A 90,854-nucleotide genomic window follows, 5' to 3' on the forward strand; every position below is an offset into this window, starting at 1 on the left:
CGAAAGAATTCCATGTTCTGGCGGGGCCTGAGGCCTGCCTTGCGAACAAAATTCCTGTTTCCTGGCCGTAGCGAGGCCTTGATGATCGAACGATCTGCCTCATAAGTCTATTCTACAAAGGTCCCGCAACGCTCGCCTCCTTCGGGGGTGGCGACGTATGGACGTGGTGCCGATCTTGAGGATCGGTCCGGAACTTTCCGCGCAGTTCCGGAGTCGCAACCCGTCCGATCGCGGACATCATTGCGGTGGGAATAGGACTAAAGCAGACGCGGGAAGCCAGCCTGCCAGGTTGATAAATCCGGCAGGTCTACTAAGCTCGGCTTGGGGTGCCTTGACTTCGTGCTGATCCGACAACGATCGAGATCAAGCGCAAGAACGGGTAGTTTGCCGATGACGAGCGCGGTGCCGGGCACCTTGGCCCTTTTGTGCTTTCTGTCCCTGACCGCCAACGCTCCGGGTGCGTTAGCCCAGCAACCGGCGGGCAACCCGAAGGAAAAGACAACCGAAATCAAGATAGGCTATTTGCGGGCCCACGCGCCGCGACTGACGCTTTCCCTGCTCGACGTGCCGCCGCGTGACGAAGGTGTCGCCGGTGCCAATGTCGCCATCGGCGACAACAACACGACCGGGAAGTTCATCAATCAGAAATTCACCCTCGACGTCACCGAGATAAAGCCGGAAGCCGACGCGGTCCAGGCATTCGACGACCTGATCGCCAAAGGCGACCGCTATGTGGTCGCGGATCTCTCGGCCAGGCAATTGCTGTCGATCGCCGACATCGCTCGCGACAAAGGTGTGCTGATCTTCAACGTCGGCGCCACCGACGACAGCCTGCGCGAAGAGGACTGCCGCATAAATGTCTTCCACATCGCGCCGACGCGAAGCATGCTCGCCGACGCGCTGGCGCAGTACCTCATGGTGAAGAAATGGCCGAACTGGGTGCTGCTCTATGGTTCGCATGAGCAGGACCACCTCTATGCCGACGCGTTGCGCCGCGCGGCAACCCGCTTCGGCGGCCAGATCGTCGCAGAAAAGGAATTCAAGGACACCGGCTCGGCGCGGCGCACCGATACTGGAGCCACGCAGATACAGCAGCAGATTTCGGTATTCACGCAAGACCTGCCGGAGCATGACGTGCTGCTTGTGGCCGATGAAAGCGAGGTGTTCGGAACCTATGTGCCCTACCGCACCTGGACGTCACGGCTGGTCGCGGGCACGGCCGGTCTTATGGCATCGTCATGGCATCCCGCGAGTGAGCAATGGGGCGGCATCCAGATGCAGAACCGCTTCCTGAAGACGACGGGCCGGAGAATGCTGTCCAAGGACATGTCGGCCTGGACGGCCGTGCGGGCCGTCGGCGAAGCGACCACGCGCACCAACGGCGACGATCCGAGAAAGATCAGCAACTACATCCGCTCGGACGATTTCTCGGTCGCCGCCTTCAAGGGACAGAAGCTCACCTTCCGCAAATGGAACCTCCAGCTTCGCCAGCCGATCCTGGTTGGCGACACCAAATCGGTCGTTTCGGCATCTCCCCAGGAGGGCTATCTCCATCAGGTCTCCGAGCTCGACACCCTGGGCATCGATCAGCCGGAAACGAAATGCGTTCTCAAGTAGCGCCAATCGGGAGGAATTCGTGCAGAGACGAGCTTGCGCACTCGCCATTCTCGCAACCGGCATCGTGACCGGCCCGGCATCGGCCTACACCGCCTATGTCTCCAACGAGAAGGACAATACCATCACCGTCGTCGATACGGCGACCATGCAGGTGGTCAAGACCGTCGACGTGGGCCAGAGACCGCGCGGCATCACCATCTCGCACGACGGCAAGTTCATCTATCTGTGCGCCAGCGACGACAATACCATCCAAATCATCGACACCGCGACGCTGCAGGTCGTCGGCACGCTGCCCTCCGGCGATGATCCCGAATTGTTCGTGCTTTCGCCCGACGGCAAGACGCTCTACGTCGCCAACGAAAATGACAATCTGATCACCGCGATCGACGTCGACAGCAACGAAGTCACGACCGAGATCCCGGTTGGCGTGGAGCCGGAAGGCATGGCCGTCAGCCCCGACGGCAAGACCATGGTCAACACTTCAGAGACCACCAGCATGGCGCATTTCATCGACACCGGGAGCCATGACGTAACCGACAACGTGCTGGTCGACACGCGCCCGCGCTTCGCCGCGTTCAAGCCCGACGGCTCGCAAGTCTGGGTCAGTGCCGAGGTCGGCGGCACCGTCAGCGTCATCGACAACGCCAAGCGCGAGGTCATGAAGAAGATCAAGTTCGCGATTCCGGGACTGCGGGCCGAAACCATCCAGCCGGTCGGCATCGCCATCAGCGCCGACGGCAAGAAAGCCTATGTCGCGCTCGGCCCGGCGAACCATGTCGCGGTGATCAACACCGAAACCTACGAGGTGGAGAAATACATCCTCGTCGGCCAGCGCGTCTGGCATCTGGACTTCACTCCCGATCACAAAACGCTGATCACCACGAACGGCAACTCCAACGACATCACTTTCATCGATACGGCGACCGACGAGCCGGTTCAGTCGGTCACCGTCGGCCAGCAGCCCTGGGGCGTTGCCATATCGCCCAATTAAGGAGCCATCCATGCAGCATGCGAGGACCGGGAAAGCGGGAGATGAGGTGGTGGCGCTCGACGTCGCCGGTGTCAGCCATTCCTATGGTCCGAAGCGGGCGCTCAACGACGTGTCGTTCTCGATCGCGCCGGCGACTTTCACCGTCCTTCTCGGCCTCAACGGTGCCGGCAAGACAACCCTGTTCTCTTTGATCAGCCACCTTTACGACACGCGCCGGGGATCGATCCGCATCTTCGGCCATGATGTCAGCCGCGCCTCCGGCGAGGCGCTCAGGCGTGTCGGCATCGTGTTCCAGGCACGCACGCTCGACCTCGATCTGAGCGTGTACCAGAACCTCTCCTATCACGCCTCGCTGCACGGCATCGGACGGCACGAAGCCCGGCAGCGCATTGCAGCGCTGCTTGGGACAGTCGACATGCAGGGCCGTGAGCATGACAAGGCACGCAGCCTTTCCGGCGGCCAGATGCGGCGCATCGAGATCGCCAGGGCGCTGCTCCACCGCCCCTCCCTGCTGCTGCTCGACGAGGCGACGGTCGGTCTCGACATCCAGTCGCGCGCGGGCATTCTTGCCACCATCCGCAAGCTGGTCGAAACCGAGGGCATCGGCGTGCTTTGGGCCACCCACTTGATCGACGAGGTTGAGGACGGCGACCATGTCGTCGTGCTGCGGCAGGGTGACCTGGTCGCCAAGGGCAAGGTGGCCGACGTCGTCAAGGCAAGCGGTGCCGGCTCGATCCGCGACGCCTTTTCGAGGCTCAGCCGCAGCGAAGCCGCCGGCATTGCGGAGACCTCACCATGAGCGCTCCCGCAATGCCGGAAAAGGTAGCCGCCGTCACGCCGGTGAAGTCCGGCGCTTTCGGTCTTCGTCACTATCTCATCTGCCTCAAAGGCATCATCGTACGGGAATGCCTGCGCTTCCTGCACCAACGCGAGCGTTTCATCTCATCGCTGGTTCGGCCGCTCGTCTGGCTGTTCATTTTTGCCGCCGGTTTCCGGCAGGTGCTCGGCGTTTCGATCATCCCGCCCTACAAGACCTACGTGCTCTACGAGGTCTACATCACCCCGGGCTTGTGCGGCATGATCCTGCTGTTCTCGGGCATGCAGTCCTCGCTATCGATGGTCTATGACCGTGAGATGGGCAATATGCGCATCCTGCTGGTCAGCCCGTTTCCCCGCTGGTACCTGCTGCTGTCGAAGATGCTCGCCGGCGTTTCCGTATCGATCGCGCAGGTTTACGCGTTCCTGATCGTTGCCTGGTTCTGGGGCGTCAAGGCGCCGCCGCTCGGCTATTTGTTCGTGCTGCCGGCGCTGTTCTTGTCGGGCATGATGCTTTGCGCGCTCGGCATGCTCTTGTCCTCGATGATCAAGCAGCTCGAAAACTTCGCCGGCATCATGAACTTCGTCATCTTTCCCGGTTATTTCGCCTCTCCGGCGCTCTACCCTTTGTGGCGCATCCAGGAAGCGAGCCCGCTGCTTTACAAGCTCTGCCTCGCCAACCCCTTCACCTATGCCGTCGAGCTGATCCGCTTCGCCTTCTACGGGCAGATCGATTGGGTGTCGCTGGGTGTCGTCACCGGCTGCACGCTGTTGTTTCTGGGAGGCGCCATCATCGCCTACGACCCTTCGCGCGGCCTGATCACCCGCAAACAGGGCACGGGAGGAAACGGCTGATGCAACGGATGAGTCTTGTTTGCAGCCTGGTTGCGGCTGCCATGCTCGTGCCAAGCGTCGGCGCCATGGCCGCGAACAGCGATCCGGACTGGCCCTGCATGCAGCGCAAGGTGCCGCAACTCTCGCTTGGCCAGGTCTGGAACGGACCGGACCTTCCGCCAGCGGCGAAGGATTGGTCGCAGGATCTTTCCGTCTCCGCCTTGGTCGAGGAGGTGGCGGCTCGCAGGCTGCCGATTGCAGACGCGCAGAAGAAGATCAGGGATTTTGCCGCCTCCCTTCCGGCTGAGCAGCTTGCGCCGAAAATGGCGATGCTCGTGCAGGGCATGTTCGACCGCATGGACGCCGAGCGTTCGCACGTGGTCTCCGGCATTTCCCGTTACGCCCACAAGCAACTCGAAATGGCCGCCGAATTGCGCAAGGAAGCGTCCGATGTCGATGCGTTGCGTGCAAAACCCGACGCGGATCAGGACGAGGTCGAGCGGCGGACCGACCAACTGAATTTCGCGACGCGAATCTTCAATGAGCGTGCGCAATCGCTGACTTACGTCTGCGACGTGCCGACGATAATCGAGCAGCGGCTTTATCAGCTGTCCAAGACTGTCTCGGAAATGCTCGCCGCGGCGAAATAGGGCCTGCTTCGAAGACGCGCCCGTCAGGTTCCCCGGCCGGGCAGCACGCGCCAGCGCTGCACGAAATAGCCAGGATGCGTCTCCAGCCAGTGGGCGACCAGCGGCTGCGCCTGCATGAAGGCCACCCCGGGATTCATGGCCAGGCCGTCCGCCATTTCCTCGCGCTGCTCGCAGGTCTGCGGCACGGCCGTCATGCAGACCATCATCACGATTGTATAAAGCATTGCCCCTTCCCCTTCGATCCCCGGACCCCACGCCCGGGACGCATAGCGATTTGCCTGCAGGGTTGGCTGCCCATCCGTCTTGCTGCGTGTGAAGCGCGTGCCCCTGCTCTTCGCACTGCAGCATAACATCGGAGCTTGCCGACCGCCATCCGCAGCGGCCCGTTGTCCACGCCCTTCTTGGACCTTTTCGCAGAATCTCGACGGGAGATATGTCAGGCGTTTCACTCCGGCTGCTTTCCGGGCGCTCCCGAATGTTGCGCTCGCACGGCTTCATTCGCTTCGGCATACGGATACAGCTTGCCGAACAGGGGCAGGTACATCGCCCCCTTGCGCATCAGAAAATCGTTGAAAGTCGCCATGGCCGGCGAGATAGCGTGATCGGTGCGCATCACCGAGAACCATTGCCGGCGAATCGGCATGCCGACCACGTCGAGAATAACAAGTCGGCCGGATTCCGTTTCCGCGGCGATGGTGTGGGCGGAGATGAAGGCGATGCCGAGACCTGCCATCACCGCCTGCTTGATCGTCTCGTTCGAGCCCATCTCGATGCCCAGATCGTCAATCCGGCCGGGTACATCGCTCAGGAATATCTCCAGCGAGATGCGCGTGCCCGAGCCAGGTTCGCGAATAAGGAAATGCTCCTCGGCGATCCGTTCCTTGGAGATGTCGCGTGCCGACGCCAGCGGATGTTCAGGCGGTGCGATAATGACCAGCGGATGATCGCCGAAGACCGAAGCGCGTACCGGAACTTCCTTGGGCGGACGCCCCATTAGCGCGATGTCGATGTTGTGATTCTTCAGATTGTCGATCGTTTCGGCGCGATTGCCGATGGCAAGCCGCATGTCGATATCGGGATGCTCCTTCATGAAGCCGGCCATGAGCCGCGGCGCGAAATATTTGGCGGTGGAAACGACGCCGAGCCTCAGGCTGCCGGTGCGCACGCCCTTGATGGCGTCCATCTCGTCTTCGAGCAGGCGAAGTCGCTCCTCGATAGCCTGCGCCGCCTCGACGAAGGCCAGCCCTGCGGTAGTGGGACGCATGCCGTCCGACGTCCGGTCGAACAAGGCCAACTGAAACTCCTCCTCCACTTGTCGCAACTGGATCGTCACCGCTGGAGGAGACAGGCCTAAGACCTTGGCCGCACTAACGATTTTCCCGTGGCTGACGATTGCCTGAATGGTCTTGAATTGCTTGAGCGTGAGATTTCTCATGCGGCATACTAAATTCTTTTTATCCTTTGAGTAAAGTTATTAAATTTTACTTATCGTTGATCGTTTGCTTTCATCCTCCAATCCGGCCTGGAAGAGATGCCGCCGGATCGGGAGGTTACGATGCCAGCGGCAACGCTCGACGCTTTTCTGAACTCCTATCTCGGCGACCCGCCGGACAAACGCCGCTCTGCCGTCGTGGCGACCGTCCGTCAGCTCACGCAGGCTGCCACCAGGGTCCGCAATGCCATCAACCAAGGGGTGCTCGGCATCGCCTTTGCCGGGACCCGCGGCGCCAAAGCCGACGGCGACGTCCAGACGGATCTCGACATTTTCGCCGACGATATCTTCCTCGACGCCATGCGCCACGCGCCGGTCGCGCTCTATGCCTCGGAGGAGCTGGAGCAGCCGGTCCTGCTCGATCGGCAAGCCCCCCTCGCCATCGCCATCGACCCGCTCGACGGCTCCTCCAACATCGACACCAATGTGTCGATCGGAACGATTTTCTCGCTCCTCCCTGCAACTGGCGCGCCGGACGCCGATCCGGCCGCCACTTTTTTGCAGGCGGGCGTGAGCATGCTGGGCGCCGGTTTCTTCATATACGGGCCGCAGCTGGCGCTCGTTCTGTCTCTCGGCAGCGGCACGCATGTCTTCGTGCATTCGACCAGGCTGGGCACCTTCGTCCAGGCCTACGAAAGCCGGATCATCCCGGAGCGGACCGAGGAGTTCGCCATCAACGCCGCCAACTACCGCCACTGGGACGAGGCCGTGCGCCTTTATGTCGACGACTGCCTGGAAGGCACCGAAGGCCCGCGGGAGAAGGACTTCAACATGCGCTGGATCGCCTCGCTTGTCGCCGACTGCTATCGTATATTGATGCGCGGCGGCGTGTTTCTGTATCCCGGCGACCAACGCAGAGGCTACCGCCAAGGCCGGCTTCGGCTCGTCTATGAGGCCAATCCGATCGCCTATCTGATCGAACAGGCGGCCGGTGCCGCGACCGATACGATCACCCGCATCCTCGAAATCGAACCCGAGAGCCTGCACCAGCGCATACCAGTGGTCTTCGGATCTGCACGCGAAGTCGCGCGGATCGCCCGCTACCACACCGAACCCAGCGCCATCGGCGAGCGTGCGCCGCTGTTCAGCCGCCGCGGACTTTTCAGGGCCTGAGCATCATGTCGGCAAAGCACCCCATCATTACGATCACGGGATCATCGGGCGCGGGCACAACCTCGGTCAAGCGCATCTTCGAGCTGATCTTCCGGCGCGAGAACATCGAGGCTGCCTTCATCGAAGGCGACGCTTTTCATCGCTACGACCGCGCGGCGATGAAGGTCGAGGTCGCCGCGCAGGAGAAGGCAGGCAATCCGAACTTCACCCACTTCCATGCCGAGGCCAACGAGCTCGAGATCCTCGAGGGGGTATTCGAGGAATATGGCCGCCGGGGGACCGGAAGGACCCGCACCTACGTCCACGACGAGGACGAGGAGAAGCTGTACGGCACACCCCCAGGGAATTTCACCGAATGGCGCGAATTCGCCCCGAGCGACCTGCTCTTCTACGAAGGGCTGCATGGCTGCGTCGTCACCGACAAGATCAACCTGGCCAGGCACGCGGACCTCAAGATCGGCGTGGTGCCGGTCATAAATCTCGAATGGATCCAGAAGATCCATCGCGACCGCGCTACGCGCGGCTATTCCACCGAGGCGGTGATGGACGTGATCCTGCGCCGCATGCCGGACTATGTCCGCTACATCGTCCCGCAATTCTCGCAGACCGCGATCAATTTCCAACGCGTGCCGATCGTCGATACGTCCAACCCGTTCATAGCGCGCTGGATTCCGACCCCCGACGAATCGATGCTGGTCATCCGCTTCGCAAATCCTCGCGGCATCGATTTCCCCTATCTGCTTTCAATGATCCACGACTCGTTCATGTCGCGGCCGAATTCCATTGTGGTGCCAGGCAACAAGCTCGACCTTGCCATGCAACTGATCCTGACGCCGCTCATCCTGCAATTGATCGAACGCCAGAAACGTGTGTCGTGAGGAGGACGCCATGACCAGCCTAGCAGCATTGAAGTCCGTTGCCGCCGCGGTCTCCGAGCGCGACATGGCGAACGCCATCCGCGCACTGGCCATGGACAGCGTGCAGAAGGCCAACTCCGGACATCCGGGCATGCCAATGGGCATGGCCGATGTCGCGACCGTGTTGTTCAGCCGCTTCATCAATATCGACCCGACTGCGCCGGACTGGCCCGATCGCGACCGCTTCGTGCTTTCAGCCGGACACGGCTCGATGCTGCAATATGCCCTGCATTACCTGCTTGGCTACGAAGACATGCCGATCGAGGAATTGCAGCGATTCCGTCAACTGGGCAGTCGCACCGCCGGACATCCGGAGCATGGCCACGCGCTTGGCATCGAGACGACGACGGGCCCGTTGGGACAAGGCATTTCGACCGCTGTCGGCATGGCGCTCGCGGAACGCATGCTTGCTGCCCGCCACGGCACCGACCTCGTCGACCACTACACCTATGTGATCGCCGGCGACGGCTGCCTGCAGGAAGGCATCAGCCACGAGGCGATCGACCTCGCAGGTCATCTGAAGCTCTCCCGGCTGATCGTCCTCTGGGACGACAATGCGATCTCCATCGACGGACCGACTTCGCTGTCGACATCGATGGATCAGCCAACCCGGTTCAAAGCCGCCGGATGGCTTGTCCAGTCGGTGGACGGCCACGACATCGAGGCCGTCGCCGCGGCAATCGAGGCCGCTCGGCAGTCGGATCGGCCCTCTCTGATCGCCTGCCGCACGGTGATCGGCAAGGGCGCGCCCAATCTGGGCGGTTCGGAGAAGACGCATGGCGCGCCGCTGGGCGATGCGGAGATTGCCGCGACGCGCGAAAACATCGGCTGGGCCTACGCACCGTTCGAGGTGCCGGACGAGATCCTTTCGGCCTGGCGCGAGATTGCCGTACGCGGGCAGGCGGCGCGGCGCGCCTGGGGGCAGCGGCTTGCCGCCTCGCCGCAACGGGAGGCCTTCGAACGCGCGATCCGCGGCAAATTGCCCGATGCGGTGTTCGAGGCCCTTGGCGCCTTCCGCAAAGAGCATGTCGAGAAGGCGACCAAGGTTGCGACGCGGAAGGCCTCCGAAATGGCGCTTGCCGCGATCAATGACGCAAACGAGTTGACGGTCGGCGGCTCCGCCGATCTCACGCATTCGAATCTGACGATCACCAAAGGCATGGATCGCATAGTGCCGGGTGGTTACGCGGGCCGCTACATTCACTACGGCATCCGCGAGCACGGCATGGCCGCGGCCATGAACGGCATCGCGCTGCATGGCGGATTCGTGCCCTACGGCGGCACCTTTCTGTGCTTCGCCGACTATGCTCGCGGGGCGATGCGGCTCTCGGCGCTCATGAGCCAGCGTGTCGTCTATGTGATGACGCATGATTCCATCGGTCTCGGCGAGGATGGCCCGACCCATCAGCCGATCGAGCACCTGGCAATGCTGCGGGCGACGCCCAACCTCAACGTCTTCCGCCCGGCCGATATCATCGAAACCGCGGAATGCTGGGAGCTGGCGCTGAAGAGCGAGACGCGGCCGAGCGTGCTGGTGCTCTCGCGCCAGAATCTGCCGATGCAGCGCCAGGCACACAGCGACGAAAACCGGTCCAGCCGGGGCGCCTACGTCTTGCGCGAGCCGTCCGCGCACCGCGCCGTGACGCTGATCGCGACCGGCTCGGAGGTCGAGATCGCCATTGCCGCCGCCGAGCGATTGGAAACCGGGCACGGCATCGCCGCCGCGATCGTCTCGATGCCGTGCTGGGAACTGTTCGAGGAACAGAATGGGGACTACCGTAAGTCCGTCCTCGGTTCTGCGCCGCGCGTCGCCGTGGAGGCGGCCGCCCGTCTCGGCTGGGATCGCTGGATCGGCGACACGGGCGCTTTTGTCGGCATGATCGGCTTCGGCGCAAGCGCCCCTGCTCCGGACCTCTACAAGCATTTCGACATCACACCCGAAGCCGTCGCTGCAACGGCGCTGAGGCTCATCATCTAGGAGGACCGACAATGGCCCGCATCACCCTTCGCCAGCTTCTCGACCATGCCGCCGAGCACGGTTATGGCGTGCCGGCATTCAACATCAACAACATGGAACAGGGCCTCGCCATCATGGAGGCTGCCAGGGCCTGCGATGCGCCAGTGATCATCCAGGCCTCGCGCGGCGCCCGTTCCTATGCCAACGACATCATGCTGGCCAAGATGATGGAAGCGTTGACCGAGATGCACCCGGCCATTCCGCTGTGCATCCATCAGGATCACGGCAACAATGAAGCCACCTGCCTTTCGGCGATCCGCCACGGCTTCACCTCGGTGATGATGGACGGGTCGTTGATGGCGGACGCCAAGACCCCGGCGAGCTACGACTACAACGTCGCCATCACCGAACGCGTCGCGCGCATGGCGCATTGGGTCGGCGCTTCCGTCGAAGGCGAGCTCGGCGTGCTCGGCTCGCTGGAAACCGGCCAGGGCGAGGCCGAGGACGGTCACGGCGCAGAGGGCGCGCTATCGCACGACCAGCTCCTAACCGATCCCGACCAGGCGGTCGACTTCGTGACCGCCACCCGCGTCGATGCGCTGGCGATCGCCTGCGGCACCTCCCACGGCGCCTACAAGTTCACGCGCAAGCCCGACGGCGACATCCTGGCCATGCAGGTGATCGAGGCGATCCACGAGAAGCTGCCGAGCACGCATCTGGTCATGCACGGTTCGTCCTCCGTGCCGCAGGAACTGCAGGACATCATCAACAAATATGGCGGCGAGATGCCCCAGACCTTTGGCGTTCCGGTCGAGGAGATCGAGCGCGGCATCCGCCACGGCGTGCGCAAGGTCAACATCGACACCGATTGCCGCATGGCCATGGCCGGGCAGTTCCGCCGCATCGCGACGCAGGATCCGCGCGAATTCGATCCGCGTAAATTCCTGAAGCCAGCCATGGACGCCTTGCGCGACCTTTGCCGCGATCGCTTCGAACGCTTCGGTACCGCGGGAAACGCCTCGAAGATCAAGGTCATCGCCATGGATGAGATGGCGAAACGCTACGCCGCGGGAAAGCTCGACCCGCAAATCGCAACCGCGAAAGCCGCCTGAGCGGCGGTCCGCCAAAAAAGGAAAGGACCAGCGCCATGCCCAACAAATCCGAAACCGTGACCGGCAAGGACCGCTACAAGTCCGGTGTCATGGAATACAAGAAGATGGGCTATTGGGAGCCCGACTACGAGCCTAACGACACCGACATCATCGCGGTATTCAGGATCACGCCTCAGGATGGTGTCGACCCGATAGAGGCCGCGGCAGCCGTCGCCGGCGAGTCCTCGACCGCAACCTGGACGGTGGTCTGGACCGACCGGTTGACGGCAACCGAAAAATACCGCGCCAAGGCCCATCGGGTCGACCCGGTGCCGAACGCACCCGGACAGTATTTCGCCTACATCGCCTATGACCTCGACCTGTTCGAGCCGGGTTCGATCGCCAATCTTTCGGCATCGATCATCGGCAATGTCTTCGGGTTCAAACCACTGAAGGCATTGCGGCTGGAAGACATGCGTTTTCCCGTCGCCTATGTGAAGACCTTCCAGGGTCCGGCGACCGGCATCGTCGTCGAGCGCGAGCGCCTCGACAAGTTCGGCCGCCCGCTGCTCGGCGCCACCGTCAAGCCGAAGCTCGGCCTTTCCGGTCGCAATTACGGCCGTGTCGTCTACGAGGCGCTGAAGGGCGGGCTCGATTTCACCAAGGACGACGAAAACATCAATTCGCAGCCCTTCATGCATTGGCGCGAGCGTTTTCTCTACTGCATGGAGGCGGTCAACAAGGCACAGGCCGAGACGGGCGAGATCAAGGGGACCTATCTCAACGTCACCGCGGCCACCATGGAGGACATGTACGAACGGGCCGACTTCGCCAAGGAACTCGGCTCCAACATCGTGATGATCGACCTCGTGATCGGCTACACGGCAATCCAGTCGATGGCGAAATGGGCTCGCAGGAACGACATGATCCTGCACCTGCATCGCGCCGGCCATTCGACCTACACACGGCAGAAGTCGCACGGCGTTTCCTTCCGCGTCATCGCCAAATGGATGCGGCTTGCCGGCGTCGACCACATCCATGCCGGCACCGTCGTCGGCAAGCTGGAAGGCGACCCGGCGACGACCAGGGGTTACTACGACATCTGCCGCGAGAACCATAACCCGATGAAGCTGGAGAACGGCATCTTCTTCGATCAGCACTGGGCATCGCTCAACAAGCTGATGCCTGTGGCATCAGGCGGCATCCACGCCGGCCAGATGCATCAGCTCATCGACCTGCTCGGCGAGGACGTGGTGCTGCAGTTCGGCGGAGGCACCATCGGCCATCCGATGGGGATCGCGGCCGGCGCTACCGCAAACAGAGTGGCTCTCGAAGCGATGATCCTCGCCCGCAACGAAGGCCGCGACTACCTGCGGGAAGGGCCTGAGATCCTCGAGCATGCCGCCCGGTCATGCCTGCCGTTGCGACAGGCGCTCGATGTCTGGAAGGACGTGACGTTCAACTACGCCTCGACCGACACGCCGGACTTTGTCCCGGTGGCAACGGCAGCTGAATGAGGAGACAGACAATGCGTATCACCCAAGGGGCCTTTTCCTTCCTGCCCGACCTGACCGACGACCAGATCCGCGCGCAGGTGCAGTATTGCATCGACAACAAATGGGCCGTCAGCCTCGAGTTCACCGACGACCCGCACCCGCGCAACACCTATTGGGACATGTGGGGCCACCCGATGTTCGACAATCCCGATGCGGCGGCGCTGATGATGGAGCTGAACGCATGCCGTAAGCTCTATGGCGACCGCTATATCCGCGTCGTCGCCTTCGATTCCTCGCAGGGCTGGGAATCGGTGAAGCTCTCCTTCATCGTCAACCGCCCGGCCGAGGAACCCGGCTATCGGCTCGAGCGGCAGGAGGCCGCGGGCCGCATGATCCGCTACACCACCAAGCCCTACGCCGCCGACAAACCGGCTGGAACGAGGTACGGCTGATCATCGGGACGTGAGGAGAATGCCATGTCGGCGCCAGCCTTTGCCGAAACGGAAGCGCCTCAAAACGCCGCCCCGGCGGCGATCGACCTGCGTGAGGAATTTGAAACTTCCGGCGTCAGGGACGTCCTGGCCGAGCTCGACCGCGATCTCATCGGGCTCGCCCCGGTCAAAAGACGCATCCGCGAGACCGCGGCGCTCCTGCTGGTCGAGCGGGCGCGCCGCCGCATGGGCCTCGCCCACGAAACGCCGACACTGCATATGAGCTTCACTGGCAATCCCGGCACCGGCAAGACGACCGTCGCATTGCGAATGGCCGACCTGCTGCATCGGCTGGGCTATATACGCAAGGGTCATCTGGTTTCGGTGACGCGCGACGACCTGGTCGGCCAGTATATCGGCCACACCGCGCCCAAGACCAAGGAAATCCTGAAGAAGGCAATGGGCGGGGTGCTGTTCATCGACGAGGCCTACTATCTCTACCGGCCGGAAAACGAACGCGATTACGGCCAGGAGGCGATCGAGATCCTGCTGCAGGTGATGGAGAACCAGCGCGATGATCTCGTGGTCATCCTCGCCGGCTACGCGCAGCGCATGGATCGCTTCTTCGAAAGCAATCCGGGATTCCGCTCGCGCATTGCCCACCACATCGACTTTCCCGACTATTCCGACGACGAGCTTCTCAGGATCGCGGAACAAATGCTCGACCAGCAAAATTACCTGTTCGACACAAAGGCAACCGCCGCGATGACCGACTACATCGCACGCCGCCGCGCGCAGCCGCATTTCGCCAATGCCCGCTCGATCCGCAACGCGCTCGACCGGGCACGGCTGAGGCAGGCGAACCGCCTGTTCGAGAGCGCCAAGGGACCGCTCGACGCAAAGGCGCTGTCGACGATCTCGGCCGAGGACATCACCGCCAGCCGGGTGTTCGCGCTAAATCCCGGGGAAGGAGAAAGCAAATGACCGGCAAGACCATCATCGCTCCTTCCGTTCTGTCGTCGGATTTCTCGCGGCTCGGCGACGAGGTCGAAGCGGTCGTGCGGGCAGGCGCCGACTGGATCCATCTCGACGTGATGGACGGGCATTTCGTGCCCAACATCACCTTCGGCCCGCCGGTGATCAAGACAATCCGCGATCGAACGGACAAGATCTTCGACTGTCATCTGATGATCGCGCCGGCCGATCCTTATCTCGCAGCTTTCGCCGATGCCGGTTGCGACATCATCACGGTGCATGCCGAGGCCGGGCCGCATCTCGACCGTTCGCTGCAGGCGATCAGGAGCCTCGGCAAGAAGGCCGGCGTGTCGCTGAATCCGTCGACGCCGGAAAGTGCCATCGAATATGTTCTCGACCGGCTCGATCTGGTGCTGTTGATGACGGTCAATCCGGGTTTCGGCGGCCAGGCCTTCATTTCGGCGGTCGTCGACAAGGTCAGGCGCGTCAAGGCGCTCGTCGGCCAACGTCCGATCGACATCGAGATCGACGGTGGCATCACGCCCGAGACAGCCCCCCTGGTTACCGCGGCCGGGGCCAATGTGCTCGTCGCCGGCTCCGCCGTCTTCAAGGGCGGCACCGAGGCTGCCTATCGCGCCAATATCGGCGCGATCAGACGGGCGGCCGACGGAGCGATCCGGCGGGCCGCGTGAACCACTTGGTCGGAGGATGATATGGCGGCAATCCCACCTGTCTGCGATTTCGGCTGGCAAGCCGTCGATGCCGTTTTGCCCGGCGTCGACGGCAAATCGCATTCGATCTTCGGCCAGGCCGGTCCCAACGGCCTGGTCGTCGCCTTCATCTGCAATCACTGCCCCTATGTGAAGGCGGTGATTTCACGCATCGTTCGTGACGCCAACGACCTCAAGGCCGAAGGGATCGGCTTTGTCGCGATCAACTCCAATGATGCCGACGCCTATCCGGACGATTCCTTCGACAACATGAAGCTCTTCGCCAGGGCGAATGGCTTCACCTTCCCGTACCTCCACGACGTGTCGCAGGCAGTGGCGCGCGCCTATGGAGCCGTGTGCACGCCGGATTTCTTCGGCCTCAACGTCGAGTTGACGCTGCAATATCGTGGCCGGCTGGACGCATCGCGACGGGACGCCGGGCCGCCCGGGCTGAGGCGCGATCTGTTCGAGGCGATGAAGCAGGTTGCCCGAACCGGTGACGGACCGCGTGACCAGATCGCTTCGATCGGCTGCTCGATCAAATGGAAGGAGGCGGCATGAATGTCGGCGCAAGCAGACCGTTTCGGTCTCCGAAGGCGATCCTGTTCGATCTCGACGGCACGCTGGTCGATTCGGCGCCCGACATCGCGGCGGCCGTGAACGAGTTGCTGGCCGGCCGCGACCTGCCGCCGCTGCGCGTGGATCAGGTCAAGGCAATGATCGGCGGCGGCGTCGGGAAGCTGGTCGAGCGGGCCTTCGCGGCTTCAGGGTCACCGCTTCTCGGCAGCGCGCTCGAGGAGGCCAACCGCGTCATGGCGCCGATCTACCGCAGGCATCTGACCGGCCTGACGAGGCTTATGCCTGGCGTCAGGGAGGTTCTCACGCACTTCCACCTGAGCGGAATGGCCCTGGGCGTTGCTACCAACAAGCCGCAATTGGCGACCCGCGAAATCCTGCTGCATTTCCACTTGACGGAATATCTCGGCGCGATCGTCGGCGGAGACGCGGTGACATTCCTGAAACCGGCGCCCGACGCTCTGCTGCTGGCGCTCGACCAGCTTGGCGTCGAACCCACCGAAACGTGGATGGTGGGAGACAGCAGCAGCGACGTCGGCGCCGCGCGCGCCGCCGGCATGCCCGTCGTTCTGCTGCGCGGCGGCTACACCCAGGTCCCCGTCGAAGAGCTTGGCGCAGACCTTGTCTGCGACAGCCTGCTCGATCTGCCTTCCGCGATGCAGAGGCTGCGTGCCGTTGCCTGAACGGCAGCGTCGATTACGGAGGCAGTCGCCGGCCGATCGTAAATCGAACGGCCGGCGAAGCCGTTACTTACTTCGAGAACTGCTTGAGATAGGCGATGACGTTGGCCACGTCCTTGTCGTCCTTGAGGCCGGCAAACGCCATCTTTGTGCCTTTCACCATGGCCTTTGGATCATGGAGATAGGTCGTCAGCGTCGGTTCGTCCCATTTGACGCCGGATTTTCCAGCCGCAACCATGGCCTGGGAATAGCTGAAACCCGGATGCGTGCCGGCCGTTCGGCCGATGACGCCGTTCAATGACGGACCAACCTTGTTCTGGTCCTTGTCCGCCACGTGGCAGACCTTGCATTTGGTGAAGACCTTCTCACCCGCCGCGGCATCCTGGGCATGGGATTGGTTCGTGATGAAAGTCGCGAAGAATACGACGGCGAAAAATGCGATAGCGCGCATGGCATTTCCTCATTGATCGTCAAGATGCCCCGGATGATTTGCATGCCATTGCTTTGACAAAGTCAACCGTACAATGGTCCAGCGCAACTCTGGCACCGAAGAGAGCCGCCCTGTACTTTCGCCTTTGTTGACGGCCTTGGGGCGAGCGCGTAGCTTCAGGTCATTCCGGTTTCCCATGGGCACCTCGGGAACCCGGTCGGGCTGAATTTGTCCAGGCTGAGATTTGCCCGGGCGATGGGGCGGATTTCGCCAGAGCGGGCGTCTTTACGCGCGCGAGGTGCTGAATGAATATGGTCGACCTCATATTGACGGTTTGCCTGAGTGCCAATCCCGGCAATTGCCGAGACGAGCATCTCTATTTCGAGAGCCGCGGCTCTCTGTTCCAATGCATGATGCTGGCGCCCAGCGAGATCGCGAAGTGGTCGCAGAAACATCCGACCTTCAAGGTCAGGCGCTGGAAATGCGCTTTCCCGAAGAAGGACAGGGCGATCTGACCGGCGCCCCCCTGGTTGTTGCAGTCTCGGGAGGAGACATCATGGTTTCGCGGCGGGAAACGCTCCGTCTGGCAGCCCTTGGAACGGCCGCGATACTTGCCTCACATCCCGTTGCCGCCTCCGCCGCGTCCAAAGTTCGCATTGGCGTGTTGAGGTTCGGCACGGTGAGCTGGGAGCTCGATACGCTGAAGGAACACAAGTTCGACGCGACCAACGGGATCGATCTGGAAGTCGTCTATTTCGCCGGCGAGGATGCGACCAATGTCGCGATACTGGCCGGCGCGATCGACATGATCGTGACCGATTGGCTGTGGGTCTCGCGCCAGCGTTCGGACGGCGGCGACCTCACATTGGCCCCCTATTCGACGGCCGTCGGGGCGATCATGGTGAAGGAGGCTTCGCTGATACGGACAATCGCCGACCTCAAGGGAAAGAAGATCGGCGTCGCCGGCGGGGCCCTCGACAAAAGCTGGCTGCTGATACAGGCGCTGGCCAGGCGCGATCACGGCCTCGACCTGCCGGCAACCAGCGATGTCGTCTTTGCCGCGCCGCCGCTGATTTCGGAAAAGGCGATACAGGGCGAGCTCGATGCGGTGCTCAATTTCTGGCATTTTTGCGCCCGCCTCGAGGCCAACGGCTTTCGTCGGCTGATCGGTGCCGAAGATGCGGAGAAAGCGCTCGGAGCTTCTGGCCCGGTGTCCGCGCTCGGCTATGTATTCCATGACAAATGGGCGAACGAAAATCCGGACGCCGTGCGCGGCTTCCTCAAGGCTTCCGCGCAGGCCAAGGATCTGCTGGCTAGGTCCGACGAAGAGTGGCTGCGTCTTGCGCCGATTGTCCGGGCAGAAGGCAAGGAACTGGCAAAGCTGCGCGACCGCTATCGAGAGGGCATCCCCAGGCGGCCGGTCGCCGAGGAAGCGGCCGATGCCGGCAGGCTCTATCGGGTGCTGGCCGTGATCGGCGGCGAAAAGCTGGTCGGTAGCACGCCGGAGATGGCGCCGGGCACGTTCTGGCAGGAGCCCCCGAAATGACCGCAAGGGACACCGGCGGTCGCACGCTTGGCGACACAACCGACATTTCCAGCCGTTCCGGCCCTGCAGCGACGCTGATACCCGCACTGACGGTGACGATCTCCCTGCTCGGGCTTTGCCTCCTGTGGAGCTTGGCGGCGAATGCCTGGCCGAGCCGTGCCTTTCCCGGGCCGGGACAGGTCTGGCAGGTATTGCTGAAAGAGGCGGCGAGCGGCGACCTTTTCTACCATCTCGGCGCTACCCTCGGCCGGGTTGCCGCGGCTTACGTCGTCGCGATTATCGTCGGATCGGTGATCGGCATTCTTCTAGGCAGCCACCGCGGCGCGGACCGGTTCTTCAGTCCCTGGGTGATCCTGTTCCTCAATATCCCCGCGCTGGTGATCATCGTGCTGGCCTACATCTGGTTCGGCCTCAACGAGGTGGCGGCGATAGGCGCGGTTGCCGTGAACAAGATCCCGAATGTCGTGGTGACCATGCGCGAGGGCGCCAGGGCGCTGGACCCGAGTTACGCCGAAATGGCGGCTGTCTACCGCTTCGGTCCCCTTGACCGCGTTCGCCATGTCCTGCTGCCGCAACTGCAGCCTTATCTGGCCGCGGCCTCGCGTTCCGGCATCGCCCTGATCTGGAAGATCGTTCTGGTGGTCGAGCTGCTCGGCCGCTCCAATGGCGTCGGCTTCCAGATCTATCTCTATTTCCAGCTTTTCGACGTCGCTGCCATTCTTGCCTATACGCTAGCCTTCGTGGCGGTGATGCTTGTCATCGAACTTCTTCTGGTGCAGCCCGTTGAACGACATGCAACCCGTTGGCGCCGCCGTCCCGCTTAGGGTCGACATCGCCGAGAAGACCTTCAGGTCCGCGCACGGCGTCTCGGTCACGGCGCTTAAAGATCTTTCCTTCGAGGTCCGGCAAGGCGAATTCGCTTGCCTGCTCGGGCCGTCGGGCTGCGGCAAGACCACGACGCTGCGTATCCTGCTTGGGCTCGACAGGCAGTTTTCCGGCTCCTTCCAGCTGCCCGAAGGCGGCTCGCGCCGCATCGCCGCCGTGTTCCAGGAGCCCACCCTGCTGCCCTGGCGGACAGTCGAGCAGAATGTCAGGCTGGCGCTGCCGAAGAGCTTGCGAGCCAAAAATCTCGACGGGCTGTTCAACGCTCTCGGCCTTGCCGGCATGCGCTCGCTCTATCCGGCGGAGCTTTCACTCGGCCTTGCGCGCAGGGCGGCGCTTGCCAGGGCCTTCGCTACCGAACCGGCGATGCTTTTCCTGGACGAACCCTTTGTCTCGCTCGACGGGCGGACCGCCGAGCAGCTCCGGCGCCTGCTTTTGACCGTGTGGTCTGCGCGGCCCACGACCGCCCTGATGGTGACGCACAATCTGACCGAGGCCCTGATGCTGTCGGACCGCATCATCGTGCTCTCGCCCCGACCAGCTCATGTGCTCGGCATGTTCGACATAGGGCTGCCGCGGCAAGATCGTAATCCGCAGGCGATGAGCGCACTCTTGCGGTCATTCCACCAGAAATTTCCGGGCGTGACCTGATCGCCCTCAAGCTTAGAAGCAGCGCACGTCGGCTTCCGCCTGCGCACGCTTCAACTCCGTGCGCGCGGCTTTCGCCGGCGCGCTTTCGCGAAACAGGCCTGCATTCTCGCCTGTCGTCAGGGACATGCTCTTGAAGGTCTCGGCCCTCTCATAATGATCGTAAGGGAGGATCGAGGCGATGACATCGATCGAGCAGGAACAACTCTCCAGCGCCTGACGTGTCCGGCCATTCGTCTGCATGCAGCCGAGCACATAGTCGACAATCGTCGCCGTCGGATAGTCTCCCGCGGCGCCGGCTGGGTTGGCAAAGACCGGCGTCGATGCAAGGAGGAGCGACAGGATCGAAAATCCAACATTTCTGTCCATCAGAATTCCTCCTGTTGCCTGGGCGCGAGACAGCGAGACAGCATCGTCGCGCCCAGTTGGCGACATGCCGCAAGCCCGGTCAACCTCTCACCGCCTCCATATAGGACCAAAGGAGGAATGCCCTGCGTGCCGGCAGCAGCGGTTCAGGGCAGCCTCACGACCCGCCCCGCACTCGTCTCCCCAGGCTATTTTCACACCTCGCTCACTACCGGCAACCAAAGAGGGCACCGGCAAGCGCGTCGGTAAAATATGACGAAATAAAATCAAACCATATCACATGGGAAATACGGAGAAGGTTAGAATTTTATATATATGAGGAGCTGCAGACGACCATTCGGTGTCGCGGCGCTGGGGGTCGTCTTTATTTTTCTTCTATATACTGCATTGCAGCATCAACATGCTGCAATGCAAAATCTCCGCGGGGGTTTTTTCTTGCCTGGCATTTTGCAATGACATAGCCTGACCACATTTCCGGCTTCAAGGACGTCGCTGTGAATAGGGAGCGGCGGCAGTCTTTCGTAGGCCAATCGGGCGGGTGCAGGCTGGGCTGAACTGTAGTAGAGGAAAGAAACATTCCTCTGCTTGGATTAGTCTAGGTCGTGACACGCTGCCGGAAATACTTCCCAAATTGAATCGCTTGGACAAGCCTTGCGGGGCTTAACGATCGATTTCTCGTTGTGAACCTGGGAGGATTTGATGCGCGCACTTACCCAAGCTACCTACATCGTAACGGCCTCCGCGCTGCTGTCGTTCGGTGCGCTCTATACGGCGTCAGCCAACGAAGAGCTCGCGAAAATGGCCAAAAACCCGAAAGACTGGGTGATGCAGACGGGGGATTACGCCAACACCCGCTATTCCAAGCTCAAGCAGATCAACAAGGAGAATGTGAAGAACCTGCAGGTCAAGTGGACCTTCTCGACCGGCGTGCTGCGCGGCCATGAAGGCGGGCCACTGATCATCGGCGATGTGATGTATGTCCACGCGCCGTTCCCGAACACCGTCTACGCTCTCGATCTCAACAATGACGGAAAGATCCTCTGGAAATACGAGCCCAAGCAAGACACCAACGTCATTCCGATCATGTGCTGCGACACCGTCAATCGTGGCGTCGCCTATGGTGACGGCAAGATCATTCTCAACCAGGCCGACACCACCGTCGTCGCGCTCGATGCCAAGACCGGCAAGGTCGTGTGGTCGGTCAAGAACGGCGAAGAGACCAACGGCGGAAAAGGCGAATCCGGTACGTCGGCGCCCGTTGTCGTCAAGGACAAGGTTCTGGTCGGTGTCTCCGGCGCGGAATTCGGCGTCCGCGGCTGGCTGGCCGCTTACAATCTGAAGGACGGCAAGCTCGCCTGGAAGGCCTATTCGGAAGGTCCGGATGCAGAGACCCTCATCGATCCCGAAAAGACCACGCAACTCGGCAAGCCGGTGGGAAAGGACTCGGGCACGAACACCTGGGAAGGCGAACAGTGGAAGACGGGCGGCGGCACGACATGGGGATGGTATTCCTATGATCCCAAGCTGAACCTCGTCTACTACGGCACCGGCAATCCCTCGACGTGGAACCCGGTTCAGCGCCCGGGAGACAATCGCTGGTCGATGACCATGTTCGCCCGCGATGCCGACACCGGCATGGCCAAATGGGTCTACCAGATGACCCCGCATGACGAATGGGACTTTGACGGCGTCAACGAGATGATTCTCGTCGACGACATGGAAGTCAAAGGCAAGAAGCACGACGTGCTGGTGCATTTCGACCGTAACGGCTTTGCCTACACTATGGATCGCGCCACCGGCGAGCTTCTCGTTGCCAAGAAGTACGATCCGGCGGTGAACTGGGCGACTGAAGTCAACATGGACCCCAAGAGCGACCAGTACGGACGCCCCCAGGTCGTGGCCAAATATTCGACCCAGCAGAACGGCGAAGACACCAACTCGACGGGCATCTGCCCGGCGGCGCTTGGAACCAAGGACCAGCAGCCGGCTGCCTATTCGCCGAAGACCGGGCTGTTCTACGTGCCGACCAACCATGTCTGCATGGACTACGAGCCTTACAAGGTTGGCTACACGGCCGGCCAGCCTTATGTGGGCGCCACCGTGTCGATGTATCCGGCCCCCGGCAGCGACAAAATGGGCAACTTCATCGCCTGGGATGCCGCCAAGGGTGAGATCGTCTGGTCGAAGCCGGAGCAGTTCTCGGTATGGTCGGGCGCGCTGGCGACGGCTGGCGACGTCATCTTCTATGGCACGCTCGAAGGCTACATCAAGGCGGTCGATGAGAAGGGCAAGGAACTCTATAAGTTCAAGACCCCGTCCGGCATCATCGGCAATGTCACGCCCTTCGAGCATGACGGCAAGCAGTACATCGCCGTTCTGTCCGGCGTCGGCGGATGGGCCGGTATCGGTCTGGCAGGCGGACTGCTGTCGCCTGACAACGCCGCTGCCTGGCATGGCGCCGTCGATCAGGGCCGTAAGCAAGGCGATCAGGCCGCGGTCGTTGGTACTGCTGGTCTGGGAGCCGTCGGCGGCTACGCAGCGCTCGCCGACTACACCACGCTGGGCGGCCAGCTCACTGTCTTCGGTCTTCCGGACTGATATCCGGGAACGGCCTTAAAAGACTGAAGGCTCGAAAATATGAGAGAGCCCGGACACCGGAAACCACCGCCGGGCTCTCGATCCCGCCGCGCACCCGAACATCGATCGATGCCGCTTCGCGACGGCCAACCCTTGTCCTTAACAAAAGAAGGAAGCGTCTGAATGTCTGCTCGCATTGCAATTTCCGCCCTCGCCCTGGCTCTTCTGCCTCTGGCCAGCTCTAATCTGGCCTGGGCTGAAGACAGCGCCGAAAAAGCCAAGGCGGTGAAGGAAGACGGCGGCAAGTATTTGGACGCGGATGGAAACCCGACCTATAAGATCGAAAACGGAACCGTGGATTGGTATACGTTCAGCGGCTACCGCCGCTATCACTCGGACTGCCATGTCTGTCACGGACAGGACGGAACGGGTTCGAGCTATGCGCCGGCCCTGGCCAACAGCCTGAAAAACATCGACTACTCCACTTTTCTCTCGATCGTGGCCCAGGGCCGCAAGAATACCGGCAGCGGCAAGGAAAACGTCATGCCTGCCTTTGGCGACAACAAAAACGTCTATTGCTACATGGACGACCTCTACGTCTATCTGCGCGCCCGTGCCGATGGCGTGGCGCCCCGCGGCAGGCCGCCCAAGCACGAAGACAAGCCCAAGGCGGCGAAAGACGCAGAAGCGTCCTGCATGGGTGGATGACATGACCGGCCGCGACGCATCGAAGCTGCGCGTTATCCTGCCGATCCTCGGCGCGGTCGCTTTGTTGCCGTCGAACGTCGAGGCGCAGGGCGCAGGTCTCGGGGCTGCCGGGGAATTGGTCGATCCGGACATCCTGCGCGTCTGCGCCGACCCTTCGAACATGCCTTTCACCGACCAGGACGGCCAGGGCTTCGAAAACAAGCTGGCCGAGCTGGTTGCCAGGAAGACGGGGCGGAAGTCGGTCGCCTACACGTGGTTTCCGACCGTCATCGGCTTCGTGCGCAACACGCTTGCAGCCAACCGATGCGACATCATCATAGGCTATGCCCAAGGTGACGAGCTGGTGCAGAACACCAACGCCTACTATCGCTCCTCTTATGTGCTCGTGCATCCGAAGGGCGACGATCTGGAGGGGGTTGAGACCATCGAGGATCCGAGACTCGCCGGCAAGAGGATCGGTGTCGTCGAACGCACGCCGCCGACCGCCAACATGGCCGCCAACAAACTCTTGCGAACAGCAAAAATCTACCCGCTGGCCGTCGATACGCGCGTCACCCCGTCGATGGGAGAGGTTGTGATCAAGGACATGCTCGCCGGCAAGATCGATGCGGCGATTCTGTGGGGGCCGATGGCAGGCTACTATGCCAAGCAACTCGGGGCCAATGTCGCGATCGTCCCGCTGGTCAAGGAAAAGACCGGCTCGCGCATGAGCTACCGCATCACCATGGGAGTACGTCCATCCGACCAGGAATGGAAGCGCACGCTCAACAAGGTGATCCGAGAGAACCAGGCGGAGATCAACAAGCTCCTGCTCGACTACAACGTGCCGCTGATCGACGAACATGACAACCCGATCACGTCGACGCCGGGGTGAGCTTGATCGGCACGAACGGAACAGGTGATGGAGGGAAGGAACCGATCTTTGAGGCAGAAGTTGTTGCTGTTTTCTCGTTTGTTTTTTGGCTGTTTGAGAACCCAGTGTTTCATTTGTCCATTTTGAGAGGTGATGGACGAGCCATTGCATCGCCCGCAATGGCGCTAACGACATGACCGGCCCCTCCGGGCTGGCAGAAGAGGAGAATGTCATGAAGAAGAGCTGGAAGAAACCGACCATGTGCCAGGTTGCTGCGGGCTTCGAGATTTCGCGGTATCTGCCTGCTGAAACTCCTCCCAGGAAGTAGGCCGCAGCGGTGCGTGTCCCTGGCAACAGGGGCATGCATCCCCTTGCCGCGTAAGGTCGTCGCGACGGGCTTTGCCGCGGGAAACGCGGGCGCGAAGCTGTTTACAGCCGAGAATTTCCTGCCGGGCAAATGGGCCGCGGAGCAGGCATTGCCATGCGCGTGAAGATCATCGGATCGGCGGCGGGAGGCGGCTTTCCGCAATGGAACTGTAACTATCGCCTGAGCCGCGCGGCTCGCACCGGGATGGCCGGCGTGCATTCGCGAACCCAATCAAGCGTTGCGGCATCGGCGGACGGGACCGGCTGGGTTCTCTTCAACGCCTCGCCCGACATCCGTCAGCAGATCGCGCAAACGCCTGAACTGCAGCCCGCGCACGATGCGCCGCTGCGCTCGACACCAATCCGCGCGGTGGTGCTGACCAATGCCGACGTCGACCATATCGCCGGCCTGCTCAGCCTGCGCGAGCGGCAGCCTTTCGCGATCTATGCAACGGCACAGGTGCTGGCGACGCTGGAGGCGAATTCGATCTTCAACGTTCTCGATCCGGCAATCGTACCGCGGCGCCTCCTGGCAGCGGAAAAGGAAGCTGCGCTCTGCGATGCGAACGGCCACGAGACTGGCGTTATCGTCGAGAGCTTTCCGGTGCCCGGGAAGATAGCGCTCTATCTCGAGGACACAGCCCATCCAGACGCCGATTTCAGCTCAGACGCCGGCGACACGATCGGAATCCGTATCGCCGGGGTCGGCGGGCGCGGCGCTGTCTTCTACATCCCCGGCTGCGCGCGCGTCGATGCCGCCTTGCGCGCGCGCCTAGCCGATGCCGCCTGCCTGCTGTTCGACGGCACCGTCTATACAGACGACGAGATGATCGTTGCCGGCGTCGGCCAAAAAACCGGCGCGCGCATGGGGCACCTGGCAATGTCGGGAGCAGTAGGTTCGATCGCCGCCCTGGCCGATGTGAGGATCGGCCGCCGTATCTTCGTCCATATCAATAACACCAATCCTGTTCTGGACGAGAATTCCGCCGAGCACGCGGCGGTCAAAGCGGCTGGCTGGGAAGTCGCCGGCGATGGGATGGAGATGGAATTTTGAGTGATTTCCACGACGCGGCCGAAGGCGGCCTGTCCAAAAGCGAGCTCGAGGCCGTGCTGCGGCAGGTCGGCGCCGAGCGCTATCACAATCGGCACCCCTTCCATCACAAGATGACCAGTGGCGCCCTGTCGAAGGCCGAGATGCAGGCCTGGGCGCTGAACCGCTACTGCTACCAGGCCGTCATTCCGCGCAAGGATGCCATGATCCTGGCACATGCCGAGGATCCGGCGTTTCGCGCCGCCTGGCGCAAACGCATCGAGGATCACGACGGTGAGGACGGCTGGAGCGGCGGCATCGCGCGCTGGCTGCATCTGGCGACCTCGCTCGGGCTTGATGCCGAAGCCGTCAAGAGCGAAAAGCTGGCATTGCCGGCGACGCGTTTTGCGGTCGGCGCCTACCTTTCCTTCTGCACGAACCGCACGCTGCTCGAGGCGGTCGCATCGTCGTTGACCGAGATGTTCTCGCCGCTCATCATCGGCGAGCGGGTGCCGGCGATGCTGGCTAAATACGATTACATCACCGAGGACACGCTAGCCTATTTTAGCCGGCGGCCCGAGCAGGCATCGCGCGACGCCGACTTCGCCCTCGCCTACGTGCTCGAGCATGCCGACACGGCCGAGCACCAGCAGCAGGCGATCGACGCGCTGGTGTTCAAATGCGATATACTCTGGGCCATGCTCGATGCGCTTCAACATGCCTATGGCGCGCCGACAAACATACCGCCAGGCGCCTTCCGCCCGGAGGCGGCGCGGTGATGGCGCTGCGCGAAAGGGCCATGGTGTCGTTGCGATCAGTGCCATCGCTGCCGAAGCACGTGCGCATACAATACGACCCCGTGCGGCAGGCCTTCGCCGTGCTTTCGCCGGAGAAGGTGTTCTGGCCGAACGAGATCAGTCTCGACATATTGCGCCGCTGCGACGGGCGGTCCACGGTCGGCCACATCATCGCCGATCTTGCCGCCGAATATGACGCCGAGCAGGAGGCCGTGGCGGCCGACGTCATCGCCTTCCTGCAGGAATGGTCGGACAAGCTGCTGGTGAAGCTATGAGCGAGCCCCTTCTGCCTCCAATCGGCATGCTGGCGGAACTGACGCATCGCTGCCCGCTGCAATGCCCCTACTGCTCCAACCCGCTCGAATTGCTGAAGGCCAATCGCGAGCTCGACACACAGACCTGGCTCGATCTGTTCTCGCAGGCCACCGATCTCGGCGTCCTGCAGGTGCATCTGTCCGGCGGCGAGCCGACGCTGCGCCGCGACCTCGAGCAATTGATCGCCGGGCTTTCGGCGCGCGGTGTCTACACCAACCTGATCACCGCCGGCATCGGCATTGCCGAAGGCCGCATCGAAGCCTTTGCCGACGCCGGTCTCGACCACCTGCAGCTGAGCTTTCAGGGTGCCCGTCCGGCGACCACCGACCGTATCGGCAACCACCGCGGCAGCCATGAAAAGAAGCTGGAGACGGCACGCCGCGCCCGCGCGGCCGGACTGCCGCTCACCATCAACGCGCCGATCCATCGTCACAACATCGAGGAGGTGCCGGAATTCATCGATATGGCCGTTTCGCTGGGCGCCGAGCGGCTCGAGATCGCCAACGTGCAGTACGCCGGCTGGGCGCTGGCCAATCGCAATGCGCTGATGCCCGAACGCGCCGCGATCGACCGGCAGGCGGACATCGTCGCGGCGGCGCGCGAAAGGCTCACCGGCATTATGAACATCGATTTCGTTCCGCCGGATTACTTTGCCATCTATCCCAAGCCGTGCATGGGCGGCTGGGCGCGCGACGCCTTCATGGTGACGCCCGACGGTACCGTGTTGCCGTGCCACGCCGCGCAGACGATTCCTTCGCTCCGCTTCGAACGCTTCGCAGAGCGCTCGCTCGCCGATATCTGGACCGATTCACCGGCATTCAATGCCTTCCGCGGTACCGAATGGATGCAGGAGCCTTGCCGAAGCTGTGAGCGGCGCGAGATCGATTGGGGCGGCTGCAGATGTCAGGCGATGGCGATCGCCGGCGATGCCGCTGCAACGGATCCGGTCTGCATCAAGTCGCCGATCCACGCACGCATGGCCCTGCTCATCGACGAAACCCGGCGCGCCGCGGCGGATATTTCGGCGGACGAAGCCTTCATCTATCGTCGGATAGGCGCTGTGACGGAGCTCGCCTGACCGTTCATAGCTGAATTTCGGCGCGGTGGGATTTGCGCGATTGCTGTTGTCGTTGCCCGCCTAAGCCATTTCGGGGCGCCTGGAGGCCTCGCGTATGGCCTTGTGGACATTGCGCTGCAGGTCCATGAAGGCGGCGCTTTCCATGACCTCTTCGCGGCGCGGGCGCTCGATATCGACGTTGAAGGTCCGCATGATGCGCCCTGGCCCGATGCCCATGACGGCGATGCGGTCCGACAGATAGACGGCCTCTTCCACGTCATGGGTGACAAAGAGCACGGTGAGCCTGTGCTCCTCCCAGATCTGGGTCAAGAGTTCCTGCATCTGATGCCTGGTCAGGGCATCGAGCGCACCGAAGGGTTCGTCCATCAGCAGCATCTTGGGGCGGTAGGAAAGCGCGCGCGCTATGGCGACACGCTGCTTCATGCCGCCCGAAAGCTCGGATGGATAGAGATTGGCCGAATGCGGGAGCTTGACCAGGTCGAGATGCTCAAGCGCGATCCTGCGGCAGGTCGAGCGATCATGACCGGCGGCCTTGAGCGCGAACTCGATGTTCTGCTGCGCCGTCAGCCAGGGCAGCAGCGTGTAGGACTGGAAGACGACGCCGCGGTCTAGGCCCGGCTTCAGGATCGGCGCGCCGTCGATGGCAAGATCGCCGGCGTCGAAATCCTGCAACCCGGCCACGATCGACAAGAGCGTGCTCTTGCCGCAGCCCGACGTGCCCACCAGCGAGACGAACTCGTTGTCGGCGAGATCGAGATTGATATCCCGCAGCACTTCGGTGCGCCGGGCTCCGGTACCGAAGCTCTTGTGGAGACCTGCGATCCGCAGCTTGGGGAAACTCATCGGCCGCACCTCATTGCGCGTGGCCTTCCTGCCGGAACAGCACTTTCCCCAACGCCTTCATGACTTGGTCGGTGATGAGGCCGAGCACGCCGAGCAACAGGATGTAGCCGATGATGGTGTTGGTCTGGAAATAGCGCTGCGACACGGTGATGCGATAGCCGAGACCAGACGTCGCCGCGACGAGCTCGGCCAGCACGAGCCAGGTCCACGCCCAGCCCAGGCTGATGCGCAGCGTATCCCAGATGCCGGGTAAGGCGCTGGGTACCACGATGCGCGTCAGTATCTTGCGATCCGGCAGGCCGAGCGTCCTGCCGAGGCCGACGAAGTCCGCGGGAACCCGTTTGACATTGTCCATGATCATCAGCACCTGCTGGAAGAAAGTGCCGATGAAGATGATCAGGAATTTTTGGGCGTCGCTGGTCCCCGACCACAGGATAGAAAGGGGCACGAAGGCGACCACGGGCATGTAGCGGATGAAATCCACGAGTGGCTCGATCGCCGCTTCCCAAGCCCTGAAGCTGCCGATCAGCACGCCAATCGGGATGGCCAGCGCCGAGGCGATCAGAAAGCCGATCGAAATACGATATATCGAGGCCTTGAGGTCCAGCAGCAACGTGCCGTCGGCCCAGAGCTTGCCGAGCTGTGTCGCCACGCTCGCGGGTGACGGCAGGAAAATGGGCTTCACCAATTCAAGGCCCGTCGCCACCCACCAGGCGAGGCCGAGGCAGGCAAAGACGGCCACGGCGATCATCAGGAAGCGGGAGCGCGCGATGGGCGCGCCGATCCCGGAGGACCGGCGGCGTCGCGTCGCCTGTTTGGCAACCGGCCCCGTTGCCGGGCCGGACGGGCTCGCCTTGATGGCAGGCTCGTCTGGCATCTCAGCTACCACGACCCGGCCTACTGCGCGGCCTTGACGAACGCCGGATCGATCATCTGCTCCGGCGTCACATCGGCCTGGAGCAACCCGGCATTCTTGGCCGCGGCCTCGACATCGGCGAATGTCTTGGTGGAAAATTCGCCGGTGAGAGCGTCCTTGTTTTCGGCTAGTGAGAAGTAGCGCACGCCGTCGAAGGCGGTGTTGAGGTCCTCGACGCTCGAACCGACCGCCTTGGAAATGATGGCGCGGCCGTCGGGCGTGTCGGCCTTGTAGGCCTTGAGCGCCGCGTCCCAGGCCTTGATCATGGCAAGCACCTGGCCGGGACGTGACTTGATCACCTCATCGCGCACCACGAATACGTCGCTGATCAGGCCCGGATCCTCGCCCGCGGTGAAGAGGAGCTTGACGTCCTTGTTCTGCGCCCTGGCCGCGGTGAGGTAGGGTTCATAGGTGACCGCGACCGGAACCTGGCCCGCGATCAGCGCGCTGCCGGCATCCGCCGCCGGCATCGGCACCGGCTGCACATCGGCGATCGACATGCCGTTCTTGGCCAGCGCATATTTGAGCAGGATGTCGCTGGTCGTGCCTTCCTCGAAGGCGACCTGCTTGCCCTTGAGGTCGGCGATCGAGGCGATGTCCTTGCCGGCGATCATGGCGTCGGCCGTCATGCTGACGTCGAGCAGAAGCACGATCTTGACCGGCAGGCCGGCCGCAACCATGCCCATCGCGGTGTGGGTGGCGATGTTCGCCGCGTCGAGCTGGCCGCTCGCCAAGGCAGCGTTGATGTCCTTGTCCTCGGCGAAGTTCACGATCTGGACGTCCGACAGACCGCTTGCCTTGAACAGGCCCTTGGCTTCGGCGATGTGCCATTGGCCATAGCCGAGCCACGGCTCTATGCCGATCTTGAACGATCCTGCTTCAGGCGTCGCGGGAATGGCCGCATCGGCAGCGTAGGCCGCCGGGGCGAACCCGATCGCCGCAGCCAAAGCGAGTGCACGAAATTGTCCTCTAAGGTTACGCATCATCTTTGTTCCCCTTGATGATCAGGCCGCTTTTTGAACCAAGCGTCCGGCCCTGGTGAGAAATGCGGCTTCCGCTCTTGCGGCACTCATGCCTCGGCATTTTACCTGCCACTTCAATGCGAATGCACGGATATTCAACGTCAGCGACAATGGATGTCAAGGCTAAAATACATACATGCATATACAAGTTGCGCAGATGCTTCGATCCGGGTCCGCTTAGTCGCCATCACGGGCTTTTAGAAGGGGAATAGCGGCTGCCCAGCGAATACCGGCTTCCGACATAGGTCAGCTTGCTGATGGTGGCGACGATCGCGCCCGTCCAGGTCCGGCGGTGCAGAAGCAGGCAGCAGCTGCCGACATCGACGGCCAGGTGCCGCGCCGTCTCGGCATCGGCCGGGATGGCGGAGATGATATGCTCGACCTCGGTCACCGGCGTCTTCTGCATGAGGTAGTCATAGGTCGCCGTCTTCGAGAAGTCCTGCTTGTCGTAGTCGGGTATCAGGCTTGGATTGACGAAACGCTCCTCCAGTTGCACGGGCAGGTCGTTCTCGAAGTTGACGACGACGGAATGATAGACCGAAGTGCGTTTTGTGAACTCGAAGGACAGCGCCAGCTCCTTTGTCGGCATGATCTTTTCAAGGACGATGACCTCGGAGCGGTGCCTGTTGCCCCGCGCGACAATCTCGGCCGCGATGTTGTTGATCTCGATCAGGGTCGATTGCGGCCGGGGCGGCGCGATAAAAGTCCCCACACCCTGAAGCCGGATCAGAAACCCGGCCGAGGTCAGCTCCCGCAAGGCGCGGTGAACCGTCATCCTTGACACGCCGAGAGTTGCCACGAACTCGTTTTCGGACGGCAGCTTGCGATCCTTGCTCCACTTGCCCGTTCCGATGTTGGTCAGGATGTAGTCCTTGACCTTCTCGTAAAGAGGGCTGGCCGTATCGGGCAAAGCGATCATTTTCAAAGTCCTCTCCCGGCTGCTATCGGAAATCACCGGCAGGTTGCCGCATCCGGATGATTGTTTTCAAGCCGTCGCCCTGCCCCGCCAACAGGCGCTCATAGGCCGCGGGAATGTCGTCCAGGCCGATCTCGCGGTCGATCAGGCTGATCAGCGGCTCGCTCAGGTCGCCCAGCATCCGGATGGCGTCGGGAAGCTCGTCGGCGAAGGCATGGCATCCCAGCAACGCGATCTCGCGCTCGACCAGCACGTTGGGGTCGATGTCGAGGCGGCCATGGAAAATGCCGACCATCGCGACGGTGCCGCCTGGGCCCAGGACATCCAGCAACTGGTTCAGCGCGGCAATGCTGCCGGTCGCTTCGACGGCCGCGAGCAAAGGGGCATCGACAGTTGCGGCGGCGATGGCGTCGCGGCTGAGATCGACGATCGTGGCGCCGGTCACCCGCGCCACGCGGGCGCAGCGGCGCTCGTTGCGGTCAGCAACAAGCACCGTGCCCGGAAACGTTCGCGACAAGAGCAAAGCGGCGAGGCCGCCGATGGTGCCGCAGCCCACCACAAGAACCGAACCCGCCGTCTGCGGCAGGCGCCGCACGGCATGCAGCGCCACGGCCAGCGGCTCGGCCATGGCCGCCACCCTTTCGTCGAGCGCGGCGTCGACGACATGCAGCAGGCGCGCCGGCAGGCTCGTCTGTTCGGCAAACCCGCCGTCGCATACTTCGCCGACGAAGCCCAGCGAGACGCAGAGATGCCGCTTGCCCGCGTGGCATTGCGCGCATTCTCCGCACCAGAAACGGGAATCGGCGACCACCCGATCGCCCACGGCGACGGTGTCGACCCCCTCGCCGATGGCGATCACCGTGCCGGTCAGCTCATGGCCGGCCGTCGAAGGCGAGCGGCTTATCCATTGGCCGGTACGGAAATTATGGAGATCAGAACCGCATATGCCCGCGGCGTCGACCCTGAGCTTGACCCAGCCAGCGTCGGGAGCGCCGGGCGTGACGATATCCTCGATGCGCAGGTCACCGGGTCCATGGAGTCGTGCGGCTTTCATTGCGACTTTCCGTTCACGCGCCGAGATAGCGATCGCGGATTTCGGAAACCGCGTTCTCATGCGAGCTAAACCCCTCGTAACGGGCGAGCCTGCGGGCATGCCGGGCAAGTTCCGGATAGGCCGCTGACGTCACGTAGCCGACCGACGAGCGCTTGAGGAAATCCGTCACCGAAAGCGGTCCGTAGGTGCGCGCCCACCGGCTGGTCGGCAGCACCGCATTAGGCCCGAGGACGAAGTTGGCAAGCGTCACCGGCGTATGCGGGCCCATGAGGATCTCGGCCGCCTCGGTGATGTGTCCAAGATGCGCGAACGGCTCCCTGGACAGGATCTCGAGATGCTCAGGCGCATAGTCGTTGATGAAGCGGTAGCTGTCTTCGAGCGAGGCGGTCAGCACGATGCCGCCGCGCTTTCCGGTCAGCACCGCGCGCGAGAATTCGACGCGCTGCTCGGTCATGCGGGACCAGTGCTCGGGGAGCGCGGCCAGGGCTGCGTTGGCGACCTCGCGGCTGTGCGTCACGAGATAGGCCGAGGAATCCGGCCCGTGCTCGGCTTCGATCAACAGGTCGAGGGCGGCAAGGCCACCGTCGACGCTGCCGTCGGCAAAGATGATCGCTTCCGACGGGCCGGCCGGAAGACCCGTGTCGATGACCGAGGACAACAGGTTCTTTGCCGCAACCACCCATGGGCTGCCGGGGCCGACGATCTTGACGGCAGGCTTCACCGTCTCGGTGCCGTAAGCGACGGCGGCGACTGCATGGGCGCCGCCGCATTTGTACACGATCTCGACACCGGCGAGACGGGCGGCGACCAAGGTCGCGGCGTCGACGGAACCGTCCGAAGTCGGCGGCGTCACGATCGCGATCTGCGGCACGCCGGCGATCACAACCGGAACTGAGGTCATCATCGTTACCGACGGGAACGCGCCTTTGCCGCGAGGGACGTAAAGCGCGACGGAAGCGATCGGCGTGTACCTGTCGCCAGCATAGGCGCCGGGGCGGACTTCCTTGAGCCACATCGTCTCCGGACGCTGCTCCTCATGGAAATTCCTGATGTTCTCAATGCCGAAGCGGATGCTCTCGACGACATCCTTCTCGACCTTGTCGAATGCCGCATTGAACTCCGCTTCCGAAACCTTCAGGTTGCCGTCGGCCACATTGGCCTTGTCCAACTCTCTTGCGAACCGCAGCAAGGCCGCGTCGCCTTCGTTCCTGACGGCCTCGATGATCGGACGCACCTTTTCGATGAAGACCGACAAATCGCCTTCGGCGCGCTTCAGGAGGCTCGCCCGCTGATCGGCGCCGAGGGATGACAGGTCATGGAAGCTGATGTCGGACATGGCTGCTCCTTTTAGAAGGCAATGATGATTGGCGCTGATCGGTCACACTTCCGCAAGACGTTGAGACCGGCAATTAGATCCGCGCGGGATTGCAGCTGACAAAAGTATATACATGTACGTATAACGATCGCCAGCATTTTTGTAGCCTCACCCCGCCGGCGCCTCGCCTCAGATCGAGGCGAGAAAGCCCCCGTCCACCGGGATGGATTGGCCGGTAATGTAGGCCGAGGCATCCGAGGCAAGGAAAACCGCAATCCCATGCAGGTCCGAGAGGTCGCCGAAGCGGTGCTGCGGGATCTTGGCGAGCATCGATTGCTGCCATGCCTCATTGGAGTAGAACACCTCGGTCATTGCCGTCCTGAAATAGCCGGGGGCGATGGCGTTGACCCTGATCCCGAGATCCGCCCACTCTGCCGCCAGCGCCCGCGTCATGCCGAGCAGGCCCGACTTCGACGAGCCGTAGGGCACCGCCGTGGGGATTCCGACTTCGGAGGTCAGCGAGCAAAGGTTGATGATGGCGCCCGGACGACCGGCGTCCCGCATGTACCGCGCGGCGGCCTGGGCGCAGAAGAACGCGCCCTTGAGATTGGTATCGACGATCCTGTCCCAGAGCGCTTCATCGACGTCGAGCGAGGGGCGGACTTCTTCCGTGCCGGCATTGTTGACCAGAATATCGAGGCCGCCGAGCAGGCCGGCCGCTTCGGCCGTCGCCTCGCCGCACCGCCCGGCATCGGTCACGTCCAGGGCGATGGCGTGCGCGACGCCGCCGGCGGCGCGGATGGCTGCCGTCGTCTCCCCGAGCGAGGTGGGGTTGCGCGCCGTGACCGCGACATCGGCGCCGGCGGCGCTTAGCGCCTCGGCGATGCTGCGCCCGATGCCGCGGCTTGCGCCGGTGACAAGCGCTTTCCTGCCCGACAGGTCGAAGAGGGAAGCGTTGCGCATGTGATCCTCCTTGGCAAAGACCGGCTTCGTCGTCGCCCGAGCCTAGCCGATCATCAGTTACCTATACAAGCATATACAAATGATTTTCGACCGCGACAGTGATAGCGCGCGCCATGCGAGCGACAACCAACATTCCTCGTATGTTCTCGTATGGCCTGACGAACGTAAAGACGAAAGGAAGGAATAGCCCCCTTCACGCGAGCACTGCGATGTCGGTTGACGTCAGCTCGAAATGTAGGACCGATCGAATCCGGCTGTTTTGATTAGTCCCGCATGGTCATGCAACTCGACAACGCCATAGCGGAATGAGGCCAGGGCGGTCTCTCGCAGCGTTTTCAGGACGCGACTCACATGCACAGCCGAAAGCCCCAATGCGTCGGCGAGATCGGCCTGGGTCAGTGGGCATTCAAAGCGATCCGGATAAGTCGTTGCCGATCGATGTGAGCGGCAGGCCAGTTCGAGAAGAAAATGGGCCGTGCGCTCAACGGCTCCCCTTCTACCAATGCCTGCCAGATGCTCCGCAACCCTCGAATATCGACCCGCCTCAGCCCGCAGGATCGCTTCGCATATGGACGGCGGGTAGCGCGAAAAAGATGTATGGACAGGACCAGCCAACTCAATTGCGGTAACGTCCGATAGCGCCGTTATCGTCTCGCCCGCTTTTCCGGCGAACTCGATCACTGCAATTTCGCGAGGAAGCGCAAAATCGACGATGAGACGCGAGCCATTCGGCAATGTCTTGGCGAATGCCGCCCAGCCGGCGGTCATGATCAGGATAGAGGATTTGGCGTGATATTCGCCTGCAATGGTCGTGTTGGCCGGATAGGTGCGGCGCACGGCTCCCGGCAGTACAGAAATCGCCCTTTCCCAACTTGCGTCGGCAAGCGTAAGTCCGCTCGCCAATCCAAGAGCCTGCTTTGATAAGCTCATTTCCACTGAATAACCCCAGCCCGCGATCCACCCCCCCGGGTCAACTGATGCTGCAAACTATCGACTAGGCAAAAAGTTCCATCTATCTCTTCATCCGAATTGCATTGCAGCCTACCACATTTGGGTGCAGCCTGCCACCTTTGGGTACAACCCTACACCCTTGGTGGATTGGAAGCTCTGCAGACGGCAGAACTCGCCTTGCGAGCCACGACGGATCCGGAACAATATTGTAATACGGCGCCGACGTTAGGCAACAACGTCGCGACACACTTGCATACCATCTATGTGCAAAAGCCGACTGTATCGGTCTTGCGAGCGCGGCACCTTCGCGCCGGCCGGCGGTGACGGCCGGGAGACCGCAAATCTTTGGCGGGAGTCCGGCCGTATCTTGTCGGAGCAACGACGTTGCGCACGCGATACTGCGGACACTGTAAAAAGTCGAACCGAGCTGCTGATCTTCCCGGTCAGTGAAGCACGCCCTTACAGCTCACTTATCGAGTGGGCTTGTATCTGCCGGCAGCAATCCGAAGATCCTCGTCTTCGAACTTGTCGTTAGAGCTTCGACCCGACGATAAATCAAAATTGCGTCCTGCCGATTGCCTTGGCGCCGGAGGCGCAGATCCCGGACCGGGTGCTTGCAGCTCTTGCCAAGGCGGTCCGGGGATATATCGCGTCTCTCCTCCTGGATTGTCCGTCGCACCGACCGAAACGGTTTGCTCCATTGCTCCGGCTGCCGGCTTCCGGCGCGAACGCTTGGCGCTGTAAGTCTGCCGCCTTTCCTCGGCGACTTCCAGGCCGTCTATTACCGACGTGACCGATGCGAGGCGATCCTCGATCTGCTTCAAACGCTTCCAAGTCGAAAGCAGGGCAAATGAAACCAGCACACAATAGGCGAGAATGGCGGTGACCGCTCCCACCGAATTCTCGATGCCGAACAATATCAACGTGACGGCCCCGATAAGGACGGCAAGGGCCCCGTAGCCCAGCGGCCGGCCCCTAAGAAGAAGCATAAGCGGCAAGGTTGCGGCCAGCATAAGAATGACTCCAGGACTGTCGAGCACCCAACCTGTAAACCGCGGAACGATTTCGCTGTAAGTGTCCATGTCCACCTCAGAATCGCCCGAGGCCAGCCGTTCTCTCATCATCAGGCGCACCCCCTGACGATGGTAGCGTGGTAGTAGACCTCCCTGAGCGCGGGAGGAATGTGCCCGGCGATGTTCTAAAACTCTGAAAGGCACGTCGGGTAGACCAGATCGACCTTTAGCCGAATTACTACTCAATAATGGTAATGGCGGCGGTGTCCGCGAAGCTGATATGTTTCTGGCTTACCGGTGAGGCGATCGGTCAGTGGGCGCAGAAGAGCGATTTGGGCATGCCGGCGGGGCACTAACCCTTACGTTTCATGCGTTTGAGCGCGCTTAACAGCTAACTGCCCGAACCAATTTTGAAATGAAAGCCATTCAGCCAACGCTGAAGGGGTGGGAGTTGTGTTGCCGATCGTAAGGATTCTGAAATGGCAAGTCCAACTGACAATCCGATGATGATCCGGGAATTCCTGCCGCTCGACATCAGGGAGGTCTTCGATTTCTTTCTCCGCCGATGGAAGCTGGTGTGCGGAATTGCCGTCATCACTTTCGTACTGTTTACGGCTGCTGCCTATTTTCTTCCACCAACGTACACCGGTGTTTCGCAAATACTGCTTGACGCTCCGATCGACTATATGACTCCACAGGACTATTCCAATTCTGATTTTGCCGACAATCCAACATTCATTGAAAGTCAGATTGCTGTCTTGAGATCTGCGTCACTCCTTCAGCAGGTCGTCGATAGCCAAAAGCTAACGGAAGACCCCAATATCGGACCGGGGGCGTTGATCTGGCTCCAGAGCGCGCTGGGAGTTTCGCGCGTCGGGCTTGGGAACGTCATTGAGCTTGATGTAGGCGCGTACGACCCGCAAAAAGCGGCATCGCTCTCGAATGCAATTGCCCAGGCCTATGTGGCCGATCGAATAAAGTCCCGTTACGAAGGCGTCCAAAAAGCCTCCACATGGCTCAGTGATCGGGCCGCGTATCTTCGAGGGGAGCTCAGCCGTTCTGAACAAGCTGTCCAGAAGTTTCGGATCGATCACAATTTATTGGCGACGCAAGCGGGCAGCTTGACTGACCAGCAGTTGTCCGAATTGAACGTCGCCCTAATCAATGCGCGCGCCGAATTATCCGAGAAACGTTCGCAATATCAACAAGTTGATAAGGTGCGGGCTGCTGGAGGTGACATCCAGTCGATCCCGGACGTGTTGCAGTCCGTGGTGATCAACGCGCTTCGGGCTCAGCTTTCTGGAGTGACCCGGCGGGAAGCCGACCTTAAACTGAAATATGGCGAACGACATCCCGATGTCTTATCGGCTCAGGCCGAGCGCCGCGACATCGAGGGACAGATCGCAGCCGAAGTCCAGCGCCTTGTCGGCAATCTGAAGAATGAGGTCGATGCCGCCGAAGCCCGGGAGGCTTCTCTGGCTCGCGCCTTGGACTCGGTGTCCAACCGATCTGAAATCGAAGGTCAGGTTGGCGTCCAGCTGCGCGATCTGGAGAGGATTGCCGCCGCGAACAAGGAACTCTTTGAGACGTTCTTGTCACGCGCCAAGCTCACCGAGGAGAAATCCACGCTCCTCAACAGCGGCGTGCGTATAATCACCGATGCCAGTGTTCCGGGTTCACCAAGCTTCCCGAACAGGCCTCTTTTTGCGGCTCTGGGTCTGGTCTTCGGCATCTTCTTCGGCGGCGCCGGCGCCGTTCTGCGAGAACTTTTCGCATCCGGCTTCATGGCAAAGAAGCAGATCGAGGACGAGCTGGCCGTTCCGGTTCTTGCGTCCATGCCAAGGATGTCGGGCTGGTCTAAGGACGTCCGGTCCCAGCCTGTGGCCTATCTCGAGCGCAGACCACTATCCAGATACAGCGAAGCGGTGCGGCGGCTCCGCCTCGGCATCCAGGCAGCGCCGGAACTGGACCATTCGCCGCGCCTCATGCTGGTGACGTCGGCGATGCCCGGCGAGGGAAAAACCACTCTGGCATTGAGCCTGGCCTGCTCCGCCGTGGCCGACGGCGAACGGGTTCTGGTGATCGATGCGGACTTGCGCCTCTCGGCCACCACGGCCTTCTTCGGCATGGCTGACAAGGTCGGATTGGTCGATCTGCTGACGTTGCCGGTGAAGGCCACAAACGCAATTCATCTGGACGAACGGTCAGGGATTTCCCTGATGCCGGCCGGAGCGAGGACCCGCAACCCGCCTGCCCTTCTTGCTTCGGCGCGAATGCGATCGCTCCTCGATGAAGTCCGGGGAAAATTCGACACCGTGATCATTGACGCGCCGCCTGTCGGACCCGCGGCCGATGCCTCGATCCTGGCGAGGCATGTCGACAAGGTCGTCTTCGTCGTGAAGTGGCGGGAAACCTCGCGCGAGGCCGTCGCCGAAGGAATTCGACATCTTGGCGATCGGTCCAAGCTTGCCGGCATTGCCCTGACGATGGTGGATGAACCAAAGCTGCCTAGATATGGTCGTTACACATCGCTCGAAAGCAGTGTCTCGGATAGTTACTATCTCAACTAGAGAAGAGACAGTATTGCGCCATGCTTCACCCTGACTTATGCAACAATCGTTTTCCAGAGCCGGCTGGAAAAAGTCACGGCGGCGAGGCTGCGCGTTGGTGCGTGGTCCAGACGCACCAGCATTCCGAGTGCCTGGCCGAGCGCCACCTGCTGTCGCAGAACTTCCGGACCTATCTGCCCAAGCGCAGGCGAACCGTCCGGCACGCCCGCAGTGTCAAGATCGTGTCCAGTGCGTATTTCGACTGCTATCTGTTCGTCTTACTGGCTGTCCATCAGCAGAGCTGGTACCCGATCAACTCAACCGTTGGCGTCCGAAAGCTCGTCATGAGCAAGGGAATGCCGATACTGGCACCACATGGTGTGGTTGAGTCCTTGATGTCAGTAACCGACGACGACGGAATTTTGCACCCGGACATTCTATTGAGGCCGGGTCAGAGAATCAGGATCATAGACGGGCCGTTTTCCGACCAGCTTGGGATTCTTGATCATGTCGGAAGCGCTGGAGCGGTCAGAATTCTTCTCGACATTATGAACCGATCGATTCCTATCACTATTGATAGGGACAAATTGTCCATAGTTTCTTGAAACCAGTTGGTGAGTTTTCACTCACCATCCTTTGTTTCGGAAGACGCCGAAACCGCTCGGCAGAGAGTGATGGGTTGGCACCCAATTCACCCTCGGTGCGGCAGCCTGCGACGGCGATATCAGAACCTGCGGGCCGGCACTGAGAAGACCGGTCGTGCGACATCCAAGAGACACCGGCCCACCAACGGGTTTGGACTTACCTCACGCCAATTCCACGACGTTTTCGGCGACGACGAGCCAATGACGCTCGCCCGCGTTCAATCACGGAAAATCCCTTGCAACCTCCACGCAAGTCCAAATCGGCAGCCTTCCGTTCGGCCGGGCCCGGAGACCTTCAGGATCGTCTCCAGCCGCAACAGTATCGCCGCTGGGCTCCAGAGGCCAAGGCAGCGATGCTGGCGGAAGCTTTGGCGCCGGGAGCGAATGGATCAGCGTCAGCCAGGGCGCTCGGCGTGGACGCGTCAGACAGCCAGGCAGAAACTGGTGGAAGCGCTTTCCGGCCAATCGAAGCGGCGCCGGCACTGCCGATCGCCAGCGAACTGTTTCGAGCATTCAATGAGGCCGGCCTCAAATACGGAATAATTCAGGATCTCGCGTCGCTGCATGACGGATTTGCCGGCCGTGATGATCTGGATGTCCTTTTGGACAAGCGTGACTACCCGGTGTTCTGCTCGATCGTGTGTCAATTGCACGGCCGTCGCAGCGTGAGCCTCTCCTGCTACGACAATGTCTGCGCCGGCAGAGAAGACTGGTTCCTGCCTGACTTCTCGCGTGGCCGATATCTCCATCTCGACATGCATATCGGTGCCCGGGTCGGCTGGGAGTTTCGTAAGCGCTACCCGGCATTCGATTATGCGGCGATCGCGCGATGGGAGTCGATTTCTGTCGACGGCGTATCGGTTCCGGTGGTCTCTCCCGAGGACGAGCTTCGAATAGCGATTGCCCGTTTCGCGTTCCGGGCCTGGGCGCTGCCGTGGAGGCAATGGATCGCCGTCGATAAAGGTTGGCAGCAGCATTTTGCCCGCCTGCCATTCCCGTCCGACGAGCAAGGTTTGCAAGTCGTGGACTACACGTTTGGCGGCGCAAGAACGGCGCGCTGCAGGTTCCTGCAAAGCGCTGACGGTTTGGTCGCCCACCGCGGAGATCTAGCCAGGCTGCGGCGTTCGATCCGTGAAATGTGTGGCTACGCGGGACGCTACGCAATCGCCGATGCCGCGGTCCATCTGGCACGCAAGACCTCCTATCTCGCCGTGAGGTTCCTTCAGCGCCTGATGCCGGGGCGCCTTCCACCAAAGAGACGGCCGGCGGCGGGCGGACTGGTGGTGGCGCTAATAGGTCCCGACGGCATGGGCAAGAGCACTCAGGCTGACCGGCTGACGCAGATATTCGGGTGGAAATTCGGGTGTGCCCAAGCCTATGTCGGAACTGGCGATGGCAATGGATGGTGGATTCGCAAGGCGCTGCAGACTGTGGTCTTTCCCCATAGACGCCGCCTGAAGTCCCTGGCCCAGAACGATGGAAAAGATTCCTCCGGCCGAGCTTGGTCGAAGGGAGGAGTTGTCGCTGCCGCGTTGGCGCTATGGGCGGTCTTGATCGCGTTTGAGCGATACGCTGTCGTGAAACGTGCGCATCGATGGGCGACGCGCGGCCTGATCGTCGTTTGTGACAGGTGGCCGCAGGCGCTCTGCAGGGGATATCTGGACGGGCCGACCATTCCCCCTCACCTGTTCTCCGTCCCGGGCTTGTCAGCTCTCGCCCGGCTTGAGCAGAGACTTTATGAAAAGATGGCGGGATGCCGGCCAGATCTCACTTTGCACCTCGTTTCAGATTTTGCGGTCTCCGAGCAGCGAAAGCCCGGGGAAATCAGGAAAGAAGCGTTCGATGCGCGGCTGTCGCTGATGGCGGAACTGCGAGCCAAGGACAAGGACATCCGAACCGTTGACGCAAGCGCCGGCATAGAGGCGGTCGGCCGCGAGTTGTTCAGGCATATCTGGCTGTCTCTCTGAGAGGCAAAACAGGCGGTCCATCCGCCCCGCATCATCCCCGTACGTGCAGCTTTTTCCGCGATCGCGCCGGACGACAGGCGACCCCGGCCCGCGCCCGAAAGCCGCGGAAGGAGCCTCGGGCGCTCCCGCTCGATGCGCTCGATCTCTCGAATGCGCCGCCCCGGATTTCATGTCCCTGAGGTACAAGCAAGATGAAAATCCTTCATGTGCTCACCAGACTGCTTCGTGCCGGCTCCGAAGAGAACACGTTGGCTTGCTGTCTCGCTCAGGCGCGGCACGGCCATGAAGTGCTGTTGGTTCACGGCGCGGAATACGACCCAAGGCTACGGGCGTCCCTTACCGGAGCCCTTCGAGTGGTGACCCTGGAAAAACTCATCAACCCGATTTCGCTATCCCGCGACATTTCTGCGTTCGGTCAACTCACCCGCCTTATGCGCGATTGGCAGCCCGACATTGTGCACACGCATCAAAGCAAAGCCGGCATCGTCGGCCGCCTCGCCGCCAGGGAAGCCAATATCCCTGGCATCATACATGGCGTGCACATCTTGCCTTTCGTGCATGTGGGCAACGGGCAGAGGCTGATATTCCTGGCCGCCGAACGCCTGGCCGCGAAGTTCACGCGCGCTTTCATCGATGTCAGCCAGGCTATGCGCGACATCTGCATCGCCAATCATTTGGGCGGCCCCGATCAGCACCATGTTGTCCACTCCGGCTTCGATCTGGCACGTTTCGCGAACGCGCGCTGGCCGCAAGAGCCGCATCTGCTCCTGGGGACGGCAGCCGGGGAGCCAAAGCCGCCGGTGGTCCTTATGCTGGCCGCGCTGGAACCAAGAAAACGCCACGTCGAGTTCATTGAAGCATTCGGGCAAGTCGTTGACCGAATTCCGAACGTGCGGCTGCTGCTCGCCGGTGACGGACCGGCGCGATCCGATGTTGCGTCGGCGATCGAACGATCCCGGTTCGCAAACAACGTTCGTATGATCGGCTACCATAGCGAGCCCGAACGACTGATCAGCCTGGCGGACGTGTGCGTGCTGACGTCGATGCGAGAGGGATTGCCTCGCGTCATGATGCAGTATCTGGCGGGTGGTCGAGCCAGCGTAGTCTCGCACTTGCCGGGCGTGGAAGAGGTCGTCCAGCATGGCGTGAACGGAATTGTGACGCCAGCCGAGGATGTGGGCGCCGCAGCGGCGGCCGTCACCGATCTGCTTGAGAACCAGCACTATCGCGCTCGACTGGCTGATGGCGCGAAACGCACCGACCTGTCGTCCTGGGGGCTGGAGTCCATGTGCGAAAGCGTCGAGCAGATTTATCAATCCGTCCTAGACCCGGCCCTTCCAGCCGCAAGGCCAAACGAGGCACGAATTCGCGGTCGACTCGCTGGGCAAACCTTCGGGCTGCACGGATTTTGACCAGCCTTTTGCTGCTCCGATGGAGCTCGGAATTCAAGGCTTACTTCTCGAACCGTACGAAGAACCTCCTGTCACGCCCGGCCGACGAATGTCGATTGGTCCCGATGGCAGCAGGCTGGACAACCGGAGTACCGACGATGCGTATGCGTGCTGACCAGCAATTTCTTTCCAAGCCTTCGCGAACGAAGGACTGGTGCCGACGGCTATTTCCCAAATTCGGCCCCGCGGGCGGACGCATGCTCGCAACGATCGGTAGCCTCGCCGTTGCCTTTGTTCTGCTCACCGCAGGTGCATCCCGTGCGGATGGATATACATTCGACACCGGTGACATCCTGCGCGTTTCCGTGATCGGCGAGCAATCCTATCCGCTGGAAGTCGTGGTCGATGATCGGGGCTCGATATCACTGCCAATGTTGGGTGATATCCGAGCGCGCGGCCTCACCACCGTTGCCCTTTCGCAGGCCATTCAGCAGGCATTTCAGCAGCAGAAGCTCATCCTCGAGCCATTCGTGAAAGTGGAGATCGGCCAATACCGGCCATTTTTTATCTCCGGAACGGTGGCCCACCCTGGATCGTATCCCTTTCAACCGGGAATAACGGTTCGCCATGCGCTTGCCATAGCAGGCGGATTTCGCGCCACGGCTGTGGGAAACACGGAGCCGGCCCTGGAAATAGCTGACCTGCGAAGCGCGCGCGCAAATCTGGCGATAGAAGAATATCGCCTGAAGGTCCGTCTCTCTCGGCTCCAGGCGGAAAGTCGACAGGATAAGTCCTTCGTTGCTCCGCCGGATCCGCCGGTCGAGTTTGGCGGGCAGTTGATCGCCGGCATCATCGCGTCCGAACAGGCGCAGCTGGACGCGCGACTTGCCGCATATCGGGATGACATTTCCTACCTCGAGACCTCGCTGGATCGGGCGAAGAAGGAAGCAGCCATGGTTGCCGCCACCCGCGACGAACGGGAAAAGACCGCGAACATCCAACTGCAAGAGCTTCAGTCTGCCCGGTCTCTGCGGGAAAAGGGCCTGATAACCAACTCGAATGTCATGAGCGCGGAAAGAGCGCATACCAGCTATCGGGCTGAACTGGCGCAGACCGAATTTCAGCAGGAACAGGCTCAGCAGGCGATGCTGAACGCGGAAAGTGAGCTGCGAAAGAAGCATCAGAGTCGTGACATGGACCTGATCGCCCAGATCCAGGACACGCAGGTCGAGCTTGGGAAGACTCAAAGTCAAATAAGATATGTTGCCGACAAGCTTCTCTTTATCTTCACTTACGGCGAGCAGAGAACCTTGGATGATCTGCAAGGTTCGGTGAAGATTTCGATTTTCAGGCGCGAGCAGAAGATCGCCCACGACATCGTCGCTGATGAAAACACGGAAGTGAGAGCTGGCGATGTCATCGAGGTATCCGTTGTGGCCAACAAGGGATTCTACGCTCCGGACTCCGGAACAATAGCATCCCCCAATGCGGCAAATCCGGCTATCCAGCCAAGCGTCGTCGGCCAATAGCGCGACACAGATCTTCGGAACTTGATCGTGATCTTTGGCGCGGCATTGACAGCCTTTGGGGCCCGTCCCCAGCGGGCGAATTCCCATGTCGAAGCCGAGCAGAGGCCGCTAAACCTCCTCCGCGCAACGGCGCGCCACAAGACGTCGCGCAGGGCCCGGCGCCGCCGCCTCATCGTCCGGTCGCGCATCCCGGGTGCAATCCTGCTCCTCCTCGCCGCTGCGCTTGCGGGAGCGGAGTTTCTGCCGCGCTCTGTTGATATCGCGACGGTCCCTGGCTGGCGCCATTTTTCCGATCCGCTGACCTTGCTGGCCGGTCCGGGCGCTCTCCCGGTTTTCATGGCGGTCGCGGCGCTGGGCTTGCTTGCTGCAGCCGTCCGCAACGCAAGGTGGAGACGGACAAGCGACTTGCCAGGCGCGTTCCCGAGCGCCGACGCCCGGTCCTCGATCCGGGAGCCGGCGCCGGGCTCGGAGCTGGCCTGCGCGTTGCGTTCCTGCAAGGCCGCGTTCGCGGGCGTCGCGGTTTTTAGCGGCGTGAGCAACATCCTCATGCTGACCGGCGCGATGTTCATGTTGCAGGTCTACGATCGCGTGCTGCCGAGCCGCAGCGTCCCGACTCTGATCGCCATGGCGATACTGGCCGGTGTTCTGTTTGTGGGGCAGGCCGTCATCGACCTCGTGCGCGGCCGCATCATGACCCGGATCGGCGCCGAGCTGGACGAAGCGGTCGCGGGGCGCGTGTTCACCGCCGTTTCGAGGCTGCCCCTGTACATCGGCCAGCAGGGCGATGGATTGCAGCCGCAACGCGATCTCGACAGCGTCCGTACTTTTCTGTCGAGTGCCGGGCCCGGCACGCTATTCGATCTTCCGTGGCTGCCCTTTTATCTGGCGATCATCTGGAGCCTTCATCCGACCCTCGGGATAACCGCCGCTTGCGGCGCGTTCGTGCTGGTGACGCTGACGGTCGCGACCGAGATCCTTACGCGCAAGCCGATGGGCGCCGCGGTTCTGACTGCAGTGAGGCGCAACAGCTTCGCCGAGGCCAGCCGGCGCAACGCGGAGGTGCTTGCGGCGATGGGCATGGGCAAACGCCTGCACGACCACTGGCGCGAAGCGAGCCGCGAGCATCTTACGCAGCAGCAGCGTGTCAGCGATATCGTTGGCGGCTTCGGCAGCCTCGCCCGCGCCTTGCGACTGATGCTTCAGTCGGCAATGCTGGGTGTGGGCGCCTGGCTTGTGATCCAGGGTGAGGCGACTTCCGGGGTCATCATCGCCGGCTCCATCCTTGCAGGCCGTGCGCTGGCGCCCGTCGATCTTGCCATCGCCCATTGGCGCAACTTCGTGGCCGCACGCCAGAGCTGGAGCAGGCTGGCGAAGTTGCTCGCCCGGTTGCCGCAAGACGCTCAGCCGATGGCGCTTCCGGTGCCCGGCTCGAATCTGACGGTGGAACGCATCGCGATCGCTGCGCCTGGCGCTCAACGCATCATCGTGCAAGGTGTGGAATTCAGCCTCGGCGCCGGCTCGGTGCTCGGCATCATCGGACCAAGCGGTTCCGGCAAATCGAGCCTCGTTCGTGGGTTGGTCGGCGCTTGGCGACCACTGGCGGGCCGTATCAAGCTGGACGGCGCCGCGCTGGATCAGTGGTCGTCCGAACGCCTTGGCCGCTACATAGGTTACCTTCCGCAAGACGTCGAGCTGTTCGCGGGAACGGTCGCCGCCAATATCGCCCGCTTCGATCCTGGGGCGGACCCCCAGGCCATTGTCGCCGCCGCCCGCGCCGCGGGCGTCCATCAGTTGATCATCGGTCTTCCCAACGGTTACGAGACGCAGATCGGCGAGGGCGGAACAACGCTCTCGGCCGGCCAGCGCCAGCGCGTTGCCCTGGCGCGTGCGCTCTATGGCGATCCGTTCCTGGTGGTCCTCGACGAACCCAACTCTAATCTCGATAGTGAAGGCGAGATCGCGCTTGCCGGCGCCATCCTCGCAACCAAGGCGCGCGGCGGCATCGTAGCGATCGTGGCGCATCGGCCCAACATTCTCGGCACGGTGGATTTCCTGCTCGTGATGAAAGACGGCCAGATGCAGATGTTCGGCACGAGAGAAAGTGTTCTGTCGAAACTCTTGCCTACGTCGCAGGCCGTGACCGCTGGCCTGCAGCCGGTTTTCAAGCTCACTCCGACTGCCGAGTTGATGACCGCCCCGGACATGGACACGGGGAAATGACTGTTGCCCTTCCGAACAGGTCGCGTTCCAACCGGCGATCCATCCGCCGCAATCTGCTGGGCGGAATGACCATCGTCGCATTGCTCGTCGGCGGAATGGGAGTCTGGGCCGGCACGGTGGATATTTCGGGAGCAGTGATCTCACACGGCGCGGTGGTCGTCGACACCAGCGAAAAGAAAGTTCAACACCCGACCGGCGGCGTGGTCGGCAAGATTTTCGTGCGCGATGGCGACCGCGTCCGGGCCGGAGACATTCTGGTCCAGCTCAGCGACACCGTTCCGCGTGCCAGCCTGGCTTACGTGACGAAGAATCTGGATGAGCTCTATGCGCGAAAGTCCCGCCTCGAGGCCGAGCGTGACGGCAGCGAGCGGATGACGCTTGCTCCGACGCTTGTCGCGGGAATGAACGACCCTGAGGTTGCAGCCACGGTGGCCAGCGAACAACGGCTGTTCGAGCTTCGTCGCACCGAGGTGTCTGGCAACAAGGCGCGCTTGCGCGAACGCATCGAGCAACTCGGAAAGCAGATCGAGGGTTATTCGGCGCAGGAATCGGCAAAGGCGAAGGAGATCGAGCTGATCAACGACGAGCTCGTCGACATCCGCAGTCTTGTCGAAATGAGGCTCACCCTCAAGTCGAAGCTGACCGAATATGAACGCGAGGCGACACGCATCGAGGGTGAACGGGCGCAAGTTGTGTCCAGCATAGCGCAGGCAAAGGGGGCGATCGCCGAAGTCGAGCTCCAGATCCTGCAGCTCGACAAGGAGTTTTCCAGCGAGACCGGGAGCGAATTGCGCGAGGTCGAAGCCAAGATCGCCGAGTTCGAGGAGCGAAAGGTCACCGCGGAGGACCAGCTGTCGCGCATCGATATTCGTGCCCCCGCCAGCGGCACGGTCCATCAATCCTCAATCCATACCTTGGGTGGCGTGATCGGCGCGGGGGAGCCGATCATGCTGATCGTGCCCGACACCGACACTCTCGCGGTCGAGGTGAAGGCCGCACCCCAGGACATCGACCAGCTCTTGATCGGTCAGCGCGCGCTTCTTCGCTTCACCGCCTTCAACGTCCGCACCACGCCCGAAACGGAAGGTGTGGTCTCCATGATCGCGGCCGACGTGACGCGCGATCAGCACACCAACGAAATCTACTACGCGGTGCGCATCACGCCCGACCCGAAGGATTTTAAGAAGCTCGGCCCCGTCTCGCTCGTTCCGGGCATGCCGGTGGAAGCGTTCATACGGACTGGCGACCGCAAGGTGCTTTCATACCTGATGAAGCCTTTGACGGACCAGATGATGCGTGCGTTCAGGGACCAGTAGGCACGCCGCAGCTTGTCGTACGGGTCGCTGCAATCTTCTCACCTGTGGCGAGGGAGACCTATCAAGATGGCAACAGAGCTGAAACCTCCGATCTTTCTGATTGGCAACTACCGGTCGGGCACCACCATCACGCAGAAATTGATGGGGCTGCACCCGGATGTCGTTACCTGGTACGAACCAAAAACATTGTGGCTCTATGCCGATCCGGCACGGCGTCATGACGAATTTGTCAAAGCCGACGCGACCGAAAAGGTCGTCCGTTACATTCGCAACCGGTTCCTCGAATATCAGTTGCGGCACGGCAATCGGCAAATCATGGAAAATACGCCCGCCAATGTTTTGCGCGTGCCATTTATCCATCAGATCTTTCCGGAGGCTATATTTCTATATATCTCGAGGAATCCCTTCTCTTATATCAGCTCCATGGAGCTTAAATGGCAGCGTCCAAAGAGTTTTAAAGGTCTCCTGAGGCTGTTGAAAGACACGCCGGTCACGCAAGTTCATTATTACGCGGGAGATGTTATAAAGCAGATAGTCACCAAAAGGATACTGCGAAGAAAATACACATCGATCTATGGGCCGCGTTACAAGGGAATAGATCGGGATTTGCAGGAGCATGAAAAACTGACGGTGATCGCGCGCCAGTGGGCGCGCGGCAATCGAATGGCCCGAGAAGATCTCGCCAGGCTAGTCAACGGCCGCGTATTCTCGTTCCGCTATGAGGATCTCATCCAGGATCCCGAGCGGGTTCTGCGGGGCATATTTGAGCATTGTGGCCTGGACTGCGATGACCGCATCGTGTGCGCAGCGAAAGAGATGATCGATCCCGGCCGCCAGCAGAAGTGGCTCCGCCTGGATCCGAGCCAACTGGCAGCGATCATCCCGGAGGTCCGGGATGAGATGGGGTTCTACCACTACGAGATCCCGTCCCTTCTCGTTGAACAGGGCTCGCGGCCAACGCGACCTCCATTGTCGTTTCAGCACGGCCATCCGGATATTCCGTCCTCCCGCTGAGCGGGGAGATGCATTGGCTGCCCGCTTTGATCGGTCGAATAAGCAACCAGGCAAGTGGAGAGAGGCGTGAGCAACAACCGGCGCGGGCTGGCAAAACACAGCGTCATAGGCATGTTTTGGACGGCCCTGTCCATGGGTGCCCTCGCTGTCGCGGAGCTTGTCGCTCTCGTCATTCTGGCCCGGCTGCTCTCGCCCAACGAGTTCGGCCTTTACTCCGCAGCACTCATCATCATCAAATTTTCAGCCATCTTCCAGGGACTTGGCATTACCCCAGCGATCGTGCAGCGGCCGCAGCTGGAGGAGCGGCATCTTCGCGCCGGATTCACCCTGTCGTGCTTGCTCGGCGTCGCTGTATCGGCGCTGGTCTGGGCGATGGCACCCGCCATTGCCGGCCTGCTTCGGCTTGCCGATCTGGCGCCCGTCGTGCGTGCGATCTGTTTCGTGTTTCTTTTTCAAGGGGCTTCCATGGTGGCTTTGGCCACCGCCCAGCGCGCGCTGCGGTTCCGTTGGCTCGCCCTCATCGACGCCTGTGCCTTTGCAGTGGGCTACGTCGTTGCCGGCCCGATCCTGGCTTGGCTCGGCTTCGGCATCTGGGCGCTTGTCGGCGCGCTCCTGATCCAGCAATTCATCCGCATGATCGTGCTGCTCGCCGGCCAGCCGCATCCGATGCGGCCCCTGCTGGAGTGGCGCGCCATCGTCGAACTGCTCTATTTCGGAAGCGGCTTCACCATTGCCCGGGTATGCAATTACCTCGCCACCCAGGCGGACAGGCTGGTCGTGGGCCGCTGGCTCGGCGCCGATGCGCTCGGCCTCTACGGCCTGTCGTCACAGCTCATGACGGCGCCGGCGGTCATCGTCGGCCAGGTTCTCGATCGCGTGCTGTTCCCGACCATGGCGCTGGTCCAGGAGCAACCCGCGCGGCTTGCGCGCGCCTATCGCGGCGCGGTCGCGGGTTGCGCCCTGCTCGTCCTGCCAGCCAGCGTGGTCGTGGCGATCGTCGCGCCCGAACTGGTTAAGGTCATTCTCGGACGGGGATGGATAGGCGTTGTCGCGCCGCTCCAGATCCTGGCGTTCGGCATGCTGTTCCGCACGAGCTACAAGCTCAGCGATTCCGTCTCGCGCGCGACGGGCACCGTCTACGCTCGCGCCTGGCGCCAGGCCGTCTTCACCATCGGTGTCTTCGCAGGCTCCCTCATCGGGCAACTCTGGGGCATTGAAGGCGTGGCATTCGGCGTCGGAGCAGCCTTCGGGGTCAATTTCTTCCTCATGGCGCAGTTAAGCCTTCGCGTGACCGGGATGACGTGGGCGGATTTCTTCCTGGCGCATCTGCCTGGCCTCGCGCTCGCGGGCGTTGTCGGAACGAGCGCCTGGGCATTCGTGGGGTGGCTGCGCGCCATCCAGCTATCTCCTCTTCCGCTGCTTATCGATACGGCCTTGCTGGCGTCTGTCGGGGGCCTGCTGCTGTGCTGGCTGCTGCCGTCGCTGTTCCTTGGGCGGGAAGGCCTGTCACTGCTGCGCTTGCTCGCGGCAGTGGTGCCCGCGTGGCCGAGGATGAAGCAGGCAACGGACTGATCGAGGACGCAACTCGACGTTTGTACTGATCGCCCGGTCAGGAATTTCCGGCATGCCTTTCACGCGCAACGTCACCACTGCCGTGCTCGATTTTGGTGCCGACGGTGACGCCCGGTCGGGCACGCGGAGATTGCGTTCTTAGTCGAGGGAAATGGGGAGGGAGACTTGTCATGGCTGAACTGTTCGAAACAAGGGTGACGACCGCAGGCGACGATGTGGAGGAGAAAGGCTCCGGCTCGATTTCGACCAACATCAACGACCTGGAGTTGGGTTATGACAGCAGCACCCGCCAAACGGTCGGCCTCCGCTTTACCGGCATCGATATCCCGCAAGGCGCCATCATCACCAGCGCCTACATCCAATTCCAGGCCAACGAGGTGAAGACGGACGCAACCTCTGTGCTGATCAAGGGCGAAGATACCGACGACGCAAACGCCTTCACCAGCGTCAGCTTCAACGTGTCGTCAAGGGCGACCACCGACGCGTCGACGGCCTGGGTCCCGGACCCCTGGACCACGATAGGCGAACAGGGCCTGGCCGAGCGCACGCCCGACCTCTCGGCGATCGTTCAGGAGATCGTCAACCGCTCGGGCTGGGCGGCGCTCAACGACATGGCGTTCCTGATCACCGGCACCGGCACGCGCACGGCCGATTCATACGAGTACAATCCCGCTGGCGCGCCGCTGCTGCACATCGAATATATCCTGCCCGGATCCGGCAACCCGGTGGTCTTCAACACACCCGCCGATGCCGACGCCACGACCAACCAGATCGCCGAGCTCGCCGCGGCAGGGGCACCCACCGGGATCACCGCTTCTGCCACGGATCCCGACGCCGGCGCGACCGTCACCTACAGCCTCAACGATTCGCGTTTCGCTATTAATTCCAGCACCGGCGTCATCACCCGCTCGGCCTCCGGCACGCTCGACTTCGAGACCCAGTCGTCGATCAATCTGACGGTGACGGCAACCTCTTCCGACGGCAGCAAGGCCAATCAGGCATTCACCCTTGCCGTCCTCAACAGCCCGGAGCCGGTCGCCTTCAATACTCCGCCCGATGCCAACACCGCGGCCAACCAAATCCTCCAGAATGCCGCGGCCGGCACGGCGGTCGGCATCACCGCCTCGGCCAAGGATCCCGATGCCGGTTCGACGGTCACCTACACGATCGATGACGCACGCTTTGCCATCAACTCCAGCACCGGAGTCATCACGCGATCGAGCGCGGGCACGCTCAATGCCCAATCCGAACCGTCGGTCAACCTCCACGTCACAGCCACCTCGTCCGACGGAAGCTTCGACACTCATACCTTCAAGGTTGACGTCACCGGTGGCGGCCAGTTGCCGACATCAGTGACCTTGGCCCATACCATCCTGACCTCGCAGTGGTCGCCGCCGAGCCCCGACCCCACGGATATTGTCTATATCTCTCACCTTGGCACACTGCTGGTTGCTGACAGCGAAGTCGACGAGATGTCGATTTTTACCGGCAAGAATCTCTACCAGATGAATCTGAACGGCACCCTGGCGGGCACGCTCACCACCATCAGCTTTTCCGATGAGCCGGCCGGGATCGCCTATAACCCTGCGAACCACCATCTGTTCTTTGCGGACGACACCGGCACGAAGAGCGTGTACGAGCTCAACCCCGGGTCAGACGGGCTTTACAACACGGTCGACGATAAAGTGACCTCGTTCAAGACGTCCGCATTCGGCAGTTCGGACCCGGAAAGCCTTGCCTATGACACAAACCGTGGCGTGCTGTATCTCGCGGATGGCTCAACGCAGACGATCTACACCATCGCTCCGGGCCAGAACGGCAGATTCGACGGCGTCCCGAGCACGGGCGGCGACGATGTCGTGACGAGTTTTTCCGCACGATCGCTCGGAACCCCTTCCGACGAGAGCATTGCGTACGACCCGGTCCACGACCTCCTTTACATCATCCAGTCGCGGTACTCGGTAGCAATGGTGACGCCGACCGGGGAGCTGTTGGGCACGCTCGACATCTCCGCCGCCAACGCGAAAAAGCCTGCGGGGCTTGCGCTGGCGCCGAGCAGCGACGATCCGAGCCACCAAATGAGCCTCTATATCGTCGATCGCGGTGTGGACAACGACTCGCATCCGACCGAGAACGACGGCAAGATCTATGAATTCCATTTGAACGATTGGCTGCTCGCCTGATCTGACGAGGGGGCGATCGAGGGGGGGCGATTTCGGCCGGCCGAAGGAGGACCCTTCGGCTCGGCCGGCTCGGCCCTGCAGGCGTCAGGCTGATCCCCGCCGACAAACAATACCCCGACAAACAAATACCCCGACCGCTCGCGGCACTCTGTCGTGCCGCGAGCGGTCGGGGTGTCAAAATGAAAGAAAGCTTACGACTGGCCGGGAGGGCCAACGTGAATGTGGTTCTTGTCACCCCAGCCATTGCCCGGGCGTGTTCCTCCCGATTTGGCGATCGCCCTGGAGTTCAAGCTTGTGCCGAGCAGAAGCGTTATGGCCGGTGGAGTCACCGCCGCAAAACGCCCTGCCTTCTTGAGAAAGTCCCGGCGCGCCTGAGCCTCCGAAACCAGGGTTTCCTGCGTCCGTTCCGAGCGTTTTGTACTTTCGGTTGGCATGACAATCCTCCCCATAAGTGTTTCAGAATTCCACAGCCAGTTTATGCTTCCCGATACACGTGTGCCAGTTCACCAAAAGGCTTAGATTTTCGCGCTTGGGATCAAGAGCGTGCGAGCGATGCGCCGCGCGACATCGGACGAGCCTCCTCGCGACGAGCCGTCGGCACGTAGAAACCGCCATGTGCCCCACGTCAAATTGCCGGCCAGGCGCAACGGAGCGCCGATGATCGGGTGAGTTGCCGTGAAGATGCGCCTCCAGTGCTGGAAACGGACGATCGGCCGCCGTGCGCATTTGGCGGGAATCCTGATTCCGAAGAAGTGATGCAAGGCCAGCAGCTGGGTGTCCAGCGCATTGCGGGCGCCTCGATCCGACATGGATGCCTGCAATGCCGTCCAGTCCACCTGGTCGCTTTTCGCCAATTGTGCCAGGTCATGAAGATGCCTGAGGTCAATCCTTCCGCGCCAGTAGTCCCCCTCCTTAAGCAGGTCGTGCACGATCCAGTGCAGGGCCCGAGCCTGGGCAGGCGGAATATTCACCCGCAGACCGTTTCGCTGGACGAGCCTTGGCGGGTCAAAGCCATTCGCCCGGCGCGCCCGGAGCTCCAGCATTCCGGCGTCCTGCTGACGAACCATGCCTCGGCCACGCGCCACCTCGACGTAGCCGAGCTCTTCAAGACAGGCTTGGGCAGCCGCCTCTTCGCCCGGCTCCACGGCCAGATCGAGGTCACTCGTCATCCGGCTGGGAGCCCGGCGGGCCGGTGAAAGGAAAAGGGGGACCGCTCCCTTGAGCAGGAGCGGAACGATGCCATGGCGATTAAGGGCTGCAACGGCTTCGAGCAGTTGGGCGCGCAAGCGCAGGTTCCGTTCCCGATTGCAGTCGTGAACGAACCGAAGATACTCGCGCACATCCTGCGGCAATCGGTGGATCTGGCCGGCACGTTTGAGCGACGAGAACAAGTCTGGCGTGAGCAGCGTGCGATTGGCCAGGGCAATCACAGCATGCCAGTCGGTCCTGTCGGCCGGACTGCCGCGAAGCCCGGCGATCAGCGCCTGAAGCGCGTTGCCCCTGCGCGTCATCGGCATGCTTTCGTGATCAGCTCTACCGCATCATCGAGCTTCGAATAGGTCAGGCAATAGGTGCCCGCCGATCCGATGACTTGGGTCAGCATGTCGAAGGCGGTGCCGCTCAGCTCTTGGCCGCGTGCGGACGCGCCGTTGAGCAGGACGCGCAATGCGCTGGCTGGCTCGATCGGCTCCAGGCAAGCCTTCGCGTCGCGGCTTCGACGGAGCTGGATCACGCAGCCGATTGGCGCGGGCGGGCGCGGCACGAACTCCTTGGGCACGGCAAACCGAACACGCCTGCCGTCCGGTCGGCGACAGACCGGAACAGCATCGAGGTCGGCGTAGTATTCGGCCAGAAGCGGCCATGCTCCCGCCTTGACGGCGGGGGCAAACGGCAGACCCACGCCGTGCCCCCGGGAGTCCAGCAGCGTGACATCGTCAGAAGCGAAACCGAACCCGGCATGCATCAACGCCAGGGTCAGCGTCGTCTTGCCTGCGCCCGGGTTGCCGCAAAGAAGCACGATGCGTTCATTTCTGAGAAGCGCAGCCGCGTGCAGAGCAAGCTCGTAGGCGCCGCGATCGAGAACCTCGATCAGCAATTGCCCTTTCAGCATGACGGGCAGTTCGTCGGGCGAGCAGGAGAAAACCCAGTCGCCATCCCGGAACAAGTGGACCCGCCCTTCATGCTCGACCAGCTGCAGCAGAACGTCGGCAGTCTCGCTTCGGACCTCGAGATGCCGGAATACGGCGATCGCGGGAAAAGCGCAGGCCGCCGGGTAGACGATGCGCATGTTGAGGCCCGCGATGGCGACCACCTGGCTCACAGCCTCTTGAGCTGACGCGGACAACGGCGCGTGGGGCCGTATCAGGCTCAGCCGTTGCCAATCCCTCAGCGCAGCCTCGACGTGCCTGTTTGCCTCAAGCCTATCAACGCCAGCGCGCGCCATCTCGCCCGAGATAGCGTCCAGCGGCATGCCTCCTTCCAGGGAGCGCCAGATCTCGGCAGCAGTATCGTTGACGGCGAAAATGGCCTGCCGGGATGGACTGAACAGGATATTTTGTCCCCTGACGCGTGCCAGCCGCCCCTGGGTCACAAACGTCGCACGGCTGTGAGCGACGGAGCCGAGCGCCGCCGTTCTGTTAGCCGCCTCGGGCTGATTCATCGGATAGCCCCCTCCCCGTCTGCCGAAACGCGATGACGGTCCAAGCTGTTGTTGCAAAGCAGGCGTGTTCAACGGGTGATGCGGCAATGCCCATTTCGGCAGGACTTCCATTTTGTCCAATCAGCTCGCCGACGGATGCAACCGCTCACAGCGCTTCGTCGGAGAACCGGGCCACGTTCTGATGTGCCGCGATCCACTGGAGATGCGCCTTGTTCCAGAATTCGCGCGCGTCAGCTCCCGTCAGCACCCTGAAACCGGACGGCGGCAGCGGCAATGCGGACGGCATTGGCTCGTCGGGCAGCCACAGCAACATGTTGTCCCCGCTTTCAATCGCCAGCCGCCAGGTTCTTTCAAGGCGACGGAACCCGCGCATATTTGCCGAAGCCAGTGCAAAAACCGATCCTGTGATCCTCAGCCTGGGTGACTGATCGACGGCTTTGATCGGTGCCTGATGTGTGATTTCGCCCTTGGAGAGAAAGGCATGCATACGGATGAGGGTTCGGTCGATCCGCACGGTTTCCCGTGTTCCGTCCCGTTCGTTTGATGCAGGGTCCAGGCTGATCCCCGAAAAACATCCGTCGAACAGGCAATCTTCGACAATGCCGCTGAGGAGATAGTCGTTCTCGACCGCATCATCCCTGATTTCGCTGAGCCAGCAGCCTTTCAAGCGGAAGCCGTCGGCCCGCTCGGCGAAACGCACGCCGTCCCAGCAGCGGCGCGCCCGGACGTCCTCTATTGTCGCATTGGCGCTTCCGTCCCTGACAAGCAGGGCCGCGCTGTTGCAATAGGTGTCGCGCCAATCGGAGGTTAGCGGCACCTGGCCGTCGAAGCGGCCCCCTATGAAGCGAACGCCGGGGCAATTGCGGATCACGACGGGATAGCGATTGACCGGCAAGGTTCCTTCGTCGCAGCTCATCATCGCGCTGGGATCGGTGTTTCTGCTGTTGGCAACTGTGAAGGAAGCATTCCGAGCGTCGATTGTTGCTCCGGCTTCGAGGTTTCGAATCGATTGTTGTTCGTAGCCATGCTCACCCGCCAGAACGAGCTGCTTGCCTCCCGGCGTCAGTCCGCCCTCCGCCTGGCACGAGCCTGGCAACAGGGCGAACACGGGATACAGGCCAGCGAGGCCCATGAATGAACGGCGGTCCATTCTCATGCTCATTGACCGGGAGAATCGCATAGCCGATGCCGGTCGAGACAGGCCAAAAGCACCGCCTCGAGCGCTCTCTCGGCCACGTCTTCGGGCGAGGCAAACATTTCGACGTCGACCGCCGCCAGCACGCCGATGTGATCTTCCGTTCCCATTGACCGCTCAAGGGCCGCCGCCATCTCGCGGCAAGCACGATCCGCCGCCGACCAGAGATCAGGATCGCTTTCCGGGGATGTCCGTTGCAGCCGTGAGGAGCGATCGCCCCTGGTCTGGAGCCGGTCTCTGGCGATGCCGGTCTCGCTGCGCAGGTGGACAAAAACCATGTCATGCACCCCAAGGGTAGAAAGCATATCCAGCCACTTCTCGGATGTTTTTCGGCACTTGCTCTTCAAAAAGACGGACCAGAAACCCTGCAGCAACCCCTGATCCATTATAATGATCGAATTCCGTCTTGACCTCTCCTGCTGGATAAATGCAACCAAGCCGACAAGATTCCAGACAAGCCTGACAGCATCAAGGAGCGATGCTTGCCTGCTTTCGACGACGAAGCGGGCAATTCGGGTAAACAAGGAGCGAAACTCCCGATCTAGAAATCGAGGGGCGACGACGCCGATTCTATATATCTGCCTCTCGATGAATGTTCTTCCTTCCCACGCTATTCGCACCTCGCCTACCAGCGGGCCACGCCGTCGCAAGCTGTTCGCCAACAGCCTGGAGGTGGTTGTCTTTCCGACCCCGGGCAGACCAAAGAACTCCACAAACCGAATGTCTGTTCGAAGCGCGTGTGCTTCGACGCTTGGCGGGAGGCTTGCCGCCAGGTGACCAACCGTGTGCGAAGTCATTGGCTTTCAGATGATAAGGTGGGGATTTCAGGTTGAAAGGTGATCTCTTGCAAGACCGAAGAAACCAGGAAGAATATCCGAGGAAGATATTTCAATATTCGAATAGCTGAGATCCGGTCCCGGCATAGACCTTTGGATTCTTTACAGGATCGGTCTGCAGTGATCGTTGCATGCCGCGGTAGAATATGAGCAAAGCGAGCGGCAGCCAGAAGAAAGCCGCGGTTGATGGCCCGAAGGAATCGCTCATCTGGTTTGCGACGATGTAGTTCCACACGGAAACCGACGTTCCGAGCACCATCACGTTCACTTCCGTCGCCCGCTCGCCCCTGCCATTGTCGACCAATGTGCGAAGAACCGCGCTGACCACATACGCCAAAACCAGCACGACGACGGCTATCACCAGCGCGGCGCCGGGCACGCCCAACGTTCTGAAGTAGTCGATGAAAAGGTTGTGGCTATGGGGAGCGATGTTGCCCACCGGCTGCCCTGCCCCCACTCCCATGAACGGATGCGACAGGCCCAGATCGATTGATATGGACCACAGTCGCTGTCTGGACACGACCGAATGCGCCTCACCGCCGGAAAGCTGAAGTGACAGCAGCCTGTAGGCCCGTGGATTGAGGAACTGCAATGTCATCAAGCTCGCCTCGAACAATATCGGAGCAGAAATGGTCCCAAGGATCACTGTTAGGGGACTTTGCTTTCTCCGGACCAGATAGATGCTGTACAGCCCGAAGAACATTCCCAGGCCGGCAACGCCGAGAACGAAGTTTGTCTTTGACCCCGATTTCATCAAGCCCACGAGAACCGCGGCGAGGCAGCCCAAGAGGAGAACCCGGTGCCGGCGAGAAGCGACCAGCTTCGCGGCGATGAGCGGCAAAACTGCCGACAGGGCGATCCCGAGCTGGTTGGCATGTTTGAAATAGCCTTCCGCCCGATCGACGAATCTGGCGTCGCCCAGCCCGATTGTGACAAGGCAGGATGTCACAACGCTCATTGCGATCATCGCTCCCAAAATCCTGTCGATGGCCACGGAACCACCGGGCCTCGTGGAGAGCGCTGCGACCGCTGGAATAATGGCGAAGCCAAACACCTGCGCGAAAACCGCGCGCATCGTTCTGATCGGATTGTCTGCGTAGAGCATCGACAGCAGCGACAGAACGATGATGCAACCGGATGTCGCCAGAACGGCAGTCGCCAAGGCCGCTTCGGCCCGATGAAGGCGTCTTGCCGTTTCGGCATAGGCAACGACGCTGACCAGGGCGCAGAACAGAGCGAGCAGGAAGGAAAGCGAGCCATCGGTCCCTGCAATCCGAGTGGCGCCAGGGAACCATATCGATACGATAAGCAAAAGAATGGATGCCTGCAGCATAGATGGACGTCACGCTCAAAGCGCTATGCAGCAACTGCGCACCAATGCGGGATTCAAGGCGCGCTGCCGCACCGCGGGTGAATATTCCGCGTACCTATTTCATGAGCAGCGTAGGCTGAGCGAATAGACAAGGAAATGAGCGAAAAAGCGTCATTGGGAGAAGGTGTCCTACGCCTTTTGTGCAAGCGGCGGCGGCACGGCGATTCCGGCCGCATGATCAGAGCCGGTCAGGCAGTGCAACCGCATTGGGTGTTGGTACGGATTCTCAGATGTGGGAGACTTGGGCGTGGCACACTGAGTCTTCCACACCATAGGAGAACGCCGTGCTTTGGGGCCTAATCGCCGTCGGCGGGATCGGCATTTTGCTCGGATTTCGTCTTCGAGCACCGGCGCTCATCGTTACGACCGCGGTGATTGTCCTGGTCGGCGCCGTTGCGGGCGGCATCGGCAGCTTGCTTGATTGGGACCGTCTGCTTTCGATCCTGCTTTTCGTTGTCACGCTGCAGGGCGCCTACCTGCTCGGCGTCTTCCTTGGCGTCGTGTGGCGTCGCGGCCTCACCCATGAGCAATGACGGACCGCGGCTGCCGTGTTGTCGCCGGCGCCGGACGTATTCGACGCGGCCATGCCGCCAAGGCTCGCTGCCTTTCTCGCTGATACATGTCGCCCAAAATTGCGCAGCGGTTTTGGGAGAACGACATGCATCAAAACAAGGACTTAAAGCGCGTCGCCTGAATCCGTTTCGCTGCGACGCGCTTTAGTCAAGACGCATGATCGAATCTCATCACGGCGAAGACCGTCCGAATGAGAATGACGACATCGGCCCATATGGACCAGTTTCGCACGTAGCGGCTGTCGATAGAGACGCGGCTGGGATAATCTATTGCGTCTCTGCCCGTCACTTGCCATAGGCCGGTCAGCCCGGGCCGGGTTCGAAGGTAATCGATCGCACAGGCGCCGTAACGTTGCAGTTCGTCGGGGACGACCGGCCGAGGGCCGACGCAACTCATATCGCCGCGCAGCACGTTGATGAGCTGAGGCAACTCGTCCAGGCTCGACTTCCTGAGGACGTGCCCCAGCAATGTGATGCGCGGATCGTTCCTGAATTTCAAATTCTGCTCCCACTCCTCGGCGGCTTCGGGATTGCTCGCAAGATAGTTTGCCAGAACCTGCTCGGAGTTGGCGACCATGGTTCTGAACTTGTAGCAGGCGAAACGCTTGCCGTTGAAGCCGACCCGGGTGTGGGAGAATATCGCCGGTCCACCGTCGGTCACCAATATCAAGATGGCAACCACCAGCATGATCGGAGCGGCAAGGACAAGCGCGATCGATGCGACCGTCACGTCCATGATCCTCTTGGACCGGCCGCCAAGCGGGCGACGGTTTTGGCCGACGCCGACTCCGGGCCTGCGGGAGTTCATGTCAAATGCGCTGATTGTCATGAGTTTCGCCATGGAACACGGCTGGTTTTACCACTCGACTTCACAGCGGCGGCTCGTTCTCGGCAAGAGCCGCAAAGGAGGTATCGGCGTATCTGGCGTTGGTACGCCCTTAGCCTGATCCGCGCATTGCTGGCGCGGAGTCGATAGGCCTTCTGATCAAACGGCGTATCACAGGGCACCCTTTTTCTGCAGTAGCAGTTTGGGCAAGTTCGACTGTATTGCGTGATCGACGAATTGGAACTGGTTCGGCACCGGCGGTCGAGAGCGCCGACTAAATTCGGGCCCTTACTCTCGTGGCGAGGATGCGGAGAGAATGTCCGGGGCCACTTTTGCCGAATGCTCAAGCCGGCAAAGCCGCCTGGCAATGCAACGCAAGAAATGCATGCGCGCGTCGCGTTCAGACGAGATCCGACGGGTAGATCTTCCGCATCAAGGAATGCCAGCCGGTCTGAGATTGGAGAGCACGCAACGTGGCGCCCATTCTGAATCCTTGGTCCCGTGACAGACCGACCGCTCGTCATGTTCCCGAGATGGACCGTGCGGAAACACTTGCTATCGCTCGCAGGCAAATAGCTTTGCTCGATCTCGATCTCTCCGCCCTCACCGTGGTCGTTGGCGCTGCAACGGGATACCAAGCGGTGGCTGCGACAGCCGCGGCGCTCGCCAATGCCGACCGTGTCATTGCACTCACGCGCGTATCCTCCAGACATCCGAGCCTGGCCCCAGCCGCAGATGCGACGGTGGCATTTGCCGAATACGCCAGGGTCGCCGAACGCGTGGAGGTGACAAACCGCATCGAAAGCCGCAGGTGGCAGGACGTCGACATCATCACGAATTGTCCGCAAGTCGGGCCGATTTCCAGATCGCTCATCGAGCTCTTGCCCTCTCACGCGGTTGTTTCGCTCATGGCTGAGCCTTGGGAGCTTCGGCCAGGCGTTTTGGACTTTGAGGCCTGTGACGAGGCCGGCATCAAGGTTGCCGCTCCAAATCTCAGCCATCCGGCCATAGACCTGCTGCCGGAATTCGCGCGGTTATGCCGGCTCTTGCTTGACGATGCCGGCGTTGATCAGCGTGCCGTGAGTTTCGCCATCGTCTGCGACACGCCCTGCGCGCCTTTCCTCGAGCATATGCTCGGCGAGCGTGGGGCAAGAGTTGGTGTTTTTTCGCATCCGGTGCTCCTGACCGACGATGCATGGGAGGTGATCATTGTCGCGATGCGGCCTTCCGCCAAACCACCAATGGACATCAACAGCCTGGGCCGTATCGCCAGGAGATCGCGCCAGACGCTGCTGGTGCAGTTCAGCGGCGGGATCGACCGCTCGGCCGCCAGCTATTTCGGCCTCAAGGTTTGGCCGCCGAAGCGTCCCATCCGCGGCGAGCTGGGCCTGCCGCTTGAGATACTCGGAGCGGCTCCGGTGATCCGCAGACTGACCGGAGGCCTGAAAACCGCCGAAGCCGCATATCGCAATGCGGAGTTGGGGGGAGACAGTATCGGATTTCTCGTGAAGGCAGGCTTCGAGATGCTCGACCGGGAACATTCCTGAACACCAGCCCGAGCGCATACGTATCAACGGCCGCGGGGGAGCATCCAGCTTCCGGACCTCAGATGGGAGCGGCGGACCTGAAAGAGGTCCGCCTCCAAATCGAGGCATTGGCGCCCAGAAGTTGTATTGCTGGGGCGCCAGGGTCCTGGGCAGCCTTCAAAGCATCATCTGTCTAAGCTTGTAGGCTACCTCCGTGCGGTTCGTGGCTTTCAATTTTTTCATGATGTTGCGGATATGGACCTTGACGGTGCTCTCGCAAAGGTTGAGCTCATAGGCAATTATCTTGTTAGCCTTGCCTTTCCTGAGCGCCTCCACGACCGCGGCCTCGCGCAAGGTGAACATGCCGGCAAGCGGGCGGATACCGTTAGCGGTCGAATGGATGATCTCGCGAAGCGCCAGCACGCAGCTGGCGGGCACGAAGATCCCTCCGGCGCGAGCGAGAGCAATAGCCTCGGCAGCGACCTTCACCTTAACACTCGTGGGAATGTAGCCACGGGCGCCGCATTCGAGAGCTGCAAGTATCTCCCCTGGCTCGTCGGAATCCACCACGACGATTACGGGTACGGCTCCAACTTTGGAGATGAGGTGCGCAAGTTCCGCCCGAACGCTCTGGTCGGTAACCTTTCTGGCCCCGAGAATAACGAGAATGGCGGATGGCTCGGCCCCGCCGGCAACGTGCTCGATCTCGTCAAGAGATCCTACGGCGCTAACGCGCAAAGCGGGATTGTGTTCGATAAGCCCTCGAGCAAGGCATTCGCGCTCGAGTGCTCGCTTGTCGACAATTACGACCAAGCCCTCGGTCGGATGTCCTTCTTCGAGATCGGACGTGCTGAACCCATTCACGTCCGTCAGATGCCCGTTCTGTAACCCCGTTGCGTCCTTCCAAGAATCGGAAATTTGAGGATGTCCCATCGCCTTTACTCCTCTCCGCCGCTGACCTTGCTTGCTCCCCCTTTTTGTCTCGCGCCCTCGCAAAAGCTTGTCAGAGGCATGAACTGATACGCTCGTTTACCGTGTGTCGGGCGACTAGGTGCTTAACTGAGGAATAGATTCAAGGAGTAGTGCATACGCCGGCCCAACATACGGACGTATGGCATCCCCGCTCCATTGAGGTAATCCAGCCTCATATGCATACTACGATGCTGTGGAAAAGGCGCATTAATCCGGGTTAACAAATTGGTAATTATATCTTAGGTGGCTAACATAGCCGAAAGGATGACAACCTGAAATTGCAGCGATGCCATCCGGCATCCTAAGGCTGCGCGCGAGCCCGCCTCGACCTGAGAGTGGAGATTTGCGATTTGGAGGAAACGGCGCCACACTTTCTAGAAAACCCATTGACCTCGGCTGCCAGTGTCCCCCACCCAACCGCTGCAGCCGGGGTTTTCTTTTTGGCCGCAGCAGCAGCCTTGTTCCCCTATTTTGGGCGCCTTAACGCCCCACAAACTTTCCCTTGAACCAGCCGTTCTCACCCAATCCGACTCGTGCATTGCATAAGGTGAACGGCGGCTTTGCGCCGCATATTATTGGATGCAATCGACGGTCTCACTTCATCATCTGACGGAAAAAGCCCCACGACTGTTTCCAGCCGCGGGGCGTCGGGAGAACTCCCGGGAAACCTGTGGTCAGATGTTGGCAAGCAATTCGTTGACGCGGCTTTCCATGTCGGCAAGTGCGGCATCGATGTCCTTCTGCCCAGTAATTGCAGCGCTCATCTCTTCGCCGATAATGTCCTGGATCGCAAACTGGCGCTGCACGGCAGACGGCAACGGCTTGCCGAGGTCGGCGACTGCGGTAATCGTGTTGCGATGCGGCAGAGCCTTGAAGGCCTCCGATGCAATGATGGCCTTGTATGCCGGCAGGTGACCGGTTCGCGACCAATCGAAGTCGTTGTCGGCGAAGAACTTCAGGAACTTGCCGATGGCCGCGGTCTGTTCGGGCGTGCGGTCCTTCTGTGAGACTGCCCAGGTGTGGCCGTCGGCATATTGCGCGTGGGCGCCGCCAAACAGTTGCGGATACGGGTAGACCGCATAGCCGTCCTTGTTGAGCGCGGTTCCCTTGGTCTCGGACTGGGCGTTGTTGTCACCGACAACCCACGTGCCGTTAAGCTGGACGCCACCTTCGCCGGCAAGGAAGGCATTGATCGCGCCGCCGTAGTCGAGGTCCTTGGTGGTGTACCCCTTGTCGAAGATCGCCTTGTACATCTCGACGACCTTCTTGGCTTCCGGCGTATTCAGCTTCACATGCTTCGGATCGGCAAAGAAGTCGGAGTTCTGCTGGAAGAGATAGGTGTAGAGATTGCGCGTGTAGAGTGCAGTCTCATTGGCCAGATTCTGAACGAAATAAGGCTTGCCGGTCTTCTGCTTGAACTGTTCGGCCTGGGCGAGCAGTTCCTCCGGCGACTTCGGAAGGATCGGTGTGCCGTCGGCATTGACCAGGTCGGCTTGTTTGAAGAGATCCATGTTGATGTGATAGAGCATCGTCCAGCTGTCGATCGGCAGGCCGTAGATCTTGCCGTCTTTGGCGGCGCCGTTGCGCGCCGCGTCCGTGAAGGCATCAGGTGTCACGCCGACGGACTTCAAGAGATCGTCGAGCGGCATCAGCAGCCCCTTGGACTGGTAGTCCGAAAGCGCGGATTCATGGATAGTGACAATGTCTGGGGCGTCGCCCGAAGCGAACTGCGCGGTCAGCTGGTCATAGCCCGGCCATTCCACGGTGGCGACGTTGACATGCACATCGGGATTGTCGGCGTTGAACTTGTTGATCAGCGAGGTGATGATGCCGCATTCGCCGACGGCCTTGCCGACATCGGTGTTGGTGCCGAAATCGGCATCGCAAGCACCGAAAAAGCGCTGTACGGTCAGTTCCGTCGCCGCAAGGCTTGGGCTTGCGAGCGCCATTGCGCCAGCAGAGACCGCGGCAAACAGCATTTTCCTCATTGTCATGTCAGTTCCTCCTACTGAGTTTCGGCCACTCCACCCTGGACTGGCTTTGCTTCAATCGCTGCGGGACACTCCCCCGCCTCCTGGCAATTTTCGTTATCTCACCGCAGCGCCAGAGACGGCCGTGACGATGTATTTCTGAAAGAAGAGGTAGACGATCAGGATTGGCGCGCCGGCGAACACCGCCTGCGCCATCAGGAAGCCGATGCCTTCAGACTGGGCGAAATTGGTCTGTGTCGATGCCATGCCGACGGTCAGCGTGTACATTTCCTTGTTTGTCGCCGAGATCAGCGGCCACAAGTAGTCGTTCCACGCGCCGAGGAAGGTGAAGATGCCGAGGGTTGCCTGTGCAGGCACCGTGAGCGGCAGAAGCACTTTCCAGAAAATCCTGAACCGGCTGGCATTGTCCAGCATGGCGGCTTCGTCCAGCTCCTTCGGGATGGCCTTGAAATACTGGGTCATCAGGAAGACGCCGAACGAAGCCGACAGGCCTGGGAGAATGAGCCCGGGATAAGTGTTGTGGAACTTCAGTATGCTGAAGATCTGGTGGCGGGCCACAAGCACGGCCTGTTCGGGAACCGCCAGACCGAAAAGCACGATGACGAACAGGACGTCTCGGCCGGGGAAGTTCAGCCGTGCAAAGCCGTAACCGGCGAGCGACGACAAGATCAGCGTGCCGAGTGTCAACCCGCCCGAGACGATGATGCTGTTACCCACCCAAAGGAAAACCGACGACGTGCCGACGGTGTTGACGTAATTCCTGAGCGTATAGGGCGCGTGAAACACAGAATTGGGGTTGGCCATCAGCTCGGCGTTTTCCTTGAGCGACAGGCCGATGACCCACAGAACCGGCGCGATCATCACGATCGACAGCAGGATGACGAGGGCCAACAGGACGCGGTCGCCAAATGCCCTTCCCTTGATGGCGGTAATACTCATGCCCGGTCTCCCTTGTTGCGTGCGACGAGATACTGGGCCATGGCCGCGACAAGGATGAGGATGAACAGGATTTCCGACGCCGCAGCACCCATGCCCAGATCCCAGCGACGGAACGCGGTGTCATAGATGTAGAGAACGATCGGCTTGGTCAGGTTGTTCGGACCGCCGCGCGTCATCAGCCAGGCCTGGCCGAACAGCTGGAACTGCAGCACGATCTGGATAATGACCACCAGGACGAAAGTGCGTTTGATCGACGGCAGCGTGATCGAGCGCAACGTCTGCCAGCGATTGGCATTGTCGAGCGCTGCCGCTTCGTAAATATCACGCGGGATCTGCTGCAGCGCCGACAGAAAGAGCATCATCGGCAGGCCGATGCACCACCAGAGGGTGGCAATGGCGATACCGATCATCGCAAGGCTGGGATTGGAAATGAACGCCGGGGCGGTCGCGCCGAACCAGCCGTAGATCGTCGACAGCAGGCCGACATTCGGAATGAAGACGATGCGCCAGATCAGCGTGACGATGGTGACCGACAGCACCGAGGAGGAAAAGAACAGCGTCCGCAGCACCGCGGCGGTACGCGTCCGGCGGTTGAGGCAAAGCGCCAGAAAAAGGCCGATCAGCGCCAGCGTCGGCACCGTCAGAAGCACGAAATAGAAGGTGTTCCAGATCGATTGCAGGAAGACCTTGTCGTGATAGAGCCTGACGTAATTGCCGAGACCGACAAAATTTCCGGACGAGAACGTGTCGGCCTTGTGGAAGCTCAGCCAGATCCCCCACAGCAGCGGGAACAGCAGCAGCGTCGTGAAGAAGAACAGGAATGGCGCGACGAAAATGACGTTTCGCCATTGCGGCGCGTAGATATCGGCGCTTGGGGTTCTGACGCTCGCGGCCGGCGTCGCGGTGTGCGGCATCGCCAACTGGTCAGCCATATCAGGCCTCCCCTGCGTGCCAGGCGCGGCCAGCCTCGCTGAACAGATGCGATTTCTTGCCGTCGAAGGCGAGCCCAACCTTGTGGCCGACCGTGACGCTGCTGTTGCCGACATCCGAGCCGACGATCTGCAGGCCATCACCGAGCCTTGCGTAGATCAAGGTGCGTTCGCCGAGCCGCTCGAGCACATCGACCACGCCATCGGCATCGCCGTGCCCGGCGGGGACGACGCGAACGTCTTCCGAACGGATGCCGAAGGTGTAATTGCTATCGGCCAGCAGGTTGGACGCGATCTCGGTCTGGACCGATATGCCGCCGGCAAATTTGACCTTGGTGTTGCCGCCCGATCTGTCGAGTGTCGCATCGACAAAGTTCATCGCCGGCGCACCGACGAAGCCCGCAACGAATTTGGTCGCGGGGCGATCGTAGATCTCCATGGGAGAGCCGATCTGTTCGATTTTGCGATTGTTCATGACGACGATGCGGTCGGCGAGCGTCATTGCCTCGACCTGATCGTGAGTGACGAAGATCATTGTCGATTGCAGGCGTTGGTGAAGCTGGGCAAGTTCGATGCGGGTGCGGGTGCGCAAAGCCGCATCGAGATTGGAGAGCGGCTCATCGAATAGGAAGGCCTTCGGCTCCTTGACGATCGCACGGCCGATGGCGACGCGCTGGCGCTGGCCGCCGGAGAGCTGGCCCGGCTTGCGATCGAGCAAGTGTGGCATTTCGAGGATGCGGGAGGCTTCGTTGATCCGCGCGTCGATGATCTGCCGTGATATGCCGATATTCTGAAGCCCGAAGGCCATGTTGTCGCGCACGGTCATATGCGGATAAAGCGCATAGGACTGAAACACCATGGCAATGCCGCGTTTGCCCGGCGGCAGATGATCGATGCGCTGATCGTTGATGGCGATCTCGCCGCTATCGACGGTTTCGAGGCCTGCAATCATTCGCAGAAGCGTCGACTTCCCGCAGCCGGACGGTCCAAGGAACACGACGAATTCGCGTGCCTTGATGGACAGCGACAGATCCTCCAGCACCGACATGGCACCGAACTGCTTGCTGACATTCCTGATTTCGATATCGGCCGTCACGTCGACGCTCCTCCTCAGCGCATGCACTTTTCGATAATGCGCGCCCGAAGTCAGACCTTGAGGCGGATCATCTGGTAGGAATAGGCCGGCAGCGACAGGCTCAGCTTGCCGCCAGCCACCGAGGCGCCCGACCCTTTCTTGGGAACGACATTGCCGGGATTTTCGGCCGAATTGACGGCTTTCAGATCCGCGTGCGTCATCACCTGGTAATCTGCAATGTCAGCCGCGCCGAAGCCGGCGACATCGATCACGGTTTCGATTGCCTCGCTCGAATGGCGGTTGACGGCAAAGAAAGTGACATGGCCGGTCTTCGTGTCATGCACGCCGGTGACGTCGACATAGGATACGTCGCCCGCCACGATGGACTTGTAGGTCGGGCTTTCCACCTTGAGATCCAGCGCATTGCCGCGGCCGTAGAGCGAGGCAAATAGATACGGATAGAAGATCGTCTGGCGCCAAGCCGGACCATTCGCAACGGTCATGATCGGCGCGATGACGTTGACCAGTTGCGCCAGGCAGGCAATCTTGACCACGTCGGAACGGCGGATGAAGGTGTTGAGGATCAGGCCGACCTGCAGCACGTCCTCGAAATTGTAGATGTCTTCGAGCAACGGCGGGGCGAAGGGCCAGCCGTCATTGCCGCCGAGGATCTTCTTGTCCTTTTCCTTGGAATGGTACCAGACGTTCCATTCGTCGAACGAGATGTAGACCTGCTTGCTGGAGCGCTTCTTGGCCTTGACATAGGCGATGACGCCGGCGACCGAGGCGATGTAGTCGTCGAGCTTCTCGCTCATCGCGAGATAGTTCGGCGCGTCATTGGCTTCGTTGTCGAAATACATGTGCAGCGAGATGTAGTCGATCTCGTTGTAGGTGTGGTCGAGAACCGTCGCCTCCCATTCTGGATAGGTCGGCATCTTGGCATTCGAAGAGCCGCAGACGACGAGTTCGAGCGACTTGGAAAAGGCGCGCATCGCCTTGGCGGTCTCATGGGCCAGGCGGCCGTACTCGTCGGCGGTCTTGTGGCCGATCTGCCACGGGCCGTCCATTTCGTTGCCGAGGCACCAGAGCTTGACGTCGAAGGGCTCCTTGCGGCCATTGGCGATACGCTTGTCGCTCCACTCACTGCCACCGGGATGATTGGTGTATTCCAGAAAGTTGCGGGCCTCATCGAGGCCACGCGAGCCGAGATTGACGGCGAGCATCATCTCGGTGTTGGCGGAGGCGCACCAATCGGCAAATTCATGCAAGCCGACTTCATTGCTTTCCGACGTGTGCCAGGCGAGGTCGAGGCGTACCGGGCGCTCGTGCTTGGGGCCGACGCCGTCTTCCCAATTGTAAGCGGACACAAAATTGCCGCCGGGATAGCGGACTATCGAAATGTTGAGTTCCCTAACGAGATCGATGACGTCCCGACGCATACCATTGGCATCTGCGGTCGGATGGCCGGGCTCATAGATGCCGGTGTAAACTGCGCGTCCCAGATGCTCGATAAAGGATCCGTAGAGCCTCGGGTCGATTTCCGAGACAACATAACGCGGATGCGCCGTGACGGCTGCCTTCATGCATTCCCTCCCAAGATATCACAAATGATGATTTAAATCATCTTATCCGATATCAAAGGCGACCGGCAGCCGTTCGTCAAGTCAAAACAGTCAAAAGTCTGACAATTGACTAAAGGATTTTGCCTGTCGATGAAGGCAACAGACTGAAATTGCATCACTTTTTTTAAAACCCGGTTTTGTGATATCACTTGGTTTTGATCCGAAGCAGGATGTCCTGGTCGTAATTTCCAAACCGCTTGCCGAATATATTGACCCCGCCCGGCCGCTCGGCATCGTCTTTGACGCCAATACGGACACGAATCGAATGATGGGCCTTGAGGTCGAGTGCTGCGAGGCTGACTTCGGAAATCCTGACGCCGTCGACATAGGTGCCGTCGGTGGAAATTCGCCAGTTCTTGAGCTTGCCATATTGCGAGCCCTTGAGCTTCCACCAGGAGGGCGTGAAGACGCCGCGCTTGTCGCCAAAATCACCGGGCGAGGTCCAGGTGCCGACGTCGACGCCATTGATCGCCAATGTGATGTCGGATGGCCAGTCGGCGCTGGTGCCCGGCACCTCCGAGGACAGTTCTGCCACCACTTCGAGCTCAGTGATCTCGGCATTGGCGAGCTTGGCATTATTGGGGAACTGGTATTCGACAAAGCCGCGCGTGAACCACAATAGGCCCGCCTTCATGCGGTCCGGATCGAGGAATGTGTTCGGCACGTCGAGCAGACCGATGATGCCGTCCGGCGAGCACAGGCCGCAGGGCGCCGTCACCTCGAACCCAGTATAAAGCCCGATCGGCATCGACACTTCGATCGCGTCGTTCTTGACCGCACGATACTCGCTCTTGAAGACCACGAGCACTTCTTCGGCGGTCGGATAGCAGATCTTCTGGCTGCCCTTCTTCGCCTTCTGGTTCTCGGTGCGAATCAGGCCCGCGTCCTCAAGCACCTGGATATTTGTCGAGACGGTCGATTGCGGCAGCGACAGCACGGCGGCGATGTCGTTGACATTCATCGGCCCCTTCTCATGCAGCAGTTTCAGCATGGAAATGCGCGCCAAGGAGGCAAGCCCCTTGAGCACGGCAATGCCTTCCTCAGGTTCGATCACCAGAAAATTGCGACTCATGAATTGCCAGTCTATGCGAAATCCATACCCGAAATTGCCTTGTATATCTGGGTATCTGATTTAATCAATGCGCTGACCGGCATGCGGCGCGGCATTCTCAATTTCGTCGGCATCAAGCCGGCGCGCGAGACGTTGTTCGGCACGGTCGCGAACGCCAGCGACGCGAAACCGGCAAGCTGGGTGAAGCAGATTCAAAGGGTTGGGCGAACGCGCGATCTACAGCATGTCTCCCGAAAGTGGGAACCGGTTTCGGGATAAAGACATGCGCAAATTCAAAGACCTGCGCACGGAGCGAATCTGAAAGATAGCGACGCGCTTTAGTCTGCTGGGGCGGTCACGGCTGCAGGACGGCGGCGCCACTCAGCCTGCCCATCCTCAAATCGTCCAGTGCCTGGTTGGCCTGCTCCAGCGGATAGACCTTCGTGTGCGTGCGCACTTGAGCGCGCTGCGCTATCGGGAAGAATTCCTCCGCGTCACGGCGGGTCAGGTTCGCGACGGAAACCAATTCCCTTTCTTCCCACAGAAGTTTGTATGGCATCGACGGAATGTCGCTCATGTGGATACCGCCGCAGACCACGCGGCCGCCTTTGCGTACAGCCCGCAGCGCCGCCGGCACCAGCGCACCGACCGGTGCGAAAATGATCGCGGCGTCAAGCTCGACGACGGGCAATTCATCGGACGCCCCTGTCCAGACAACGCCCAGCGAATGTGCGAAATCCTGAGCCTGGATATCGCCACGCCGCGTGAAAGCGAAGATCTCGCGTCCCTGCCAGATCGCAACCTGCGTGATGATATGCGCGGCGGCGCCGAAACCGTAGATCCCCAGCCGGCGGCCGTCGCCTGCCTTCTTGAGGCAGCGCCAGCCGATCAGCCCTGCGCATAGGAGTGGCGCCAGCGATACCGGATCAACCGCGGCATCGAGCTCGAAGGCGAAATGCTCGTCGGCAACGACATGGCTGGCGAAGCCGCCATCCCGCGTGTAGCCGGTGAAGAGAGGCTGGTCGCAGAGATTTTCGGTGCCGGAGGTGCAATAGGGGCAGTGCCCGCATGTGTGTCCGAGCCAAGGGACACCCACCCTCTGCGCTAGCCGGGACCGCGACACGCCCTCGCCGACCAGATCGACGATACCGACGATTTCATGGCCTGGCACGAGCGGCAACTTTGGCCGCGGCAGATCACCGTCCACGACGTGCAGATCGGTCCGGCAGACTGCGCATGCCTCTACCTTCAGCCTTATCTCGCCTGGTCCCGGCGTGAGGTCGGGACGGTCGACGAGGTTCAAAGGCGTACCGGGCTTTTCCAGTACCATTGCCTTCATCACACTTCCCCGGTTCTAAAGCATGTCTCCCGAAAGTGTGCAGCGGTTTCGGGACAAAGACATGCTTAAAATCAAAGACCTAAAGCAGGTGGCGTGAATCCTTTTTCACGCCACCTGCTTTGGAAAAAAGACGGGAACAGATCCGTTTCCACTCGGCGACGAGAATGGAAAACGCGCTGGTCCGGCACTCGTTCCTATCGCGAGCGCTTGATCCTGACCGGGTGCGGCCGGGTGTAACGACCGGGCTGCTCCTGGGCAGAACGCCGATATCGATGCCACAGCGGCGACCGCTGCGGCCAATGCAGCTAACCAGGATTTCTTCACACACCGCCAGTTTGGCGCGGCGACGCTCTCCCTGCCTCCCGGCATATCACGATCCGCTTGCCAAACCGGCCTCACCATTTCACGTTGAAGCCGAGCTGGCACCGATGACATAGCTGTCGCCGAAATCCTCCAGGCTGGTCCGCGCCAGCGCCTCGCCATAGACCGCGTATCGACCGTCCCCCCAGCCCAGCGTGCCGCCGAGCCGACGCGCCGTTACAGTGTGCCGAGCTCGTTGAGGCTCTGCAGCACCCCGGTATAGGTCGTAAAGCGGTATACCGGGCTGATAGAGCGGCTGCGGCTCGGGATTATCGGGAGCAACTCGGGCCGGGCACCACCGTGCTCACCGGTGCCAGCTCCTATACCGGCGGGACAACGGATTCGCGACACTAAGCGGTCTCAGCAATTTTCAGCACGACGTCGATCTCGGCCATCACCGCTGCGGGCAGCGGCCCTTTTTCCAGCGCACCGAGATTGTCCTCGACCTGCTCGGGCCGCGTGAAGCCGGGGACCGGCAAGGCGATTGCCGACTTGGCTAGGATCCAGCCGAGCGCGCCCTGCGCAAGCGTGCGTCCGCCCGAGGTGAGCAGGTCGCGGATTGCCGAGAGCCATGACAGATATTGCGGATTGGCGGCGCCATCCCTGAAAAACACCATCCACTCGGCAGCCCCGCCGCGCACGTCATCGGCAGGCAGCTTCATGGCCGGCGTATATTTGCCGGTGAGCAGCCCCATTGCCAGCGGCAGCCGGCTGAGCGAGACGAGGTTCTCGCGCGCCGCAACGGCCATCAGCTCGTTCGCCGGGGTAAACACATTGAAGTCGTTCTCTACGGCGACGAAACCCTCGCGCGGCGCATAGGCGGCTAGCCGTTCGCGGTGATCGGTGCTCCAGCCGAAGCCGCCGATCTTGCCCTCCTGGCGCAACAGGCCGAGCGTATCGAACACCTCGCCGGCCCGCTCGATCGGATACTCGTTGATATGTAGCAGCGCGACGTCGATACAATCGCGCTGCAGGCGCTGCCGCGAATTGTCGATCGATGTCCGGATCGCCGCGGCAGAGGCATCCACGGGAGCGATCTTGCGCGTTTCGGGGTCGCCGAAATAGCCGACCTTGGTGACGATGACGGCATCGTCCTTGCCCTTCAACGCCCGCCCCAGGATCAGTTCGGCATTGCCGGCGCCATAGGCGGCAGCCGTGTCGAACACCGCGCGCCGATGTCATAGGCCATCGCCAGCGCGGCTTGCGACCTGATGTCGTCGACCTCGCCATAGACTGTGGCCGTGTCACGCCAGCGCGCCGCGCCACCCGCCGCCCAGGTGCCGATCCCGATGCGCGGTACCGAGCGGCCGTCCCAAAGCTCCATCATCTGCATGCCCGGCTCCATTATCTCCCCGTCTCCATTATCTCAATGACGCAGGCTGGCTTGGCGGGCGCACTCGCGGATCTCTTCGCGAGAAATGCCGGCATCCGCCAATGTGCTGTCCGGGGCCTGCCTCAAGCTCGCAAGCGTCTTGCGATAGGCAAGCCAGCGGGCGAAACGGTGCTGAAGTTCATACAACATGATCATCTCCTTTGGCGCGCGGAATGCCCGCGCGCCTGGGTTGGTCGAAAACGCAAAGCATCTGTGCGAAGCGCATGCTCGATCGAAAGGGTTGCGCGTGCTTCCTGGCCAGCCGAGGCGCTTGTCACCATCCCGTCAGGCAGGATTGTCTTACGCCTTCAATGCCTGCATACTTGCGCGTGACGCCGACATCGCGCTACAGCCACGGTCGCAAGGAGTTTTTCATTTCTGCAAAATGGATATCGACTGGGATGATCTGAGGTTGTTTCTGGACGTTGCGCGGCTGGGTGGCCTGAGCGCGGCGACGGGGACCACGCGCCTCAGCGCAGCCACCCTTGGACGACGCGTCACCGCGCTCGAAAAGCAGATCGGCGAACCGCTGTTCGTGCGTCACCAGACCGGCTACCGGCTGACCCCGGTCGGCGAAGAACTGCTGCGGCGCGCCGAAGACGTCGAGGCGGCAATGCAGTCGCTGACCCGCTGGCGCGAGGGAAACCTGCCCGACCGCATTGTCCGCGTCTCGGCCGGGCCATGGACCTCGGCCTTCGTTTCCGCCCATATCGGCGAGATCTGGACGGTCGATGACGGCATAAGGGTGGAGCTTGTCACCACCACCGACCGGGTCGACATCGGCCGCCGTGCCGCCGACATCGGCATCCGCAGCGAGCGTCCGACCGAGCAGTGGCTGGCCGGCCGTCAGAGCGGCAAGGTCGCCCACGCCATTTATTCCGGACGCCACCTGATCAACGGCATCGCCGCCGGGTTGTTCGTCGGCGTCACCGGCGAGGGGGCAAACATTGCCTCGGCGCGGTGGCTGCAAGCCCATCACGGCGACCGCATCGCCGTGCGCGGCAACAACACCCATTCGGTGCGCGAACTGGTCGCCGCCGGCGCCGGCCTTTCGGTCTTTCCGTGCTTCGTCGGTGACAGCGATCCGCGGCTGGTTCGCGTCGCTCGGCCTATCCCCGAACTTGAGACCGACCAATGGATCGTCACCCATCACGAGGAACGTCACTCCCCGCCGGTACGAAAAGTCGCCGACCGGATTGCCGCCTTGATGCGGGCGCACCAGCCGCTGTTTCGCGAGACGCCGATCCGGTAAGCCTCAGGCGTCGATCGGCCGCCAGCTGAGCCGCATGCTGGCGCTCAGGCCTTGACCGCGTCCAGCCTGTCGATGGCCTGCACGTTTCCCGCTGAGGGGCCGTTCGGATCGAACTCCGAGGTAAGCCAGGCGTCGGCGATCGATTTCGCCAGTTCGGAACCGATCACGCGGGCACCCATGGTAATGATCTGGGCATTGTTCGATTTTGCCGCGCGCTCTGCCGAATAGGTGTCGTGGGTAAGAGCGGCACGGATGCCAGGCACCTTGTTGGCCGAGATGCAGACGCCAATGCCGGTGCCGCAGAACAGGATGGCCCGGTCGTAATTGCCGTCCATAATTTCGTGGCCGATCCTGGCGGAGATGTCGGCGTAGTATCCGGCCTGGCTCAGGTCGACGACCTGCAACTCGGGCTTGGTGGCGAGGTGCTTGGCGATGACATCGAGCAGAGGCTTGCCGGCGCTGTCAGCCCCGAGGGCGATCTTCATGCAATAAACTCCTTTGCTTTCGCGTCTTAACGGTCAGCGCCCGACGGCGGCCGATGCCTTCTTCAGAATGTCGATGTAGCCCGCGGCTTGCCATGCCGAGCGGCCGATGAACAGGCCGTCAACATGTGGCTGGCCGATCAGTTCGACCGCATTGCCGGGATTGACGCTGCCGCCGTAAAGCACAGGCGGAGCGTCGGGCCGCCGGCTTGCGGCGACTTGCTTGATCAGCGCTTGCTGCCTGTCGGCGTAGTCGGCGCTTGCCGGGATGCCTTTCTCGCCGATCGCCCACACAGGCTCGTATGCAAAGAGGATTTCCGCCGACAGCTCCTGATCCCTCAAGCCTTGCAGCGCACCAAGCACCTGCGCCGTCAAAACCTCATCGGCGCGTCCAGCTTCGCGCTCAGCCAGCGTCTCGCCAACGCAAATCAGCGGCACGAAGCCGTGCCTGACCGCCGCAGCCGTTTTCAATCCCACGGTCGCATCCGTTTCGCCGAAATGCTCGCGACGCTCGCTGTGACCGAGTTCGATCATGTCCAGCCCGCAATCCTTCAGCATCAGCGGCGAAATCTCCCCCGTCCAGGCTCCGGCGTCGGCCCAATGCATGTTCTGTGCGCCGACCTTCACGCGGCTCGCGGCAAGTGCCGCCTTGACCTCGCGCACGGCGGTGAAGGGCGGAACGACAAAAGGCTGTATCGCCGGATCGAAGCCAGGCACGAATGCCGCCAGCGTGTCGGCGAACTGCAATGCCTCCGCCAGCGTCTTGTTCATCTTCCAACTCGTGCCGACCCAATATGGGGTCATTTCTATTCTCCCTCTTCACGCTCGAGGATTGAGCCTGTCGCGGCCGGTGTCAGTATAAGGCGCCCAGAAATCCACCGACTCCCGGATCATGGCGACAACCTGGTGATCGACCGGTTCCCGCTCCCGAAAGGAAAGCTCAAGGCAGATTTCATTGTCGGTTCCGCCGCCGCCTCGCACTGTGTCGAGCAGCTTTTGCGGGATGATGCGGCCGTCCTTGTTATAGGCGGCCGTGAAAGGCCAGTGCCCGCCCTTGTTCATGGAAGATTGCTTGACGTGGATGATCGGCGATTGCAGCGGAAACGCTTTCGCCCAGGCATAGGGGTCGGTGTCATCAAGATTGGGCGAGGTCACGTCGCCATGGTCGATGTCGACCATCATCTTCATCGGTAAAGGCAGCCCTGCAGCATCGATATCGCGCTGCAGAGCAGCGCAGCTTTCGATCGTGTGGCCAAATTCCCGGCCCACCGACATCGGCTCCCAGAACAGATATGACAGACCCGCCGCCCTGGCGTGCTCGGCCACCTCGCGCCAGCATTCGAGAGCGATGTCGAGAAGTGCTGCGCGCCTTTGCGGATCGTCGTAATCCTTGTGCGTGAAGATGGCGAACTGCGTGCCCATGCCCGGAGCGCCGAGTTCGGCGGAAATGTCGGCAAATGTCTTGAACCAGTCGACGTAGTAACGGCGGACATCCGCGTCCGGGTGGCCGAAATGGTTGAGCCGGCCATAGGGTCCCGTCATGCCGGAGGTGATCCGCACGCCGGTCCGCGCCAATGCCTTCCCGAACAGGCGAAGAAACTTGGCAATCGTTGCCGCCGGCCAGCCCGGATTGACGAATTCATGCGTCAGCTGCACGTCGCGGATGCCGATGCCGTAGGCAATCACGTCGATCAGGTCATCGGGCTCAGCGAACCGATTGACGAGCGGATTGGTGTTAAGGGAAAGTGTGAAGGCCAAGCGAAATCTCTCAAGTTTATCCGTTAGCGCGGTTTGACCGAGCAAGCTCAGGCGGCTGCCAGCATGATTTTGTCGAACCAGTCTTCGAATATCTTCCGCTCCGCCGCGCTGATGTGCAGGCCATGCTTGGTGCGGCGTTCCAGGATGTCGGCGGCGGTCGTGGCCCATTCAGTATCGCGAAGAAACCTTGCTTCCCGTTCGTACAGATCGGAGCCGAAGTGGCGGCCGAGATCCGCTTCGCCGCGCGCATTGGCCAGCAGCTGTCTTGCACGGGTCCCGTAGCACCGCGCGTAGTGCTTCACCAGCGACGGGCTCAACCATGAAAACTCGGCGTGCAAATCGCTCAGGAACTGCTCGAAGTCTGCATTCGGCAGGTCGCCGCCCGGCAGCGGAGCTGTCGCCGTCCATGCTTTCTTCATCGTCGGGAAAAACGGCTGGATCTTTTCAAGCGCATGTTCGGCCAGCTTGCGAAACGTCGTTATCTTGCCGCCAAACACCGAGAGCATTGGAGCGCCGCCGCTCGGGGCATCGAGTTCGAAGATATAGTCGCGCGTCACCGCGCTCGGATTGTCGGCATTGTCGTCGTAGAGTGGGCGCACGCCGGAAAAGCTGTAGACCACGTCCCGCGGCGTGAGCTGCTGCTTGAAGTAGCGATTGACCACTTTGATCAGGTAGTCGATTTCGCTGGCATCGGCGACGACCTCTTCGGGGCGCCCATCATAGGGAATGTCGGTCGTGCCGATCAGCGCCATGTCGTTCTGATAGGGATTGACGAAAATGACGCGCTTGTCGTTGTTCTGGATCAGATAGGCCTGCCGTCCCTCCCAGAATTTCGGCACGACGACATGACTGCCCTTAACCAGGCGGACGTTGCGGGTGCGGTTCTGGCCGGCGACACGGCTCACGATGTCGTTGACCCATGGCCCTGCCGCGTTGACCAGCGCTCGAGCGCGGACTTTCGTCACCGCGCCTGCGCGGCCGTCCTGCATCTCGATCGACCACAGGCCGTTCTCGCGCCGGGCCACAACACAGGCGGTGCGCGTCAGCACCTTGGCGCCCCGCTCCTTTGCATCGAGCGCGTTGAGCAGCACCAGGCGGGCATCGTCGACCCAGCAATCGGAATATTCGAACCCCCTCTTGAACGCATCCTTGATCGGCGCGCCTTCGGGCGCTGTTCTCAGGTTCAGCGTCCTCGTTCCCGGCAGCCGCTTGCGGCCGCCAAGGTGGTCGTAGAGGAACAGTCCGAGCCGGATCAGCCATGCCGGCCTGTCCTCAGGGCTGTGAGGGAGAACGAAGCGCATTGGCCAGATGATGTGCGGAGCCGACTCCAGCAGCACCTCGCGTTCGATGAGCGCCTCGCGAACCAGCCGGAACTCATAATATTCCAGGTAGCGCAGACCGCCATGCACCAGCTTACCGGAGCGCGAACTGGTGCCTTGAGCAAGGTCGTCCTTCTCGCACAGAATAACGGACAGTCCACGACCCGAAGCATCGCGCGCTATGCCGGCTCCATTGATGCCGCCGCCGACCACGAAGAGATCGACGATATCGAGTGTATCGTTCAAGACTTTGCTCCTGTGCACCCGCCGTCGCGCCGACGCGCCATGGTCTTCCACACTGGCTGAAGCGCCCGGTGCGCTGCAACAAAGGAAGGGAAGAGAGCATCGTAGGTTTGCGACAGCGCCTCGTCATAAGGATCACACTCGCCCAGAAGCGGCGTGACCCACTCGGCGCAGCAGTCTTCCATCGAGCGATAGACGCCGAGCCCAACCGCGGCGATCATCGCCGCGCCTGCTGCACCGGCTTCCTGCCGGCTGCTGTTTCGGACTTGCGCCCGGGTCGCGGCTGCGATGATGCGGCGCAGCGACGGGCTGCGTGCGGCGCCGCCCGACAGGCGGATCTCACCCGGCACGGCGCCCATTGCCTGGTAGCAATCGCGTGCCGCGAAGGCCAGTCCCTCGAGGACGGCGCGTGCCAGGTCGCCGAAGCCGTGCCTGACGGAAAGGCCGATCAACCCCGCCCGCGCGTCGGGATCGACGAACGGCCCGCGCTCGCCGGCCAGCGATATGTAGGGCTGGTACAGCAGCGATCCCGGCTCCGATCCCTCCACCCAGACATCGAGCGCCCTGAGCAACTCGTCACGAGAAAGCTTGGCGCCGCTGGCGGTCAGCACGTCGCGCGCTAGGCCGAGCAGCCAGTCGATGTTGAGCGTCGCCGCCATGTTGGATTGCAGTTGCGCATAGGCGCCGGGAACGGGCATGGCGATGGTGTAGCCGGACGCGTCGTCGTTGAGGACGACATCGTCGGCGGTGGCGGCGAAACGCGTGTGGATGCCAGTGGAACCTATCACCGTGCAGCCGACATTGCCGCTCGGATCATACAGGCCGGCCCCTAGCGCCGTGGTGACCATGTCCACGTAGCCCAGCACGACCGGTGTACCGTCGAGCAGGCCGGTTTCTGCCGCTGCCGACGGCAAAAGCGCATGCTGGTCGCTCGTGCCTTCGAGCATGGCAGGCAGCAAGCGGCGATGTGTCGTCAGATCCAGTATGTCGAGGACCTCGTCGGAATATGTGCGGGAGCGGAAATCGCCGAAGGTGAATGTCCCTTCCGAAGGATCCGTGACGCGCTCGCCCGTCGTTTTGAAATAGAGCCAGTCCTTGCAGTGAAAGGCGGTTGCGGCCCGCTGGATGATTTCCGGCCTGTTCTTCTTCAGCCAGCTCAACTGGGCGCCCTGCTGACAGGCATTGAGCCCCGTGCCGGTAAGCTCGAACCGCCTGCGATCCGACGGGTCCCCACGCATCTCATCCACCAGATGTCCGGCGCGGGCGTCGAGCCAAAGCCAGGCGCGCGTGACCGGCAAGCCGTCGCGGTCGATCAGCCAGGTTCCGTCGCCCTGCCCGGTGATTGCAACCGCCGCGGTCCGCCGCGCCAGGTCAGGTACCTTCGTCGCCAATTCGCGAACGGTCTGCACCATATCGCGCCAGGTCTGATCGAGATCCTGTTCGGCGCCGCCGCCTTCCAGCGTGACAAAGCTGTTTGTCACCGAGGCCATAGCGAGCTGCCGCCCGGACAGATCGAAAGCCACCGATTTGATCACGGATGTTCCGGCGTCGATCCCGATCAGCACATCCTTCATGCGGCAAGTTCCGGATAGTTACAAAGAGAGTTCACAGGGATGGTCCATCTGTCCCCCCCAAAGGGATGACAAGACAGGGGTGATAAGACAGGGGTGCCCGCGAGGACACCCCTGCCCGTTTCTCATTCCGAAAGCACGAAGGGTGCGGTGTACTTGTCCACATTGTCCTTGGTGATGAGGAGGCAATCGAACAGCTGCTTCTCGCTGGAAGCGCCGGTAGCGCCGGTCTTGATGAACGAGTCCGCCTGCTGCACGGCCTTCGCCGAGAAGATGGCCACTGGCTGGAGCACCGTGTACTGCAGTTCGCCGGACTTGATCGCTGCGACCGCGTCCGGGGAACCGTCGAAGCCGCCGACCTTGATGCCGGATAGCTTGCCGGCCTCTTTCAGCGCGGCGACCGCACCGAGCGCCATTTCGTCATTGCCGCTGATCACGGCGATGACGTCGGGATTGGCCTGCAACATGCTCTGCATCTTGTCGTGGCCCTGGGTGCGATCCCAGTTGGCGACCTGCGAAGCCGCCTTTTCGAGATCCGGATACTGGCTGATGACAGTCTCGTATCCGTTAGAGCGCGTGGCGGCGTTGTTGTCCGACGGAGCGCCGAGAAGTTCGACAAATTTGCCCTTCTCGCCGACAGCCTGCACCCACTGTTGCGCGCCGAGAGCAGCGCCCTGGGCGTTGTTGGAGACGAGCTGCCCCTTGGCAAGACCCTCCTGGTTGATCTCGGCGTTGACGAGGAAAACCGGGATGTTGGCTGCAATCGCCTTCTTCACCGCGCCGACGGAACCGTCGGCGTTGGCCGGATCGAGGATGATCGCCACGGACTTGTTGGTGATGGCGGTGTCGATCAGGTTGCTTTCCGTGTTGGTGTCGCCCTTGTGCGCGGCAACGTTCGCCGTATAGCCGAGCTTCTCGGCCTCGGCCTTGGCGACATTGCCCTCGGTCAGCCAGTACGGGTTCGCCGGATCGTTGACGATGATCGAGATCAGGCCTTCGGCCGACGCGGCGGCCGCAAACCCCACGACCATCGCTGCAGCCAGCAGCCCTTTAAGCATGGTCTTCATGTACATTCCTCCAATGATTGCTTGGTGTTGCTGCCGATCACCCGGCAGTCTTCCCGTGGGCAGGATTGGCCGCTTCGGCCTTCCCCCGTTTCTGAGAAGTCGATTGGCCGTTGGTCGAGCTCGCAAGCTTGCTCCGACGGCGATACTGAACGGCATTGAGAAGCACAGCGAGCACGATGACCGCGCCGGTGAACACTGTCTGCCAGTAGGACGAGATGCCGATGATCACCAGACCATCGGAAAGGAAGCCGATGACGAAGGCTCCGAGCAAGGTTCCGCGGATGTTGCCGCGGCCGCCGGTCAGCGCCGCGCCGCCGATGACGACGGCGGCGATAGCCGTCAATTCGTAGGTGGTGCCGGCGGTGGGTCCCGCCGAAGTCAGCTGCGAAGACAGGATCAGGCCGGCGATAGCGGCACAGATGCCTGAAAGCACATAGACGGAAACCTGCACGGTCTTGACCGGAACGCCGGACAGCTCGGCCGCGCGCTCGTTGCCGCCCGAGGCGTAGAGCCAGCGCCCGAAGGCGCTGCGGTTCAACACGATGCTGCCGATGAAAGCGATCACCGCCAAAACCACCACGCCTGTCGGAACGCCGAACAGGCGATTGAAGCCGAGCGCATCGAAGCCGGTATTTCCGAGTTCGGGCCTGCCGCCGAGATTGTTGTAGGTCAAACCGCTCGTCATCAGCAGCGCCAGGCCGCGCGCCATATACATGACGCCCAGCGTGGCCACGAAGGCCGGGACCTTGAAACGGGCAATGAGGACACCGTTGATCAGACCGACGACGGCGCCCAGCATGCATGCCAGAACCGCGACCACCCAGACCGGCGGGTAGAGAACGACGCCAAACCAGCTCAGCGCCACGCCCTGCATCAGAAAGCCGGCGACGACGCCGGCGAGTCCAAGCGTCGAGCCCACCGACAGATCGATGCCGCCATTGAGGATGACCAGCAACATGCCGACAGCGAGAATCCCGAATATGGCGACGTGCGAGGCCATGGTCAGGAAATTCGCCACGGAGAGGTAGTAGGGCGACAGGATCGAAAAGACGACGATGATGGCGATCAGCGCAAAGAAGGCCCGGCCTTCGAGCAGCAGCTTGGCCACGTCGAAGCCTTCGCTGCGCACGGCTGGACTGGACTGCTTGGCTGCCTGGCTGACGTTGCTCATGATCGGGGCTCCGAAATTCATGGTGATCAGGCAATCACGGCTTCGCCCGAGGCGGCCATGATCTGCTCTTTGGTGGCGTCGGCGCCGAACTGCGCCGAAATCCTGCCTCGTCGCATCACCACGATCCGGTGGGCAATGCTCAGGCACTCGTTGACCTCCGAGGTCGAGAAGACGACCGCCAGCCCCTGCGCGGCACGCTCGCTCAGCAAGCGGAAAACCTCGGCCTTGGCGCCGACATCGATACCGCGGCTCGGCTCGTCCAGAAGGATGACCTTGGGATTTGTCGTCAGCATCTTGCCGATGACGACCTTCTGCTGGTTGCCGCCCGACAGCGATCCGATCATGGCGTTGCCGCCTGCGGTCTTGATGGTCACCTTGCGGATCGAGCTGTCGATCAGCTCACGTTCCCTGGAGCGCGAAAGAAACAGTCCCTTGGCGAACGCCTCGATGCTGGCGAGCGAAAGGTTGCGGCCGACGGTCATCGTCTGCACCAGCCCGTCTCGCTGGCGGTCCTCAGGCACGAGCACAAGACCTCTGCCGATACGCTGCGCGATGCTAAGTCCCGAGAGGTCCTCACCTTCCAAAAGCGCCCGGCCGCCCGCCATCGGCACGCGTCCCGCGACGGCTTCCAGCAACTCCGTGCGTCCTGCGCCCATCAGTCCGTAGATGCAGACGATCTCGCCCGCCCTGACATCCAGCGACAGATGATCGACGACCGAATAGCCTGAACCCGAAGCATCGACGACGCTCACATCCTCGATCGAAAGGGCGACCTCGCCGAATTCATGGCCGGTCGGCGGCGAGCCAAGGTCGAAGTTCTCACCCACCATGTTGCGGACGATCCACTCGAGATCGATGTCCCTGGCTTCGGCCGTTGCCGTTATCGCCCCGTCGCGCAGGACGACTGCGTAGTCGGTGATCTGCAGGGCCTCCTCGAGGTGATGCGATATGTAGACGATGGAGACACCACGGCTGGTCAAATCGCGGATGACCCTGAACAGCACCTCCACCTCTGTCGCGCTCAGCGCGGATGTCGGTTCGTCCATGATGAGGATGCGGGAATCGACGGACAGCGCCCTGGCGATCTCGACGATCTGCTGCTGGCCCAGGCGCAGGTCCTCGACCGGGGTCATCGGGTCGATGTCCTCTTCGAGCTCGGCCATCAGCGCGCGCGCCTGGCGCGCCTCTTCGGCGAAGTCGAGGCCGGTCGCCGTGCGCAGTTCGCGGCCCATGAAGATGTTGTCGCGAACGCTGAGGTTCGGCGCCAGACTCAATTCCTGATGGATGATCGAGATGCCGCGGTCGCGCGCGTCCGAAGACGAAGAAAAGCTGACGATATTGCCGTCGAGCACGATCTCGCCGGATGTCGGCGTCACCACGCCGGACAGGATCTTCATCAGCGTCGACTTGCCGGCGCCATTCTCTCCGAACAGGGTGGTGACCTTGCCGCGGCGGATGTCGAAGTTGACGCCCTTGAGCGCATGAACGCCGCCGTATGACATGGCGATGTTGCGCGCCGAAAGCACGGCATCGCCAGTCGCAAGCCCGTTGCCGGAAGCCGGGTTCATTTGACCTCCAGCCTTACCGGAGTGACCAGCCAGCTCTTCGGATTGACCAGCTTGAACGCGCCGACCACCGAAATGGTCTTGCCGCCCAACGCGCTGGTATCGACTTTCGACAGCACTTCCTTCTTCATCTCGTTGTTCAGCGCCGAACCGGCGTCCTGATATTCGATCTGGTTGGTGAACTGGCCGAATGTGATCTTGCCAGTGGCGTCGCGAAGCTCGGTTCCGTTGATCGCCGGCCCAGTCTGCACCCGAATCAGCAGCGTATCCGGCACGCCATCGACGGCGACCTTGTAGATGCCCGATTTTCCCTCGCCGACGAGGCCGGTGAACTTGACCGAGAAGACCGGTCCGACACCGGCCGCGACGCCGTATTCCTTTTCGGCCGTCGCCCTGTCCTTGGCGATCGCCGTCGCCACCGTCACCGCGTCGGCGGCACGGGCTTCGACATCGGCCTGCACCTTGGGAAATTCCGACTTTCCGTACTCCTGTGCGGAAAACACGGCGTTTCGCACGTCACCGGCGGACCCGATCCTGATCACCTTCGTGTCAAGCGCCATGGCGCCGAGCAGCACTAGAACCGCAACGGCGGCAATCATCCGGCGAAGGCTTGGCGAGACATGCCAACTCGACGCGGAGCCAGCCTTAGAACTCATGACGCAACCGCCGGCGAAGCGGATTTTCCGTAGTCACGCATCTGACGATCCTCCGTTCGCTTGGTGTTTCGTCGCCGCCTGCGCGCCATCAGGCCGGCTTTCGACGAGCGCGCGGGCTGTCGTTTCATCGGTGATCAGGCCACTCAGATAACGGCTTTTGAGCACCGCCCTGATCGCCCGCACCTTCACCTTGCCGCCGGCGACGGCGACAATTCTGCGGCCCTTCAACTGGTCTCGTGGCAGCGCCAGTATTCTTTCCGACAACGCCGTTTCCACCGGGCGTCCTCTGTCGTCGAAGAAATGGGCAAGCAATTCACCGACGCCGCCGTCACGCTTGACCTCATCGATCTCGGAGTGCTCGATCATGCCTGTGGCGACGAGCGACGCTTCCCGCTCGGCGGTCCCGATTCCTACAAACATCAGGTCGGACCGGCCTGCGAGGTCGAAGACGTCGCTGATGCCGCGCTGGCCAAGCAGCACCTCGCGGTCTTCCACGGTGTTGGCGACAAACGGCACCGGCATCACATAGGCCTGCGCGCCGGTCCGCTCGGCCAGGCGATGAATGACGTCATGGGGATTGGCCGCGAATTTGCGCGTCACGCCGCCAAGCAAAGAAACAAAGCGGACATGGCCGGCGGCGGTGCGCGTCAGATACTCGACGCTGGCTGCAAGGGTGCGGCCATGGCCGACACCGATCAGCATCTCTTCGCCGCGCTCGATCTCTCGCTTCAGGAATTGGGCGCCCGCAATGCCCAGCCCTGTCAGAGGCAGGTCGTCCTGGTCCAGGTCGGGAACCACCTCGCAGGTATCGAGCCCGTAGGCGGCGATCAGGCGCTGCTCCAGGTCGACGCACTCGCCGACGTCGCCGTCGATGAAGACCCTGATCAGACCATCCTGGGTGGCTCTGGTGATGAGCCGGTGCGCCTTGAGGCTGGTCAGGCCAAGCCGTTTGGCGACCTGGGCCTGCGTGAGACCGCCGGCATAGTGAAGCCAAGCCGCGCGCGTGGCGAGACTAGACTCATGATCGCGGTTGGCGGTTCCGCCGGATTTCACGTCATCTCCTCCCTGAGATGATATTATTATCTTTATCTGCAAAAATTTTCACATCCCTGCGCCACTGTCAACCCCAACGAGACCGGAGCACAGCGCGATCGAGATCCTTGGGCTTGGCTTGCTTGGCCGCGCCCAGACCGTCCCCCGCTCAGCCAACTGAGCCATTCGGGAGCTCCACATCCCAGTATATTAGCGATCATACGATTGTGTTAAATTAACGTCAATCATCGTTATGTCGCGCTTTAAATGAGCTGAGGAGATGCATTACAATAGCTGCATGATCACTTAACTGATTGTTTTTTATCACCTATCACGCCAAAATCTAAAATCCCACCCGGACTGTGAGATACCGGCTATGCGTGGGATCGCAGTCATGGACTGCCGATCAAGTCCAGTTTGCCTTGCGGTGGGTATCGGCATCCACGTCGGTGCCGAGACATGCGCATAGCCGGATCGGCCAGCTGCAGCGAAGCCGCACGATCAATTCAGCCGCATCAGGTTCCTGGTCTCGAGCCGCGCAACGACGGCGTCGATCTCCTCTGCGGTGCGCTGTGCGCTCCAGCCAAGCGCGCGCCCGGCAATCGCGGCGATCTCCTGCAAGTCCCGCCTTGTCAGCGAGCCGCTTATGGCCATGGTGCTGCGGCGCATGACGATGTCGGCCAAATGTTCGACGAATTCGTTGCGCACGATGTAGTCGATCTCCGGCTTGCTGTAGCCGTTTGAGTCCGGCAGGCGGTCTTCATCATTCGACCCGCTGGCGATCTGCACGGCTCGCGTCCCGTAACGCGACAGCAATTGTTCGAGACGCCCCTCCTCCAGACCCGACTCCGACCGGGCTCGACCCAGCCACTCGGCGCGCGTCGCGGCATTAGTCGGGAATCCCTTTCCGCCGCCGATCGGCATCGATTGCGTCGTCACCTTGCGGCTGCGCCGCAGACGTTCGAGCACAACGTTGGCCACTTCCTCGGCAAAGCCGCGGAACGTCGTCCATTTGCCGCCGACCAGCGAGATGACGGCAAAGGGCCTGGTCGGATCCGGCTCGGCGACCGGCGCCGAATGATCGCGGCTGATCAGCCCGGGCGTCGATGTCTCCGAAGCCGGCAGCGGCCTGATGCCGCTATAGGCATAGACGATCTGGTCGCGGTCGAACGTCATTCCGGGCAGGAGCGTCCGCATGCTGTCGAGCAGATACTCGACTTCATCAGGCTCGCAGCGGACCGCGTCCGGATTGTCGGCCTTGATGTCGGTCGAGCCGACCAGCGCCAGGCCGAGGTAATCGTAGACAAGGCAGATGCGTCCGTCGTCGGCCTCGAAATAGAGCATGCGCCCGGCAAGGCCTCTTACCAGCTCGTCGTGCTTCAACAGGATATGCGAGCCCTTGGTGCCGCCGATCATCTTCGACGGCGCGCCAAGCAAGTCGTTGACGTGATCGATCCACGGACCGGCGGCGTTGACCACCAGCTTCGGCCGCACCGAAAAAGCGCGACCGCTTTCCGGCCGGAATGTCAGCAAGCCGTTGGCGGATGTCACCAGCGTCGTGTAGTTCGCGGCGGCCGAGGCTGCGTTGGCCTGCAGTCCGTCAAGGATCAGTTCGAGCACCAGCCGTTCGGGATGGCTGATCTTGGCGTCATAATAGATACCGATGGCGACGATAGCAGGGTTCAGTGCCGGCATCTTGCCGAGCGCCTGCCGCCGCCCGACCATCCGGTGGCGCGGCATAACCCGGTTTCGCGAACCGTAGAAGTCATAGATCGCCAGGCCGATCTTGATCAGGATGGCGCCGCGGCTGCGCGGCGCGCTGGTCGAGCCGAACAGCGTTCGCAGCGCCGCGAGCACGCCCTTGGTCCAGGAAAAAATCGGTATGACAGTCGGCAGTGGACTGACGTAATGCGGCGCGTTCCTCAAAAGCAGGTTACGCTCGAACGTCGACTGCGCTACCAGCCCGAACTCGCCGGTTTCGAGATATTTCAGGCCACCGTGGATGAGCCGTGACGGCGCGGCGCTGGTGCCCGAGCCGAAATCCGCCTTGTCGACGATCAGGCAGCTGACGCCTTGCGCGCACAGATCGCGAAACAGGCCTGCCCCGTTGATGCCGGCGCCAAGAATGACGACATCGACTTCGCCGCTCCCGACCATTACAGCGAGACGTCCGGCGCGACTTGCCGCATCTGCTCCGCCGGATAGGCTCATTGTGCCGTCGTCTTGATGATGCGCAGCCGGACGCCAGCGCGTTCGAGGCTCTGCGCCCGCGCATCGTCCAGACCTTCGGTCGTCAGCACGGCGTCGAAGCTGGTCAAATCTTCGAAGGCGTGCAGCGCGATCCTGTCGAATTTTGCATGGTCGACCAGCAGGATGCGCTTGGCCGAAGCGGCCATCATCGCCTGCTTGACCCGCACCACATTCTGGTCCTGGATGAAGGCTGTGGTTCCGGCGATGGCGGAAGCCGAACAAATCAGCACATTGGCGCGGAGTCGCGCCACGGCGTTCTCGCAGACGATGCCGATATAGGCATTGTAGGTGGCGTGGTACTGGCCGCCGAGGCAGATGAAGTCGATGGCGTCGACATTGGTCAGCAACGCAGCCGTCGGCACGCTGTTGGTGATGACCGTCAACGGCTTGAGGTCGAGCAGCAGCGGCACGACGGCATTTGCCGTCGACGAATCGTCGAGCATGATCACCTGGCCGGCTTCGACATAGTCCAGCGCCGCCTTGGCCAGGGCGTCCTTCTCGGCCCTGTTGACCGTCACCCGGTAGCGGAAGGCACTTTCGTAGAGACCGGAAGGCTGTACCGTCACCGCGCCATGCAGCTTGCGCAACACGCCCTGCTGCGCCAATCGGTCGATGTGCCGATGGATGGTCATGCGCGATACGCCGAAATGCTCGACCAGATCGTCGATGCGCACCTGGCCGAGCTTTATTACATACTCGGCGATCTCCTCGCGCCGTTCGTCGGCCTTGATCATGCGCTCTCCTCGATGTCTTGCTGCGTCAGCTTTTCGATCTCCGGCCATCGCGGCTTCAGCGCCTCGGCTATGCGGCAATAGAGGGAAAAGCGCTCGTTGGACACCGCGCTGGCCGCGGGCACGGGCTGATATTGGCGCGCCGTCATGCCGACCTGCCTTGCACCCTGTTGCGGCGTCGCGAATAGGCCGACCGCAGCACCGGCGCAGAGCGCCGCGCCGAAGGCGGCAGCCTCATCGGTAGATGTGACAATCACCGGTGCATTCAGCGCGTCGGCAAACATCTGGGCGAAGGCCGGGTTGCGCGAACCGCCTCCGGTCAGGCGTATCTCGCGGACGGCAAAGCCGTCACGCAACGCTTCGACATGGGTGCGATGGTTGAAAACGATGCCTTCCAGGACCGCCTTGAGCATGTCGCCGCGATTGTGCCAGCCATGCAGGCCGACAAAGCTGCCGCTGGCAACGCTGCCATAGGGGGAACCGAACAGATAAGGATGGAAAAGGATAGTCGAAGGCTTCTTCAGCGCCGCGTCGATCTCGTTTGCAAGGAGTTGGTGGATGGAGCCGCCTCTGGCATCTGCCTCTTCCTGTTCCGAACGGCAGAACGTGTCGAGAAACCAGTCGTAGTTTGCGGTCGAGGCCGGAGAGATCGCCATATTGTTCCAGCGGCCGGCGTCGATGGCGTTGCGGCAGAGCCAGCGCCGATCGACGCGCGGTTTCAACGAAACGACTTCGTTGATGGAATAGGTCCCGGCGATGATGCTGAGCGTGCCTTCCTCGTGGCCGCCCATGCCAAGCGCCGAGGCGGTAACGTCATGTAGGCCACAGGCGACGGGCGTGCCTTTGTCGAGGCCGGTCATTTCAGCGGCCTCGGCAGTCACATGCCCAACGATGTCGGCCGAATGCGCGACCGGCGGCAGCGCGTCGAAAAGGTCGTCCAGTCCGAAGATACGCATCGCTTCCGGCGTGTAGGCTTGCGTGCGGAAATCGGTGAACGAAATGCTGGCCTCCGTCCGGTCCGTGCCGATCGTGCCGGTCAGGCAGAAGCGGAGCCAGTCCTTGCAGCTCAGCACGTGAGCGATGCGCCCATAGCGGTCCGGGTCGTTCTCCTTGAGCCATGCCAGCAGCGTCGCCGGCGCCGAAACCTGCGGCACCTGGCCGGTCAGTTCCAGCGCCTCGTCAAAGCCCCGCTCCTGCGACCATCTTTCGACGATCGCGCTCGCGCGGCTGTCGAGCGACAGCATTCCAGGCCCCAGCGGCCGACGGCTCGCGTCGAGCAGATAGAGACCATCGCCATGCGCGGTCGCTGCCACCGCCTTGATATCGGCGGCCGGCCTGCCGCATCCCGCAATCGCCTCGCGGACTGCGTCGGCGGTCGCATGCCAGAGACCTGCCATGTCGCGCTCCACCCAGCGCGCGTGCGGCATCGATTGCGGCACCCGCCGACGCGCCACCGACAGCTGTGAGCCGTCGGCATCGAAGATCACCGCCTTGGTGATGGTGAGGCCATTGTCGATTCCGAGCAGGCTAGGCATGGTTACCGCCTCTGTCCGCAGTTGGCGAAGCGTTGAAAGTTAGCCGCTGCACTCTGGACCGCGCGTGAAATTTGCATCTTGGTCGGCGTCATGGATTCTTCGATGCAGCGGCGGGAGACAACCAATCAGTGAGCAGCCGCGGAGCAACAATTGCGGTATCGTACGAAGTGAAAAACAACCATATAACGATGTTAAATTAACGTCAATCGATGTGCGAAAAGCCGCGAGGCGTCGTATGAGCGGCACAGAATCCGAGACGATACATC

The 90,854-nt window shown here is 61.7% G+C and carries 85 protein-coding genes; 42 read left to right on the forward strand and 43 right to left on the reverse strand.

Going from position 1 to position 90,854, the window contains the following annotated elements:
- Positions 1–390: 390 nt before the first annotated feature.
- From EH240_RS20295 to EH240_RS20315, 5 genes are read left to right on the forward strand one after another with little or no spacing between them, the layout of a single operon-like run.
- A complete protein-coding gene (locus EH240_RS20295; protein WP_125001892.1) occupies positions 391–1,617 on the forward strand; it encodes an ABC transporter substrate-binding protein in 1,227 nt (408 codons plus the stop codon).
- Between the two features lie 19 nt (positions 1,618–1,636).
- Entirely contained in the window at positions 1,637–2,608 is a 972-nt protein-coding gene (locus EH240_RS20300) for a PQQ-dependent catabolism-associated beta-propeller protein (RefSeq protein WP_125001895.1), read from the forward strand.
- 10 nt (positions 2,609–2,618) lie between these two features.
- Positions 2,619–3,407, forward strand: coding sequence for an ATP-binding cassette domain-containing protein (locus tag EH240_RS20305; protein ID WP_125001898.1), 789 nt, complete (start codon positions 2,619–2,621; stop codon positions 3,405–3,407).
- Positions 3,404–4,279 carry an ABC transporter permease gene (locus EH240_RS20310; protein ID WP_125001901.1) on the forward strand — a complete coding sequence of 292 codons (876 nt, stop codon included), beginning with the start codon at positions 3,404–3,406 and terminating at the stop codon, positions 4,277–4,279. The genes EH240_RS20305 and EH240_RS20310 overlap by 4 nt, the downstream gene beginning before the upstream one ends.
- Positions 4,279–4,908, forward strand: a complete 630-nt coding sequence (locus EH240_RS20315) for a hypothetical protein (RefSeq protein ID WP_125001904.1) — start codon at positions 4,279–4,281, stop codon at positions 4,906–4,908. Before EH240_RS20310 ends, EH240_RS20315 begins: the two co-directional genes overlap by 1 nt.
- A 23-nt stretch (positions 4,909–4,931) precedes the next feature.
- On the opposite strand, the gene EH240_RS20320 is transcribed toward EH240_RS20315, so the two are convergent.
- Positions 4,932–5,132 carry a hypothetical protein gene (locus EH240_RS20320; RefSeq protein ID WP_125001907.1) on the reverse strand — a complete coding sequence of 67 codons (201 nt, stop codon included), beginning with the start codon at positions 5,130–5,132 and terminating at the stop codon, positions 4,932–4,934.
- Between the two features lie 221 nt (positions 5,133–5,353).
- Positions 5,354–6,343 carry a LysR family transcriptional regulator gene (locus tag EH240_RS20325; protein ID WP_125001910.1) on the reverse strand — a complete coding sequence of 330 codons (990 nt, stop codon included), beginning with the start codon at positions 6,341–6,343 and terminating at the stop codon, positions 5,354–5,356.
- 120 nt (positions 6,344–6,463) lie between these two features.
- Here EH240_RS20325 and EH240_RS20330 point away from each other — a divergent pair, with 120 nt between their 5' ends.
- The 10 genes from EH240_RS20330 to gph are packed head-to-tail and all read left to right on the forward strand — an operon-like array spanning position 6,464 to position 16,349.
- Positions 6,464–7,513: a class 1 fructose-bisphosphatase gene (locus EH240_RS20330; protein WP_125001913.1), complete on the forward strand. Its 1,050-nt coding sequence runs from the start codon at positions 6,464–6,466 to the stop codon at positions 7,511–7,513.
- A 5-nt stretch (positions 7,514–7,518) separates the two neighbouring features.
- A complete protein-coding gene (locus EH240_RS20335) occupies positions 7,519–8,391 on the forward strand; it encodes a phosphoribulokinase (protein WP_125001916.1) in 873 nt (290 codons plus the stop codon).
- 10 nt (positions 8,392–8,401) lie between these two features.
- Positions 8,402–10,408 (forward strand): transketolase, encoded by a 2,007-nt coding sequence (gene tkt / locus EH240_RS20340; RefSeq protein ID WP_125001918.1) that lies wholly within the window; start codon positions 8,402–8,404, stop codon positions 10,406–10,408.
- Positions 10,409–10,419: 11 nt separating this feature from the next.
- Positions 10,420–11,499, forward strand: coding sequence for a class II fructose-bisphosphate aldolase (gene fba / locus EH240_RS20345; protein WP_125001921.1), 1,080 nt, complete (start codon positions 10,420–10,422; stop codon positions 11,497–11,499).
- Positions 11,500–11,534: 35 nt separating this feature from the next.
- Positions 11,535–12,995 carry a form I ribulose bisphosphate carboxylase large subunit gene (locus EH240_RS20350; RefSeq protein WP_125001923.1) on the forward strand — a complete coding sequence of 487 codons (1,461 nt, stop codon included), beginning with the start codon at positions 11,535–11,537 and terminating at the stop codon, positions 12,993–12,995.
- 11 nt (positions 12,996–13,006) lie between these two features.
- Positions 13,007–13,426 (forward strand): ribulose bisphosphate carboxylase small subunit, encoded by a 420-nt coding sequence (locus EH240_RS20355; RefSeq protein ID WP_125001925.1) that lies wholly within the window; start codon positions 13,007–13,009, stop codon positions 13,424–13,426.
- Between the two features lie 24 nt (positions 13,427–13,450).
- The gene (gene cbbX, locus EH240_RS20360) at positions 13,451–14,389 is read left to right on the forward strand and encodes a CbbX protein (protein WP_125001927.1); all 939 of its coding nucleotides are present in this window, start codon (positions 13,451–13,453) and stop codon (positions 14,387–14,389) included.
- Positions 14,386–15,072, forward strand: a complete 687-nt coding sequence (gene rpe, locus EH240_RS20365) for a ribulose-phosphate 3-epimerase (RefSeq protein WP_125001929.1) — start codon at positions 14,386–14,388, stop codon at positions 15,070–15,072. Before cbbX ends, rpe begins: the two co-directional genes overlap by 4 nt.
- A 21-nt stretch (positions 15,073–15,093) precedes the next feature.
- A complete protein-coding gene (locus EH240_RS20370) occupies positions 15,094–15,651 on the forward strand; it encodes a thioredoxin family protein (RefSeq protein ID WP_125001931.1) in 558 nt (185 codons plus the stop codon).
- Positions 15,648–16,349 carry a phosphoglycolate phosphatase gene (gene gph / locus EH240_RS20375; protein ID WP_125001933.1) on the forward strand — a complete coding sequence of 234 codons (702 nt, stop codon included), beginning with the start codon at positions 15,648–15,650 and terminating at the stop codon, positions 16,347–16,349. The genes EH240_RS20370 and gph overlap by 4 nt, the downstream gene beginning before the upstream one ends.
- Positions 16,350–16,416: 67 nt before the next feature.
- Here gph and EH240_RS20380 read toward each other — a convergent pair whose 3' ends face one another.
- The gene (locus tag EH240_RS20380; RefSeq protein ID WP_125001935.1) at positions 16,417–16,797 is read right to left on the reverse strand and encodes a c-type cytochrome; all 381 of its coding nucleotides are present in this window, start codon (positions 16,795–16,797) and stop codon (positions 16,417–16,419) included.
- 284 nt (positions 16,798–17,081) lie between these two features.
- On the opposite strand from EH240_RS20380, the gene EH240_RS20385 reads away from it, so the two are divergent.
- From EH240_RS20385 to EH240_RS20400, 4 genes are read left to right on the forward strand one after another with little or no spacing between them, the layout of a single operon-like run.
- Entirely contained in the window at positions 17,082–17,291 is a 210-nt protein-coding gene (locus EH240_RS20385; protein ID WP_125001937.1) for a hypothetical protein, read from the forward strand.
- Positions 17,292–17,329: 38 nt separating this feature from the next.
- The gene (locus tag EH240_RS20390; RefSeq protein ID WP_125002041.1) at positions 17,330–18,322 is read left to right on the forward strand and encodes an ABC transporter substrate-binding protein; all 993 of its coding nucleotides are present in this window, start codon (positions 17,330–17,332) and stop codon (positions 18,320–18,322) included.
- Positions 18,319–19,146, forward strand: a complete 828-nt coding sequence (locus EH240_RS20395) for an ABC transporter permease (RefSeq protein WP_125001939.1) — start codon at positions 18,319–18,321, stop codon at positions 19,144–19,146. The genes EH240_RS20390 and EH240_RS20395 overlap by 4 nt, the downstream gene beginning before the upstream one ends.
- A complete protein-coding gene (locus tag EH240_RS20400; RefSeq protein WP_125002043.1) occupies positions 19,115–19,855 on the forward strand; it encodes an ABC transporter ATP-binding protein in 741 nt (246 codons plus the stop codon). The genes EH240_RS20395 and EH240_RS20400 overlap by 32 nt, the downstream gene beginning before the upstream one ends.
- 12 nt (positions 19,856–19,867) lie before the next feature.
- On the opposite strand, the gene EH240_RS20405 is transcribed toward EH240_RS20400, so the two are convergent.
- Positions 19,868–20,221, reverse strand: coding sequence for a hypothetical protein (locus tag EH240_RS20405; RefSeq protein ID WP_125001941.1), 354 nt, complete (start codon positions 20,219–20,221; stop codon positions 19,868–19,870).
- A 696-nt stretch (positions 20,222–20,917) separates the two neighbouring features.
- Between EH240_RS20405 and EH240_RS20410 the strand changes: the two genes are divergently transcribed.
- From EH240_RS20410 to pqqE, 8 genes are all read left to right on the forward strand, one after another.
- Positions 20,918–22,816 (forward strand): methanol/ethanol family PQQ-dependent dehydrogenase, encoded by a 1,899-nt coding sequence (locus EH240_RS20410; RefSeq protein WP_125001943.1) that lies wholly within the window; start codon positions 20,918–20,920, stop codon positions 22,814–22,816.
- 162 nt (positions 22,817–22,978) lie between these two features.
- On the forward strand, positions 22,979–23,503 hold the full coding sequence (locus EH240_RS20415) for a c-type cytochrome, methanol metabolism-related (protein ID WP_125001945.1): 525 nt from the start codon (positions 22,979–22,981) through the stop codon (positions 23,501–23,503).
- Position 23,504: 1 nt separating this feature from the next.
- Complete coding sequence (locus tag EH240_RS20420) at positions 23,505–24,377, forward strand: substrate-binding domain-containing protein (protein ID WP_167484086.1); 873 nt, start codon at positions 23,505–23,507, stop codon at positions 24,375–24,377.
- Positions 24,378–24,549: 172 nt separating this feature from the next.
- A complete protein-coding gene (locus EH240_RS39670; RefSeq protein ID WP_281035141.1) occupies positions 24,550–24,684 on the forward strand; it encodes a hypothetical protein in 135 nt (44 codons plus the stop codon).
- Between the two features lie 153 nt (positions 24,685–24,837).
- The gene (pqqB, locus tag EH240_RS20430) at positions 24,838–25,776 is read left to right on the forward strand and encodes a pyrroloquinoline quinone biosynthesis protein PqqB (protein WP_125001949.1); all 939 of its coding nucleotides are present in this window, start codon (positions 24,838–24,840) and stop codon (positions 25,774–25,776) included.
- Positions 25,773–26,531 carry a pyrroloquinoline-quinone synthase PqqC gene (gene pqqC / locus EH240_RS20435; protein ID WP_125001951.1) on the forward strand — a complete coding sequence of 253 codons (759 nt, stop codon included), beginning with the start codon at positions 25,773–25,775 and terminating at the stop codon, positions 26,529–26,531. The genes pqqB and pqqC overlap by 4 nt, the downstream gene beginning before the upstream one ends.
- On the forward strand, positions 26,531–26,824 hold the full coding sequence (gene pqqD, locus EH240_RS20440; protein WP_245436215.1) for a pyrroloquinoline quinone biosynthesis peptide chaperone PqqD: 294 nt from the start codon (positions 26,531–26,533) through the stop codon (positions 26,822–26,824). Before pqqC ends, pqqD begins: the two co-directional genes overlap by 1 nt.
- Positions 26,821–27,942, forward strand: coding sequence for a pyrroloquinoline quinone biosynthesis protein PqqE (pqqE, locus tag EH240_RS20445; protein WP_125001955.1), 1,122 nt, complete (start codon positions 26,821–26,823; stop codon positions 27,940–27,942). Before pqqD ends, pqqE begins: the two co-directional genes overlap by 4 nt.
- A gap of 60 nt (positions 27,943–28,002) precedes the next feature.
- Here pqqE and EH240_RS20450 read toward each other — a convergent pair whose 3' ends face one another.
- From EH240_RS20450 to EH240_RS20495, 9 genes are all read right to left on the reverse strand, one after another.
- Positions 28,003–28,785, reverse strand: a complete 783-nt coding sequence (locus EH240_RS20450; RefSeq protein ID WP_125001957.1) for an ABC transporter ATP-binding protein — start codon at positions 28,783–28,785, stop codon at positions 28,003–28,005.
- 10 nt (positions 28,786–28,795) lie between these two features.
- Positions 28,796–29,536 carry an ABC transporter permease gene (locus tag EH240_RS20455; RefSeq protein ID WP_167484092.1) on the reverse strand — a complete coding sequence of 247 codons (741 nt, stop codon included), beginning with the start codon at positions 29,534–29,536 and terminating at the stop codon, positions 28,796–28,798.
- A gap of 146 nt (positions 29,537–29,682) precedes the next feature.
- Positions 29,683–30,684, reverse strand: a complete 1,002-nt coding sequence (locus tag EH240_RS20460; RefSeq protein WP_125002047.1) for an ABC transporter substrate-binding protein — start codon at positions 30,682–30,684, stop codon at positions 29,683–29,685.
- 226 nt (positions 30,685–30,910) lie between these two features.
- Positions 30,911–31,642, reverse strand: a complete 732-nt coding sequence (hutC, locus tag EH240_RS20465; RefSeq protein ID WP_125001961.1) for a histidine utilization transcriptional repressor HutC — start codon at positions 31,640–31,642, stop codon at positions 30,911–30,913.
- A gap of 22 nt (positions 31,643–31,664) precedes the next feature.
- Positions 31,665–32,693 (reverse strand): zinc-dependent alcohol dehydrogenase, encoded by a 1,029-nt coding sequence (locus EH240_RS20470; RefSeq protein ID WP_125001963.1) that lies wholly within the window; start codon positions 32,691–32,693, stop codon positions 31,665–31,667.
- A 13-nt stretch (positions 32,694–32,706) separates the two neighbouring features.
- Complete coding sequence (gene hisD, locus EH240_RS20475; protein WP_125001965.1) at positions 32,707–34,029, reverse strand: histidinol dehydrogenase; 1,323 nt, start codon at positions 34,027–34,029, stop codon at positions 32,707–32,709.
- Positions 34,030–34,197: 168 nt separating this feature from the next.
- Positions 34,198–34,971 (reverse strand): SDR family NAD(P)-dependent oxidoreductase, encoded by a 774-nt coding sequence (locus tag EH240_RS20485; protein ID WP_125001967.1) that lies wholly within the window; start codon positions 34,969–34,971, stop codon positions 34,198–34,200.
- A 222-nt stretch (positions 34,972–35,193) separates the two neighbouring features.
- Positions 35,194–35,874, reverse strand: coding sequence for a Crp/Fnr family transcriptional regulator (locus EH240_RS20490; RefSeq protein ID WP_167484087.1), 681 nt, complete (start codon positions 35,872–35,874; stop codon positions 35,194–35,196).
- A gap of 518 nt (positions 35,875–36,392) precedes the next feature.
- Positions 36,393–37,004 carry a hypothetical protein gene (locus EH240_RS20495; RefSeq protein ID WP_125001971.1) on the reverse strand — a complete coding sequence of 204 codons (612 nt, stop codon included), beginning with the start codon at positions 37,002–37,004 and terminating at the stop codon, positions 36,393–36,395.
- Positions 37,005–37,414: 410 nt separating this feature from the next.
- Between EH240_RS20495 and EH240_RS20500 the strand changes: the two genes are divergently transcribed.
- From EH240_RS20500 to EH240_RS20545, 10 genes are all read left to right on the forward strand, one after another.
- On the forward strand, positions 37,415–39,505 hold the full coding sequence (locus tag EH240_RS20500) for a GumC family protein (RefSeq protein WP_125001973.1): 2,091 nt from the start codon (positions 37,415–37,417) through the stop codon (positions 39,503–39,505).
- A 20-nt stretch (positions 39,506–39,525) separates the two neighbouring features.
- The gene (gene nusG, locus EH240_RS20505) at positions 39,526–40,089 is read left to right on the forward strand and encodes a transcription termination/antitermination protein NusG (protein WP_125001975.1); all 564 of its coding nucleotides are present in this window, start codon (positions 39,526–39,528) and stop codon (positions 40,087–40,089) included.
- Positions 40,090–40,481: 392 nt separating this feature from the next.
- Entirely contained in the window at positions 40,482–42,095 is a 1,614-nt protein-coding gene (locus EH240_RS20510; protein WP_125001977.1) for a nucleotidyltransferase family protein, read from the forward strand.
- Positions 42,096–42,286: 191 nt separating this feature from the next.
- Positions 42,287–43,507 (forward strand): glycosyltransferase, encoded by a 1,221-nt coding sequence (locus EH240_RS20515; protein WP_125001979.1) that lies wholly within the window; start codon positions 42,287–42,289, stop codon positions 43,505–43,507.
- Between the two features lie 137 nt (positions 43,508–43,644).
- Positions 43,645–45,015 carry a polysaccharide biosynthesis/export family protein gene (locus EH240_RS20520; protein ID WP_245436216.1) on the forward strand — a complete coding sequence of 457 codons (1,371 nt, stop codon included), beginning with the start codon at positions 43,645–43,647 and terminating at the stop codon, positions 45,013–45,015.
- 21 nt (positions 45,016–45,036) lie between these two features.
- Positions 45,037–47,235 carry a type I secretion system permease/ATPase gene (locus EH240_RS20525; protein ID WP_425374814.1) on the forward strand — a complete coding sequence of 733 codons (2,199 nt, stop codon included), beginning with the start codon at positions 45,037–45,039 and terminating at the stop codon, positions 47,233–47,235.
- Entirely contained in the window at positions 47,232–48,551 is a 1,320-nt protein-coding gene (locus EH240_RS20530; RefSeq protein WP_125001981.1) for an HlyD family type I secretion periplasmic adaptor subunit, read from the forward strand. Before EH240_RS20525 ends, EH240_RS20530 begins: the two co-directional genes overlap by 4 nt.
- 66 nt (positions 48,552–48,617) lie before the next feature.
- On the forward strand, positions 48,618–49,565 hold the full coding sequence (locus EH240_RS20535; protein ID WP_125001983.1) for a sulfotransferase family protein: 948 nt from the start codon (positions 48,618–48,620) through the stop codon (positions 49,563–49,565).
- A 66-nt stretch (positions 49,566–49,631) separates the two neighbouring features.
- Positions 49,632–51,137: a lipopolysaccharide biosynthesis protein gene (locus EH240_RS20540; RefSeq protein ID WP_245436218.1), complete on the forward strand. Its 1,506-nt coding sequence runs from the start codon at positions 49,632–49,634 to the stop codon at positions 51,135–51,137.
- A 170-nt stretch (positions 51,138–51,307) separates the two neighbouring features.
- Complete coding sequence (locus EH240_RS20545; protein ID WP_245436220.1) at positions 51,308–53,320, forward strand: RTX toxin; 2,013 nt, start codon at positions 51,308–51,310, stop codon at positions 53,318–53,320.
- Between the two features lie 515 nt (positions 53,321–53,835).
- Here the strand turns inward: EH240_RS20545 and EH240_RS20555 are convergent.
- From EH240_RS20555 to EH240_RS20575, 5 genes are all read right to left on the reverse strand, one after another.
- Positions 53,836–54,837: a nucleotidyltransferase family protein gene (locus EH240_RS20555; protein WP_245436222.1), complete on the reverse strand. Its 1,002-nt coding sequence runs from the start codon at positions 54,835–54,837 to the stop codon at positions 53,836–53,838.
- Positions 54,828–56,090, reverse strand: coding sequence for a PqqD family protein (locus EH240_RS20560; protein WP_245436230.1), 1,263 nt, complete (start codon positions 56,088–56,090; stop codon positions 54,828–54,830). The genes EH240_RS20555 and EH240_RS20560 overlap by 10 nt, the downstream gene beginning before the upstream one ends.
- A 34-nt stretch (positions 56,091–56,124) precedes the next feature.
- Positions 56,125–57,129, reverse strand: coding sequence for a hypothetical protein (locus EH240_RS20565; protein WP_125001986.1), 1,005 nt, complete (start codon positions 57,127–57,129; stop codon positions 56,125–56,127).
- Between the two features lie 8 nt (positions 57,130–57,137).
- A complete protein-coding gene (locus tag EH240_RS20570) occupies positions 57,138–57,698 on the reverse strand; it encodes a hypothetical protein (RefSeq protein ID WP_342634097.1) in 561 nt (186 codons plus the stop codon).
- Between the two features lie 364 nt (positions 57,699–58,062).
- Positions 58,063–59,343: an O-antigen ligase family protein gene (locus tag EH240_RS20575; protein WP_125001990.1), complete on the reverse strand. Its 1,281-nt coding sequence runs from the start codon at positions 59,341–59,343 to the stop codon at positions 58,063–58,065.
- Between the two features lie 323 nt (positions 59,344–59,666).
- Here EH240_RS20575 and EH240_RS20580 point away from each other — a divergent pair, with 323 nt between their 5' ends.
- Positions 59,667–59,915, forward strand: coding sequence for a hypothetical protein (locus EH240_RS20580; RefSeq protein ID WP_125001992.1), 249 nt, complete (start codon positions 59,667–59,669; stop codon positions 59,913–59,915).
- 187 nt (positions 59,916–60,102) lie between these two features.
- Here EH240_RS20580 and EH240_RS20585 read toward each other — a convergent pair whose 3' ends face one another.
- Positions 60,103–60,783 (reverse strand): sugar transferase, encoded by a 681-nt coding sequence (locus tag EH240_RS20585; RefSeq protein ID WP_245436224.1) that lies wholly within the window; start codon positions 60,781–60,783, stop codon positions 60,103–60,105.
- A gap of 575 nt (positions 60,784–61,358) precedes the next feature.
- Between EH240_RS20585 and EH240_RS20590 the strand changes: the two genes are divergently transcribed.
- A complete protein-coding gene (locus EH240_RS20590; RefSeq protein ID WP_125001994.1) occupies positions 61,359–62,327 on the forward strand; it encodes a DNA-directed RNA polymerase subunit omega in 969 nt (322 codons plus the stop codon).
- Between the two features lie 156 nt (positions 62,328–62,483).
- On the opposite strand, the gene EH240_RS20595 is transcribed toward EH240_RS20590, so the two are convergent.
- The 7 genes from EH240_RS20595 to EH240_RS20625 form a co-directional block, all read right to left on the reverse strand.
- Complete coding sequence (locus EH240_RS20595; protein ID WP_125001996.1) at positions 62,484–63,239, reverse strand: response regulator transcription factor; 756 nt, start codon at positions 63,237–63,239, stop codon at positions 62,484–62,486.
- A 713-nt stretch (positions 63,240–63,952) separates the two neighbouring features.
- Positions 63,953–65,272 (reverse strand): ABC transporter substrate-binding protein, encoded by a 1,320-nt coding sequence (locus EH240_RS20600; protein ID WP_125001998.1) that lies wholly within the window; start codon positions 65,270–65,272, stop codon positions 63,953–63,955.
- Between the two features lie 93 nt (positions 65,273–65,365).
- Positions 65,366–66,208: a carbohydrate ABC transporter permease gene (locus EH240_RS20605; RefSeq protein WP_125002000.1), complete on the reverse strand. Its 843-nt coding sequence runs from the start codon at positions 66,206–66,208 to the stop codon at positions 65,366–65,368.
- Complete coding sequence (locus EH240_RS20610; protein WP_245436231.1) at positions 66,205–67,122, reverse strand: carbohydrate ABC transporter permease; 918 nt, start codon at positions 67,120–67,122, stop codon at positions 66,205–66,207. Before EH240_RS20610 ends, EH240_RS20605 begins: the two co-directional genes overlap by 4 nt.
- 19 nt (positions 67,123–67,141) lie before the next feature.
- Positions 67,142–68,233 carry an ABC transporter ATP-binding protein gene (locus EH240_RS20615; RefSeq protein ID WP_125002004.1) on the reverse strand — a complete coding sequence of 364 codons (1,092 nt, stop codon included), beginning with the start codon at positions 68,231–68,233 and terminating at the stop codon, positions 67,142–67,144.
- A gap of 50 nt (positions 68,234–68,283) precedes the next feature.
- A complete protein-coding gene (gene arfA, locus EH240_RS20620) occupies positions 68,284–69,795 on the reverse strand; it encodes an arabinosylfuranosidase ArfA (RefSeq protein WP_125002006.1) in 1,512 nt (503 codons plus the stop codon).
- 184 nt (positions 69,796–69,979) lie between these two features.
- On the reverse strand, positions 69,980–70,906 hold the full coding sequence (locus tag EH240_RS20625; RefSeq protein WP_125002008.1) for an ArsR/SmtB family transcription factor: 927 nt from the start codon (positions 70,904–70,906) through the stop codon (positions 69,980–69,982).
- Here EH240_RS20625 and EH240_RS38060 point away from each other — a divergent pair.
- Complete coding sequence (locus EH240_RS38060) at positions 70,808–71,164, forward strand: hypothetical protein (RefSeq protein ID WP_167484085.1); 357 nt, start codon at positions 70,808–70,810, stop codon at positions 71,162–71,164. The genes EH240_RS20625 and EH240_RS38060 overlap by 99 nt on opposite strands.
- A 76-nt stretch (positions 71,165–71,240) precedes the next feature.
- Here EH240_RS38060 and EH240_RS20635 read toward each other — a convergent pair whose 3' ends face one another.
- On the reverse strand, positions 71,241–72,224 hold the full coding sequence (locus tag EH240_RS20635) for a zinc-dependent alcohol dehydrogenase family protein (RefSeq protein WP_125002012.1): 984 nt from the start codon (positions 72,222–72,224) through the stop codon (positions 71,241–71,243).
- Positions 72,225–72,803: 579 nt separating this feature from the next.
- Here EH240_RS20635 and EH240_RS40115 point away from each other — a divergent pair.
- On the forward strand, positions 72,804–72,938 hold the full coding sequence (locus tag EH240_RS40115; RefSeq protein ID WP_425374815.1) for a hypothetical protein: 135 nt from the start codon (positions 72,804–72,806) through the stop codon (positions 72,936–72,938).
- Here EH240_RS40115 and EH240_RS20645 read toward each other — a convergent pair.
- From EH240_RS20645 to EH240_RS20650, 3 genes are read right to left on the reverse strand one after another with little or no spacing between them, the layout of a single operon-like run.
- Positions 72,935–73,750 carry an aldo/keto reductase gene (locus EH240_RS20645; RefSeq protein WP_342634098.1) on the reverse strand — a complete coding sequence of 272 codons (816 nt, stop codon included), beginning with the start codon at positions 73,748–73,750 and terminating at the stop codon, positions 72,935–72,937. The two genes, EH240_RS40115 and EH240_RS20645, sit on opposite strands and share 4 nt — an antisense overlap.
- Positions 73,705–73,917, reverse strand: a complete 213-nt coding sequence (locus EH240_RS39910; protein WP_342634099.1) for a hypothetical protein — start codon at positions 73,915–73,917, stop codon at positions 73,705–73,707. Before EH240_RS39910 ends, EH240_RS20645 begins: the two co-directional genes overlap by 46 nt.
- 33 nt (positions 73,918–73,950) lie before the next feature.
- Positions 73,951–74,106, reverse strand: coding sequence for a DUF1127 domain-containing protein (locus tag EH240_RS20650; RefSeq protein ID WP_125002014.1), 156 nt, complete (start codon positions 74,104–74,106; stop codon positions 73,951–73,953).
- A gap of 235 nt (positions 74,107–74,341) precedes the next feature.
- Here EH240_RS20650 and EH240_RS20655 point away from each other — a divergent pair, with 235 nt between their 5' ends.
- Entirely contained in the window at positions 74,342–75,208 is an 867-nt protein-coding gene (locus EH240_RS20655) for a LysR family transcriptional regulator (RefSeq protein ID WP_281035143.1), read from the forward strand.
- A 44-nt stretch (positions 75,209–75,252) separates the two neighbouring features.
- Here EH240_RS20655 and derI read toward each other — a convergent pair whose 3' ends face one another.
- From derI to EH240_RS20720, 13 genes are all read right to left on the reverse strand, one after another.
- Positions 75,253–75,693 (reverse strand): D-erythrulose-4-phosphate isomerase, encoded by a 441-nt coding sequence (gene derI / locus EH240_RS20660; RefSeq protein WP_125002018.1) that lies wholly within the window; start codon positions 75,691–75,693, stop codon positions 75,253–75,255.
- Positions 75,694–75,726: 33 nt separating this feature from the next.
- Complete coding sequence (locus tag EH240_RS20665) at positions 75,727–76,494, reverse strand: triose-phosphate isomerase (protein ID WP_125002020.1); 768 nt, start codon at positions 76,492–76,494, stop codon at positions 75,727–75,729.
- A gap of 15 nt (positions 76,495–76,509) precedes the next feature.
- Positions 76,510–77,448 (reverse strand): sugar phosphate isomerase/epimerase family protein, encoded by a 939-nt coding sequence (locus EH240_RS20670; RefSeq protein WP_125002063.1) that lies wholly within the window; start codon positions 77,446–77,448, stop codon positions 76,510–76,512.
- A gap of 47 nt (positions 77,449–77,495) precedes the next feature.
- On the reverse strand, positions 77,496–79,013 hold the full coding sequence (locus EH240_RS20675) for a glycerol-3-phosphate dehydrogenase (protein WP_125002022.1): 1,518 nt from the start codon (positions 79,011–79,013) through the stop codon (positions 77,496–77,498).
- A complete protein-coding gene (locus EH240_RS20680; protein ID WP_125002024.1) occupies positions 79,010–80,584 on the reverse strand; it encodes an FGGY-family carbohydrate kinase in 1,575 nt (524 codons plus the stop codon). The genes EH240_RS20675 and EH240_RS20680 overlap by 4 nt, the downstream gene beginning before the upstream one ends.
- Positions 80,585–80,706: 122 nt before the next feature.
- A complete protein-coding gene (locus tag EH240_RS20685) occupies positions 80,707–81,648 on the reverse strand; it encodes a D-ribose ABC transporter substrate-binding protein (RefSeq protein ID WP_125002026.1) in 942 nt (313 codons plus the stop codon).
- Positions 81,649–81,685: 37 nt separating this feature from the next.
- Positions 81,686–82,819, reverse strand: coding sequence for an ABC transporter permease (locus EH240_RS20690; RefSeq protein WP_125002028.1), 1,134 nt, complete (start codon positions 82,817–82,819; stop codon positions 81,686–81,688).
- A gap of 26 nt (positions 82,820–82,845) precedes the next feature.
- A complete protein-coding gene (locus EH240_RS20695; protein WP_125002030.1) occupies positions 82,846–84,387 on the reverse strand; it encodes a sugar ABC transporter ATP-binding protein in 1,542 nt (513 codons plus the stop codon).
- A complete protein-coding gene (locus EH240_RS20700; RefSeq protein ID WP_125002031.1) occupies positions 84,384–85,040 on the reverse strand; it encodes a DUF2291 family protein in 657 nt (218 codons plus the stop codon). The genes EH240_RS20695 and EH240_RS20700 overlap by 4 nt, the downstream gene beginning before the upstream one ends.
- 33 nt (positions 85,041–85,073) lie before the next feature.
- Positions 85,074–86,093 carry a sugar-binding transcriptional regulator gene (locus tag EH240_RS20705; protein WP_125002033.1) on the reverse strand — a complete coding sequence of 340 codons (1,020 nt, stop codon included), beginning with the start codon at positions 86,091–86,093 and terminating at the stop codon, positions 85,074–85,076.
- Between the two features lie 480 nt (positions 86,094–86,573).
- The gene (locus EH240_RS20710; RefSeq protein WP_245436226.1) at positions 86,574–88,229 is read right to left on the reverse strand and encodes a glycerol-3-phosphate dehydrogenase/oxidase; all 1,656 of its coding nucleotides are present in this window, start codon (positions 88,227–88,229) and stop codon (positions 86,574–86,576) included.
- Positions 88,230–88,279: 50 nt separating this feature from the next.
- Positions 88,280–89,056, reverse strand: a complete 777-nt coding sequence (locus tag EH240_RS20715) for a DeoR/GlpR family DNA-binding transcription regulator (protein ID WP_125002037.1) — start codon at positions 89,054–89,056, stop codon at positions 88,280–88,282.
- Positions 89,053–90,588 (reverse strand): FGGY-family carbohydrate kinase, encoded by a 1,536-nt coding sequence (locus EH240_RS20720; RefSeq protein WP_125002039.1) that lies wholly within the window; start codon positions 90,586–90,588, stop codon positions 89,053–89,055. Before EH240_RS20720 ends, EH240_RS20715 begins: the two co-directional genes overlap by 4 nt.
- Between the last annotated feature and the right edge of the window lie 266 nt (positions 90,589–90,854).

It is taken from the genome of Mesorhizobium tamadayense (assembly GCF_003863365.1).
Classification (GTDB): domain Bacteria; phylum Pseudomonadota; class Alphaproteobacteria; order Rhizobiales; family Rhizobiaceae; genus Mesorhizobium; species Mesorhizobium tamadayense.

Coding starts and splice junctions, on each gene's coding strand:
- EH240_RS20370 (WP_125001931.1), top strand. CDS start 15,094: ATGGCGGCAATCCCACCTGTCTGCGATTTCGGCTGGCAAGCCGTCGAT.
- EH240_RS20515 (WP_125001979.1), top strand. CDS start 42,287: ATGAAAATCCTTCATGTGCTCACCAGACTGCTTCGTGCCGGCTCCGAA.
- EH240_RS20295 (WP_125001892.1), top strand. CDS start 391: ATGACGAGCGCGGTGCCGGGCACCTTGGCCCTTTTGTGCTTTCTGTCC.
- pqqE (WP_125001955.1), top strand. CDS start 26,821: ATGAGCGAGCCCCTTCTGCCTCCAATCGGCATGCTGGCGGAACTGACG.
- EH240_RS20350 (WP_125001923.1), top strand. CDS start 11,535: ATGCCCAACAAATCCGAAACCGTGACCGGCAAGGACCGCTACAAGTCC.
- EH240_RS20410 (WP_125001943.1), top strand. CDS start 20,918: ATGCGCGCACTTACCCAAGCTACCTACATCGTAACGGCCTCCGCGCTG.
- EH240_RS20395 (WP_125001939.1), top strand. CDS start 18,319: ATGACCGCAAGGGACACCGGCGGTCGCACGCTTGGCGACACAACCGAC.
- EH240_RS20355 (WP_125001925.1), top strand. CDS start 13,007: ATGCGTATCACCCAAGGGGCCTTTTCCTTCCTGCCCGACCTGACCGAC.
- EH240_RS20720 (WP_125002039.1), bottom strand. CDS start 90,588: ATGCCTAGCCTGCTCGGAATCGACAATGGCCTCACCATCACCAAGGCG.
- EH240_RS20680 (WP_125002024.1), bottom strand. CDS start 80,584: ATGAAGGATGTGCTGATCGGGATCGACGCCGGAACATCCGTGATCAAA.
- EH240_RS20385 (WP_125001937.1), top strand. CDS start 17,082: ATGAATATGGTCGACCTCATATTGACGGTTTGCCTGAGTGCCAATCCC.
- EH240_RS20330 (WP_125001913.1), top strand. CDS start 6,464: ATGCCAGCGGCAACGCTCGACGCTTTTCTGAACTCCTATCTCGGCGAC.
- EH240_RS20610 (WP_245436231.1), bottom strand. CDS start 67,122: ATGCCGCACACCGCGACGCCGGCCGCGAGCGTCAGAACCCCAAGCGCC.
- EH240_RS20650 (WP_125002014.1), bottom strand. CDS start 74,106: ATGTTGTATGAACTTCAGCACCGTTTCGCCCGCTGGCTTGCCTATCGC.
- EH240_RS20495 (WP_125001971.1), bottom strand. CDS start 37,004: ATGGACACTTACAGCGAAATCGTTCCGCGGTTTACAGGTTGGGTGCTC.
- EH240_RS20695 (WP_125002030.1), bottom strand. CDS start 84,387: ATGAACCCGGCTTCCGGCAACGGGCTTGCGACTGGCGATGCCGTGCTT.
- EH240_RS20560 (WP_245436230.1), bottom strand. CDS start 56,090: ATGGAAGTCCTGCCGAAATGGGCATTGCCGCATCACCCGTTGAACACG.
- EH240_RS20535 (WP_125001983.1), top strand. CDS start 48,618: ATGGCAACAGAGCTGAAACCTCCGATCTTTCTGATTGGCAACTACCGG.
- nusG (WP_125001975.1), top strand. CDS start 39,526: ATGCTTCACCCTGACTTATGCAACAATCGTTTTCCAGAGCCGGCTGGA.
- EH240_RS39670 (WP_281035141.1), top strand. CDS start 24,550: ATGACCGGCCCCTCCGGGCTGGCAGAAGAGGAGAATGTCATGAAGAAG.
- EH240_RS20625 (WP_125002008.1), bottom strand. CDS start 70,906: ATGAGTCGCAATTTTCTGGTGATCGAACCTGAGGAAGGCATTGCCGTG.
- EH240_RS20315 (WP_125001904.1), top strand. CDS start 4,279: ATGCAACGGATGAGTCTTGTTTGCAGCCTGGTTGCGGCTGCCATGCTC.
- EH240_RS20400 (WP_125002043.1), top strand. CDS start 19,115: ATGCAACCCGTTGGCGCCGCCGTCCCGCTTAGGGTCGACATCGCCGAG.
- EH240_RS20710 (WP_245436226.1), bottom strand. CDS start 88,229: ATGGTCGGGAGCGGCGAAGTCGATGTCGTCATTCTTGGCGCCGGCATC.
- EH240_RS39910 (WP_342634099.1), bottom strand. CDS start 73,917: ATGCAGATGATGGAGCTTTGGGACGGCCGCTCGGTACCGCGCATCGGG.
- EH240_RS20700 (WP_125002031.1), bottom strand. CDS start 85,040: ATGAGTTCTAAGGCTGGCTCCGCGTCGAGTTGGCATGTCTCGCCAAGC.
- EH240_RS20555 (WP_245436222.1), bottom strand. CDS start 54,837: ATGCCGATGACGCGCAGGGGCAACGCGCTTCAGGCGCTGATCGCCGGG.
- EH240_RS20325 (WP_125001910.1), bottom strand. CDS start 6,343: ATGAGAAATCTCACGCTCAAGCAATTCAAGACCATTCAGGCAATCGTC.
- EH240_RS20605 (WP_125002000.1), bottom strand. CDS start 66,208: ATGAGTATTACCGCCATCAAGGGAAGGGCATTTGGCGACCGCGTCCTG.
- EH240_RS20685 (WP_125002026.1), bottom strand. CDS start 81,648: ATGAAGACCATGCTTAAAGGGCTGCTGGCTGCAGCGATGGTCGTGGGG.
- EH240_RS20520 (WP_245436216.1), top strand. CDS start 43,645: ATGCGTATGCGTGCTGACCAGCAATTTCTTTCCAAGCCTTCGCGAACG.
- EH240_RS20715 (WP_125002037.1), bottom strand. CDS start 89,056: ATGATCAAGGCCGACGAACGGCGCGAGGAGATCGCCGAGTATGTAATA.
- EH240_RS20320 (WP_125001907.1), bottom strand. CDS start 5,132: ATGCTTTATACAATCGTGATGATGGTCTGCATGACGGCCGTGCCGCAG.
- EH240_RS20565 (WP_125001986.1), bottom strand. CDS start 57,129: ATGGACCGCCGTTCATTCATGGGCCTCGCTGGCCTGTATCCCGTGTTC.
- EH240_RS20690 (WP_125002028.1), bottom strand. CDS start 82,819: ATGAGCAACGTCAGCCAGGCAGCCAAGCAGTCCAGTCCAGCCGTGCGC.
- EH240_RS20530 (WP_125001981.1), top strand. CDS start 47,232: ATGACTGTTGCCCTTCCGAACAGGTCGCGTTCCAACCGGCGATCCATC.
- EH240_RS20655 (WP_281035143.1), top strand. CDS start 74,342: ATGGATATCGACTGGGATGATCTGAGGTTGTTTCTGGACGTTGCGCGG.
- gph (WP_125001933.1), top strand. CDS start 15,648: ATGAATGTCGGCGCAAGCAGACCGTTTCGGTCTCCGAAGGCGATCCTG.
- pqqD (WP_245436215.1), top strand. CDS start 26,531: ATGGCGCTGCGCGAAAGGGCCATGGTGTCGTTGCGATCAGTGCCATCG.
- EH240_RS20575 (WP_125001990.1), bottom strand. CDS start 59,343: ATGCTGCAGGCATCCATTCTTTTGCTTATCGTATCGATATGGTTCCCT.
- EH240_RS20420 (WP_167484086.1), top strand. CDS start 23,505: ATGACCGGCCGCGACGCATCGAAGCTGCGCGTTATCCTGCCGATCCTC.
- derI (WP_125002018.1), bottom strand. CDS start 75,693: ATGAAGATCGCCCTCGGGGCTGACAGCGCCGGCAAGCCTCTGCTCGAT.
- tkt (WP_125001918.1), top strand. CDS start 8,402: ATGACCAGCCTAGCAGCATTGAAGTCCGTTGCCGCCGCGGTCTCCGAG.
- EH240_RS20470 (WP_125001963.1), bottom strand. CDS start 32,693: ATGAAAGCCGCACGACTCCATGGACCCGGTGACCTGCGCATCGAGGAT.
- EH240_RS20510 (WP_125001977.1), top strand. CDS start 40,482: ATGCTGGCGGAAGCTTTGGCGCCGGGAGCGAATGGATCAGCGTCAGCC.
- pqqB (WP_125001949.1), top strand. CDS start 24,838: ATGCGCGTGAAGATCATCGGATCGGCGGCGGGAGGCGGCTTTCCGCAA.
- fba (WP_125001921.1), top strand. CDS start 10,420: ATGGCCCGCATCACCCTTCGCCAGCTTCTCGACCATGCCGCCGAGCAC.
- EH240_RS20380 (WP_125001935.1), bottom strand. CDS start 16,797: ATGCGCGCTATCGCATTTTTCGCCGTCGTATTCTTCGCGACTTTCATC.
- EH240_RS20455 (WP_167484092.1), bottom strand. CDS start 29,536: ATGATCGCCGTGGCCGTCTTTGCCTGCCTCGGCCTCGCCTGGTGGGTG.
- EH240_RS20585 (WP_245436224.1), bottom strand. CDS start 60,783: ATGACAATCAGCGCATTTGACATGAACTCCCGCAGGCCCGGAGTCGGC.
- cbbX (WP_125001927.1), top strand. CDS start 13,451: ATGTCGGCGCCAGCCTTTGCCGAAACGGAAGCGCCTCAAAACGCCGCC.
- EH240_RS20600 (WP_125001998.1), bottom strand. CDS start 65,272: ATGACAATGAGGAAAATGCTGTTTGCCGCGGTCTCTGCTGGCGCAATG.
- EH240_RS20595 (WP_125001996.1), bottom strand. CDS start 63,239: ATGGGACATCCTCAAATTTCCGATTCTTGGAAGGACGCAACGGGGTTA.
- EH240_RS20335 (WP_125001916.1), top strand. CDS start 7,519: ATGTCGGCAAAGCACCCCATCATTACGATCACGGGATCATCGGGCGCG.
- hisD (WP_125001965.1), bottom strand. CDS start 34,029: ATGTCCGACATCAGCTTCCATGACCTGTCATCCCTCGGCGCCGATCAG.
- EH240_RS20500 (WP_125001973.1), top strand. CDS start 37,415: ATGGCAAGTCCAACTGACAATCCGATGATGATCCGGGAATTCCTGCCG.
- EH240_RS38060 (WP_167484085.1), top strand. CDS start 70,808: ATGCAGCAGTTTCAGCATGGAAATGCGCGCCAAGGAGGCAAGCCCCTT.
- EH240_RS20450 (WP_125001957.1), bottom strand. CDS start 28,785: ATGAGTTTCCCCAAGCTGCGGATCGCAGGTCTCCACAAGAGCTTCGGT.
- rpe (WP_125001929.1), top strand. CDS start 14,386: ATGACCGGCAAGACCATCATCGCTCCTTCCGTTCTGTCGTCGGATTTC.
- EH240_RS20545 (WP_245436220.1), top strand. CDS start 51,308: ATGGCTGAACTGTTCGAAACAAGGGTGACGACCGCAGGCGACGATGTG.
- EH240_RS20635 (WP_125002012.1), bottom strand. CDS start 72,224: ATGAAGGCAATGGTACTGGAAAAGCCCGGTACGCCTTTGAACCTCGTC.
- EH240_RS20310 (WP_125001901.1), top strand. CDS start 3,404: ATGAGCGCTCCCGCAATGCCGGAAAAGGTAGCCGCCGTCACGCCGGTG.
- arfA (WP_125002006.1), bottom strand. CDS start 69,795: ATGAAGGCAGCCGTCACGGCGCATCCGCGTTATGTTGTCTCGGAAATC.
- EH240_RS20305 (WP_125001898.1), top strand. CDS start 2,619: ATGCAGCATGCGAGGACCGGGAAAGCGGGAGATGAGGTGGTGGCGCTC.
- EH240_RS20665 (WP_125002020.1), bottom strand. CDS start 76,494: ATGACCCCATATTGGGTCGGCACGAGTTGGAAGATGAACAAGACGCTG.
- EH240_RS20485 (WP_125001967.1), bottom strand. CDS start 34,971: ATGCGCAACGCTTCCCTCTTCGACCTGTCGGGCAGGAAAGCGCTTGTC.
- EH240_RS20460 (WP_125002047.1), bottom strand. CDS start 30,684: ATGCGTAACCTTAGAGGACAATTTCGTGCACTCGCTTTGGCTGCGGCG.
- EH240_RS20415 (WP_125001945.1), top strand. CDS start 22,979: ATGTCTGCTCGCATTGCAATTTCCGCCCTCGCCCTGGCTCTTCTGCCT.
- hutC (WP_125001961.1), bottom strand. CDS start 31,642: ATGATCGCTTTGCCCGATACGGCCAGCCCTCTTTACGAGAAGGTCAAG.
- EH240_RS20405 (WP_125001941.1), bottom strand. CDS start 20,221: ATGGACAGAAATGTTGGATTTTCGATCCTGTCGCTCCTCCTTGCATCG.